At 42.8% G+C, this 115,343-nt stretch carries 97 protein-coding genes and 2 tRNA genes (1 of these 99 running past the window's edge); 30 read left to right on the top strand and 69 right to left on the bottom strand.

The genetic code is table 11. The features are described 5' to 3' along the window. A protein-coding gene (locus tag L884_RS0109540) for a TetR/AcrR family transcriptional regulator (protein ID WP_028767289.1) crosses the window boundary here: on the bottom strand, window positions 1-151 show its beginning. Its footprint begins 467 nt before the window's first position; only the first 151 of its 618 coding nucleotides appear in the window; its start codon is at window positions 149-151; the stop codon falls past the left edge of the window. Between the two features lie 190 nt (window positions 152-341). Next, the gene (gene yqfB, locus L884_RS0109535; protein ID WP_028767288.1) at window positions 342-656 is read right to left on the bottom strand and encodes a N(4)-acetylcytidine aminohydrolase; all 315 of its coding nucleotides are present in this window, start codon (window positions 654-656) and stop codon (window positions 342-344) included. Window positions 657-886: 230 nt separating this feature from the next. Between yqfB and L884_RS0109530 the strand changes: the two genes are divergently transcribed. Further along, a complete protein-coding gene (locus L884_RS0109530; protein WP_028767287.1) occupies window positions 887-1,117 on the top strand; it encodes a DUF2986 domain-containing protein in 231 nt (76 codons plus the stop codon). Between the two features lie 39 nt (window positions 1,118-1,156). Here L884_RS0109530 and L884_RS0109525 read toward each other — a convergent pair whose 3' ends face one another. Continuing rightward, complete coding sequence (locus L884_RS0109525; RefSeq protein WP_028767286.1) at window positions 1,157-2,680, bottom strand: MATE family efflux transporter; 1,524 nt, start codon at window positions 2,678-2,680, stop codon at window positions 1,157-1,159. Between the two features lie 59 nt (window positions 2,681-2,739). Next, on the bottom strand, window positions 2,740-3,573 hold the full coding sequence (locus tag L884_RS0109520) for an ion transporter (protein WP_028767285.1): 834 nt from the start codon (window positions 3,571-3,573) through the stop codon (window positions 2,740-2,742). A 210-nt stretch (window positions 3,574-3,783) separates the two neighbouring features. On the opposite strand from L884_RS0109520, the gene L884_RS0109515 reads away from it, so the two are divergent. From L884_RS0109515 to L884_RS0109505, 3 genes are all read left to right on the top strand, one after another. Continuing rightward, the gene (locus tag L884_RS0109515; protein WP_028767284.1) at window positions 3,784-4,287 is read left to right on the top strand and encodes a L,D-transpeptidase family protein; all 504 of its coding nucleotides are present in this window, start codon (window positions 3,784-3,786) and stop codon (window positions 4,285-4,287) included. A 92-nt stretch (window positions 4,288-4,379) separates the two neighbouring features. Continuing rightward, window positions 4,380-4,940: a VOC family protein gene (locus L884_RS0109510; protein ID WP_028767283.1), complete on the top strand. Its 561-nt coding sequence runs from the start codon at window positions 4,380-4,382 to the stop codon at window positions 4,938-4,940. Window positions 4,941-5,140: 200 nt separating this feature from the next. Then, window positions 5,141-5,845, top strand: a complete 705-nt coding sequence (locus tag L884_RS0109505; RefSeq protein ID WP_028767282.1) for an SDR family NAD(P)-dependent oxidoreductase — start codon at window positions 5,141-5,143, stop codon at window positions 5,843-5,845. An 8-nt stretch (window positions 5,846-5,853) separates the two neighbouring features. Here the strand turns inward: L884_RS0109505 and L884_RS0109500 are convergent, their stop codons facing one another. The 3 genes from L884_RS0109500 to L884_RS0109490 form a co-directional block, all read right to left on the bottom strand. Beyond that, the gene (locus L884_RS0109500) at window positions 5,854-6,117 is read right to left on the bottom strand and encodes a hypothetical protein (protein ID WP_028767281.1); all 264 of its coding nucleotides are present in this window, start codon (window positions 6,115-6,117) and stop codon (window positions 5,854-5,856) included. A 26-nt stretch (window positions 6,118-6,143) separates the two neighbouring features. Next, window positions 6,144-7,205: an alpha/beta hydrolase family protein gene (locus L884_RS0109495; RefSeq protein WP_028767280.1), complete on the bottom strand. Its 1,062-nt coding sequence runs from the start codon at window positions 7,203-7,205 to the stop codon at window positions 6,144-6,146. Between the two features lie 145 nt (window positions 7,206-7,350). After that, on the bottom strand, window positions 7,351-8,265 hold the full coding sequence (locus tag L884_RS0109490) for a M14 family metallopeptidase (RefSeq protein ID WP_028767279.1): 915 nt from the start codon (window positions 8,263-8,265) through the stop codon (window positions 7,351-7,353). A 244-nt stretch (window positions 8,266-8,509) separates the two neighbouring features. Between L884_RS0109490 and L884_RS0109485 the strand changes: the two genes are divergently transcribed. Then, window positions 8,510-8,890 carry a SpoIIAA family protein gene (locus L884_RS0109485; protein ID WP_028767278.1) on the top strand — a complete coding sequence of 127 codons (381 nt, stop codon included), beginning with the start codon at window positions 8,510-8,512 and terminating at the stop codon, window positions 8,888-8,890. Between the two features lie 77 nt (window positions 8,891-8,967). On the opposite strand, the gene lolE is transcribed toward L884_RS0109485, so the two are convergent. The 3 genes from lolE to L884_RS0109470 form a co-directional block, all read right to left on the bottom strand. Continuing rightward, window positions 8,968-10,221 carry a lipoprotein-releasing ABC transporter permease subunit LolE gene (gene lolE / locus L884_RS0109480; protein WP_028767277.1) on the bottom strand — a complete coding sequence of 418 codons (1,254 nt, stop codon included), beginning with the start codon at window positions 10,219-10,221 and terminating at the stop codon, window positions 8,968-8,970. Next, window positions 10,218-10,946: a lipoprotein-releasing ABC transporter ATP-binding protein LolD gene (gene lolD / locus L884_RS0109475; RefSeq protein ID WP_156925676.1), complete on the bottom strand. Its 729-nt coding sequence runs from the start codon at window positions 10,944-10,946 to the stop codon at window positions 10,218-10,220. Before lolD ends, lolE begins: the two co-directional genes overlap by 4 nt. A gap of 63 nt (window positions 10,947-11,009) precedes the next feature. Further along, the gene (locus L884_RS0109470) at window positions 11,010-12,233 is read right to left on the bottom strand and encodes a lipoprotein-releasing ABC transporter permease subunit (protein ID WP_028767275.1); all 1,224 of its coding nucleotides are present in this window, start codon (window positions 12,231-12,233) and stop codon (window positions 11,010-11,012) included. A gap of 219 nt (window positions 12,234-12,452) precedes the next feature. Here L884_RS0109470 and L884_RS0109465 point away from each other — a divergent pair, with 219 nt between their 5' ends. From L884_RS0109465 to L884_RS0109455, 3 genes are all read left to right on the top strand, one after another. Further along, a complete protein-coding gene (locus L884_RS0109465; RefSeq protein WP_028767274.1) occupies window positions 12,453-13,067 on the top strand; it encodes a hypothetical protein in 615 nt (204 codons plus the stop codon). Window positions 13,068-13,156: 89 nt separating this feature from the next. Further along, window positions 13,157-16,630, top strand: a complete 3,474-nt coding sequence (mfd, locus tag L884_RS0109460; RefSeq protein ID WP_028767273.1) for a transcription-repair coupling factor — start codon at window positions 13,157-13,159, stop codon at window positions 16,628-16,630. Window positions 16,631-16,632: 2 nt separating this feature from the next. Further along, on the top strand, window positions 16,633-17,634 hold the full coding sequence (locus L884_RS0109455) for a peptidoglycan binding protein CsiV (RefSeq protein WP_028767272.1): 1,002 nt from the start codon (window positions 16,633-16,635) through the stop codon (window positions 17,632-17,634). Here the strand turns inward: L884_RS0109455 and L884_RS0109450 are convergent. From L884_RS0109450 to nagZ, 3 genes are all read right to left on the bottom strand, one after another. Next, the gene (locus L884_RS0109450; protein WP_028767271.1) at window positions 17,631-17,906 is read right to left on the bottom strand and encodes an acylphosphatase; all 276 of its coding nucleotides are present in this window, start codon (window positions 17,904-17,906) and stop codon (window positions 17,631-17,633) included. The two genes, L884_RS0109455 and L884_RS0109450, sit on opposite strands and share 4 nt — an antisense overlap. A gap of 215 nt (window positions 17,907-18,121) precedes the next feature. Next, entirely contained in the window at window positions 18,122-18,661 is a 540-nt protein-coding gene (ycfP, locus tag L884_RS0109445) for an alpha/beta hydrolase YcfP (RefSeq protein ID WP_028767270.1), read from the bottom strand. 72 nt (window positions 18,662-18,733) lie between these two features. Beyond that, on the bottom strand, window positions 18,734-19,741 hold the full coding sequence (nagZ, locus tag L884_RS0109440) for a beta-N-acetylhexosaminidase (protein WP_028767269.1): 1,008 nt from the start codon (window positions 19,739-19,741) through the stop codon (window positions 18,734-18,736). A 392-nt stretch (window positions 19,742-20,133) separates the two neighbouring features. Between nagZ and L884_RS0109435 the strand changes: the two genes are divergently transcribed. Then, window positions 20,134-21,510: an L-serine ammonia-lyase gene (locus tag L884_RS0109435; RefSeq protein ID WP_028767268.1), complete on the top strand. Its 1,377-nt coding sequence runs from the start codon at window positions 20,134-20,136 to the stop codon at window positions 21,508-21,510. 63 nt (window positions 21,511-21,573) lie between these two features. Here L884_RS0109435 and cysB read toward each other — a convergent pair whose 3' ends face one another. Then, a complete protein-coding gene (gene cysB / locus L884_RS0109430; protein ID WP_028767267.1) occupies window positions 21,574-22,548 on the bottom strand; it encodes an HTH-type transcriptional regulator CysB in 975 nt (324 codons plus the stop codon). Window positions 22,549-22,774: 226 nt separating this feature from the next. Here cysB and L884_RS0109425 point away from each other — a divergent pair, with 226 nt between their 5' ends. Continuing rightward, window positions 22,775-23,551: a hypothetical protein gene (locus L884_RS0109425; RefSeq protein WP_028767266.1), complete on the top strand. Its 777-nt coding sequence runs from the start codon at window positions 22,775-22,777 to the stop codon at window positions 23,549-23,551. Between the two features lie 134 nt (window positions 23,552-23,685). Here the strand turns inward: L884_RS0109425 and topA are convergent, their stop codons facing one another. Then, the gene (gene topA, locus L884_RS0109420; protein ID WP_028767265.1) at window positions 23,686-26,349 is read right to left on the bottom strand and encodes a type I DNA topoisomerase; all 2,664 of its coding nucleotides are present in this window, start codon (window positions 26,347-26,349) and stop codon (window positions 23,686-23,688) included. A 336-nt stretch (window positions 26,350-26,685) separates the two neighbouring features. On the opposite strand from topA, the gene astB reads away from it, so the two are divergent. After that, window positions 26,686-28,023, top strand: a complete 1,338-nt coding sequence (gene astB, locus L884_RS0109415; RefSeq protein WP_028767264.1) for an N-succinylarginine dihydrolase — start codon at window positions 26,686-26,688, stop codon at window positions 28,021-28,023. A 94-nt stretch (window positions 28,024-28,117) separates the two neighbouring features. On the opposite strand, the gene L884_RS0109410 is transcribed toward astB, so the two are convergent. Next, window positions 28,118-31,783: a beta strand repeat-containing protein gene (locus tag L884_RS0109410; RefSeq protein WP_028767263.1), complete on the bottom strand. Its 3,666-nt coding sequence runs from the start codon at window positions 31,781-31,783 to the stop codon at window positions 28,118-28,120. Window positions 31,784-32,000: 217 nt separating this feature from the next. Here L884_RS0109410 and L884_RS0109405 point away from each other — a divergent pair, with 217 nt between their 5' ends. After that, on the top strand, window positions 32,001-33,344 hold the full coding sequence (locus L884_RS0109405) for a dicarboxylate/amino acid:cation symporter (protein ID WP_028767262.1): 1,344 nt from the start codon (window positions 32,001-32,003) through the stop codon (window positions 33,342-33,344). 84 nt (window positions 33,345-33,428) lie between these two features. Here L884_RS0109405 and L884_RS0109400 read toward each other — a convergent pair whose 3' ends face one another. From L884_RS0109400 to recR, 7 genes are all read right to left on the bottom strand, one after another. Beyond that, window positions 33,429-33,974: a sugar O-acetyltransferase gene (locus L884_RS0109400; protein WP_028767261.1), complete on the bottom strand. Its 546-nt coding sequence runs from the start codon at window positions 33,972-33,974 to the stop codon at window positions 33,429-33,431. A 102-nt stretch (window positions 33,975-34,076) separates the two neighbouring features. Further along, the gene (locus L884_RS0109395) at window positions 34,077-35,381 is read right to left on the bottom strand and encodes an inosine/guanosine kinase (RefSeq protein WP_028767260.1); all 1,305 of its coding nucleotides are present in this window, start codon (window positions 35,379-35,381) and stop codon (window positions 34,077-34,079) included. A 265-nt stretch (window positions 35,382-35,646) separates the two neighbouring features. Continuing rightward, window positions 35,647-36,642 carry a ferrochelatase gene (gene hemH, locus L884_RS0109390; RefSeq protein WP_028767259.1) on the bottom strand — a complete coding sequence of 332 codons (996 nt, stop codon included), beginning with the start codon at window positions 36,640-36,642 and terminating at the stop codon, window positions 35,647-35,649. A 148-nt stretch (window positions 36,643-36,790) separates the two neighbouring features. Next, the gene (gene adk, locus L884_RS0109385) at window positions 36,791-37,435 is read right to left on the bottom strand and encodes an adenylate kinase (protein ID WP_028767258.1); all 645 of its coding nucleotides are present in this window, start codon (window positions 37,433-37,435) and stop codon (window positions 36,791-36,793) included. Window positions 37,436-37,615: 180 nt separating this feature from the next. Then, window positions 37,616-38,461, bottom strand: coding sequence for a tetratricopeptide repeat protein (locus L884_RS0109380; RefSeq protein WP_028767257.1), 846 nt, complete (start codon window positions 38,459-38,461; stop codon window positions 37,616-37,618). A gap of 74 nt (window positions 38,462-38,535) precedes the next feature. After that, a complete protein-coding gene (htpG, locus tag L884_RS0109375) occupies window positions 38,536-40,452 on the bottom strand; it encodes a molecular chaperone HtpG (protein ID WP_028767256.1) in 1,917 nt (638 codons plus the stop codon). A gap of 207 nt (window positions 40,453-40,659) precedes the next feature. Then, window positions 40,660-41,259, bottom strand: coding sequence for a recombination mediator RecR (recR, locus tag L884_RS0109370; protein WP_028767255.1), 600 nt, complete (start codon window positions 41,257-41,259; stop codon window positions 40,660-40,662). A 382-nt stretch (window positions 41,260-41,641) separates the two neighbouring features. Between recR and L884_RS0109365 the strand changes: the two genes are divergently transcribed. Next, complete coding sequence (locus tag L884_RS0109365) at window positions 41,642-42,040, top strand: hypothetical protein (RefSeq protein WP_028767254.1); 399 nt, start codon at window positions 41,642-41,644, stop codon at window positions 42,038-42,040. A gap of 379 nt (window positions 42,041-42,419) precedes the next feature. Further along, window positions 42,420-43,862 carry an OmpA family protein gene (locus L884_RS0109360; RefSeq protein WP_051435597.1) on the top strand — a complete coding sequence of 481 codons (1,443 nt, stop codon included), beginning with the start codon at window positions 42,420-42,422 and terminating at the stop codon, window positions 43,860-43,862. Between the two features lie 86 nt (window positions 43,863-43,948). Here the strand turns inward: L884_RS0109360 and L884_RS0109355 are convergent, their stop codons facing one another. Both L884_RS0109355 and L884_RS0109350 read right to left on the bottom strand, forming a co-directional pair. Further along, entirely contained in the window at window positions 43,949-44,926 is a 978-nt protein-coding gene (locus L884_RS0109355; RefSeq protein WP_028767252.1) for a hypothetical protein, read from the bottom strand. A 2-nt stretch (window positions 44,927-44,928) separates the two neighbouring features. Further along, on the bottom strand, window positions 44,929-45,609 hold the full coding sequence (locus L884_RS0109350; protein WP_028767251.1) for a tetratricopeptide repeat protein: 681 nt from the start codon (window positions 45,607-45,609) through the stop codon (window positions 44,929-44,931). An 861-nt stretch (window positions 45,610-46,470) separates the two neighbouring features. On the opposite strand from L884_RS0109350, the gene L884_RS0109345 reads away from it, so the two are divergent. From L884_RS0109345 to ushA, 4 genes are all read left to right on the top strand, one after another. After that, window positions 46,471-47,523 (top strand): hypothetical protein, encoded by a 1,053-nt coding sequence (locus tag L884_RS0109345; RefSeq protein ID WP_028767250.1) that lies wholly within the window; start codon window positions 46,471-46,473, stop codon window positions 47,521-47,523. Window positions 47,524-47,555: 32 nt separating this feature from the next. Next, window positions 47,556-50,810: an ExeM/NucH family extracellular endonuclease gene (locus L884_RS0109340; protein ID WP_037410711.1), complete on the top strand. Its 3,255-nt coding sequence runs from the start codon at window positions 47,556-47,558 to the stop codon at window positions 50,808-50,810. A 74-nt stretch (window positions 50,811-50,884) separates the two neighbouring features. Beyond that, window positions 50,885-53,524 carry an endonuclease gene (locus L884_RS22615; RefSeq protein ID WP_028767248.1) on the top strand — a complete coding sequence of 880 codons (2,640 nt, stop codon included), beginning with the start codon at window positions 50,885-50,887 and terminating at the stop codon, window positions 53,522-53,524. A gap of 167 nt (window positions 53,525-53,691) precedes the next feature. Beyond that, on the top strand, window positions 53,692-55,425 hold the full coding sequence (gene ushA, locus L884_RS0109330) for a bifunctional UDP-sugar hydrolase/5'-nucleotidase UshA (RefSeq protein WP_037410707.1): 1,734 nt from the start codon (window positions 53,692-53,694) through the stop codon (window positions 55,423-55,425). A 546-nt stretch (window positions 55,426-55,971) separates the two neighbouring features. On the opposite strand, the gene L884_RS0109320 is transcribed toward ushA, so the two are convergent. The 7 genes from L884_RS0109320 to L884_RS0109290 all read right to left on the bottom strand — a co-directional run bounded on the left by L884_RS0109320 (window position 55,972) and on the right by L884_RS0109290 (window position 63,099). Continuing rightward, complete coding sequence (locus L884_RS0109320; RefSeq protein ID WP_028767246.1) at window positions 55,972-56,301, bottom strand: YbaB/EbfC family nucleoid-associated protein; 330 nt, start codon at window positions 56,299-56,301, stop codon at window positions 55,972-55,974. Between the two features lie 99 nt (window positions 56,302-56,400). After that, the gene (dnaX, locus tag L884_RS0109315; RefSeq protein ID WP_028767245.1) at window positions 56,401-59,355 is read right to left on the bottom strand and encodes a DNA polymerase III subunit gamma/tau; all 2,955 of its coding nucleotides are present in this window, start codon (window positions 59,353-59,355) and stop codon (window positions 56,401-56,403) included. A gap of 194 nt (window positions 59,356-59,549) precedes the next feature. Then, window positions 59,550-60,101: an adenine phosphoribosyltransferase gene (gene apt / locus L884_RS0109310; RefSeq protein ID WP_037410704.1), complete on the bottom strand. Its 552-nt coding sequence runs from the start codon at window positions 60,099-60,101 to the stop codon at window positions 59,550-59,552. A gap of 246 nt (window positions 60,102-60,347) precedes the next feature. Then, on the bottom strand, window positions 60,348-60,716 hold the full coding sequence (locus L884_RS0109305) for a YbaN family protein (RefSeq protein ID WP_028767243.1): 369 nt from the start codon (window positions 60,714-60,716) through the stop codon (window positions 60,348-60,350). A gap of 283 nt (window positions 60,717-60,999) precedes the next feature. After that, on the bottom strand, window positions 61,000-61,755 hold the full coding sequence (locus tag L884_RS0109300) for an HvfC family RiPP maturation protein (RefSeq protein ID WP_028767242.1): 756 nt from the start codon (window positions 61,753-61,755) through the stop codon (window positions 61,000-61,002). Next, window positions 61,755-62,603, bottom strand: coding sequence for an HvfB family MNIO-type RiPP peptide maturase (locus tag L884_RS0109295; RefSeq protein ID WP_028767241.1), 849 nt, complete (start codon window positions 62,601-62,603; stop codon window positions 61,755-61,757). Before L884_RS0109295 ends, L884_RS0109300 begins: the two co-directional genes overlap by 1 nt. Window positions 62,604-62,676: 73 nt before the next feature. Continuing rightward, window positions 62,677-63,099 (bottom strand): HvfA family oxazolone/thioamide-modified RiPP metallophore, encoded by a 423-nt coding sequence (locus L884_RS0109290; protein WP_028767240.1) that lies wholly within the window; start codon window positions 63,097-63,099, stop codon window positions 62,677-62,679. A gap of 384 nt (window positions 63,100-63,483) precedes the next feature. On the opposite strand from L884_RS0109290, the gene dusC reads away from it, so the two are divergent. Beyond that, entirely contained in the window at window positions 63,484-64,428 is a 945-nt protein-coding gene (dusC, locus tag L884_RS0109285) for a tRNA dihydrouridine(16) synthase DusC (protein ID WP_028767239.1), read from the top strand. A gap of 129 nt (window positions 64,429-64,557) precedes the next feature. After that, on the top strand, window positions 64,558-64,914 hold the full coding sequence (locus L884_RS0109280; protein ID WP_028767238.1) for a TraR/DksA family transcriptional regulator: 357 nt from the start codon (window positions 64,558-64,560) through the stop codon (window positions 64,912-64,914). 93 nt (window positions 64,915-65,007) lie between these two features. Here L884_RS0109280 and L884_RS0109275 read toward each other — a convergent pair whose 3' ends face one another. From L884_RS0109275 to trmJ, 16 genes are all read right to left on the bottom strand, one after another. Then, the gene (locus L884_RS0109275; protein ID WP_028767237.1) at window positions 65,008-67,662 is read right to left on the bottom strand and encodes a TonB-dependent receptor plug domain-containing protein; all 2,655 of its coding nucleotides are present in this window, start codon (window positions 67,660-67,662) and stop codon (window positions 65,008-65,010) included. 821 nt (window positions 67,663-68,483) lie between these two features. Then, window positions 68,484-70,946, bottom strand: a complete 2,463-nt coding sequence (locus L884_RS22610) for a beta strand repeat-containing protein (protein WP_051435595.1) — start codon at window positions 70,944-70,946, stop codon at window positions 68,484-68,486. Then, a complete protein-coding gene (locus L884_RS0109265; RefSeq protein ID WP_028767236.1) occupies window positions 70,943-72,001 on the bottom strand; it encodes an outer membrane beta-barrel protein in 1,059 nt (352 codons plus the stop codon). The genes L884_RS22610 and L884_RS0109265 overlap by 4 nt, the downstream gene beginning before the upstream one ends. 421 nt (window positions 72,002-72,422) lie before the next feature. Continuing rightward, the gene (locus L884_RS0109260; protein ID WP_028767235.1) at window positions 72,423-75,065 is read right to left on the bottom strand and encodes a TonB-dependent receptor; all 2,643 of its coding nucleotides are present in this window, start codon (window positions 75,063-75,065) and stop codon (window positions 72,423-72,425) included. Window positions 75,066-76,245: 1,180 nt separating this feature from the next. After that, a complete protein-coding gene (gene ndk / locus L884_RS0109255) occupies window positions 76,246-76,677 on the bottom strand; it encodes a nucleoside-diphosphate kinase (protein ID WP_028767234.1) in 432 nt (143 codons plus the stop codon). Window positions 76,678-76,907: 230 nt separating this feature from the next. Continuing rightward, window positions 76,908-77,078 (bottom strand): hypothetical protein, encoded by a 171-nt coding sequence (locus tag L884_RS23160; protein WP_169731784.1) that lies wholly within the window; start codon window positions 77,076-77,078, stop codon window positions 76,908-76,910. 187 nt (window positions 77,079-77,265) lie between these two features. After that, window positions 77,266-77,463: a Fe-S cluster assembly protein IscX gene (gene iscX, locus L884_RS0109245; protein ID WP_028767233.1), complete on the bottom strand. Its 198-nt coding sequence runs from the start codon at window positions 77,461-77,463 to the stop codon at window positions 77,266-77,268. Window positions 77,464-77,582: 119 nt separating this feature from the next. Then, window positions 77,583-77,918: an ISC system 2Fe-2S type ferredoxin gene (gene fdx / locus L884_RS0109240; RefSeq protein ID WP_028767232.1), complete on the bottom strand. Its 336-nt coding sequence runs from the start codon at window positions 77,916-77,918 to the stop codon at window positions 77,583-77,585. An 8-nt stretch (window positions 77,919-77,926) separates the two neighbouring features. Then, window positions 77,927-79,789 (bottom strand): Fe-S protein assembly chaperone HscA, encoded by a 1,863-nt coding sequence (gene hscA, locus L884_RS0109235; protein WP_028767231.1) that lies wholly within the window; start codon window positions 79,787-79,789, stop codon window positions 77,927-77,929. 70 nt (window positions 79,790-79,859) lie between these two features. Then, the gene (hscB, locus tag L884_RS0109230) at window positions 79,860-80,384 is read right to left on the bottom strand and encodes a co-chaperone HscB (RefSeq protein ID WP_028767230.1); all 525 of its coding nucleotides are present in this window, start codon (window positions 80,382-80,384) and stop codon (window positions 79,860-79,862) included. A 19-nt stretch (window positions 80,385-80,403) separates the two neighbouring features. Continuing rightward, on the bottom strand, window positions 80,404-80,727 hold the full coding sequence (gene iscA, locus L884_RS0109225) for an iron-sulfur cluster assembly protein IscA (protein WP_028767229.1): 324 nt from the start codon (window positions 80,725-80,727) through the stop codon (window positions 80,404-80,406). Window positions 80,728-80,741: 14 nt separating this feature from the next. Next, a complete protein-coding gene (gene iscU / locus L884_RS0109220; RefSeq protein WP_028767228.1) occupies window positions 80,742-81,125 on the bottom strand; it encodes a Fe-S cluster assembly scaffold IscU in 384 nt (127 codons plus the stop codon). A gap of 41 nt (window positions 81,126-81,166) precedes the next feature. Then, window positions 81,167-82,381, bottom strand: coding sequence for an IscS subfamily cysteine desulfurase (locus L884_RS0109215; protein ID WP_028767227.1), 1,215 nt, complete (start codon window positions 82,379-82,381; stop codon window positions 81,167-81,169). An 82-nt stretch (window positions 82,382-82,463) separates the two neighbouring features. Then, entirely contained in the window at window positions 82,464-82,925 is a 462-nt protein-coding gene (gene iscR, locus L884_RS0109210; protein WP_028767226.1) for a Fe-S cluster assembly transcriptional regulator IscR, read from the bottom strand. A 195-nt stretch (window positions 82,926-83,120) separates the two neighbouring features. Further along, window positions 83,121-83,942, bottom strand: coding sequence for a serine O-acetyltransferase (gene cysE / locus L884_RS0109205; protein ID WP_028767225.1), 822 nt, complete (start codon window positions 83,940-83,942; stop codon window positions 83,121-83,123). A gap of 22 nt (window positions 83,943-83,964) precedes the next feature. After that, the gene (trmJ, locus tag L884_RS0109200; RefSeq protein WP_028767224.1) at window positions 83,965-84,723 is read right to left on the bottom strand and encodes a tRNA (cytosine(32)/uridine(32)-2'-O)-methyltransferase TrmJ; all 759 of its coding nucleotides are present in this window, start codon (window positions 84,721-84,723) and stop codon (window positions 83,965-83,967) included. Between the two features lie 156 nt (window positions 84,724-84,879). Here trmJ and suhB point away from each other — a divergent pair, with 156 nt between their 5' ends. The 3 genes from suhB (at window position 84,880) to L884_RS0109180 (ending at window position 87,169) form a co-directional block, all read left to right on the top strand. Continuing rightward, window positions 84,880-85,680: an inositol-1-monophosphatase gene (gene suhB, locus L884_RS0109195; protein ID WP_028767223.1), complete on the top strand. Its 801-nt coding sequence runs from the start codon at window positions 84,880-84,882 to the stop codon at window positions 85,678-85,680. 664 nt (window positions 85,681-86,344) lie between these two features. Continuing rightward, window positions 86,345-86,755 (top strand): phosphate-starvation-inducible protein PsiE, encoded by a 411-nt coding sequence (locus L884_RS0109190; protein ID WP_028767222.1) that lies wholly within the window; start codon window positions 86,345-86,347, stop codon window positions 86,753-86,755. A 117-nt stretch (window positions 86,756-86,872) separates the two neighbouring features. Continuing rightward, window positions 86,873-87,169 (top strand): PilZ domain-containing protein, encoded by a 297-nt coding sequence (locus L884_RS0109180; RefSeq protein WP_028767221.1) that lies wholly within the window; start codon window positions 86,873-86,875, stop codon window positions 87,167-87,169. A 91-nt stretch (window positions 87,170-87,260) separates the two neighbouring features. Here the strand turns inward: L884_RS0109180 and L884_RS0109175 are convergent, their stop codons facing one another. Beyond that, a complete protein-coding gene (locus L884_RS0109175) occupies window positions 87,261-87,515 on the bottom strand; it encodes a YecH family metal-binding protein (RefSeq protein ID WP_028767220.1) in 255 nt (84 codons plus the stop codon). 572 nt (window positions 87,516-88,087) lie between these two features. On the opposite strand from L884_RS0109175, the gene L884_RS0109170 reads away from it, so the two are divergent. The 3 genes from L884_RS0109170 to L884_RS0109160 all read left to right on the top strand — a co-directional run bounded on the left by L884_RS0109170 (window position 88,088) and on the right by L884_RS0109160 (window position 92,153). Beyond that, window positions 88,088-89,761 (top strand): sensor histidine kinase, encoded by a 1,674-nt coding sequence (locus L884_RS0109170; protein WP_028767219.1) that lies wholly within the window; start codon window positions 88,088-88,090, stop codon window positions 89,759-89,761. A gap of 2 nt (window positions 89,762-89,763) precedes the next feature. Beyond that, complete coding sequence (gene btsR / locus L884_RS0109165; protein WP_028767218.1) at window positions 89,764-90,474, top strand: two-component system response regulator BtsR; 711 nt, start codon at window positions 89,764-89,766, stop codon at window positions 90,472-90,474. 242 nt (window positions 90,475-90,716) lie between these two features. Next, complete coding sequence (locus L884_RS0109160; protein WP_028767217.1) at window positions 90,717-92,153, top strand: carbon starvation CstA family protein; 1,437 nt, start codon at window positions 90,717-90,719, stop codon at window positions 92,151-92,153. Between the two features lie 84 nt (window positions 92,154-92,237). Here L884_RS0109160 and L884_RS0109155 read toward each other — a convergent pair whose 3' ends face one another. From L884_RS0109155 to L884_RS23025, 10 genes are all read right to left on the bottom strand, one after another. Then, the gene (locus L884_RS0109155) at window positions 92,238-92,786 is read right to left on the bottom strand and encodes a YaeQ family protein (RefSeq protein WP_028767216.1); all 549 of its coding nucleotides are present in this window, start codon (window positions 92,784-92,786) and stop codon (window positions 92,238-92,240) included. Window positions 92,787-92,894: 108 nt separating this feature from the next. Further along, window positions 92,895-93,806, bottom strand: a complete 912-nt coding sequence (locus tag L884_RS0109150) for a precorrin-2 dehydrogenase/sirohydrochlorin ferrochelatase family protein (RefSeq protein ID WP_028767215.1) — start codon at window positions 93,804-93,806, stop codon at window positions 92,895-92,897. A gap of 35 nt (window positions 93,807-93,841) precedes the next feature. Further along, on the bottom strand, window positions 93,842-94,201 hold the full coding sequence (locus L884_RS0109145; protein ID WP_028767214.1) for a rhodanese-like domain-containing protein: 360 nt from the start codon (window positions 94,199-94,201) through the stop codon (window positions 93,842-93,844). Continuing rightward, a complete protein-coding gene (locus tag L884_RS0109140) occupies window positions 94,201-94,518 on the bottom strand; it encodes a putative signal transducing protein (protein WP_028767213.1) in 318 nt (105 codons plus the stop codon). Before L884_RS0109140 ends, L884_RS0109145 begins: the two co-directional genes overlap by 1 nt. Before the next feature lie 210 nt (window positions 94,519-94,728). Next, window positions 94,729-95,676, bottom strand: coding sequence for a protein translocase subunit SecF (gene secF, locus L884_RS0109135; protein WP_028767212.1), 948 nt, complete (start codon window positions 95,674-95,676; stop codon window positions 94,729-94,731). Window positions 95,677-95,688: 12 nt separating this feature from the next. Beyond that, window positions 95,689-97,539: a protein translocase subunit SecD gene (gene secD, locus L884_RS0109130; RefSeq protein ID WP_028767211.1), complete on the bottom strand. Its 1,851-nt coding sequence runs from the start codon at window positions 97,537-97,539 to the stop codon at window positions 95,689-95,691. Window positions 97,540-97,556: 17 nt separating this feature from the next. Next, window positions 97,557-97,892, bottom strand: a complete 336-nt coding sequence (gene yajC, locus L884_RS0109125; RefSeq protein WP_028767210.1) for a preprotein translocase subunit YajC — start codon at window positions 97,890-97,892, stop codon at window positions 97,557-97,559. Between the two features lie 30 nt (window positions 97,893-97,922). Continuing rightward, entirely contained in the window at window positions 97,923-99,056 is a 1,134-nt protein-coding gene (tgt, locus tag L884_RS0109120) for a tRNA guanosine(34) transglycosylase Tgt (RefSeq protein ID WP_028767209.1), read from the bottom strand. A 186-nt stretch (window positions 99,057-99,242) separates the two neighbouring features. Beyond that, window positions 99,243-100,280: a tRNA preQ1(34) S-adenosylmethionine ribosyltransferase-isomerase QueA gene (queA, locus tag L884_RS0109115; protein WP_028767208.1), complete on the bottom strand. Its 1,038-nt coding sequence runs from the start codon at window positions 100,278-100,280 to the stop codon at window positions 99,243-99,245. Window positions 100,281-100,410: 130 nt separating this feature from the next. After that, window positions 100,411-100,578: a hypothetical protein gene (locus L884_RS23025; protein ID WP_156925675.1), complete on the bottom strand. Its 168-nt coding sequence runs from the start codon at window positions 100,576-100,578 to the stop codon at window positions 100,411-100,413. A gap of 156 nt (window positions 100,579-100,734) precedes the next feature. Here L884_RS23025 and L884_RS0109105 point away from each other — a divergent pair, with 156 nt between their 5' ends. Both L884_RS0109105 and L884_RS0109100 read left to right on the top strand, forming a co-directional pair. After that, the gene (locus L884_RS0109105) at window positions 100,735-101,328 is read left to right on the top strand and encodes an acyl carrier protein phosphodiesterase (RefSeq protein WP_028767207.1); all 594 of its coding nucleotides are present in this window, start codon (window positions 100,735-100,737) and stop codon (window positions 101,326-101,328) included. 175 nt (window positions 101,329-101,503) lie between these two features. Then, the gene (locus tag L884_RS0109100; protein ID WP_028767206.1) at window positions 101,504-102,172 is read left to right on the top strand and encodes an RluA family pseudouridine synthase; all 669 of its coding nucleotides are present in this window, start codon (window positions 101,504-101,506) and stop codon (window positions 102,170-102,172) included. A 79-nt stretch (window positions 102,173-102,251) separates the two neighbouring features. Here L884_RS0109100 and L884_RS0109095 read toward each other — a convergent pair whose 3' ends face one another. Next, entirely contained in the window at window positions 102,252-102,590 is a 339-nt protein-coding gene (locus tag L884_RS0109095) for a hypothetical protein (protein WP_310654983.1), read from the bottom strand. 368 nt (window positions 102,591-102,958) lie between these two features. On the opposite strand from L884_RS0109095, the gene L884_RS0109090 reads away from it, so the two are divergent. Then, window positions 102,959-104,329 (top strand): Gfo/Idh/MocA family oxidoreductase, encoded by a 1,371-nt coding sequence (locus L884_RS0109090; RefSeq protein ID WP_028767204.1) that lies wholly within the window; start codon window positions 102,959-102,961, stop codon window positions 104,327-104,329. 104 nt (window positions 104,330-104,433) lie between these two features. Here the strand turns inward: L884_RS0109090 and sstT are convergent, their stop codons facing one another. The 7 genes from sstT to L884_RS0109055 all read right to left on the bottom strand — a co-directional run bounded on the left by sstT (window position 104,434) and on the right by L884_RS0109055 (window position 112,595). Next, a complete protein-coding gene (gene sstT, locus L884_RS0109085; protein ID WP_028767203.1) occupies window positions 104,434-105,657 on the bottom strand; it encodes a serine/threonine transporter SstT in 1,224 nt (407 codons plus the stop codon). 185 nt (window positions 105,658-105,842) lie between these two features. Continuing rightward, entirely contained in the window at window positions 105,843-106,769 is a 927-nt protein-coding gene (locus L884_RS0109080; protein WP_028767202.1) for a chemotaxis protein, read from the bottom strand. A 66-nt stretch (window positions 106,770-106,835) separates the two neighbouring features. Next, window positions 106,836-108,377 carry a phospholipase D family protein gene (locus tag L884_RS0109075; protein WP_051435593.1) on the bottom strand — a complete coding sequence of 514 codons (1,542 nt, stop codon included), beginning with the start codon at window positions 108,375-108,377 and terminating at the stop codon, window positions 106,836-106,838. 26 nt (window positions 108,378-108,403) lie between these two features. Further along, window positions 108,404-108,874 carry a dual specificity protein phosphatase family protein gene (locus tag L884_RS0109070; RefSeq protein WP_028767200.1) on the bottom strand — a complete coding sequence of 157 codons (471 nt, stop codon included), beginning with the start codon at window positions 108,872-108,874 and terminating at the stop codon, window positions 108,404-108,406. Window positions 108,875-109,106: 232 nt separating this feature from the next. Next, window positions 109,107-110,426, bottom strand: a complete 1,320-nt coding sequence (locus L884_RS0109065) for a DEAD/DEAH box helicase (protein WP_028767199.1) — start codon at window positions 110,424-110,426, stop codon at window positions 109,107-109,109. A 145-nt stretch (window positions 110,427-110,571) separates the two neighbouring features. After that, entirely contained in the window at window positions 110,572-111,117 is a 546-nt protein-coding gene (locus L884_RS0109060) for a methylated-DNA--[protein]-cysteine S-methyltransferase (protein WP_051435592.1), read from the bottom strand. Then, window positions 111,117-112,595 carry a DNA-3-methyladenine glycosylase 2 family protein gene (locus tag L884_RS0109055; protein ID WP_028767197.1) on the bottom strand — a complete coding sequence of 493 codons (1,479 nt, stop codon included), beginning with the start codon at window positions 112,593-112,595 and terminating at the stop codon, window positions 111,117-111,119. The genes L884_RS0109060 and L884_RS0109055 overlap by 1 nt, the downstream gene beginning before the upstream one ends. Window positions 112,596-112,782: 187 nt before the next feature. Between L884_RS0109055 and L884_RS0109050 the strand changes: the two genes are divergently transcribed. Continuing rightward, window positions 112,783-114,612 carry an ABC transporter ATP-binding protein gene (locus L884_RS0109050; RefSeq protein ID WP_028767196.1) on the top strand — a complete coding sequence of 610 codons (1,830 nt, stop codon included), beginning with the start codon at window positions 112,783-112,785 and terminating at the stop codon, window positions 114,610-114,612. Window positions 114,613-115,139: 527 nt separating this feature from the next. On the opposite strand, the gene L884_RS0109045 is transcribed toward L884_RS0109050, so the two are convergent. Both L884_RS0109045 and L884_RS0109040 read right to left on the bottom strand, forming a co-directional pair. Continuing rightward, window positions 115,140-115,215 (bottom strand) — tRNA-Ala (locus L884_RS0109045). Window positions 115,216-115,261: 46 nt separating this feature from the next. Next, window positions 115,262-115,337 (bottom strand) — tRNA-Glu (locus L884_RS0109040). Window positions 115,338-115,343 lie beyond the last annotated feature (6 nt).

Raw genomic sequence — 115,343 nt, 5'->3', positions numbered from 1 at the left:
GGATCATCGCCATGTTCACCCCAGCAGATTCGGCGATTTGCCGAATACTGACTTTGTCGTAATCAGCTGCAATAAAACAGGTATATGCTGCGCGAATAAGCCTCGCACGGACATTATCTTGCCCTGTTTTTTGAGGGGAGTTTGTTACCATTAGCGACATTGACCGCATTATTCAGTTGAATAACATAAGTCTACTGTCTGCTTTGGTATATTGCATGAAATATCGTTATTCAAAAACCAGAGTTTTGAATAACCGCACACTCAGATAATTTAATCAGAAAATAGCGACTAACAAGTTGAACTAAATGAGTTTAAAGCGAGTTAAACCCATTTAACTTTAATTAGGCTAACTTAAAGTGGATCAAATACAGCGCCTCGATGCCTGGATAAATCTGTCTAATGAGTGTTTTAAGTTCAGACAGGCTCATATTCTCTTGTTGCGCATGACTTTCGTTTAAATCGTCATAGGCCACCTTACTTACCGATAAGATATCAAGTTCGCCATAGCAGCGGCCATCTTCTAGATTTGAGACGCTAACCCGTTGTCCTGCTTGATAGTAAGACTCAGATTCATCACGTAAAGTGATGGTTTTCTTACCCGCTAAAATATCAGCCTCAAAACGGCTAAAAAAAGTAATACTGTTTGCTGGATTCATACTGCAATAAACTCAAAGGGGCACCACAATTGATGCTTTGCCATAGTGTAAAGTGATCGATAAGTTTGGTATAGCAGCTTTTGCTAAGCCACTGCCACATTAGTCGTTATACTGATTGGTATTACACTGTGATTAAGGTAAAATCCGCAACCGATTTCTAGCTTGGCACACAATCTGCTGCTATTTATCGTACAATAGGACATTATTAATAGGCATATCGTAGATAACTCATGAACAGAAAACAGAAAATGATCAAAAAGACGGCTAAACGTGCCAAGGCTCGCCTAAACAAGCACACTCCGCCTACGATCAAAAAATATGTGTCTAAAGCAGAGCGAGCTGAGCAGCAAGCCAAGCTTGAGGCTGAAGCTGCAGCGCAAGCTGCTGAAGGGGCACTTGAATCAACGACTGAGACAGTTGCTGACGCAACTAGTGAGCAAGAAGCAACACCTGCAAGCTAATCATTTGCGTTAAATTAACGCAAATGATCTTCAATGAGCTTACTTGGCAGGCCCTTTGTCCTCTTTAGCGCCAATAAGCTCAGCAACTTCATTCGCCACCACACAATCTTGCTCTTCGTTGCCAATAGCCATATTGGCGCAAGATGAAGATAACGGGCTTTGACTACTTAAACTCAGCTCTTCATCAAACTCACTCTTCTCTTGCTCTACCACAGGAGCAACACTCTGGCTTGCAATGCTCATGTCTTGAACTTTATCAACCAAACGGTACGCAACAAATACGCCTAACACACCAAATAGAATAGAGCCTATGGCTTGGCCTACAAGCACGCCATATACTCCACCCCATTGAGCACCAAAGTAAACAAATGGGATGGTACCTATCGTTGCCTTGCCCACATTAAACATAGTGGAATATTTAGCTTTACCTAAGTTATTAAAGGAAGCGTTAGCAACAAATAAAATACCAGAGAATACAAAAAACACGGCGATATAACTGCAGAAGAAAACAATAAGTTCAGCCGCTTCTCCTTGCATATCAAATACACTAACAACCTGATTTCTTGTTAAAAATAGCAATAAGGATACGCTAAGTACGTAAACAGCACAGAATTGAATAGCCCGTGTAAGCGACTCTCTGACTCGAGCAAATTCAAGAGCGCCGTAATTTTGCCCCACAATCGGGCCTATTGCGCCAGATAGCGCAAAGATCATACCAAAAGACACAGGGATCAAACGTCCCAGAACCGCCCAACCTGCAACATAGCTATCACCAAAATCTGCGATAGCCCTTGTCACTACCGCGTTACCTATCGGCGTGGCAACATTGGTTAACATGGCCGGCCCTGCTATGGCAAAAATAGGCTTTAAATCTTCAAAAAAGTGCTCAAGATTAAAACGCCCCAGCAAGTTATGTTTTACCATCACGCCTCTGCCTGCAACAGCAAATACCGCAAAACGCGCCATGACAGAAGCCACTGCAGCACCTTCTATCCCCATAGAAAACATAAAAATAAAGATAGGGTCAAAAACCGCATTCACACCACCACCAATTAAGGTGGACATCATAGATAACTTAGCATCACCAACGGCTCTTAAGGCACTGCCAAGCGCCATAGCTAAGCAAATAAGCGGTAGTGATGGCACAAGTATGCGCAAATACCCCTGAGCTAGCTCTGCAGTTTTACCGCTCGCGCCCACTAAAGTAAGTAACTGCGGAATAAACAGATAAACCACAAGTGCAACTAATACACTTGTAAGTAAAGTAACTACCAAGCTATTGAGTAATAAACGCTTAGCCTTTTCAGTTTCTTTCGCGCCAATAGAGCGAGATACCAGTGCCCCAAGCGCGATGGATAAACCAATACCGATTGACGTGGTAAAAAATGAGATTGTTCCCGCATAGCCAACTGCCGCAGCAAGCTCTTGCTCGCCTAACAGACTAAGAAAGAAGATATCTAATAAGTCGACCACAAACAGCGCTGATATCCCAATTGCGGCTGTCGAGCTCATCACTAATATGTGACGTAAAATCGATCCTTCTACAAATTTGGCTACTGCCATAACACCTCTTAGCCTGCGGCTAGTCCTTTAACTAAATATATTTAAGTCGTGTGACTGACTTACAACTCACTCTCTAATTCACTGCCACAATGATCGCAATACAGCGCATTATTTTCATGACCAACCTTCAAACAGTTGCTGCAGCGACGTAAATCCCTTGTTCGACCAATCTCTTGGGATATTTCTGCGGTCAAAATACCAGTTGGTATCGCAATAATCGAGTAACCCAATAACATGGTAAATGCCGCTATTGCCTGCCCCAAAGGAGTACCGGGAGTAATATCACCATAACCAACAGTGGTAATCGTAACTATGGTCCAATAAATAGATTTCGGGATTGAGGTAAAGCCATTTTCAGGCCCTTCTACTACATACATTACTGCACTGAGTACCACAACAATCAAGCTGACCGAAAAAAAGAAAATGAACACTTTGCGACCCGACTGCAGCATAGCTCGCAATAACAAGTTACCTTCGCTTAAATAGCGTAGCAGTTTCAGTACACGGAAGATCCTGAACAGACGCAAGATCCTAATCACCATAGTGAAATTAGCTCCCGGGAACAACAAAGCTAAATACGTAGGTAGCACCGACAGTAGATCAACAACGCCATAAAAGCTTTTTGCGTAACTAAGCGGCTTAGCTGAGCAATACAAACGTAATAAATATTCTATGGTAAAAATAACGGTAAAGCCCCACTCGAGCATGACGATAATATCGCCGTACTTCTCATGCACTCGGGCCACGGTATCAAGAAAAACCAGCGTGACGCTAATAACAATACATAGCATTAAACCGAGATCAAAATAGCGACCTGCTGGCGTATCAGTACCAAATATAATCCGACGCAACTTTAATTTAAACGGGCTTTCTGACGCTTTATCTGTTGCCATTATGACAGCAATTCCTTAAGTACAAAAAGTGAAGATGAGATTGAACTGAATCAATTCAGCTCGCTTTTTAATAAACGATATCAATAGTGTGACACGCAACTGTATGCAGCTCAAAAATAATCTTCAACTTTAACGTCAACAGAGCGCTGCTTTTAAGGTAAGATAATGCGGTTTTTTATTCTGTTAGCGCTATGGTGCACAAGGAGTTCCATGAGGTTTTTCGCTTGGCCGCTCAGTATTATTCTACTCATTATCAGTAGTTTGTTTGCCACATCTGCTTTTGCTATTGGTAAAGTTGATTTAGTCGTTGTTAATAAGTCTGAATCAAGTATGACAGTATTTAACCGCGGTAAAGCGCTTAAAACATATCGTATTGCGATGGGTGATAATCCGATTGGTCATAAACTTACCGAAGGCGATCAACGTACTCCTGAAGGCCGCTACATATTGGATTATAAAAAGTCTGATAGCGCATATTATCGCGCAATTCACATCTCCTATCCCAATGATGAAGATCGCCTACGTGCCAAAGCGCTAGGGATTAGCCCCGGTGGACAAATTATGATCCATGGCGAAAACCCTAACTCAAACCTGTCGCCAGAAGAAGCCCAACAATATAACTGGACCGATGGCTGTATTGCCGTCACTAACGCCGAAATGGATGAGCTTTGGCTCGCTATCGAAGCTGGAACACCTATCGAGATCTGGCCATAGTTAAGCTCCATATTGGCAAGCTCAAGTGCAAATTTACACCTGAAATAAAACTAATCACTCCTTCTGTGCTCAAGCAGCATTAAGGCAACAACATGACATACCAAGATTTAATCAGTAGCTGGTCAACTTTCAGCAATAACATTCAAGCTTTTAGCCAACAACTCGGTCTGGATACACTTGAACTTGAATGCGATCATACTGCACTGAGAGTTAACAGTAATCAAAGCGCAGATCAGCTTCGCCAAGCATTCGCCAAAGTGGGTAATATTATTTCTGATAATATGATCAACGGTCGACCTATTTTAATTATTGAGCTTGATACACCTTTGATGATGGGCAGTACCGCCATTGAGTGTGTCGAACTGCCTTACCCTGGAGAGAAAACCTACCCTCAAGAAGGTTGGGAGCACATAGAATTAGTACTTGATTGCGGCGCAACAGACTGTGACACGCTCGCACAAGCTTTACTTGAAAAAGCACCACAACTTGCGCCTGTTTTAGCCGGTGACACCGACGTTAAAGTAAAAATGAGCTCACCAAAAGGGGATAAAGAGCGTTTAGCGAACCCGACCATTGCGTTTAAGAAAAATGGTCTTTGTATCAAAATTCACTCCCATGGAATTAAAGCGGTTATCGCCTCAGAAGCGGAATAACCCAGGTCTATAAACTCCCCCCACCAGCAAGGCGTATAATTAAAGGCTTGGTATTTGCTGATATCACCATCAGCAGGTCCCTTGCCTTCAGCACGCTATTGATCTGCTCATCATCTCCTTACGTAATAACCAACACAACAGTGTGTTCTCAGCGATGTTCAACGCTTTTATTAAGTTCGCGGCAAATTAAGGAAATAAATGTGAATGTATTGATCGTTGGCGGTTCAGGAGGGATAGGCCTTGCGCTAGTGCAACATTATCTAGCATACGAGGATGCAAACGTATTTGCGACTTACCGTACCCAAAAGCCCTCGCTTAACCACCCAAAACTGACTTGGTTCAAAGTAAACGTCACCGTAGAGAGCGATATTGCCGATCTTGCCCAACAACTACCTAAGCTACGCTTATTGATTAATGCGATTGGCATGCTCCATGATGGTGAGCATAACCCTGAAAAAACCGTTAACGACTTCGATAGCGATTTTTTCAATAAGAACATCGCCATCAATGTCACTCCTAGCCTACTGTTAGCCAAGCATTTAGCTCATCATCTGAAAACTAAATCTAGCAGTCATTTCATTACCATATCAGCCAAAATTGGCAGCATTGAAGATAATCGGTTAGGTGGCTGGGTAAGTTACAGAAGTTCAAAAGCGGCACTCAATATGGCACTGAAAACCATCAGTATAGAGTGGCGATTTAAGCAATCAAACACCTGTGTGTTGGCATTTCATCCCGGCACCACAGACACTAATTTATCAAAGCGATTTCAGCAAAATGTTCCTGAGGGAAAACTATTTTCGCCAGAGTATGTTGCAGAATGCTTAAACAACATTATCTGTCATACCAGCGCCAATGATACAGGCAAATTTTATAGTTACGATGGCTCAATATTGCCTTGGTAAGCAGACTGCTAATGACTGAGCGCCCCAAGTTTTGCGAACTTAACTTTAGCCTGACGCAGTGAACGTAAAAACTCAAACGTTGCGCAAACACCTAAGCTCAGTGTTATCACTAGTTCCATACCTATACTGCTGCTATGCACTGCTTGTAAAAAAGATTGTTCACTCACTAATGTGTAGCCAATAAATCGCCCCAAATTAAATATGCTCGCGATCATCAATATTGGACAAAGCAGCAAGCCGAACCAAAACCAAAATTGTTTGAATAGTTTCATATCTATAAAACCTTAATTACTCTATGCTACAAATGCTTTTGAAACCAAGTAACGACCTCTTTGTTTGCTTGTGCTCTGTTCTTCGTAAGACTATGATCATCATCTTCATAGATGACTAACTTGTGACTTATGCCATGCAACTTCAGTTTTTTGGCAAACTCTATTGACTGGCTAACATCGACTCGTTTATCTGCGCTTCCATGCATTAATAAAATTGACACATCTTGCGGTAATTTTTCGACCCATTTAATTGCAGAGCGACTTTCAAGGGTACCGATTTTATCTTTGTTGTAATTCGGAATTCGTTTTTTATAAACTCGTTCCATGTTAGGGCGTAAAGTTAACCCACTAAGCAAATCAGTATTTCCGGCAACGGTTACTACAACCTTAACGTTATCAAGCTGCCTTAATACCAAATAATTTTGCATTCCGCCTCTGCTCCAACCAAACAAGCCAATGCGTTTTGGATCAGCCCCAATAATACTCGGGATAAAATCAATTAAACGAGTCACATCCTGTATATCTTTACCGCCAAACTCATCCTTATGTTGATTTGAAAAAGCTCTCTGAAATCCATATCTCAATTTAGTGTTTTCGTTCAACGTTCCACGATATTGACTACCAAAAATGACAAATCCCTGCTCTGCTAGCGGAAATAAAGTTTTAAACATGCTCATAAACCGAACAGCACCAAAATTACCATTTCCGCCTCTATTATAAATCACGACAGGTAATGGCTGAGTCACATTCTTAGGTTTTATCACGTAGCCTTCGACCGGAACGCCATCTACATCATAGATAAAAGTACGACACTCTAATTGTTTTTGATAAATTTCGAACATTTCTCTCGAATGTTGTGCTTTAAACAAGCTGGTCGCCTTATTAACTATTGTTTCAGTATCATATGCCCGTTCAAATTTCTGTCGCGTGTGCTCTATCCACAAGTCATAATCAGAAAACTCATCGCGAAAGCAATCCTGCTCCTTGGTAACTTGGGTATGATTAATTATCTTCGTTGTATCTGCGCTATACAGAGAAAGAGTGAATAAAGAGAAGGTTAAAAAGGTACTCGATAAAAGTAAGCTCACTAAAAATCCTTTTAAGTTTACATAAACTACATCCTAGAGAAACCAACATTGCTGCATTCATCCCTTAATAGCAACACGCTTACTTATAAAAAAGCCTCGTTGAATTGACGAGGCTTAGAGTATAAATCAAACTTTAAAGCTGTGGTTACAAACTCAATAGGTGATCCAAGCCGCCTGTAATCGCGGCAACTTGCGCCACAATACAGTTCTCATCATCCACCAACGGGCTATCTGGATACACTTCTGTGGTCGTCACATATTTCGCATCTGTCACGCCAGCACATAAACCTAAGGCTTTTGTCGCATAATTGATTACGCCAAATTGCGCTAGTTCAACGCCAATTAGCTTGCCATCTTCATCGGCTGGTGCAATGTGGGTTACCTTTGCAACGGCTTCAATCATAGCGGTTTGAAACGCATCTTGCGGGTTAATTGTGTCACCCACTAAATAAAAACCATCTGGTATATTCCAATTGCTATGCTCTACTGCGTCACGTGCGGCAAGTGCAGGTCTAAATTCACTATTATCAGTATCGGTCGTTTCATGTAGGTCAATATGAGCAAATATCTCTACGCCCAAATCCGCTAATAGCTTGATTAACGCGGCAGATTCTTCTGCTGGGCTATCTGCATAAAAAGAGCGATTTGGGTCAACAGCGTTTGGATTCCAACGGTTGATGGTTTCATAGCCCCAAGGGCTAATACATGGCACCACCAGAATATTAAACGCTTTGGCATAATCAGCAGCTTTAGTTTCAGCAAAACGGATAGCTCCTTGTACGCCACTGGTTTCATAGCCATGCACACCTCCCGTCACCAATATCGTTGGCTTAGTTAAATCCCAATTTTTTGATTTAACCGCGTACAAAGGGTAACGATCTACATCGTATGAAAGCGCGCCATACTGCTCTAGATCAAATCGCTCTTTTAACGCTAGTATCTTAACCAGTACTTCATCTTGATAAGAGCGCTTAACTGACTGACCATTCAACCATTGAGCTTTTTCTGCTTCGCCCCACTTCTGGCCTTTTACGCCAATTGCATACACTTGCTGATCCATTTTTAATTCCTTTAGGCTTGGTTTTATATCCCAGCTCTTCTATACCTAATGCAGTAAAAGGCTAACCTTTTTTCAGCGCCTTTTACTCCAGCGTTAAATTACTCGAGAGCATAAACGTGATATACATTGATATCAATGCCATTATCCGTATAGCTACTCAACAAGGTTCGACATATTAATGCCTTGAGTAACACCGCTGCGCTGGTGAAAATTAATCAACTGTTCATTTGCGAGGATGATTTATATGAATACATTACGACATGGTTTTTCCATTGGAATAGAAAGAGTCGCAGATGAGTTCTTTCTCACTCTCAAAGCCAAAGGAAAGTTATCCCACAGCGATTACCTAGCGATCACACCAGTAATTGACTCTGCGCTATCTGAGGTAAAACAGCCCAAAATCAAAGCGCTATTCGATGCAACAGAGCTAGAGGGATGGGAGCTAAGTGCTGCTTGGGATGACTTTAAGCTTGGGCTAAAACATGGCAATCAATTTGTAAAAATTGCGCTTTATGGCAATAAAGGCTGGCAAGAAACCGCTGCTAAAATTGGCCGCTGGTTTGTTGCGGGTGAAATGAAGTTTTTTGACAATGAAACTGATGCATTTGCGTGGTTAAACGAGTAGTTTTGTAACACCGCCCTAATTAACATGATAAAACGCCAGAGACTGCTGGCGTTTTTTTAACAGCAAAATCGCAACGACTACCTTCCAGCCAGCGCTCGAGCAGGCAATGTTTGGCTCGCTTTCCATGCCGGATATAAGGTTGCTATCACACTCATAATAAAGGCTAAGCACACTACAGTAACCACATCTCCGCCATTGAGTTGCGATGGTAAGAAATCAATAAAATACACATCCGCTGATAGCAATTGAATTCCCAATATTGATTCAATTCCTTTGGCAATAGCACTTAAATTAAGCGCGACGCTAACCCCAAGTGCAGCACCGATTGCGCAACCAAGTATGCCGTTAAACGCTCCCTGTACGACAAATATCAACATTACTGAGGCTTTTTTCATTCCCATCGTCAATAAAATAGCAATCTCAGATTGTTTATCACGTACAGCCATGACTAAGGTCGATACGATATTAAAGCAAGCTACGGCGATCACCAGCGCTAGCACCAGGTACATCACCATACGTACAAGCTGTATATCTTGATAGAGATGACCTTGAGTTCGGGTCCAATCTGAAATATAGACATATTGCTGCTGGCTATAACCAAGATCTCTAATTAGCCTTGGCGCTGCAAATACATCATCAACCTTAATTCGCACGCCAGAAACACTCTCGCCTAAGTTAAGCGTCTTCGCAGCATATTGCATCGGAATATAAGCTGTGCTCGTGTCGAGTTCACCGCCAAGTTCAAAAATTCCCGACACCACAAAGCGATGGCTTTTAGCCGCGGCTATTTTACGCTGTGTTGAAGCATTGACATTCGGCATGTATAAACTCAGCGACTGACCGACTTTAAGATCTAGGCTTTTGGCAAGCCCTCGGCCTAACACAATATTATTTGTTTGGTGTTCACCAAGGCTTTGCCAGCTCTGCTCTGACATAAATTGTTTTATGTTGGAAACGTCCGCCTCGCGATCAATATCGACACCAAGTACTGTTAAGCCTTGAAAACCGCCTACCTTTTGTACTAATCCTTGCATACGCACAAAAGGGGCGGCACCTACAATACCTGGGATCTGCTTGGCATCATTGACGATATTTTGCCAATCATGAATCGGCTCATTTACACCAATTAACTCCCCATGGGATACCACGCCTAATAAACGTTGTTCTAGCTCTTTTTCAAAGCCATTCATCGCCGATAACACCACGATGAGAACAGCAACCCCCAGCGCAATACCCGCTGTTGAAGCAAATGAGATGAAATTGATAAACCGGTTAGATTGGCGCGCCAAATAAAAACGCCACCCCACCCACATCGCTAACAAACTTCTCATGCCGTGAGTTCCTGCTGTGTTACCAAGCGGCCATCTTTCATGTGTAGTTGTCTGTCCATACGTGCAGCTAACTTTTGGTCATGAGTTACCACGACAAACGCTGTGCCTAATTGCGCAGCAAGCTCAGTAATTAACTGATACACCGCCTCACCGCTTTTAGCGTCAAGATTACCGGTAGGCTCATCTGCCAGCACTAACTTAGGATCATTAATCAAGGCTCTGGCAATAGCCACACGCTGACGCTCACCACCAGACATTTCGGCTGGAGTATGTTTTAACCTATGGCTTAGCCCTACTCGCTGAAGTAACGCACTCGCTTTAGCTTCCACCTGTTTACGGCTTTGGCCTTGAATTAATGCCGGCATTGATACGTTTTCAAGTGCGGTAAACTCAGGCAACAAGTGATGAAACTGATAAATAAAACCTAAGTTCTCGTTGCGGATCTGCGCTTGGCGTGCGCTTGATAGCTTATAGAGATCTTCACCTAACATAGTTACACTGCCGCTACTAGGGCTATCCAGTGTCCCCATAATATGCAGTAAGGTACTTTTGCCAGAACCAGAGCTACCTACTATCGCAAGCTGTTCACCTTTAAACACTTGTAGATCAACATCGTGTAAAACTTGGGTATCGACACTACCTTCTTGATAACGCTTACTCACCTTGCTTACATGTAGCAATAACTCTTGGTTCATTATTAACTCGCTATTCATATCTTTTATCATGATCAACTTAATCCCTAAGGATTAATCTTGGTTGATTTATATCAGCACAATGCAAAACTGAGCTTATTCGTATCTCAATGCTGTTGCCGGTTGCACATTAGCCGCACGTATTGCAGGGTAAATCGTGGCAATAAGTGTGATTGCCAATGTTCCAACAACAATCCAAGTCAATTGACTGAACTGCAACTGCACCGGCAAGTTCTGCCCAGCTCCTAAAATAGAGATCCCAAGGGCGTGAGTAATACTGTTGAGGTTAAGGGTTAACAACACACCAACAGCCAAACCTGACAACAAACCAATAATGGCATTTAATGAACCTTGAATAAGGAAAATTCCCATCACATTGGCAGTCGTTAAACCTTGAGTTTTCAATACAGCTACATCAGTAGTCTTATCCACCACCATCATGACCAGTGCCGATACAATATTGAACGCTGCAACCGCGATAATAAGGCTGAGCATTAACGACATCATGTTCTTTTCCATTTTTACCGCGCCAAACAGATGGCCATAAGTATCACGCCAATCGGTTGTGGTAACCGCTTGCGAAAATTGTTTAATAACCTGCGGCGCTATCGCTGCTGCATTAAAAGGATCATCAAAATAAAGGCGCAACTCTTTAACTTGTCCCGCGGTTTGCCGCATTAGCCTTTGAGCGTCATCATGATGTACGTAAGCCAATGTTGCATCAACTTGTGAACCCATCTCAAAAACGCCGACAACAGTGAACTTGCGCTGGCTCGGAACCGGTCCAAGTGGCGTATACACCACCCCATCACCACTTAAGACACGAACTTTATCGCCGGGGGCGACATCCAGCATTCTGGCTAATTCTGCGCCTAAAATAATGCGATATTTTCCAGACTCTAAATCGTCAAAATCACCTGAGTAAACGTTACGTGTCGCACTCAATAACGCCTTTTCCTGCTCAGGATAAACACCGTACACTTGCGCAGCACCGATGTTGGATGGTGATTGCAGCATTGCTTGGGTAGCAACACTTGCTGTTGCTCCTACGACACCCGGCAACTCGGTTAACTTTAACGCTTGCTGCTGCCAATTCTCGATGGGCGTTTGAGAATGTACGGTTAATTGCGGCACAGCACCTAAGATCCGTTGTTTTAATTGGCCTTCAAGTCCATTCATCACCGAACTCACCACAATTAATGCAGCAACCCCGAGCAAAATACCTGACACCGCAAAGATAGTAATAAACGAGGCAAACGCATTCGCTTTGCGCGCACGCCAATAACGGTAACCTATATAAAACGATAATGAAAAATTCATTAATAAATCCAAATAAAATCGACTGATAGCAAACTCATACCGAGTAAAAAACGCGACGCCCTTGGGTTAATGAGGCTTATGACGCTGCATAGATAATTTGTGCAGGCTTGCTGCAATCGCTTAATTCAAACCAAGACATTTTGCCTCGAGTCTTGCTAAATCATAAAGATGCGCACGATAATAGGGGTATTAGCCCCCTAAAAACAAGAGGCAACTCCCTTGTTAACCGACTCTAGCGCCTATTTTAGTATTAATCATCCATTTGATGTCTATTTGAGTCCTTGGGATAGCACTAACTCGCCACCATCTGCCGAATTACTCAGTGCCATGCTACCAAGCGGCTTGCAACTTATCAGTGATGTAAAAGCACTGGAATCTGATTGTTTGTTGCAACTTCGCCATCTCGATGATGAGGCCAAAACCGTGGTGGAGTTTCTCAAATTGCAGTCACGCAAAATCGACATGGTGCTGCAACATGTAATGGCACAAGAACAATATGAAGGCGATAAATATGCTGCAACCCACTTTGGTGGCAGTGGCTTTACGATTGTCAGTACCGAACCATTTGAACTTGGGCTTGAATTTAAAGCGACCTTACACATAAAAGAGGAACTGGTTGCATTATTATCTATTGCAAAGGTACAAAGCTGCAGACTGTTAGAACAAGCGCAATCCAAGTTAATCTCAACGCCCAATGACAGCGATCATACCGTTGCACACTATGCCTGTGAGTTTAGTTTTACTGTGATCCAAGAGAGCGATGTTGAGCAACTCGTAAAAGCCAGCTTAAGCTTGCAACAGAAACAACTAAAATTACGTCAGTTAGCGCGCTAATACAAAACCAATTTTCACTGGCATGAGTGGAGACAAGCCTCTACAATACTTAGCAACTTTACTGCTAATGGACCTGTTTCCTCGCCTTAATGAATGCTTTTTCTGTATTGACTCCACCAGCGGTCAAAAGCGCAAAACTCGCGCAAACGCTGTGTACACTCGGTGGCGCTGATCAAGCGCTGACCATCGCTAATATTGCCAAACAACATAAGGACGTTACCTTAGTTGTTACCGCTGATACGCCAACGGCAATCGCGCTTGAAACCGAACTCAATTATTTGCTTAGTGAGCAGTCAATATCGATTTGGCTTTTCCCAGACCGAGAAACCTTACCCTACGACAGCTTTTCGCCCCATCAAGATCTCGTCTCTCAACGTCTTGAGGCCTTGTCGCGGATCCCACAAGCAGAGCAAGCAGTCGTCATTGTTCCTATCACCACCTTAATGGTACGCCTGCCGCCGCAATCCTTTTTAACAGGAAATGTGTTGATGTTAGAAAAAGGCGATAAATATCGCCTTCTCGATGTCCGCGAACAGTTGATCAACACCGGTTATCATGTGGTTGAACAAGTATACGAACATGGCGAGTTCGCCGTACGTGGCTCAATTATTGATATCTTCCCAATGGGCTCAAGTCAGCCGTTTCGAATCGAGCTATTCGATGATGAAGTGGAAACTATCCGCCATTTCGATCCTGAAACTCAGCGCTCTAGCAAAGAGATAAATGCCATTCGCCTATTACCGGCGAAAGAGTTTCCGACCGACGATGCAGCCATTGAAGGCTTCAGACAAAGATATCGTCGCCGCTTTGAAGTATTAGTTAAAGAGCCGGGCTCGATTTACCAAATGGTCAGCAAAAAGACCATGCCCGCCGGCATAGAAAACTATTTACCGCTGTTTTTTGATGAAACAGCCACCCTGTTTGATTATTTACCTAATGGTACTCAGCTGGTCACTATCGGTGATATTGAAGCGGCAACCCAGTCGCACCTCAATGAGGTAGAAGCCCGTTATGAAGACAGACGAGTTGATCCACTAAGACCACTGCTGACACCTAAAGAGCTGTATTTACTCACTGAACAGATCTTCTCACAGTTTAAGGCCCTGCCCCGTTTTGGCCTTAAGCATATAGGTTACACTGGCACGGCAATTGAGGCTAAAGTCAGTAAACTTCCAGACATTAGTGCCAATCACAAGCTTAAACAGCCTTTGGCTGAACTGGAAAAATACGCCGCTGATGGCGATAGAATGCTATTCAGTGCGGAGTCTGAAGGTCGCCGTGAAGCACTGCTTGAGCTATTAAGCAAAATAAACTTAAAACCTAAGCTATTTACACACCTCGATGAATTTGTGGCGAGTAAAGCCAAGCTTGGCTTGATTGTGTCGCCTTTAGCTCAAGGCTGTATTATCGAGAAAAAAACCGGCGCTAAGTTCAGTTTAATTTGTGAAACAGAACTTTTCGGTCAGCGTATTTCTCAGCGCCGTCGCCGCGACAAGCAACGCCAAATTAGCTCAGATGCATTGGTTAAAAACCTCGCAGAGCTCAAAGTTGGCCAACCAATCGTGCACCTTGACCATGGTGTAGCCCGTTATCAAGGTTTAGAAACACTCGATACCGGCGGCTTAGTTGCCGAATACTTAGTATTAGAGTACTCAGGTGGCGATAAGCTATACGTCCCTGTAGCTTCACTACATTTAATTAGCCGCTACAGTGTTGGCCCTGATGAAGAAGCAACACTGAATAAACTGGGTAATGAAAGCTGGGCTAAAGCCAAGAAAAAGGCCGTTGAAAAAATCCGCGATGTCGCGGCAGAGCTACTCGATGTTTACGCACGTAGACAAGCACGCCCGGGCGAAGCTTGCCGTATCGACCAAGAAGAATATGCGCAATTTGCCAACAGCTTCCCTTATGAAGAAACCGTTGACCAAGAGACCGCAATTGAAGCTGTTCTTGAAGATATGCGCTCACCTACCGCCATGGACAGATTGGTGTGTGGTGATGTTGGCTTTGGTAAAACCGAAGTTGCCATGCGCGCCGCTTTTGTGGCGGTAAATGACGGCCGTCAAGTCGCGATTTTGGTGCCAACCACCCTACTTGCTCAGCAGCACTATGAGAACTTTAAAGACCGCTTTGCTGATTGGCCGTTTAAAATTGAGGTGATGTCGCGCTTTAAAACCGCCAAAGAACAAACTCAAGTGATGCAAGACTTGCTTGATGGCAAAGTCGATATTGTGATCGGCACCCATAAACTGCTGCAGTCTGAAGCTAAATTTGAAAACTTAGGTTTACTGATCATCGATGAAGAGCATCGCTTTGGTGTCAGGCAAAAAGAAAAAATTAAAGCATTAAGAGCCAATGTCGACATTTTGACCTTAACCGCAACGCCGATCCCACGCACGCTTAATATGGCAATGTCTGGCATGCGCGATTTATCAATTATCGCGACCCCACCGGCTAAACGCCTGGCAGTAAAGACCTTTGTTCGAGAGTATGACGAAGCCACCATTCGGGAAGCATTACTGCGTGAAATTCTCCGAGGCGGTCAAGTTTACTTCCTGCATAATAGCGTTGAAAGCATTGAAAAGCGTGCCGATGAAATTCGTGAACTTTTACCTGAAGCACGCGTTGTCACCGCCCACGGCCAGATGCGCGAGCGTGAGCTTGAAAAGGTGATGTCTGATTTTTATCACCAGCGCTTTAACGTACTTGTGTGTACCACCATTATTGAAACAGGTATTGATGTACCGTCGGCTAACACGATTGTCATTGAGCGTGCCGATAACTTTGGTTTGGCACAGTTACACCAATTACGTGGCCGTGTTGGTCGTTCACATCATCAAGCCTACGCTTACTTATTAACGCCGCATCCTAAACGTATGACCAAGGATGCCCGTAAACGCCTCGAAGCCATTGGTGCATTAGAAGATCTCGGTGCAGGCTTTATGCTCGCAACTCAAGATCTAGAGATCCGCGGTGCCGGTGAGCTACTCGGTGATGAGCAAAGCGGCCATATCTCTAAAATTGGCTTCACCTTGTATATGGAGATGCTTGAAGATGCAGTCAAATCGCTCAAGCAAGGTAAAGAGCCATCGTTAAATCAGATGTTGCGTCATCAATGTGAAATTGAACTCAGGATCCCAGCGCTGTTACCTGAAGACTATGTCGCTGATGTAAATATGCGCTTGTCACTGTATAAACGCATTGCCAACTGTGAAACCGCAAAAGCGATTGATGAACTCAAAGTCGAGTTAATCGACCGCTTTGGTATGCTGCCTGATGCCACTAAAAACTTGATGGAGATGACACTTTATAAGCATCTAGCCACTCAGTTAGGCTTAAGAAAAATCGAAATGCATGCTAAAGGTGGTAGTATAGAGTTTGGTGAAAGTAATAAAGTTGACCCAACCTTTATCATCGGCTTGTTGCAAACTCAGCCCCAAGTATATCGAATGGATGGGCCAAATAAGCTAAAATTTGCAATGCCGTCTGAATCTGCGAAAGACAGGCTCGCTTTACTTAAACTGTTAATTGAACAGTTATTGCAACATCGTCTTGGAGAATAACCGTGTTAAGACTATCTAAAAACAAACTCAGCGCAGCATTAGCGATAAGCCTTTTATCAGGCCTTAGCGCAAGTTTATCTGCAGCAGAAGAGCGCTGGTTTGAGGTCGAAGTCTATATCTTCGAGCGCGATGTGCCTACAACTGAGCAGTGGCCAACTGACGCAGCCACACCATCTAAGCGCAAAACGGTTGACTTTATTACCCCGCTAATCAGTACCGATCTGACGGCACTAAACATGGGGCTTAATGGCTGTACTTCTACAGATTGGGCAACAGATAGCATTAGTTGTAATGAGCAGATGACCAGTGCAAAACATAAAGCCATGGCCGATGTGCCGATGCAGATTTCTGCACCTAGCCCGGCGGTTGCGCATTTAGGTGACGGAGCTGTGCTATTAGCAGAAAGTCAGAGTCAATTTAAAGACATTATTGCCACTATATCCCGTGAAAAAGGCACCACTAGCCTATTACACATGACTTGGCAACAATCGATGTTACCTCGTAACCGTGCGATTCCGGTTAAGCTATTTTCTGGCCATGACTATTCAGAAGAGTTCCAATTTAACGGTCAGCCTATAGAAGCAAACAGCAATAGCTCAGAGTTCACCAATTTTGATTTTTTTGGCCCGCAATTTACTGATGACAATCAACAACCAGTTTGGAAGTTTGACGGGACAATTAATATCTATTTGCAGCACTATCTGTTTATTGAAACCGATTTTAGGTTGCGTGAAGCAGGCAGTAAAACGGTAACTCTTGCAAGTAGTGATTTGCGTGCCAATGGCAATACGGCGGGAGACAACTCACAGCAAGTGACCAGCCCATTCTTATATTCGATCCCTATGACTCAAAACCGCCGTGTACGTAGTGATGAAGTACACTATTTTGATCATCCAAAAATGGGGATGATTATTCAGATCAGAAAAATGCAACATCCTAGCGCCAAGGCCACAGAGCCAATGCCTGAAGCCGACACAGCAGCGAGTGCGCCAATAAACTATTAAAGCTGGATAATCGAAAAATCGAGGTAGATTTCATCTGCCTCGTCTTCATCGACAAATACATCGTCAACGTTTGAGGCTGGCGATCCGATATAACACCAGTTAATCAGCCTATCTACTGCTGGCTCACCGCCTTGGGCTAAAATCTGTACCGAACCATCACTAAGATTACTTACAAACCCTGTCAATCCAAGCGCGGTTGCTTGTTTTAGCGTATGTTGGCGGTACGAAACACCTTGTACTTTGCCCTTCACTTTAATAACAACACGTTTCATAACGTATTCCCGTAGTCTGTCGGCGTTTAGCTTGTATTAATCGTTATAGCTCAGAGCAAGTTTTGCCAAACTCATTCAACACAGTAAGTAAGCAAATAAAAATAACGACTAACTCTTTATACTGATTAGTATTAGCATAATACCTATCGGAGTGAGGTACAAAAAAACCACCAATCGCTTATCTGCCAATGGTGGTTTTGTAATAAAGTGCTCAATTAGCTCTGTTTAAATGTCTTAATCAGCTGTAAATGAGCCGCTAAAGAAGCAAATTTGTGCTGTTGCTCTTCATCCCACTCAATACGATAAAAGTCTTTAAGCAACGCCTCTGTCGCTAAATTATCAGTCACCGTATCGTTGCGCGCTAAGATACACAGCGACTTAGCCGTATTTTTATCACGAAAGCCTTTAACACACTTATTAGCAATATCGGCATACTCTTCAGGCCTGTCAATTTTGCCAACCATATTATCTTGTGGGGCTAAATTAGGATTAATCAGAACCGATTTAATTCCATTCAAAAAACCGATACGTTCGGCCCAATAACCACCAAGGCCAACGCCTAAAATTAACGGCGCCGGATCATCAGATAAAGCAATTTGTTTATTCACTTCATTGAGTAAATACTGCATGTCATTTTTCGGATGCAAAGTGCTATAACTCACCAGACGCACATCATCATCGATAAATTGCAGCTGACGCATTTTCTCATGATTGCCTGGACTTGTTGCATCAAACCCATGTAGGTAAAGGATCATATCGCCCCCAAATACCAAGTATAAAACTAATATAAAGCCAACCTAGCAAGGCCAACCCAGTTATATATTGCGCTAAATCAAACTTTCAGCAATTGCTTGAGCTCGCTGCCAACGCTCATTATCCTCTAATGCTAGCGCAACTTTACGAGGATCCGGTTTAAGCACGCTTGCACTTAAGCCTTTATCATCCGTTGGCCAGTTAACCCCATTTAGCACCTCAGTAGCGCCAGCACTATCATTGCACACTAAAATCATATTGCAGCCTGCATCTAACGCTGCCTGCGCCCGTGCAGTATAACCGCCCGCGACCGCTGCACCTTTCATACCAAGGTCGTCTGAAAATATTACCCCATTAAATGACAACTGTTGACGTAATACCTGTTGCAACCAAAATGGTGAAAAACCTGCTGGTTGGCTATCAACCTTAGGATAGATCACATGGGCTGGCATGATCCCTTGTAAGCGGTGTTTAGCGATTAAATTTGCAAAAGGTTGCATGTCGTTAGCAAAGATTTCATCTTTGGTTCGCTCATCGACTGGTTTAGCAATATGCGAATCAGCAGCAACGCTGCCATGACCGGGAAAATGTTTGCCAACCGCACACATTCCGGCTTGCTCCATGCCGTCAATAAACGCGCTCGCCAGTTCAATCACCTGCTCTTTTTGGTCACTAAAGCTTCTGGTACCAATCACCTGACTAATACCATTTAAGTCTAAAACAGGCGCAAAACTAAGATCGATATCGACTGCAAGTAACTCAATTGCCATAAGGTAGCCAAGCTCTGTTGCCCAAGTCTTAGCTAACGCGATATCACCTTTAGCCGCAGGTAAAATGTCGCCCATTGCAGGCAGTACAGTAAAACCTTCACGAAAACGTTGTACGCGGCCGCCCTCATGATCAACCGCAATCAAAATATCAGGCCTAATCGCTCGGATTGACTTGATCAATTCAATCAACTGTTCACGATTAGCATAATTGCGGCTAAATAAAATAAGGCCGCCGATCATAGGGTGAGTTAACTGCGCTGATTCTTTTTGATCTAGCGTGGTGGACTCGATATCTAACATCAAATAACTCATAAAACCCTCAAAATTTTTATCGAGATAAAATCTAGCTTACCTAACACAAAATAAAACATCAGCAAAAATACAATCAAAAATAGTGATTAACCCTATGTTAATACTAAATTATTCCACATTAGCATTTTGAAAAACACAAGTTAAAAACAACGCTCCAACAATTAGTTTAACTAATACATTCAAATTGCATACAAAAAAACTAATGCTGGAGAAGCGTTAAAAGTATGGGATACTTTTTTGCACCAATGATTCAAGCAACTAAGATTAGCTTTAAACAATGTTTTTATATACTGAATAGCTGAAATATACCAAGAATAGCGGCATTCCTCCATTCAGTAGTCTCTTAGTAAAGTTGGTTATAATTATAACGATTAGAACGATAAAGGTTTAACATGATTAGTGTATTCGACATGTTCAAAATCGGCATTGGGCCGTCAAGTTCTCACACTGTTGGCCCAATGAAGGCTGGCAACATATTTATTGAGCAGCTTCAAACACTTGGACACCTAGAGCAAATAGATGAGTTGCGCTCTGAACTGTTTGGCTCCTTAGGTCAAACAGGCAAAGGTCACGGGACAGGCAAAGCGGTTATTTTAGGCCTTATGGGTGAAGCGCCTGATCTCGTTGATACTGATAGCATCGATGAAATTTTACAGCAAGTTAGCGACAGCGAAAGCCTACTATTAGCCTGTGGCCGAAAAGTGCGCTTTACTCGAGCCAATGGCATTACCTACCACAGACGTAAAAGCTTACCAGCTCACGCGAATGCGATGACCCTTTACGCATACAAAGAGGGCACATGCATTTATGAACGTACATACTACTCAGTAGGTGGCGGCTTTATTCTTGATGAAGATGAAATTCTCGCCCAAGATGCTTCGCCAGCCACACCAATCAAAGCAGCGCCTTACGACTTTAACTCAGCACAACAGTTGCTTGAGCTATGCACCGAAAATGGCTTTAGTATTTCATCATTAATGATGGCTAATGAGCTTAGCATCGCGACTAATGACGAAATTGAAGATCAACTTTGGCATATTTGGCAAACCATGAAAAACTGCGTTGAGCGCGGTTATTTGAAAGAAGGTATGTTGCCTGGTGGACTAAAACTAAGACGCCGCGCACCTTCTCTATATCGTCGCTTAAAAGCCGAAGGCAAAAACTGTGTCGATCCATTAACTGCAATGGACTGGGTCGATCTGTTTGCCCTATCGGTTAATGAACAAAATGCTGCAGGAGACCGCGTAGTAACAGCACCAACTAATGGTGCAGCAGGCATTATCCCGGCAGTGTTATGTTATTACGATATGTTTGTCCAAGAGGTGGATAAAGATATTTGTTGTCGCTATCTACTTACTGCAGCGGCTATCGGTATTCTATATAAAAAGAATGCATCTATTTCTGGCGCAGAGGTCGGTTGCCAAGGTGAAGTGGGAGTTGCATGTTCAATGGCAGCTGCTGCGTTAACTGAAATTATGGGCGGTACAGTTGAACATGTAGAGAACGCTGCTGAAATTGGTATGGAGCACAACCTAGGGTTAACTTGCGACCCCGTTGGTGGCCTTGTGCAAGTGCCATGCATTGAGCGAAATGCTATGGGAGCTGTAAAAGCAATCAATGCTTCTCGTATGGCCATGCGTGGTGATGGTAACCACAAAGTATCACTGGATAAAGTGATCAAAACCATGATGGATACCGGTAAAGATATGCGCAGTAAATATAAAGAAACGGCCAAAGGCGGCTTAGCGGTTAATATTGTTGAATGTTAAATAATCCTAAAACTAAAAAACCTCGCTAAGCGAGGTTTTTATTTATTTTATTATTCATATTTACTAGCGAACTGGCAGCTCAATATCTTTAAACATGGCTTCGATCTGCTGAGCATCACGCAGAGCAACGGCTTGCTCAACCACTGTGCGGGTTAAATGCGGGGCAAAGTGTTCGATAAAGTCATACATATATGTACGTAAGAAATTACCTTTTCTAAAGCCAATTTTAGTCGTGCTATGACCAAATAAGTGGCTTGCATCAATTGCCACCAAATCTTTGTCCATATGTTCATCAATTGCCATAGAGGCAATCACACCAACACCTAAGCCTAATCTGACATAGGTTTTCAATACATCGGCACTCGTAGCACTAAATACGACTCTCGGCTCAAGTCCAGCACGATTAAATGACTTTTCAATTTCAGAGGCGCGATCAAAACCAAACACATATGTGACTAATGGAAAACGCGCTAAATCTTCGATACTGATATTACTTCTAGCGGCTAATGGGTGATCACGAGTAACCACAATAGATCGATTCCAGTGATAGCATGGCAGCATAATCAAGTCGCTATATAAATGCATCGCCTCTGTTGCAATGGCAAAATCAGCATCGCCTCGGGCCGCTAACTCACTGATCTGTGATGGCGTACCTTGGTGCATATGAAGATTTACTTTAGGGTAACGGTCAATAAAACCTTGAATAATGTGTGGCAACGCATAACGCGCTTGGGTATCTGTGGTCGCAATGTTCAATTCACCTTGATCAGGCTTGGTGTATTCTTCAGCAACTTTTTTAATGCTTTCTACTTTACCAAGAATATCGTTCGCGATATTAATGACCTGCTGACCAGCTGGCGTGACATGAGTAAGGTGTTTACCGCTACGACCAAATATTTGGATCCCAAGCTCATCCTCAAGCATACGTACTTGCTTACTTATACCAGGCTGGGACGTATACAAATTTTCCGCAGTCGCGGAAACATTGAGATTGTGATTAACCACCTCTGCTATGTATCTAAGTTGCTGCAACTTCATCGATTATCCTTCCTTGTAGCAGGTTTATGACCTGTCTAATAAATAAGTAATAACGCATTTAAGTATAATTATTCGTTATAGTATAGCGAATAAATTATATCAAATGGAATATAGCACATTAGTCAATCTCTAAGAAACACTTATCGATAAACCATGATGAAGATTACTACCCTATAGTGTTGATTTATAGTAGCATTGACCGAATTGTAAAATTATTGGTCCTGCTATGATATTTATTTCAGTCTTGGTTTTGATTGGCGTGTTATTGCTCCTTGTTATCGGGATCAGCATCATTCAACAACAAAAAGCCCGCGTTGAAGCCGAAAGACGGACCGAACTTGCACGTTTCAGAGCTATTATCGATGAAACAGAAGAAGTGTTATCTAACACAGGACTTATCCCTAGCTCGTCTAACATAGTATTAATCCTTTATAAACGAGTTGAAGAAGCACTAACTGGTGCATTGCCACTCGCTGCACAACAAAGCAACGACTATCAACGCCGTCTTATTGATATACAGGCACAGATCCAAAGCCTGCAATCAAGTCCTAAATCAGCACCACCAGTTGAACAATTTCGGTTACCAGACAATGACAGGCAGATCCTGACATTAGTGCAAACCTTGAAGAAAATGAAAGCCATTTTGCGTGCTGAGCATAACAAAGGCAAAGTTGATCCTACTGTTTTCAGTGAGGAAGAGTTACGCATCGATAGCTTACAATTACGCATCAATGTCGATTCCATGTTAGCTCGAGGCCGTGCAGCTTGCTTTATGAAGCAGTATGGCTCAGCCAAACAGATGATCACTAAAGCCCTTGGGACTTTACACACGATTAAATCACAAACGCCAAATGACCCTTTTATTGCTCGCAAAGTTGAAGAAGCGAAAGCAATGTTAGAAGAAGTCAGCGGCGCGCAAAAAAGTGCTCAACCGACTATCGTCAAAAGCAAAAGTGAAGATGATGATATCGATGTATTATTCCAGCCAAAAAGAAAGTGGTAATACCTTAGTCATTTATTTTTAGTCTTTCATCCATTGCCCCAGCCAAAGCCTTTTCGGCTGTTGCTTCTCTGCCCTAGTTTCAACAGGCAATAAAAAGCCCCGAATTATCGGGGCTTTTTTATTGTCTCAGAAAGTTACTCTGCTTTTTTAGTTTTAGGCTTGGCTTTTGCCTTAGGCTTAGCTTTAGGTTTGGCTTTCGCTTTAGCCTCAGTCACCCACTTGCCATCAATGTACTTTGATGTCCAGCCAGTCGCAACATATTGCTCTTTAGTCTTACGGCTAAAACGTACAAATGATAAATTACCATCTTCATCTGCAACGGGTGCATCAGCTAGATACTGATATTTCGGCCACAGTAGTTCGCGGTATTTAACCAGCTCTTCAACTAAAGGTGCGCGAGTTTCACGTGATTTAGGGAACGTGCTTGCTGCAAGGAAAATCCCCGCGGCACCGTCACGTAACACAAAATACGCATCAGACTTAGTACATTTAAGCTCTGGTAGGTGGATTGGATCTTCTTTTGGCGGCGCAACTTCACCACTCTTAAGTAGCTTACGCGTATTCTTACAGTCTTCGCTAGTACAACCAAAGTACTTACCAAAGCGACCGTTTTTAAGCTCCATGTCACTGCCACAGCGATCACACTCAATCAGTGGGCCTTCATAGCCTTTGATCTTAAACTGGCCAGCTTCAACTTCATAACCATTACATGTTGGGTTATTACCACATACATGCAGCTTGCGAGTTTCATCGATTAAGTAACTATCCATGGCTGTGCCACAAATACCACAACGATGTTTAGCGCGCAGTGCTTCTGTTTCAGCATCCTCACCACTACTAACCGCTTCTTCGCCTGGCGTTAAGTTGAGTGTGGTCTTACAACGTTCTTTTGGTGGTAACGCGTAACCAGAACAACCTAAGAATACACCTGTCGTACCAGTACGGATCCCCATAGGGCGACCACAAGTTGGACACTTGATGTCATCTGTTATCACCATTTCGTTTGGACGCATACCGCCCTCTTCTGGTGGTAACTCAGCCACTTCTAATTGCTTGGTGAAATCTTTATAGAAACCATCAAGCACTTTTTTCCAATCAAGCTTGCCGTGAGCAACATCGTCTAATGTTTGCTCCATACTCGCGGTGAAGTCATAGCTCATTAAATCTTCAAAACTACCGACTAAGCTGTCACTGACGATCTCACCCATTTTCTCGGCGAAGAAACGACGGTTATCAACTTTAACGTAACCACGGTCTTGAATGGTTGAGATAATCGTTGCATATGTCGAAGGACGACCAATACCACGTTTTTCTAATTCCTTAACCAATGAAGCTTCGCTGTAACGGGCTGGCGGCTTAGTAAAGTGCTGCTTTGGTTGCAACTCTTTCAGCGTAACGACATCACCTTCAGCTACATAAGGTAAAGTATTATCTTCTTCGTTTTTCTTTTTAACGGCGGTCTGAACTCGAGTCCAACCATCAAAACGTAATGTGCGACCCGAGGCTTTTAACTCATAATCACCCGCTTTAACGGTTAGACGAGTCGCATCATATTTAGCCGGTGTCATCTGACAGGCTACAAACTGACGCCAAATAAGCTCGTATAAGCGCTGAGCGTCTCGCTCCATGTCTGAAAGCGACGCTGCACTGACTTTTACATTCGAAGGACGAATCGCTTCGTGAGCCTCTTGTGCGCCCTCCTTGCTACCGTAACGAATTGGCGACTCTGGTAAATACTTATCACCGTACTCGTTGCCAATCATCTCGCGCACACTATCTAATGCTTCTTGGCTTAAGTTAGTCGAGTCGGTACGCATATAAGTAATATGACCCGCTTCGTACAAGCGCTGTGCCATCATCATGGTCTTTTTCACACCAAAGCCCAAGCGAGTACTTGCCGCCTGTTGCAGTGTTGAGGTGATATACGGCGCAGATGGCTTACTCGATGTCGCTCTATCTTCGCGAGCTGCGACCACAAAGCTAGATTGAGATAATTGGGTAACCGCAGCCTGTGCTTGCGCTTCATTGACCGGGCTAAAGGTTTTACCCTGATGCTTAACAACTTGCATCTTAAGTAAATCTTCAGTCAGAGTATTTAGCTCGGCATGTACATCCCAAAACTCTTCAGGCACAAACGCTTTAATTTCACTTTCACGCTCAACCACTAGTCTTACAGCAACTGACTGCACACGTCCTGCAGATAAGCCGCGGGCAACTTTCTTCCACAGTAATGGCGAAGCCATAAAGCCCACAACACGGTCTAAGAAACGACGTGCTTGTTGAGCATTAACCATATTGGTATCAAGAACTGATGGCTGACTAAAGGCATCTTGAATCGCAGATTTAGTGATCTCGTTAAATACAACACGTTGATAGCGAGACTCATCACCACCAATCACTTGTTGTAGATGCCAAGCAATCGCTTCTCCCTCTCTATCCAAATCGGTTGCGAGATAGATATGGTCAGCATTTGCTGCCAGAGTTTGAAGTTCTTTAACCACCTTTTCTTTGCCAGGTAAGGTTTGATATTTAGCTTTCCAGCCTTTTTCAGGGTCAACCCCCATACGCGCAACCAGCGCTTGCTTTGCTTTTAAGCTCTTATATTCAGCCTTCTCTTCTGGAGACATCTTCTTTACTTCAGCCGCTGTTTTACTAACAACTTTAGCTTCAGTGCTCGAAGAAGTAGGTAAGTCACGGATGTGACCTACACTCGACTTAACGATGAAATCTTTGCCTAGATATTTATTAATAGTCTTGGCTTTGGCCGGTGATTCGACGATTACTAGCGATTTACCCATAGATTAATTTGCGCCAACGAGTCTCAAAAATCGGAAAATTGGCTCCATATATAGAGGGTTGTGTACAGAGTTTCAAGCTAATCCCTCTTTTATTTGTACTGGAGTACCAATTTTTAACCATTTTTGAAATAAATGTGAAAAAAAATAGTGCTTATTTAAAAACTAATATTTCATTATTAGTCATCAAGCAAGTATTAGTTGTGCATTTCGATGCAAATACTGTGTTTTTCCTAAATAAGGCTCGCTTGTGTGGGGCACACTCTTAAGTATACTGACCACAATAATTACAACTCAGAAAAGATATAACAACCTGAGATACCCTTAAGGAAAACAACAATGAAGCATTTTGAAGCTAATTTTGACGGACTCGTTGGGCCAACCCACAATTATGCCGGTTTATCATTTGGCAACGTCGCCTCATTAAATAACGCTGCAGCAACCTCAAGCCCTAAAGATGCAGCAAAGCAAGGTCTAAAAAAAGCGAAAGCACTTGCTGATCTAGGTTTAGTGCAAGGTATGTTAGCACCGCAAGAGCGCCCAGACCTTCATTCATTACGCCGCATGGGCTTTTCTGGCACAGATAGCGAAATCCTCAATAAAGCAGCCAAAGAAGCGCCCGCTCTATTGCGTGCGTGTTGCAGCGCATCAAGTATGTGGACTGCCAATGCCGCAACCGTTTCTCCAAGTGCTGATACTCATGATGGCAAGGTACACTTTACTCCAGCAAACCTAGTCGACAAGCTACACCGCAGCATCGAGCCTATTACAACAGGAAATATCCTACAGGCTACATTTAACGATAGCCGTTATTTCAAACATCACCAACATTTACCAGAGCATGCAAGTTTTGGTGATGAGGGCGCAGCTAACCATACTCGTCTATGTAGCGAATACGGCCACGCCGGTGTTGAACTATTTGTCTATGGTCAAGAAGCAACGAACCCAACTGCACCACGCCCACAAAAGTTTCCAGCAAGGCAAACATTAGAAGCCTCACAAGCGGTTGCTCGCCTTCATCAACTTGATGATGAAGGCACTGTTTATATTCAGCAAAATCCAGATGTGATTGATCAAGGTGTATTCCACAACGATGTTATCGCTGTTGGTAACCAAAATGTGCTGTTTTATCACGAACAAGCCTTCTTAAATACTCAAGCTAAACTCACTGAAATAAAAAATAAATTTGGTGATTCTGCACTGCATTTTATCGAAGTACCCACGGCTAAAGTTGCTATTCAAGACGCAGTTAAAAGTTACCTATTCAACACTCAGGTAATTACATTACCAAGCGGTGAAATGGCGATTATTGCGCCAACAAACTGCCAAGAAAATCCAGCGGTTTTTGCATACTTAAATGAACTAGTCACACTTGATACGCCAATCAAGCAAGTGCTTTACTTTGACGTTAAACAGAGTATGCAAAATGGTGGCGGTCCAGCTTGTTTACGTTTACGTGTTGCGATGAACCAAGATGAAGTCGCAGCAGTTAACCAACATACCTTAATGAATGATGCGTTATTTGATCGCTTAAACCTATGGGTAGATAAGCACTACCGTGACCGTTTATTGGTAGAGGACTTAGCTGATCCGCAATTATTAATTGAATCACGTACTGCGTTAGATGAACTCACTCAAATTATGCATTTGGGCAGTGTGTATCAGTTCCAAAAGTAATACCAATTAGTACAGCTGCTCTGCAGTTAATACAAAATAAAAACGGTTCCGCAAGGAACCGTTTTTTTAGATAGCTATTATTAACGACTAACTATTACCCCGCATCATTTACTGTCACAGCGACTGACACAGGCTCACCTTTTGGTGTTTTAACGGTAATCACTAAAGTACCTGTGGATTTTTGGTTTGGCGTCGCTTCTCTACTTACTGAAAAACTATACACGGCTGGTCTCATTGCTGTGTTGCTTCCCACTTCATAAGTCGTTGTGCCAGTAAGTTCGCCGTTATCCGTTCCAGCCGTAATCGTAGTACCGTAAGGCAAAGTGTTATTATTTAAATCTGAAGCAAATAAGTACACTGTTTCAGTATTATTTGTAATCAAATCAATAGGCGCAACCTGAGAAATTGCATTAGTCGCTTTATTAATATTCACCAGTCTTAAATAAGGCACACTGCCAGACATCACGATTGTATTATTTCTAAATACATTCAACTGTGCTTGGAAGTTACCGGTTCCGGTATCGGTACAGCTGGCTTCAGCACCTGAAGCACATAAAAGCCCTGTGTATTTATCATCTCCCTCATTGAATACTTGATCTCTGTTGTAATCAATAAACTCTTCATTGACAGAACCTGCAGGCTCACTACCTAGCTCGGTGTCACCAACAAAGCGGGGCTTATTTCTATAGCGACCATCTTCGTTATGATCAGTAAATGCTTCAGATAAATCTAGGAAGTACTCTCCGTCATCAAACAAACCATTACCATTTAAATCAACAAAACTTTCTTCACCAATAGCCAATGCTGTGATAGTCGCACGCCCAGGACGTGGCTCAGGTAAAATCGAGTTGGTTCCGTCTACAAATAGCGCGTAATCGTTACCCATACATGGAGGCACTGTTGATGAAACACTGCCGTCACTATAGCCACCATTAGGGCAAACCACAGCGGTTGTTTCAAAAGGTCTCGGATCTTGACTACGCCACTCTACAGAGCAAGCGCCATTTGGCTCACCGTTATCCTTTACGCCAGTAGAACACGATGCATCGATTCCGCCGCCTTCCGTTCTGTAGGTAATAGTCGTGCCTGCGGGTACCAAATTATTAAAATGATCTGCAGCTAACACATTTACCGTGACGATCTCATTATCGTAATTCCAACCTTCTGGGTTACTGATACTGGTAGATAATGAAAAACTATCGTTATCGGCAATGCCTGTCGTTACCGCGAGTTCATCGGAAGTATTTGAGATAACCGCATTGTGGCCACTGCTCGTGCTATCAGACCAAAGTGCAAATACTTTTACAGCGGTAGGAATATCACCCGCATGCACTGTAACAGCAACTTCACCAGCAGCATTGGTATAACCTACCGCATACTTATTCGGTAAAGTAATATCTGCCGGATATTCAGGATCACCCACTTGTGGCATATTGCTGCACTTAGCGTAATCAGCAGCTAAAGGAGACGGGGTTAATGTCATTCCGCCGACATCAGTGCTCAACTCAAAGCATACAAGTTCATTTGGCGCAGCTTGATTAGATTCATCTAACAATTTAAAGCTAACCACAGAAGTCTCACTTCTTGAGCCGGCACCAGCGATGCCGCCAGTACCACGAAGTGCAATAATCTTTGGCGTTGCAGCAAGATATTGAATCGCGCCAACAGAAACCGAGTCAACGTTAACATTGGTCGAAGCCGTTACACTACTGCCTCCGGTAACTGCAGTAACAGTTATAGCATCCGTACCTTCACAACCCGCTGCTCTGTATGTCGCAAAGCCTTTGCCTGCCGTTGTTACAACAGGTGTGTCAATAAATGCCGAGTTTGCAGCAACACATTCAGATGTAAATTCAAGTTGGAACGGCTGACCTGTTGACAAACTACCATCAGGGTTAAATACCGTCACTTCTACAATCGTTGAGCCACCAGCAGGAATAGTATTACTACCAACTTCGGTACTGATTGTTAGGCTAATATCCACCCGCCCTATCTCAAACGCTTTGGTACTCGTGATCTCTTGTACTTTTAGAGAAACTTCACCAGCTCCAACATCACCATTAGCATAAAGATCAAGAACGGCTTTACCACTTGCATTAGTAATCGCGGTTCCCGATGCGGGACTGATTGCGCCAAGCGTTGTCGCAGCAGAAACTAAAATTTGTTGTAACGGTTGCGTACTACCTGAACGAGTCACCGTTGCACCGATAATCCCCGGATTATCGTTAGTGATATTGTCAGTAACAGTACAAACTTCAAAATTCTTTAATGCCTTATCCCAACCAACAGCATTGCTACAGTCATAAATATTAAAATCTATTTCAGGACTTGCTTCTACAGGATCAATTTCATCTCCCGCTGTTTGAAAACCAACTTTTGACTGAACATCGCCATAAACAGCAGTAACTTCGCCTGCACCTTCAATACTACCTGCTGAAAGTATGATAGAAGCTTTACCTATCGCATCGGTTAATGCAGTACCATTGCTAGGCAAAAACGCCCCTAAAGTACTGCTAAAACTGATGACTTTCCCAGAAATTGGTGCGCCGTCTTTATCGGTAAGGGTAACGTTAACTCGACCAGGCTCCGCTGAACTAATTGAGCTAGTTACGCTACCTGTAATGCTGTTTATTAATGAAATACTTAATGCGTTTTCTTCGCCATCTCCACCTGGCGCATCACCAACAACGCTATAATTGTATTCAGTAGAAATAGTATCTTGCTCTAACGTAAAAGACGCAGTTACTGTGCCCGCTCCAGCGATAGCGCCAGTAATAAGGTTTACAGTTGCATCACCATTAGCATTAGTTAACGCTGAACCTGATGATGGGTTTAAATTACCCTCACCCGCAACATCAAAAGTGATTTTTTCAAAAGCGGTGTTCTGACCATCTTTGGTCAATGTTGCAACCACTTGTCCAGGAACTAAATGAGAGATCTCCCTAAGTTCAGCGTTAGCCGAATCAACCACAGTCAGTGTCAACTCGTAAGCATCAATGGGTTTTGATGTGACCTCATCACCTTTAGTGGTAAAGCCTAATGATTGACTTAAATCACCAACTGTAGCCGTAATGTTAGCAGCGCCTTCTACATCACCAGCAGTAATCGCAATCGAAGCCACACCGCTTTCGTTAGTCAGCGCCGTACCCGACTCAGGAGCCAACTTACCTAAAGAAGCCGTAAAGGTTATCACCTCATTAATAATGGGCTCATTAGACGCGTTGGTATAGGTAGCCTTAATCGTGCCAGGCTGATCCTGACTAATAGTATTAATCTCAGTACCACTGCCGTCTGTGAGTGATAAACTTAAGAGGTTGCCGTTTTCCGCATCTCCACCATCGCCTTCCATATTAAAACCAACAGTAGGCGGGTTACCTTCTAACCCCTCAACCGTTGCTGATACAGTGCCGGCACCCTTTATATTTAAAGTAGCTAGCTCTATGGTCGCGATACCATCGCTATTTGTGAGTGCGGTGCCAGTAACAGGGTCAAATGCACCGATAGTTTCATCGTTTAAAGTAAACGTAACCAAAGTGTTGTTTACAGGGCCATTTAAACTACTCGTTACTGTGGCTGTAATTGTTGCCGGAGTCGCCGCAGTGATCTCGGTGTTTGAAATAGCTAAAGCGATAGAAATCACATCTGTTGGTTCAGGTGTCCCCCCACCATCAGGATCGTTAGAGATACTTCCTCCACCGCCGCAACCAACTAGTAAAAATGACCAAATAAAAGCAATAAAAATGCTATATGCTGACTTCATTGTCAGGCTCCCTGTTACTCAAGAACTAATCCACGATAACTATCAAGCTACCTTTTAGGTAACACTATACAATCTACAAATCACTTTTCCACAACAAATCACTTTTATTTTCAACAATTACCTATAACTTTAACCTCGCGCCCATTTCCTCGATGCCACTTTCTTGCTAGGCTTTAATGCGCAAATTGAAAAGCATAAAAATTAAACAGGAAGCACTATGTCTGCTACAAAAACTAGAAAACTCGGCCTCACGAGTAAGATTATTATCGGTATGCTTGCCGGTATTATCCTTGGACTGCTGTTACGCAATCTGTTTCCAGAGAGTGACTTTGTCAAAGAGTACATCACTGAGGGTGTACTCAATGTTATTGGTACCATCTTTATTTCAAGCTTAAAAATGCTTGTTGTTCCGCTTGTCTTTGTTTCATTAGTTTGTGGTACATGCTCACTAAGCGAACCGTCAAAGGTGGGACGCTTAGGTGGTAAAACAATTGCGTTTTACCTATTTACGACCGCTATCGCACTTTCAATGGCGATTTTAGTCGCTATTGCCGTTCACCCAGGTAACGCAAGTCTCGTAACCGAAGGCATGCAGTTTGATGTCAAACAAGCCCCTAGCCTTTCAGATGTACTAATCAACTTAGTACCGACTAACCCACTGCATGCAATGAGTGAAGGCAACATGTTGCAAATCATTATCTTTGCGGTAATTTTTGGTTTTGCAATCTCACATATTGGCGAGCGTGGTACACGTGTTGCGGCACTGTTTAACGACTTAAACGAAGTGATTATGCGTGTTGTTACGCTTATCATGCAGCTTGCACCTTATGGTGTATTTGCTTTAATGGCGAAGCTTGCACTAACACTAGGAATGGAAACCTTTGGCAGTGTAGTTAAGTACTTTTTCGTGGTATTGGGCGTATTGCTTATTCATGCCTTTGTTGTTTACCCAACCTTACTTAAACTATTCTCGGGACTAAACCCATTCACCTTTATCCGTAAAATCCGTGATGTTCAGTTGTTTGCTTTCAGTACTGCCAGCTCAAATGCGACCTTACCTGTTACCATTGAAACTGCAGAGCATCGTATGGGGGTCGATAATAAGATCGCATCGTTCACCTTGCCGCTAGGCGCTACCATTAACATGGATGGCACCGCGATTATGCAAGGCGTTGCAACAGTATTTATCGCGCAGGTATTTGGTATTGAACTTACTATCACCGATTACGCAATGGTGGTAATCACAGCGACGCTAGCCTCTATTGGTACTGCTGGTGTACCTGGTGTAGGGCTAATCATGCTAGCGATGGTGCTCAACCAAGTTGGTCTGCCAGTTGAAGGGATCGCGCTAATTATCGGTGTAGATAGATTGCTCGATATGGTACGTACAGCTGTTAACGTCACTGGTGATACCGTTGCAACAGTTGTTATTGCTAAGTCTGAAAATGAATTTGACGAAGCACTATTTAATGATACTCAAGTTAATGATACTCAAGCGGGTAAAGTTGCCCCAGGTTTCAATGCTCAAGTTCATGCAGAAGAGAGCAAATTAAACCGCTAATTGAGGTTTAATTTATAAAAAATCAAAGGGCGCATAACAGCGCCCTTTTTGATGTTTCAGCTTAAATATTAATTGCCTACAAGTTTATTTTAGCATCTTAATGAGCTTCGCCGGTATACCACCAACCATACTATCTGGCGCAACATCTTTATTCACGACAGCACCTGCAGCAATAACAGAGCGCGCGCCAATTGTCACACCTTGATTAATCACCACATTGCCACCAATCCAAACATCATCTTCAATGATGATCGGTAAGCAAAATGTTTCCCAACGGCGACGACTCATATGATCAACACTGTGTGATGCAGTATAAAACTGGCAGTTAGGACCTATCATTACATGATCACCAATGGTTATTGTTGCGCCATCAAGCATAACAGCGCCCATATTGATAAAACTGCCATTGCCTATGGTAATTTGTTTACCAAATTCGCAATTAAATGGCTCACGCACAATAGAGTTTTCACCGATATTTAATAACTGCTTCATCAAGCACTGAGTTTCACTAAAGCCTAAGCTATTGTTAATTTGCTTTTGCAATAAATAAGCATTGTCTCGTACCGCTGAAATTTCAGCATCGGCGCCTTGAAACACTTCACCATTGAGCATTTTTTCGTATTCAGTCATCGCTTCGTTTTTCTTTTGTTATCGTTTAAAAAAGGCATAACTCAGAATCTAAGTTATGCCTTTCAAAATTATGTTATTGCAAGCTCTCAGGGGCTTATCAGCTTATCTTTCCCAGTATGACTCTTCCAAGCTATCTTCACGCTCAGGTAGGCCACGAGACAGCCTTGGGCTATGTTGTGCAAGTACTTCGTATGCAACGCGGTTTGCATATTTACAAATTTGCGAGAACGACGAATAACACAAGCCATCACGCTTATGTTTGCTCGAACCAGGCACGTTAGTCTTGTGGAAGGTATTTGACGCTAAATCATGTAATAACGCCGCCAACGCACCATCACCCGCTCCGTTAGTATTGCGGATAATTTCAGGACCGCCCATGTAAGGAGAGATATGTGCGTACACTTTGATTGGCGAATCACAATCAGCTTTTAATTTAGGACGCGAGAACTCATAACGGTTAAATTCAGGAATTGAACCAGGTAATAAAGTATGGCTAGTTTCGCGCTTTTCAGAATCTTCAGTGTAACCCGCAGTATACAAACCTAGTGGACCTGCTGTAGTTAATACCATGTCACACCAATCAAGTGCCGCTTCACTGGCTAGCAATGGATCGCTAAAGCCTGTTAACGCTTCACCTTCATCTTCGTTCATCGCCAGAATGGTCACATGTTCTTTAATGAACTCTTGCCACCATTTTGGATCTTCTTCAATTAAGAAACGAGTACCTAAGGTTAGTACGACTGGTACTTCAGCTTCTTTAGCGTAATTAATTGCTGTCATAGCGGCATCGGTGATCTGATCGCCACCACTGGCACGCATTAGGTAAGCAGTTAAGATCAGTGCAGAGCCACCTTGGATCACCTCTTTATTGATATAAGTTGGTGTTAGCTGATCCATTGAACCTTTACTAATTGCAAACGTGCGCTCACCGCATTCAGAGATCAAAGTAAAGCAGCGACCAATCGGGCCTGCAACAGGTTGTAAATAGTTAAGATCGACTTTAGAAGACGTGTTGCACAAGTAACGATATGCATAGCTACCGACTTCAATATTTTTGCTCATCACGCCAAATAATACTGAGCGATCATCAGCTAAAATAGAGTAGTTATGTACTGTGTTACCAATTGTGCCACCAGCAAACTCATCACTAATCAATTCATTGCTTTTTAGCTCGGTATAAAGTGCATGGGCCTTGTCGTCGTCAATCAAAGTTGAGTTGCCTTTAGGCAGCTCGTATCGCGTCAATAACTCATCTTCCACCTTGGCTTCAATATCCACTAATGTCTGATCAATACCAGAAATATAAGTAGAAATGGGCTGCGGTTGCTGGATCAACTGTGCAAGCAGTGGATCGCGGTTCTTGACAGGAAAATAATGTTTAGACTTACGCTGACCTGGAAACTTCATATAGAGCTCTCTTTCATTCGGCATCCATGCAAAATATAAATTAAAACGGCTAAGTGATCTCAACCTGTTTACACCGACTTCGCGCAAACAAGCACAATACTTTTACTAGCAGGCCATAATAAAAACTCATCATTAAAAATTTGTTTATCTCTATCACAAGTTAAACAAAACAGTGAGCAAAATGGCCCTACTACGCAAAAAGGTGGGGGATTTTACCACACGCCACCTCTTTCGCTAGCTGAAATCACTATAGAAGTCAGAAAAATTAATTCCAACCTTTTGTTTGTTGTTCAACTATTTTAGCCAATAAGCCAATATGCGGCTCAGAATCATTCAAGCAATCAATAAACTCATAGTGCTCGCCACCCGCTTCTAAGAACTCTTCTTTGCCCTCTTGTGAGATCTCCTCAAGGGTTTCTAAGCAATCACAAGAAAATGCAGGGCACATAATATCAACCGACTTAATCCCCTCTTTTGGCAAAGATTCAAGCAAAGCATCGGTTGCAGGACCAATCCACTCTTCTTTACCAAATTGTGATTGGAAACAAATGCGCCATTGCTGATCAGTTAAACCTAGCTCTGCTGCTAACAACTCAGCTGTTGCTTGACACTGGGCTTGGTAAGGATCACCCTCGGTAATATAGCGCAGCGGTACACCATGAAAGGACATTAATAATACTTGTGCTTGACCTTTGGTTTGCCAATGGTTTTTTACAGACTCTGCCAACGCCTTAATATAGTCTGGGTGATCAAAATACTGTTTATTGAATCGTAGCTCTGGAATATCACGCTCAGACTTTAACAGCTCGGCTATTGCATCATAAACAGGCGCAACCGTTGAGCAGGAGTATTGTGCATACAGCGGCAATACAAAAATCTTGTCAGCCCCTTGCGCCTTTAAGCTATCAAGTCCTGATTGCAAAGACGGATTGCCGTAACTCATGCCCAATTCAACAGGAATGGTTTGCCCCAGCGTTTGCGCTAATAAAGCTTTGAGTTTATCGCGCTGCTTTTGGCTAATCACCATCAGTGGTGAGCCTTCATCCCACCATATAGATTGATAAAGTTTAGCCACCTTTGCAGGGCGAGTATTGAGAATGATGCCATTTAAAATGGGCTTCCAGATCCAAGGGGATAGATCCACAACCCGCGGATCACTTAAAAACTGTTTGAGGAATTTTTTTACATCGGGAGCAGTCGGTGAATCGGGGGTACCCAAGTTAACTAATAACACACCGAACGAAGGGGCTGAGTTACTCACATGAATTCTCTTTTAAACAAGATATTCAGCTCAGGCTATCACTGCAAAAACCATAAAAAAAGCCCATTATCATGGGCTTTTTAAAATATGAGAACTAGCTCATAAACAGATAATCACTCGAGTTAATTTTATACTCGAGGTGAGATTATTAGCTTAGTGCTGAAACGATTTGCTCGCTAACAGACGCAACAGATTGAGTACCATCAAACTTGTTGTAAGTCACTTCACCTTTAGCAGCAACTGCACCATAGTATTCAACTAGTGGCTTAGTTTGCTCATGGTAAATATCAAGACGCTTACGTACAGTTGCTTCTTCATCATCAGGACGGATTGCTAGATCTTCACCGGTTACGTCATCTTTACCTTCAACCTTAGGCTGGTTGAATACGATGTGGTAAACACGGCCAGAACCTGGGTGAACACGGCGACCGCTCATACGCTTAACGATTTCCTCGTCTGGCACGTCGATTTCAATCACGTGATCAAGTGCAATACCACTTGCAGCCATAGCATCAGCCTGTGGAATAGTGCGTGGGAAACCATCTAATAGGAAACCTTTAGCGCAATCATCTTGAGCAACACGCTCTTTAACTAATCCAATGATTAGCTCATCAGATACCAACTGACCCGCATCCATTACTTTCTTAGCTTCTAAGCCTAGTGGCGTACCCGCTTTAACGGCTGCGCGTAGCATGTCGCCTGTAGAAATTTGAGGAATACCATATTTTTCCATGATGAATTGGGCTTGAGTACCTTTACCGGCACCTGGGGCACCTAATAGCATAATGCGCATCTAAATCTTCCTCTTAATTTCGCACTGTGATCCCCACATCATCCAATGGCGAATAACAAAGTCGCCGATCTGGTGGGTATTATATGTTTAGGGCGGCGATCTTCGCATAAATGGCCGCCATTTTGAAGTCATTTGTCCTTCGACTTTAGCATCACAACTAACAAATATCTTTGACGCGAATCAGTAAAGTAAGGTGTATAGCTTACGTCGATATTGATTCGCTAGCGTATTGCCTTGACCTAACGCAGTTAAGATCTCTAAAAATGACTGTTTTACCTTGCCATCTTGTGCAGACATGTCTTTTTGCAATGGTGTAAAAAGCAGCTCTAACGCTTCATCATTACGTCCCGCTTGATGTAATGCTTTGCCAAGTTCAATCACTAACTCCAAATTAGTTGGATCATGCTCTACATCTTGCTGTAACTTACGTATTTCTGGGGTGTCAGCAGCATCAAGCGCTAATGCAAGCTTAGCTTTCAAACTTTGATAATAGCTATCTTGGTCAGCCAAACCCACTGAATCTAATAAGGTCTTGGCATCTTCAAGTACGCCCAATGACAGGTACACATCAGCTAGCGCTAACGCGATTTCAGCCAATTGTTGTTCAGCATAGGCATCTTTCAACAACGGCAGTGCCGCAATTGCGTTATTTTCAGCTAAAAATACTCGTGCTTGATTAAGCTTTAATTGCCACTCAGCGGGTAAATGCTTGTCGAGCATCTCGGTAATTTGCGCCGCTTGTTGCACGCCAGCAAAACCATCCACAGGCTTACCTTCGTGCAATACTAAGGTTGTAGGCAAACTTTGGATTTGAAAATAATTGGCAATTTCCATTTCCGTTTCGCAGTTAACTTTCGCTAATACAAAACGGCCATTTTGTTGCTGTGCGATGCTTTCAAGTGTTTGCATTAGGCTTAAACTTTCTGGGCTTTGACTCGCCCAAAATGCCATAACAACCACCTTCTCCATCGAAGCGTCAACCACCTGTTGGATGTTTTCTTTAGTCAGCTCTAGAATCGATTGCATAACTTTTCCTTCGCTAGTAGCGAGTGACCATAAAAAAGAGGCAGTATAACTGCCTCTTTAATCATAGCTGTTGATTACTTAACGCTAGCCAATAACATTTGGTTCATTAGCTTAATAAATGCTGATGGGTCAGCAAGGCTACCTTTTTCAGACAATAATGCTTGCTGTAACAATAGCTCTGACCACTGTGCAAATAACTGCTCGTCTTGCTCGTCATTCAAACGTGCAACTAGCGGATGCTCTGGGTTTAGCTCAAATGTTGGCTTAGATTCAGGTACATCTTGACCTGCAGCCTGCATTAGCTTAATCATCTGGGTAGACATTTCGCCTTCGCCTGCGACCACACATGCTGGCGTATCTGTTAGACGAGTCGTTACTTTAACCTCAGAAACTTTATCGCCTAAGCTGTCTTTAACACGCTTAACTAAACCTTCAGATTCAGTTTGTAGTTTCTCTTGCGCTTCTTTCTCATCTGCATCTTCAAGCTCACCAAGCTCAAGATCACCGCGAGTCACTGAGTGAAGTTTCTTACCGTCGAACTCAGTCAAGTGGTTGATTAACCACTCATCAATACGTTCAGACATCAATAATACTTCAATATCTTTCTTGCGTAGCACTTCAAGGTGCGGGCTGTTTGCCGCAGCTTCATGGCTATCAGCAACGATGTAGTAGATCTTAGACTGACCTTCCTTCATGCGCTCAACGTAATCAGCCAATGACACGTTAGCCGTTGCTTCACCCGTGTAAGTCGATGCAAAACGCAGTAGACCTGCTACACGCTCTTTATTAGCAAAGTCTTCCGCTGGACCTTCTTTTAGCACTTGACCAAACTCAGTCCAGAACGATTGGTATTTCTCAGCGTCATTTTTGGCAAGCTTTTCAAGCATGCCTAATACACGCTTAGTCACAGCGGTGCGCAGCGCGGTAGTGACTTTGTTATCTTGTAAGATTTCACGAGAAACGTTTAGTGGTAAATCGTTTGAATCAATCAAACCTTGCACAAAGCGTAGATAGCTTGGCATGAACTGTTCAGCATCATCCATAACAAATACGCGCTGTACAAACAGTTTTAAACCATGTTTGCGGTCACGATTCCATAGGTCCCATGGCGCTTTAGCCGGAATATACAGTAAGCTGGTGTACTCTTGCTTACCTTCAACGCGGTTATGGCTCCACAATAATGGATCTGCGAAGTCATGAGAAATGTGCTTATAAAACTCTTGATACTCTTCGTCTGACACATCGCTCTTATTGCGAGTCCAAAGTGCTGTAGCCTTGTTCATCGGCTTCCAGCTACCTTCTGTTGCTGGTACGGCTTCAGTATCTTCAGTTGCTTCTACTGCAGGTGTGCCCTCTTCAAACATCTCTACTGGTACAGAGATGTGGTCTGAGTACTTAGTGATAATAGAGCGAAGACGGTAATCATCTGCAAACTCTTTCTCATCTTCACGTAGGTGAAGCGTAATTTCAGTACCGCGAGTTTGCTTAGAGATGGTCTCAACAGTGAAGTCACCTTCGCCTGCAGATTCCCAAAGCACTGCTTCATCAGCACTATGGCCAGCTGCACGAGTGCGAACTGTAACGCGATCAGCAACGATAAAGGCTGAATAAAAACCAACACCAAACTGACCAATTAGTTGTGAATCTTTTGATTCATCGCCAGATAAGTTTTTAAAGAAATCAGCTGTGCCAGATTTTGCAATGGTACCTAGGTGTTCAATCACACCATCGCGAGTCATACCGATACCATTGTCTTCAATAGTAACTGTACCTTTCTCTTTATCGGCACTAATGCGAACGCGCAGTTCACCGTCGCCTTCATAAAGATCGTTATTTGTTAGGGCTTCATAACGTAACTTGTCAGCAGCGTCCGCAGCGTTAGATACGAGTTCACGTAAAAAGATCTCTTTGTTTGAGTACAAAGAATGGATCATCAAATGTAATAGTTGTTTGACTTCGGTTTGAAAGCCATGCGTCTCTTGTTGTGACATGAAATGTTCCCTTTAAAAATCAGTTTTAATAAAGCTTACAAACAAGATGGGGCTATAAAACTACTTTTCAAGGGAAAGAATGTGGTTTGCTTTTAATTGCACAAAAAAAATCCAGTTATTGATACTCAACAACTGGATTTCGAGATGATTACAAGCTCAAACAATCACTTATAAGCGCATATAATGCAGCGCTCATGGTAAACATGATTAAATCGGTAAGCGACCGTTAAAAGAGAGCGCCAAAGTGGTACTGTCAACATACTCAAGCTCACCGCCAACAGGCACACCGTGGGCAATACGGCTAACGGTTAATTGATGACGTTTCGCCATATCAGCAATGTAGTGCGCGGTCGCATCACCTTCAACAGTTGGGTTCGTCGCCAAAATCAGTTCGCTCACTTCACCTGATGCTAAATGTTGCTCCAGTAACGCCAGTCCTAATTCCTCAGGCCCCACGCCATCAAGCGGTGATAAATGGCCAAGTAATACAAAATAACGTCCAGTGAAATGACCACCAGCTTCAATTGCTAGAACATCAGCAGGTGTTTCGACCACGCATATGACTTCTGAGTGACCACGTTTAGTACTCACGCAAATAGGACAGTAAGTTTCTTCGGTAAATGTACGACAGGACTGACAGTGCCCCACATCAGACATCGCCTTACCTAATGCCTCAGACAACTTCGCGCCCGCTTTGCGGTCACGCTCCAATAGCTGAAATGCCATTCTTTGAGCCGATTTTGGGCCAACGCCCGGTAAACAACGAAGTGATTGAATAAGATCATCAACGAGTGGACTAAATTTCATTTAACGTTCCGTTTATGGGACATCACAGCGCCCCAACATTTAATTTTATATGATCAGAGTTACTGCACAGCAAACACGCTCTAGCTTACAGGACAGCAATCAAAGCAAACACTGATCTTAACACAGATATTTATATTACAAGCTGCAAATTTAGCGCCTTTGCACTGACTGATAAATAGCCAATCAAAATCTGAGACAGCAGCCTTTAAACTCATTGATATTTTAGACTTTTATAAACAACTTCACTACAACTTATGAATGACGCACCTCATCAAAAAGCATGCTTTAGGAGAATAGGTAAACTGAAAAATTTAAGCTAAAGTTGCGCCGCAAATACTGAGTTTTATCAGGAAGATTGAATTTAATTTAATGGAGTATATCAATGAAACTTAACACTCTTTTAGCACTTACACTTGTTGCAGTCGTTGCCGGCTGTGCAGCTAAACCTCCACGTGTAGCTCAAGAAAAAGTTGTCGACGTGGACGGTGTAACGCTGAAGTTTAATGGTAGTTTTGACGACGAAAAGAATCTATTAATTTTGAGTGTTAATAACGACCCCGTTATGCAGGGCAAATTCCCCCCGTACACACCAACCCAAAACCTGAAAGCAAACTACAAGGAAATTGAGCTGAGAAGTCATTGTTACTTTGGTTCAGTGTTAGGCAATCAAGGGGGGGCGTTTGGTGCTATCGCAGGCATAGTCCAATCATCTAACAACTCGACTGCAGACAAGTGCGAACTTTATGTAAATAATGAGCTGGTTGAGCACCTTTACTTCTAAAGCTTTGCAGTTCAATGACAAAACAGAGGTATGGCTGTACCTCTGTTTCAGCAACTTAGCAGTGCGTATTTGTGATTTTTCATAAAGCTAGCTTTAGTCATATTAAGCGCGTAGCAACCTTGATTATAAAAATACCCACCAGATTTAAATAAGGAAACCTTCTCTTGCTTAATCTCAATAACACTCAGAACTCTGTTTGAAATTGTTATAACCAAGCAAGAAAACGCAGGTTTTTATATTTGTAAACAAGCAAATATGTTTACCAATAAATATCACTTGCAGAAGTTCAAATGCTCCCTCAGCTCAGGTTAAACCTCAGCCGTAACAACTGAGTTTCATTTGTGGAGAGCACAGCTTCCCTTCTTCATGGAGATGATCAATGGCTATGACCAAAAAGACCACACTTTTAATTGCCATAATGGTCATGATGACCAGCCACGCTATCGCAGAGCAATCGCTATTTAACCCGCTGAACGAAGCAAAAAATAATAAGCAGTCCAATCGTCACTTCACTGAGTATCGACTTGTTTCAAATATCCAGAACTCAAAAGCCACTACGCTAAATGTTAAGGGCAAATTAAGCCGCGTTAGCTATAAAGTCCCTGTAACTTATGAGCCAAGCCATATTATTAATAACTATAAACAACAATTTACCGATATTGGTGGCGAGTTGATATTTGAATGCCTTCATGCAACCTGTGGCAATGTAAAATCACTTTATCGAACCTTAAAACCACTAAATAGCATACCTAGCCAAGCAGCTGCTATGTTTACCGGCAAAGTACAACTGGATAAAAAGCGAGTTTATGTATCGGCTTTTTCGGCAAACTGGAATAAGGAAGCAGCATTACAACTGGATATCATTGAAGTTATTCCTGAACCGCTCGACTTAATCAGTGTCAATCCAAGCTATTTAAGCAGCGAAGTTAAACAAAAAGACTTCAAAGATCTGCAACATAAAGATACCCAAAACGCTAGCGACCACCCCATGCTAGCGCGTTTACCCGGCGCTTATATTCATGATTATGAGCAGTATAACTTTGGTCAAACCGCAGTGTTTACCGCGGTAAATAAGGGACAACACAGCATAAAACAGCTAGAAGGTAAAATTACCGACATTAATTACAAATTACCTCGTGCTTACTCTGAATATGAAGTGAATGCTAATTACCATTCAGCTTTAATAAAGCTTGGCTTTACGCAAACATTTTCCTGTAAGGGCAAAGCTTGTGGTCAATCCCGTCACATTAAAAAGCGTATAAAATCGCTAGCCTTTAATGGCTTTGATGAAAATCAATTCTACGGTCTTTACCAGCTAATCAGGTCTGAGGGTAATGTTTACGCAATGACTTACATCATAGGTTACCCAGGCGCATTATGGGCTGAAATAAAAATCATCGAAGAGACTCAACTAGTTGATGATAAAGTCAGTATCGATCTTGAGGGACTTACCGATAAGATCGCCCAAACAGGTCACGTGGCGTTAGATGGACTGCTATTTAAATTTGATAGCGATGAAATGCTTACTGAGGCCCACAGCGTTATTGACGTTGTTGCAACCTACTTAAAAGCGCACCCTAAGCAGCGCTTTTATGTCATCGGACATACAGATGATCAAGGCAAGCAAAGCTATAACCAAGTGTTATCTGACAAACGTGCCAAAGCGGTAGTTAAGCAGCTCACCACCGCGCACAACATCCCTAAAAGTCAATTAGTGGCTAAGGGCGTTGGTGAGTATGCTCCTGTAGCAAACAACAATAACGAAGCGGGTCAAAAACTTAATCGTAGAGTAGAGCTAGTACTCCGCTCAGATAATAAGTAATCATTCACCAACAAAGGTCAAGCTCACCACTTGACCTTTTAGTTTTAGACTTAGTTAGTTTTATCTAACAAATTAGCGAAATGCTGTTAAAGCGCCATCGCTTTTACATCAAACGCCACGTTAGAAAGCTGCCCAGTCGCACTCGCGGTCATTTCAGGGCGGATCACCTGCCAATAGGCTCTATCTTGCAAGCAAATCGTGCCAGAAAAATCATCAATACGTACGCCGCCTTTACAATGCTTGCCCCAATAGTCACGATTTTTATCAGCAAACTTGATTTCAATTGTCGTAGTTTGAGCTTGAACAACATGCATCAAATTCACCCCACCAGCAGCAATGGCCAAGCTAAAAATAACATTACCAAACATAAGAGCTAACATCTGCTTAGCCAGGCTTTGGCCCATTTGCTGTGCTCGTTCTCGATTATCAGCTGACATGGCATGACAGATAAAAACTGGCAAGCTAACCAAATAAATGATGATTGTGGCAGTATAAAAACTGCTAAACACATCATCGCGCCAAAGTAAGTCAGAAAAATAAACATAAGATAACAAACCAGACACTGCTGCAACGACATAGCTAAGCAGAGTGTATTTAACGATCCGCTGCACTAACGTATGTTTCGCAAAATAAAAGTCTGTCAGTTGTGCCTTATTCATAGTCAACAAACGCTGTAAATGCAGCTGTAAGTCATCGATAGTGACAAAACCAAATTGCTTTTGTCGCTCTTTAGCCGCTTTAGAACCACTATAAAATAGGGTCAATAGCCCCTCTTCCTTAGTTAACAAATCGAAAGTAAAAGTAAACTCAGCATACCCTGATTTTGCTTGCACGATTAACATCGGCATCGCCTTTGCCTCTGGTTTTACGCTAGAGTTTGCATCAGCTGTTGCCTTAGCTGTAGCTGCAGCGTTAGATGCCTGTTCATGCGTTGGTAGCGTGTCAGTCTCTGCGAGTTCAAGTGCTTGTTTAAGTACTTGTTTTAGCCTTGTCTGGCTTGTTAACGCACCGAAGCTTTGGCTTTGTCCACTTGCGAGCATTAACGAAAAACTGCTGATTTTCATATTCACAACACCTGCTCTAACAATTCAGAGATCAAGGTCTTATCACTCCATTCATGCTCTATTTGAGTATTTCTGTAGTGTTGATCCATATTGGCTTTTTCGGCCAAAGATAACTGCTTAGCAGCTTGTTTGACTAAAGCCCGAGACTGAGAAAAATGATTGCCTCTAGCGTATAGCGCCCATTGATACGCCATGGGATAGTTACCCAAATTAAAATAATACACAGCCAAATTATGCTGCGCCGCAGGAAAAGATTGCCCAGCGGATTTTTCTAGCCAATATCGGGATTTTTGCGGGCTTTGTGGTACGTAATGCCCAAAGTGATAAAACAGACTTAAATAGTATTGTGCAAAAGCATTATTACTATTTTGGCTAAACCAGTGATACGCATGCTGATAATTATCAGCAGCTTCTAAGTCGTAAAAATAAAGCGTCGCCAGTGCCAGCTGACTTGGCATATCACCTAACTCGGCTGATGGCGTGAAAAAAGCCCTTGCCTCTGAATAACGTTTCTCGGCAAATAACACCAAACCAAGTTCACGCGCCTCTGCTGCAGGCAGACTATTACTGTACTTTTCTATGCCGCTAAGTGCGATGGGTGGGGCGCCAAACAAAGCATTAAAAATAACAATGACGATAAAAACAAAGACGGAAACAACCAGTCCTGACAGCTTATTTTTCACGTGCAGCTCATATTATTGAAGACAGCGGTAGTCTGACATACAGGCAATTCTTACTGCAAGGAGATACGGAGTAATACCAATCAATACTAGAATTTGATCAACCCAGAGCGATTTTTTACAAACTAATTTAAAGCTAATAGCTGCATTTTTTGATGAGATTTAGTGCTTTTAAAAAGTTATGCTAATACAACATAAATGCTTGGTGAACCAAGATAATGTCAGGGTTAGCTAACTAGCCTAAGCAAAGAAATACGTTAGTTATGAAAATGACCACAGGCGTTAGAAGCAGAGCGGAAATTTGATACGCACTAAATACTGACATAAACAGATCTAGTGATACTCCATCAACAACTAGCTCTTCCTAAAGTAGGAGCTGATTTCACTCCAAGATGCACACAATACAGCAACGTTAGACTGTTTTTATTGAATTATTTTTCACAAAAAATCTTTTACCCACCCAGTTATTTAACATAAAAATATCACCACAACGTTCTCACCTAAATCACTGATTGATAATACCGCAATACCAACCTTACCCATCACTGTTCTCAATATCGACCCAGTGAAATCCTATTTTTTCCATATTTAACAGATGCTTATAAACACAAAATATGATTAGCACTTCTTTTTTTTGTTACAAATTTCTGCAACAATCGCGCCGAACGTTAATAAAAATTAACGACTTTATTACAAGCTAGGGGTTGATCCATGAAGTATGCAACAAATATATCTACATTTTCGTCATCGAACTCTCCACCTACCTAACTATCCATAAGTTTCAAATATTACTAATAAACATTTTTAATTTTGAGTTTGGCCTTCAAATATAGGCTGACAAATTACTAATCGGAAATAACAGCAATGTTAAATAAATCAACAGTTGCAATCGCTATTATCACCATGCTTAGTGCTGGTTCAGTGAACGCTGTAGTGTTAGACGGTGAAAGTCAAGGTGACCACGTGCGCTTATATGGCGAAGTAGGTGTAGGGGGCCATTTTGACACTCATGCAGATTACAACCACGATGAGTTCTACGATACCAAAGGCTATGTAGATGATAGCTTTGCGACTCTAGGGGTAACGGGGCAACGTCAACAATTTACTTATCGTCTAGAGCTAGACTACCAACGCCGTAACTGGCTTGGCGGTGACGGTGAATTCGAATTGGCCATCGACAAGTTGTACGTAGGTTATCTCTTCACTGAACAACAGTGGGTCGAGCTAGGCCTAACTGATACAGCATTTGATGATTACGACCACTTTGGTGATTTCACCTTCAACAAATCCATTGAAACCGGTGAAGCTGGCGATCAAGAAAATACCGTTAAGTATCAAGCAAAGTTTGAAAATCTTATTTTTGGAGCTTCTTACTCATACGATGGCGAACACAAAAGTGGTGCCCTGCAAGGTGACATCATTAACGGTTATATGGGGTGGATGTCTGACTTTTTATCTGTCGTAGTTGGCGTAGAAACCCGTGGCGGCTCTAACGGCATCAGTAAATACGGTGAGCAAAAACTAATAGGTTTAGGAGCACGCCTTAAACTAATGTCAAACCTTTCTATTGGTTTAAATGGCTTTTTAGAAGATGAAGACTTGTCTACACGTAAAAGCGGCGAAGTACACCTAGATTACCAAACCTTCCGCAACTATGGATTAACGGCCAGTGCTAAATACGATCTGAATGAACACTGGGAAATAATTAGCTCTATAAACCACGAAGAGTATGAAGGGTGGGATCTACTCGCTCCGAACTACGACTATTCAGAGTTACCACCTGAATACGGTAAAGAGCGTCGTTGGGCTAGCTTAGGTTTTAACTATCGCCCAGCTCGTGACATCGTGCTTTCACTTGAAGGTCGAGTTGGCGAAGCTCCAGAAGCAGGCTACGCATACGTGCGCATGTACTTCTAGTCCTAATCGTATTCAATTTTACAGAGTCTACTATGAAGAAAAGTTTCCTATCGCTGGCCATTGCCAGCACCATTAGCATGGGCGCCTTTGCTGGCGTTGAAGACTTGCTGATCACTGAAATGACCCAAAGTACCGATGCAAACGTGGGCGCGGTTGAAATTACTAATACAGGCTCAGATGCCTTCACCTTTACCGACGACATTACTGCTTACCAACGCTCTAGTGGTAAGTACGACAACGAATTGCTTAACGCTGATGCTAAGCCACTGCTGACAGGTCAGGTACTTGCACCAGGTGCTTCGATGGTGGTTGTCAATAGCAGAGCCAGTGAAGAGTTTCGTAATGCCATCACGGCTCAAGGTGGAACTGTTGTTATCTCTACCTATGACAGCAGTAATAAGTACAACAATCTGTTTCTGACAAGTGATGACGGTTTCTTCCTGAAAAATGGTGATACTGTTATCGACCGTGTTGGAGCAGCAAATGAGTCTAGCAAGTGGGCTCCAAATACCACTTTACGTCGTAAAAAAGCTGCTGATGGCAACAATCCTGCTCAATCAGGTACTTTCGATGCGACCAAGTGGCAGAACATCTTACCAATAAGATTTGATGATTTAGGTAAATCAGAGCTACCTGCCGCTGATGCAGAAGACATAATGGACATCTTCACATGTCCAATAGATAGAAGCGAAATTAAGGCTCCTAGCGAAGTCCAAGGCACAGGCTTTACCTCACCTCTGATTGCCGAAGGTAAAACTGAATCTGAAGAAAAGATAGCCGTAGAAGGGATAGTTTCAGCTAAGGTGTCTATTCCGAATGAGGGCTTCTATCTTCGCAATATTGCCTCTGATAACAATCCAGAGACTTCCGATGGTATCTTTGTTAGTTCTAGCGCAGCCGGTGACTTGAAGGTTGGTCAGACAGTTTGTATTGGCAGTAAAGTAGTAGAGTTTGAAGGTCAGACTCAACTATCTGCAGATACTGCATTTAGCTGGAATGTTACTGATACTGACATCTTCACTCAGCCTACCGATATTGAGGTTATTAGCTCTGATAACGGCTCATTCGATAAGACGTTGGAACGTTACGAAGGAATGTTGGTTAACCTGCCTACAGATTTGGACCCTCAGACTGATGGCGACCAAGATATGCGTATTACTCGCAGCTTCAGTTACAACTACCTTTTAAGTAGTAAAGGGCATAACCGCAACAACATGGTGGCGGCTTATAAACGTCCTAATCTTCAGCCAAACCATTTGCATGTGGCAGGAAGCCCAGAGTCGAAGGCGGCCTATGAGCAAAACAATGACTATCGTTTAGTGATTGAAAGTGCCACTAAATCCAATGGCACCGAGTTGCCTTATTACGCTGGTTTTAACAGTGACCCACACACCAACTACATCCGTATCGACGATAGTTTAATCAACGCGGAAGGTGTAATCAGTCAATATGAAACTGAGTTGATCCCAGGGACTGACAAGTATGATCAAGACTATAGCCTGACTATAACCAACCAGTTGACGAGTGATAACTTTGTTCACAACTTACCGCGTACTGAGACACCAGATCTGAAAGATACTGTGGCAGATGATGATTTTGCTATCCGTATTTCTAGTCAGAACCTGTTTAACTTTTTTAACTCTCCTTTCGGTGGCGACAACAACAACTTTGGTCAGAGCCGAGGCGCAGATAGCTACGATGAATACATTAACCAGAGAACCAAGCTGGTAGAAATTATTCGTGCTCAAGATGCCGATGTCATGGCGTTGATGGAGATTGAAAACAACGGTTTTGGTGATGCTAGTGCAATTGCCGAGATTGTGAATCAGGTTAATATTCAATATGTGGATGAGAGACCTCAGGATTACAATGGTCCTAACTCTACTGAGAACCGTTATGTGTTTGTTGGTTTTGACAACAATGGCAATCAAATGTTGGATAACCTTGATGCCATTGGTTCTGACGCTATTGCAACAGGCATCATATATCGTCCAAGTAAGATGAGCATTGAACGTACTCGTGTTATCCCAATGCCTCAACAAAAAGCACCGACTATAGTGAATGACTTAGGTGAAGTGATCAAAGATCAGAATCAGGAAATTCTAGAGAACGGTCAGAATTACCACCGTGATGCCTTGGTTGTAACCTTTATCGTTAACCAAACAGGCAAGCGCTTGACTCTAGCTGTAAATCACCTTAAATCAAAAGGCTCTACTTGTTGGGAAGAATGGCAAGGTGTTGAGTTTGGTAATGCTACCACCTGGAACAACCGTACAGCGCCAGATCTGGACTACCAAGGCTCATGTGCTGAGTTCCGTGTAGCAGGTGCCGTGCACTTAGGTGAAGAGATGGAAGACGTTCCAGGCGATAAGATCATCCTTGGCGACTTGAATGCTTATGGCAAAGAAGATCCTATATTAGTTCTTACCGAGAACCCACGCAACAAGACAATCGTTACCGCTAGTCACACCTTCCTTGGACCTAAGCCTCAGTTCAACGAAGATGGCTCTCCTGTCATCATCACTAAAACTTATGGCTACATCGATATCGTCGCTGAAAAGCTCATGGAAAAGGGGAAGACACCTTGGAGTTACTCTTTCAGTGATGAAATTGGCTCACTGGATCACATCTTGATCTCACCTTCTCTAAAAGACCGCGTGATTGATGCCACTGACTGGCATGTTAATGCTGCAGAAACCGGCCTGTATGACTATCAAAACCGCTTTAAAGGTACCATCGACGGTACTGGAACGCATAAGTTCTACAAAGAGGACATCTATCGCGCATCGGATCACGATCCTGCACTAATCACTCTGAACTATAAGCCAGGTGATGCAGATCGTAACGTGCCTCTGAACCTGCCAAAACTAAGAAAGCTAATCAAGGTTCCTTATCAGATCCCAACGGGTATTTCTACTCAAGTTGGCGATGTCGCAACAATCAGTATGAGTCCTGATGATGATGAACAGCGTTTAGATTTGAGCCAAATGCTACTGCCTAATGTGGTGATTTCTAATGACTCAACAGCATTGGTCAACTTCGAGGTCTTTGGAGCACCATCAGCTATCTACAAGGTGACTGTAAGGCTACAGCGAGATGGCAAAATTTTAGCAGGCTCTGAGCAATCTTTCCTAGCGAAGGTCTCTAACCGCGACTCCTTGATTGCGGACATTGTAGAGGAAGAAAGCGACCAAACTGGTGGTGACGGTAGTGCTGGTAGCACAGGTTTCATTAGCTTGTTATCCCTGCTTGGGCTGGCTGCTATGCGCCGTCGCCTTCGCAAATAAGCCTTCTTCTCGACGATGAAGCGCCTGCTTTCGGGCTGCGCGCTTCCCTTAAAGGAATCAAAAGAGATAACATTATGAGAATTAAAAAGAGTGCAGTTGCTACAGCGACTGCCATGTTTTTAGGCACCCTTTCCACTGCTGCCAATGCTAATCTAGTTATTACTGAGTACATCGAAGGTAGTAGCAGCAATAAAGCGCTTGAGATATCCAATGTAGGCACCAGCACCTTAGATTTAGATGCTAATGTTTATAAGCTGACGTTGTTTAGTAATGGAAAAACTGAGCCTGGTAATACCGAGACGCTAACAGGTACTCTGCCACCTGGAAAGAGCATCGTTTTTCACAACTCTGGGGCGAACGATGCCTTCAAAGTGGGTAACGCTTCAACCATAACCTACTTCAACGGTGACGATGCCTTGGTATTGACCAAGGATGATGCTGTGATCGATCGTTTTGGTAAATTGGGCGAGGATCCAGGTTCAGCTTGGACGGATCCAAATAACGCCGATTTCTCCAGTGCTAATAAGACGCTACGTCGCAAAGCCACTGTTACCACAGGTGATACCGATGCTGCAGCAGCCTTCCCTACTGGTGACCAATGGCTAGTGTTTGATACTGACACGTCTGATGGCCTAGGCTGCGCTGGTGAAAGCGCTTGTAGCGCTGAAGCCACTCCTGGGTTACTGCTGATTACCGAATACATCGAAGGTAGCAGTAGCAACAAAGCGATTGAAATTTCAAACGTAGGTGGCACAGCTATCGATCTCGATGCCAACGTTTACAAGCTGACGTTATTTGGCAATGGTAAGACTGAGCCAGGTAATACCGAGACACTGACGGGCACTCTGGAGCCAGGAAAGAGCCTTGTTTTCCATAATTCTGGTGCAGCTGATGCGTTCAAAGTAGGCAACGCTTCTACCGTAACTTATTTCAACGGTGACGATGCCCTAGTCTTGACAAAAGACGATGTGGTTATCGATCGCTTCGGTAAGCGTGGCGAAGATCCTGGGGCTGCTTGGACTGATCCAAACAACGCAAATTTCTCTACCGCGAATAAGACCCTACGTCGAAAAGACAGCGTCACTTCTGGTGACACTGTTGCAGAAGCCGATTTTCCAGGAGCCAATAACCAGTGGACAGTATTCGACGTTGATACCTCTGACGGTCTTGGTTGTGCTGGTGAGAGTGCCTGTGATGGCTCAGTTACGCCTCCAGACCCCGATCCAGAAACAGGTCCTTGCACAGGTTGCGAAACGCTGACACCAGTTGCCGACCCTACTACATTCAATGCTGAGATCTATTACTCTGATGTATTAAGTGGCGATTTTGCCAATGCTGATGAGCTTAAGAACGCCCTATCCGCAATCATTGCTAAAGATCACAAGTATCTGACCTATAAACAAGTTTGGAGTGCACTGACCCACGCTGACCAAGATCCTGATAACGATAAAAATGTTATCGAGATCTACACGGGGGCTTCTATTTCTAAGTACGACAACCAAACAAGTGGTAGCGGTGTGGGCAAATGGAACCGTGAACACGTTTGGGCTAAGAGCCATGGTTTCCCTAGTGACTCTCAATGGGGCTACACCGATGCTCACCACCTTCGTCCTTCAGATCCAGGCATCAACACTGCACGAAGTAATAATGACTTTGGTGCGTGTCGCGACACTGGTGAAGAGGTTTTGTTCAACGGTGTAGGTACGGGTAACTACCTAGACAAAACTACGGACTGCTGGGAGCCTCGCGATGAGGTGAAAGGCGACGTGGCTCGTATGATCATGTATATGGATACTCGTTATCAGGGTACCGATACAGCGACAACCAATATGCCTGATCTAGTTGCAGTCGATCGTCTAACGACTACTGCTGAGGATAGCGAACCGCTTATCGGTACGCTTTGTACTCTGTATGCCTGGAACAAGTTAGACGCTGTTGATAGCTACGAGCAAAACCGTAACAACCAAGTATATAAATATCAGGGTAACCGTAACCCTTTCATTGATCGTCCTGAGTTAGTCCAACAAGTGTATGGTGCAGTCTGTAATGACGATCCAAACCCTGTCTTAGTTGTCGAAGGCGATATTGAAACTCCAGAGAGTGTAACCGAAGGAGCTGCATATAGTATCGATGCTTCTGAAATCAAAGCTGGTGAAGGTGTTGTTCTTACGTACAAGTGGGAGCAAATTGTTGCTGAAGAAAAGATCCTTGTTGGTGACAAGGCGATATTGTCTCTGACAGCGCCAATGGTTAAAGCCGACGAGACATTGAACTTTAGCTTAACCATCAGCGACGGAACTTTAGAAACGACTAAAGCTGTTAGCCTGCTCGTGGCTAATGTACCTCTGAGTTTAGATGTGACGTTTGCTGGCAATACTCAGCTAACTGAAGGAGATAACACTACCATTACAGCGACTGTTGCTGATGCTCCAGAAGGGACGAGCTACAGCTGGAAGCAGGTATCTGGAGACACAGCTGTATTTACCGGTACAGGCCTGACACTAGATGTAACCACCCCTAGCGTAAGTATTGATCAAGTTCTAGTGTTTGAACTCACTGCAACCGTTGACGAAGAAAGTGTCAGTGAGTCTGTTAGCATTGAAGTGAAAAACACCGAAGAAACTGGTTGGACAAAGCCTGAAAGTGCGGGGAGTTTAGGTGGCCTTATGACGCTACTTCTACCTCTACTGTGGTGGCGTCGCCGCCAAGGCTAATCATCAGTTAAGCCTATAAAAAGCAGCACTGGGGGACACTCTGGGTGCTGCTTTTTTAACTTTATAAACGTTGTCTAAACCTCGCCTTATGCCCTTTGTTCTCAGCATGAGAAATCAGCCATTAAGCCAAGTAACAACGCTTATCTGAATAATATTGAAGGATTATTATGAATACTTCACTCCGTCATTCGTGCTTGCTTCTTACAGGCTCAGCCATCGCTCTAGCGATAGCATTGAGCGGTTGTGGAAAGAAAAAGCTGGAAGAGGCACCTAAGGTAACAGCATCTATCGCCTGTCAAGCTGCTGGTGATGACTGCAAGCGCTTCACCTTGCTTCATACCAATGATCACCACGGACGTTTTTGGCAAGGCTCTAGAGGTGAGTATGGTATGGCCGCAAGAAAAACCATTCTCGACCAAATTCGTAAAGAAGTCAGCAAGCAAGGTGGGGAAACGTTACTGCTCTCAGGTGGCGATATTAACACTGGTGTACCTGAGTCTGATCTTCAAGATGCCGAGCCAGATTTTATCGGTATGAACCACCTTGGTTATGACGCTATGGCTGTGGGTAACCATGAGTTTGACAATCCATTAACGGTGATTGATAAGCAGAGAAACTGGTCAAAATTCCCTTGGTTATCTGCCAACATCTATCACCAAGTCGATGGTGAATGGCAACGCTACTTCGAACCCTATGCGTTATTCGAAATCCAAGGATTAAAGCTAGCCGTAGTAGGCCTAACTACTGAGCACACCGCTGAGATAGGTAATCCAGAATTCGTTAAAGATCTTAAATTCACTTCTGCTCAAGCGGAGGCGAAGAATATTTTGGCAGAGCTTGAAGAGAAGCATCAACCGGATCTTGTTTTTGGCCTCACCCATATGGGTCACTATGAAAATGGTAAACATGGTAGTAACGCGCCCGGTGATGTTGCTCTTGCTAAAAGCCTAAAACCCGGCCAGATCCAAGCAATCATTGGCGGACATTCACAGTTGCCTGTTTGTATGGAAGGAAGCACTGGTGAGTATGTAGAAGATTATGGTCGAGATGAGCCTTGTAAACCCGATCGTCAAAATGGCACTTGGATCATGCAAGCCTACGAGTGGGGCAAGTTCGTTGGTCGCGCCGATTTTGAATACTATGGCGGTAAGTTACACTTAGCAAACTACGAGTTGGTACCAGTGAATACAGAAACCAAGTTTGGTTCCTACTATCCGCCTCATATGCTAACTCCTAAGGATAAAGAAACTCTTGAACTACTTCGCCCTTATCAACGTAAGGGCCAACTGCAGTTGAGAGAGCAGATTGGAGTTGCAAAAGCGGACTTCGTTGGTAAGCGTAAGGTTGTTCGTTACCAAGCTACGCCTCTCGGCATAATGATTGCGCATGCTCAAACTCAGCTTCCTATCCCCGCAGATTTTGGGATAATGAACTCAGGTGGAATTCGCGCCACCATAAAGAAAGGACCTATCCGATATCGTGATGTACTTAAGGTACAGCCTTTTTCCAACAGTGTGACTGTAACCGAGATGAATGGCACTGAATTGAAAAAGTATTTATCTAGGGTGGCGCTTAAGACTCGAGGCTCGGGAGGCTTTGCTCATTTCAGCGGCATCGAGATGACAGTTGACTGCAAAGCTAAGAATGTCGATATCAGAACTATTGGTGGCGAGCCTTTCAAGCTTACTGAAAAATATAGATTTACCCTCCCTAGCTACAACGCTGCCGGCGGTAATAAGTACCCCAAGTTGAAGGAAAAGGCGAGAGACACCGGCTTTATTGATGCAGATATGTTATATCAATTTATTAAGAAGCATGAGACGCTCGATCCTGTCAGCTATGACAGAGCGAAAGATGTCCGCTATATCAACTCCAGAAGTTCTGATGGCTGCGGCGGTTGATCTTATTCGTTAATAAAGCTAATCAGCTAATATCCTAGACCTCAAAACAGAGCTCAACATTTCGATTGGGTTCTGTTTTTTTATGGTACACGTTCAGCAAGCTTCACCTAGCCTTTTGTAAATTCCAAGCTAGTCTGTGTTCGAAACTCTCAGGTTTAAGTGATAGCAGCTGTAAATACTCTATTAGATAATCAAATGGAGTGCCTAGCCCATAGGCATGTAAATCAGTTAAGACACACCTATGCCAGTCAACTGCTGATGGTAAGAACTGAACCATCCTAGCTAGCTAAACAGATGGGACATTCTGCCTGGGGATTGATCCGCAAGATCTATGGCAAATGGATCCAAGCGAAGAAACCAGACTATGTCAATGAATTGGCTGACAAGTTAAATCAGACTTACTAGACATCAAAACTTCGTAAGCAGAAACAAAAAAGCTCAAGCAAATTGCTTGAGCTTTTTTGTTTTTAGTCGCTCGGATTTGGCCCCTATTTGGCCTCCTCCAATATAGTTGCTTGTAAAAGCAACTAGAGCAGCAACTTAAACTTAGAACGGCATCTTCATGCCAGGAGGTAGTTGCATACCGCCTGTTACTTCAGCCATTTTCTCTTTTTGGCTTTCTTCTACGCGACGAGCTGCGTCATTACAAGCTGCTGCGATTAGATCTTCTAGCATCTCTTTATCATCTTCAAGCAGACTTGAATCGATTTCTACTTTACGAACGCTGTGAGAACCAGTCATGGTTACTTTAACAAGGCCAGCACCGGCTTCGCCAGTCACTTCCATACGTGCAATCTCTTCTTGCACTTTAGCCATCTTGTCTTGCATCATCTGGGCTTGCTTCATCAAGTTGCCCATACCGCCTTTTCCAAACATACTCTAATTCTCTTCTATTATGTATTACAACAAATAAAGTGGGCTAATCTTACTAAAAAATGAATGATTAGCAACGAAAGCTGAAATTCAATTATAAAATTATGACTCAGTTAACCGCTTAAAGTTCGCAATATCAATTAACTCAATGCGATTTCCCTTTTGCACCAACAATTCTGGTGCATATGTGAGCGAGTCTGCGGTTAATTCTGCTCCCATATTCTGGGTTAACCAACGAACATTGTCATCTGTCATTAGCTCATGGTGCACTTGGGTTAAGATCTCTTTATGAAAGCGTCTACGTACCTCTAGTGGCGTCTCGCGGTCATGATCCGCTCCAACAGTTACCTGTACACTACACTGCTCACCCAATGCAGCAGTCATTGCTTCTTCTAACTGCTTAATAGCAACATCTGCCGCTAAATGTTTCTGATCCGGCTTAAGTAGCAAAGATAACGGCTGTTCAAATTGGTGACATACTGAGTTAACTGCCAATTGCCGAACTCGCCCCCCAACCTCTAGCTCTGACATAAAGCGATACCATTTTAAGTCAACTTCATGGCCACTCAATTCACCACTAGGCAATGCGGGTAAGTTTAACTCAGGATCCTGAACCTGAGTTGAATCACCAGTTTGTTGCTCAAGGCTCTGGCTATGACTATTGTTTGGTTCTACCAACCCTTGCTGCTCTGAGCTTGCATCAATTGGCTGCGGTGCTTGTTCTACACTCGATTCTGCTTCAGCATTATCAGTGTCATTCGCGCTAACATCATCGCCAAATCGCGCACAAGGATCATCGTCATGGGGCTCTTCCCACGGCGGTCTATCAATAACCTCCGTGCTGGTATTAACTTCGGCACTTGCTAAGCTATTTACATCTGATTGTGCGTCATCTACATGACTCTCATCGCTGTGCTCGGCTTGTACAGTCGTTGGCTCTTTTCGCACCGGCGGTGTGAAAGGCTTACGAACCTCTACTGACTTTTTTGTTTGGCCATCCTTGGAGTTATCCTCAGTCAGCTCTTCTAAAAGTGTGGCTCTAGCGGCAAGTACTGCATCTAAAATATCATCCCCAGCAGTAAAGTCGCTACGAGTTGATGGCTGCGGCTCGCTGGGCTGAGCGGCTGTATCATCATGAGTTGCTCTAGCATGACTCTTGCTTGGTTCTGCATCGAATGTGACGTGAGTCTGTTCAACCTCATAATTTACATCTTGTTGAGTAAACCCATAGTCATCTTGGTAATCATGTTGATCACCAAAAGCGCCAGCATAATCAGCGTAGGATGCTAGATCGTTTTCTTCACTGCCATAGCTTTGAGTAAAGTGAACACTGGTTTCATCCACTTTACTTTGGGAGTCGCCATCAGTAGCAGGCTGAGCAATAGCATTCGCGTCGCCCGCTGTTTTATCAAGAACTGGCTCACTGGACTGGCTAGCCTCAGCATCAACCCTTGTCACCGACGGCTCAGGAGTTTGCTCAAAACCTTGGCTTTGAGCTTGGCTCATGATAACGGCCATTTCACTGTTTAAACTCGCCAGAGATTCAGACTCAACAGTGTCATCTTGGTCAGCATCTGCAAGTTGTTGAACAGGCTTAGCCGATTCAGAGATAGTTTCTCCCTCAGGGTTAATATTATCGGCTAACACTGCTGACTCTGTTTCAGGCTTTACTACTGGCTCTGGTTTTGACTCAACCTCAGGCACTACTACTGGCGCTGGTTTTGACTCAGCTTCAGGCGTTACTACTGGCTTTGGTTTTGACTCAACTGCGGCTTGAGTCAGCTGAGTGTCATTATTTACAGTACTTGCTACAGAATCAGCTGTTTTTTTTTGAGCCTCTAAGCTTGCTTGTTGCAAACTCTGCGCTGTTTGTTGACTTACAGCTGAATGTGTTTGAGTGCTGCTACGCGCTTGACTTGTAGCATCAGGAATTTGCAGCTCAACTTTGTTATCGCTCGCCCAACGGGTTACAGGCTTTTCTGGTACAAAAGTTACCGCTCTTAATAGCGCCATTTCAAGACCAGACTTTGGATCCGGTGCATGAGGTAAATCTTTGCGGCCTGTTAGTAGCAACTGGTAATAGAGCTGAATTTGCTCGGCAGATAATTGCTCGGCAAACGCTTTTATTTGCTCACTGTAAAGCGACATCTGCGCAGCAGCTGGGGCAAACTGGGTTAGCGTAATTTGATGTAATAACTCCAACAAACTACGTAGTACTTCTTCAGGCTCGGCACCAAATGACAGCACTTTGGCGGTCACTTGCATCAAGTTCATGATGTCCGCTTGCGCTAATGCTTCAAGTAAAGCAATCACATGTTGCTCGTCGATGCTGCCAAGCATAGTTTGTACTTGCTCAAGCTTGACTTGACCGGCACCAAAAGCAATGGCTTGATCCGTCAAGCTTAGTGCATCACGCATACTGCCATTCGCCGCCTTTGCTAACAAAGTCAGTGCGCTATGATCAAAACTGAGTTGTTCTTGAGTCAATACGTGGCCAAGTTGACCGGCGATTTCATCTTGTGAAAGGCTTTTTAAATTAAATTGCAAACAACGCGATAATACCGTTACCGGTAAACGCTGTGGATCAGTTGTTGCTAAAAGAAATTTAACATGCTCAGGCGGTTCTTCTAATGTCTTAAGTAAGGCGTTAAAGCTGCTACGCGATAACATGTGTACTTCGTCAATGAGGTACACTTTAAAGCGACCACGACTGGGCCTGTACTGCACATTATCAAGCAGTTCACGGGTATCATCGACTTTGGTTCGTGATGCCGCATCAACTTCAATTAAATCAACAAAACGACCTTCTGCAATTTCGACACAAGCCGAACATTGACCACAGGGCGTTGCAGTAACGCCTTGCTCGCAGTTGAGACCTTTAGCAAATAGACGTGCAAGACTGGTTTTACCCACACCGCGAGTGCCGGTAAACAGATAAGCATGGTGTAATCTTTGCTGAGTAAGTGCATTGGTTAAGGCATGAAGTACATGCGACTGGCCAACCATTTGCTCAAAAGTGGCAGGGCGCCATTTTCTGGCCAACACCTGATATGACATGGAACTCCCCAACGTGTCATTAATACGGTTTCGGGAGCACGCTCCTCGACATCTTTGAACAATAGCATGCTACGCTTTCACATGCTATCTCAAGCGCCTAAGGAGCGATTTGGCGGTGATAAAATCACCTTTTAAGATAAAGAATAATCAGTTTACTGATCACTTAACCTTAAAAAGAGTTACTTAGGCAAAATTTACTCGCCTTCGAACTCACATAGACTTAATAGATTTAAATCCATTGCCTTTAGACGCTCTTCACCACCAAGATCTGGTAATGAAATAACAAATGCAGCATCGTTAACAGCACCGCCTAACTTACGAATAAGCTTAACGGTTGCTTCAATTGTGCCACCCGTTGCTAGCAAATCATCGATAACAAGCACTTTGTCATCTGCAGTAATGGCATCAACGTGCATTTCTAGCACATCATGGCCATATTCAAGCTCGTAGCTTTCAGAAATGGTTTCTCTTGGTAACTTACCTGGCTTGCGAACTGGCACAAAGCCAATGCCTAGTTCTAGTGCAAGTGGCGCACCGAACAAAAAGCCGCGAGCTTCAGTACCGACAACTTTAGTAAAACCTTGGTCTTTGTATTGCTCAGCTAACAGGCCAATGGTGAGTTTGTAGGCTTGTGGATCTTCTAATAAACTCGTCACATCTCTAAACAAAATCCCCTCTTTTGGATAGTTAGGGATGGTTTTAATGCTGTTCTTTATTAGTGCCAAGCTGTCAGTATTCATTACCATAATTCTATACTTAATCTAATGTAGTTTGCTGACACAAGACTCAATAGCTGAGCTTGTTATGTCATCGAAGTGTAAAAAACGGCGTAAAGCTTAAGCCGCTTTATACTCAGTTGCAACTAACTAACTGCAGAAGTGTAGGCTCTGTCTAGGCAATTTCGACTTTTGATTGTTCTTTATAGCAAAGGCTATCACAGCATAATTAAAATAATACTTAAATTTCAATGCAGTGAAGCAGTACAGCCGTCACTAGCCGTCCAGCTCTGGAATGCTACGAAGATAAAAAAATAATCCTGCGCAAAGACATGCCAACAGGGCTTTCACCCAAACAAGCGGTACAATTACGATACTAATCGTAAAACTGAGCCCGCTTATGATATAAGCTTTTTTCTTTAAGCTTTTACGAATTGCTCCTTTTGCTTGCCAATCTCTAAGTGCATCGGCAAACCAAGGGTGAGTCATTAACCATTGATAAAGTCTGTCACTGGAGCGTGCAAAACAATAAGCGGCTAATAAAATAAAGGGGACAGTGGGTAGAATAGGTAATACTATTCCCAAAATGCCTAATCCGAGGCTGCAAAGTCCAACAATAAGAAAAAAGCCACGTTTTAAAACCATCAACCTACCCTAATAAACGAAAAAGCCACTCAATAGAGTGGCTAGTATACATTAGCGAGACTTAAAGGCGGATTAAATTAATCCCATCACCTTAAACCAAGATAAGCTCGCAGGTAATGTAGGGATCAACATTACAAGAATAAAACCAATAAAATAAACAATGTTGAATGGGTCTTTAAACGGCTGACTCATAACTACCTCTAATTATTATTGTTAACTGCATTTATTGATCTAGATCAATTTTTGCGGTCATTATAGAGATCCGTCACCCCATTAGTAAAGTCTATTGTCCAATAAATTGTTTAATAATACCTTTGTTACTCAAGTCCATAAGTAGTTGTTGGCAGCCTTGCTGTAGTGCATTCGGTTCAATTTGAGCGTAAGTTGTTAATAACCAGTCAATTAATACTTCATAGTCAACATAATTATGCTGCTCAATATAAGCAAGCACCTGCGCTGTTAATGGATTTAAATGTAAAAAAACCACCTCTTCTTCTACGTCACGATAAATACAAAAAAACTGGGCAGTCTCACTCGGTTCACTAGGTTGATGCTCAGCACTAATATGCTGGACATCATAGGCATACTGAGCGATCTTTGCCGTCGCTGAAACGCATAATTTTATCTGAGTAATATCATCAACATCATCGGCGAGTAATTGCTGCTGTGGGTTATCTTGTGCAACAGCGACCACCAGCTCTAACCATTCATAATGGGCAAGCTCTAACATAAATGGTGGATCTTGCTCAGTCATCTGGTATTCGCTCTGTAAAAACAGCAAAAACTCTTGCGCTATCTCGACAAATATTGGCGTTGCACAGTCGTGATTAACAAAAAAGCTTTGTACTAACTTAAGCCAATCTTGCTCAGAATATAAACTCTTCAGCACAGGAAACGCATTTGACACAAAACCATCAATATTATTAAAAAATAGCTCGCGATATATTTTCATTCGGCGCGCTTCAATGCCTTCAGGTAGAGGCAAAGATGGATCTTTTATGTAATCCATAAAGTGTTGCTGCACATCAACAAAGCTCATTAAGCACTCCTTTTTACACTGGCTAAATGACGTTTTTGATAATCGTGTATTTGGTTGATTTCAAGTAAAAGCTCATCGGTCGATGGAATATTAAAATCACGCTCTAATAAGGTTGGAAACACGCCATGAGTTTGATAACAAACGTCGAGCAGCTGCCACACGGGATCGATAATGTCTGCGCCATGAGTATCAACAATTAAGTCTTCAGCTTCCTCGTAGTGACCTGCAATGTGTAGGTAGGCAATTCTATTGGTTGGCATTGCCTTTAAAAATTCAATCGCATCGTAATTGTGATTCACCGAGTTAACGTAAATATTGTTCACATCTAGCAGCATTTTGCAGTCTGCTTCTTGCATCACCGCGTTAACAAACTCAAGCTCTGACATGTCAGCCCCGGGGGCTGCATAAAAAGAAACGTTTTCTAAAATCAATGGTCGCTCAAGAATGTCTTCTACCTGCTTTACTCGTTGGGCCACATGCATAACGGCTTCTGTGGTAAAAGGAATAGGCATTAGATCGTACATATGACCACGGCCGGAGCAGTAACTTAGGTGCTCGGAATAAGTGCTAATTTGGTGTAAATCAAGAAAGCTTTTAACGTTACGTACAAAGGTTAAATCCAGCGGTTCAGGACTTCCGATAGAAAGAGATAAACCATGACAAAAGAACTCATGCTTTTCAGTTAACGCTCTAAATTGGCGACCAAACTTACCCCCTAATGTCATCCAATTCTCGGGAGCAACCTCAAAGAAATTAATCTCATTTGGAACAGCTTGGCAAAACTCATCTAGCATTTCTCGCCTAAGCCCTAACCCTACTCGCTGCTGATTAATCTTATTATTTGTCATACTGCACGCCTAATTATTCTCACAAACAATTAGGGCCAGCGATATGCTGACCCCATTTTAAAGCTGGGAAAGCTTACTTTGCACCACCGCACTTACCTTCACCACACTTACCTTCTTTCTTGGCTTTGTCGCCACCGCATTTACCTTCGCCGCACTTACCTTCTTTGGCTTTAGCTTTGTCACCACCACATTTGCCTTCGCCGCATTTACCTTCTTTAGCTTTGTCGCCACCACACTTGCCTTCACCACATTTACCTTCTTTGGCTTTAGCTTTGTCGCCACCACATTTACCCTCGCCACACTTACCTTCTTTGGCATCTTTTTTCTCGCCACCGCATTTACCTTCACCACACTTACCTTCGCCGGCAAACAATTGGTAACCTGCTTCCATTTCAGTGTAACCAAATGGATTAGCTTGCACACTTGCTGTTAGTGCACTTCCCATAACAACAGCGCCTACAGCAGCAGTAATTGCAGTTTTATTCACTAATTTCATAATATCTTCCTTTTATTTAATCAACTTGAATTCAGTTACCAACAGCAAATTTTGTTGGCTTGCTTAACTAGACCTTGTTGTTAGCAATTTAATTTCATTTTTTCTACATCTATCACATTTATGGCGCATTAAAGCTGTTAGGTCAAATTATGTACTGAACTCTTGTTAGAGATATCTCGATGTTTCAACGATAGTTTTGCGGCAACTTTGTGCATAAAGTCTATTTCGCTATATGCCAAACCGTTTAACACATATCGCTAACTTAAAATTCAGCTTAGTCGTACTCAAATGGTGTAGAGAAATCATCAGCAGTGTTTAGATTGGCCTAGCGGTGTGCGATAAGGTAGAATACCGCGCCTCAAATTAGCGATATTGGACAAGTCTGTGCGAGTAATTTTGGCGCCTATGGAAGGCGTTGTAGACGATTTAATGCGGGAGATCCTCTCTGCAATCAACCCTTATGATCTAATGGTCACCGAATTCGTTCGCGTGGTTGATCAACTGTTACCTGAAAAAGTGTTTTACCGGATTTGTCCAGAGTTACAAACTGGTGGCCAAACCCTATCAGGCACGCCAGTTCGAGTTCAATTACTTGGCCAAGAGCCAAACTGGATGGCTGAAAATGCCGTCAGAGCGATTGAACTAGGCTCAAAGGGTGTCGATGTTAACTTTGGCTGCCCAGCCAAAATGGTGAATCGCAGTAATGGTGGCGCCGTTATGCTGCAATATCCAGAGCAACTTTATAACGTTGTAAAAGCGATGCGTGATGCAGTACCAAGTGAACAACCTGTCACAGCGAAAATTCGCTTAGGCTTTAACGATAAGTCGCTCTATATGGAGAACGCACTTGCGATTTATGAAGCTGGAGCCAGTGAACTTGCGGTACATGCTCGCAGTAAAGTCGACGGTTATAAGCCTCCTGCTTACTGGGAATATATCACTGATATTAACAATAAGCTCCCTATCCCAGTCATTGCTAACGGCGAGATCTGGAATAGAAATGATGCAGAGCGCTGTATGCAAGTCACAGGTTGTGACAGCATTATGGTTGGTCGTGGCGCAATATCACTGCCAAACCTAGCAGCTCATATCAAAGGTGATGCAGCATTCTCTTGGCAACAAGCACTGGAGCTGATGCTAAATTACACCGATCGAGAACTTGAAGGCCGCAAGAGTACTTATTATCCGGCTCGAATTAAACAGTGGTTTGGTTACTTAAACCGCCAATATGACGAGGCTGATGAACTGTTCCGCGAACTAAGAGTATATAAGACTGCTGAAGAAATTATTGCCGTACTTCGCCAAGCGCGAGCAAAACTACCTGACTAGATCAATCTTAAGTCGTATTTATGACACAAATACACTAAATATTGGCAGGAATTGATCTTAGTCATATCGCTAAATGATGGCATGTTTAGACTGATAGTCCGTTAAAGTCGATATATACAGGCAATAGAAGTGAGTAGCAACCAGATCCAGCAGACCTTATCTAATATAGAGTCAGAACTTAGACTCAAGATTGGTGCACTCCCCGAAATGCAAACCAAGCTAATGGACCAGCTTAATTTTTCTCTGTGTGAACTGATTCAAATCATGACTGAAGTTCATTTATGTGAGCACCCATTATTTTTTGAGCTGATGCGATTAGATGCCGCCCGCTGTCAGCTTGAAATTGGTTTGTACGGTGTGTGCAGTGATTGTGAGAATGAAATTGAGCCAGAGCGATTAGCTGCCGATCCACTTGAACAACGTTGCTTACGTTGCAGTCGTCATTTTAGTCAGCAGCATAGGCAAGAGTTAAGACTCAATCACTAAGCTAAAGTGTATTGTAAGCATAAGCAGAAAGTCTTTTAGTGAGCTAAATAAAAAACCTCCGTTATGGAGGTTTTTTGTTTAATAAAGGGGATTTTAGAATGACTGCTGAACTTTAAAGAATACGGTACGACCTAAAACATCATAAAGTCCAATATTCACATCGCGCCAACCAACAGTTCCGTCGTAGAACGAAGGCGCTTCTTCATCAAACAGATTATTAACACCCAATGTTAAACTTCCATTCCAATCATGAGTATAAGTAAACTGTGCATTATGCTTAAAGTACGAAGGAAGATCTGCAAGATAATCTGTACCATATTCCTTATTACCAGACTCTTGAGAGCCAATATAATAAGTTGTCCACGCCGCAGCCATATTACCTGAAGTCCATGCAACATTTACGTTACCACGGAACTCTGGATAGTCCTGCAAGCCTGCATAATAAAATGGTTCTTCTCCAGCAGCCGAAGTCTGAGAGAACTCCTCAACGTAACCCATTTCACCTTTAACCCCAAAATCACCAAACTCTGTTTCAAGGATATAAGTTGCTTTGAAGTCAAACCCTGAAGTTTCTAGACTCGCCATATTGCGGTCAAAACTGTAAGCGACATCAATTTTACCGTTTGCATCGCGTACAATCGCATCAGAGGAACCGTTATCTATTTCATCTTTTAATAAACGTGTCAGGCTCGTTGCTGCGATTTGGTTATCTAACGTCAGATCATAGTATGATAATTCAACAGCAAGCTCATCTGTAATATTCCAGACAGCGCCTGTTGTAAACGACTCGCCCTCTTCTGGTTGCAGTCCAGGGTTCCCTCCGAACCAAGTCTTATGCTGTGAACCACCGGTTGCACAGTACACAGGATCTAATTGCGCATTTTGTCCTGCATCACACCACAAATTGTCATCCGCCGTAGAGAAGCTCAACGCTTGACTTGAGAACATCTCCCCCATATTTGGTGCACGGAATGATTGCCCCCAACTAGCACGTAATAACAATGAGTCAACAGGACGCCATGCAACGCCTAATTGAGGCGCAATATTATCAAATGAACCACTTACTAAATTTGCACCAACGTCACCCTCTTGATCGTAATTGTCATAACGTAAAGCGGCGTTCAAATCAACGTCATAAGGTAGGTTTGCCTTCAACTCCATAAATACTGACGTACGATCTCGCGTCGCATCAACATCGTCACCACCCGAACCGCCTGAGACTTTACCTGATGCTGACTGCGGGTCACTCTTCTGGTTAAACTCAACCATTTCATACTCTGCACCGATCACACCAGCCAAAATAAACTCATTAGTTTCAACCAAAGTCATTGAAGCTAGACCGTCTATTTGCCAGCTGATGAATTGCGCCTGATAAAGTCCAGTGTGAGCAGCTTGACCATACATATCTTTCATCATTCCATCCCAATCACCATAAGTCATTCCAGTGGTGTTGAAAATGTCGTACTTTTCACTATCAATCAGGCTCTGAACGATATCGTCATTGATTAAGTTTTCATTAAATACATTTGTTGTTGATCGGCTATATTGACCATTTACTTCCCAATCAACTCCGTTACCAACATCTATATCACCAACTAAACCACCTAAGAAATCAATACTATTTATCTCTGTATGTGTATCACGTTCCCCTTGTTGAGCAGAACGCATATACAAAGTTAAATCTTCACCAGCAGGGTTATACACATTTGACGCAGACATCACTGGCTTATTAGTCGAAACTGGAGTTCCCGCATAACGTGTATCGGTCTCTGATAGCGAAGCACTTGCACGGCCACGGAATTGAAGGTTTTCGGACAATTCATAACTGAAGTTCGACAGGACAGAGTTTTGTTCCATATCACCAAACAACTTAGTTACTTCACCATAGCTATAAAGACAACGACCGCCATTTTCGCCATCCGTTCCATCATAAGTGTTATCAGCTTCATTACAAAAATGACTATTTGAGATCCAACCATTCTCACCTAAAGCATTTGGAACTGAGCTATATGATGAATAATCAAAATATGTAGGGTCATCAAATTTCCAAATATCCTTATCCCAAACAGCGTCAACAGCATAATGCTCAAACGTGAGCGTAATATTACCTTTATCGCTCGCATAACCACTTGTGACGGTGAAACGGTTGGCATCGCCGCCCTCAACACTTGGTAGTTCTGCATCATAAGTAAAATTCAATCCTTCGAAATCTTTCTTAGTAACGATGTTAATAACGCCTGCTACAGCATCAGATCCATATACTGCAGAAGCCCCCTCTCTAAGTATCTCAATTCGTTCTACAATCGCCATTGGGATACGTGAAGTATCAGCAGCTGCTCCAGAGCTTGAACTCGTTCCCGGCATACGTCGGCCATCTAACAGAACTAGTGTATATTTCGCATCTAACCCTCGCATCTGAACACTACTTGTTGCGGCTGCGCCACTCCCGTAGCCTGATGCTCCACGCCATGAACCGAAGCTATTTACTGATGAATTATTAAGTACATCTGCAACCGTAGCTTCACCACTTAGCTTGATATCTTCAGCTGTTAGAACTGTTACAGGTGAAGAGTTCTCCATATCAACTTGCTTAATCCGTGAGCCTGTGACTTCAATGCGTTCTACTTCTTCTGCTGCATTTCCTGTTGTTTCATCTGCAAATACAACCCCTGACACTGCGAAACTTGTCGCTGCGGTTGCAATTAAACTCCTACGGATAGCTTTCGCCATTAAGGTTTGAGTTCTCATATATATTCCCTTATTCATCGACTTTATAAATGAGTTCTCCCACATATAAAAATCGACTCTGTTATTTTTATTGTTAGTTCTAGGAGCCTAGAAACTAATTACTTCAGGAATAAATACTGTTCTAAGTGCAACTTTTAAGTCAAATAAGCAAACAAAATATAAACATTTTTAAAACAATTAAATACTCAACATTTAAGAACAAAGACAAACAAAGAAAAGCAACCAAAATCAGCACCTTACATATTAAGGAACGAGATTTAAAAGCTGTTCACCAAGGTTGTAGATAAGCTTTTTAGGAATAGGGATCTGGCATTAGCAATATTAAAAACATTAATAACAACAGCAAGCAAACTAATAACGACCAAACTTGAATGGCTATATCAGCGGTTTACAAAAAACAATAAATACTTAAAAAACAGTTGCTGATTACGTAAGTAAAATTAATGCCTACCATTGCTAGGCTCGCAACACTTCATGTATTTAATAAAACAATCACAACGAAGTTAAACTTATTAATAATGAGTCAACTGGTTAAATAAAAGCCAGAAGCGAACTTTATTCGCTTAAAAGTGGTACAAATTATTGCCCACACCAGAAGTAGATAGGTAAGTGTTAATACATAAGGTTAAAGTTAGCAGGTATTTTTATAGCGATATTCACGTCCGTTTGAGCGACTGTAGCCTGTAAATGATATAAAAAATGCCTCTAACTAACTAGAGGCATTTTTGTCGTTTATAGCCATGTATTGAAGCTTAACTCTAAACGTTATAACAGACTAAACTAAACGTAGTTATACGAAATACTCACTCTCTGCCTGTAAGTTAATTTTCACACACGACAAAGGCCTTAGAGTCTGGATCTTGTCCACGTATTTCAAAACCTCCAGGTCCTGCCAACTCACCGATAGCTAAACGATAGTTGAACCATGAACCTACCTCGTCAGTGTCTAGCTCTGACGTCCAAAAGAAACGAACTAACGGCCAAGTTGATGCTTCTACATGGTGCTCATTCATATAGTCATTAAATTGATTAGCGTTAGAAACTAGTTGCGTTCCTCTTCTTTGGCATTCATCAATTGCGGTTTCAACTTTTAAAGCGGCATAGCCAAACTCAGTTGGGCCTGTCACTTGATTACCGAATTCATCTGTATAAACAATATACTCTTTAGAATCAACGGACTCATCAAAGTGTGTCTCACTTGCCAAAAGAGGACGATGATAAGGAATAAACTCTATGACACTTAATTGCACAGTATCTTTAAATGTGTTGCCTTCAAATACAGCCGAGGCTGTAATATCTGTAATGCCAATAGCTTCACCAGTAACAACACCAGTCTCATTATCGACTGTTGCTACAGCGGTATTACCGCTGCTCCAAGAGACCAAGGTTTCTGCAGTCACGTCTAGTGTTGAACCGTCAGAAAACAGTGCGGTTGCAGTATAAGCCAAGGTCTTACCTTCAGGCACTTTCCCTACTTTTGGCATTACCTCTATTGCCGTCACTGCAGCAGGTGTAACCGTTAGTTCCGCCGGTGCGCTAAACTCTGTGCCATTCACACTGCCCGACGCAGTAATGGTAACGGTACCGACTGCAACTGCGGTTGCAATACCTGTATCAGTATCAATAGTTGCAATATTGCTGTCGCTACTGCTCCACGATAATGCGCTATCAGTAGTCACATCTAGCATACTTGAATCTGACATTAACGCTTGCGCTGTAAAAGCTTGTTCCAATCCAGCTGCAATACTGGTATCGAGCGGCGTAACTTGCAGGCTTGTTACCGTAGCATCTGTTACGGTCAACTTCGCAGATGCACTAAACTCGGTGTCATTAACACTGCCCGATGCGGTAATGGTAACGGTACCGACTGCAACTGTGGTTGCAATGCCTGTATCTGTATCGATAGTAGCAATATTGCTGTCGCTGCTGCTCCACGATAATGCGCTATCAGTAGTCACATCTAGCACGCTTGAGTCTGACATTAATGCTTGCGCTGTAAATGCTTGTTCTAATCCAGCTGCAATACTTGCATTAAGCGGCGTAACTTGCAGGCTAGTTACCGTGGCATCTGTTACGTTCAGCTCCGCTGATGCACTAAACTCTGTGCCATTGGTACGACCCGATGCAGTAATGGTGACTTTACCTACTGCAACAGCAGTTGCAATGCCTGTATCTGTATCGATAGTAGCAACATTGCTGTCGCTGCTGCTCCACGATAATGCAGCATTCGACGTCACATCTAGTACACTTGAGTCTGACATTAATGCTTGCGCAGTAAAGGCTTGCTCTAATCCAGCTGCAATACTGGTATTTGCTGGCGTCACTTGTAAGCTTGTTACTGTGGCATCCGTTACGGTCAGCTCCGCTGATGCGCTAAACTCTTTGCCATTAACACTGCCCGATGCAGTAATGGTAACAGTACCAGCTGCAACACCAGTTGCGATCCCCGTATCAGTATCGATAGTTGCAATATTGCTATCGTTACTGCTCCAAGACAATGCACTATCAGTAGTCACATCTAACACACTTGAGTCTGACATTAACGCTTGTGCAGTAAAGACTTGCTCTAATCCAGCTGCAATAATGGTATTTACAGGCGTAACTTGCAGGCTAGTTACTGTTGCGTCCGTTACGGTCAACTTCGCTGATGCGCTAAACTCGTGGCCATTAGCATTGCCCGATGCGGTAATGGTAACGGTACCAACTGCAACTGCGGTTGCAATACCTGTATCAGTATCGATAGTTGCAATGTTGCTGTCGCTGCTGCTCCACGATAATGCGCTATCAGTAGTCACATCTAGCACACTTGAATCTGACATTAACGCTTGTGCTATAAAAGCTTGTTCTAATCCAGCTGCAATACTGGTATCGAGCGGCGTAACTTGCAGGCTTGTTACCGTAGCATCTGTTACGGTCAACTTCGCAGATGCGCTAAACTCGGTTCCATTAACACTGCTCGATGCGGTAATGGTAACGGTACCGACTGCAACTGTGGTTGCAATGCCGGTATCGGTATCTATAGTTGCAATATTGCTGTCGCTGCTGCTCCAAGACAATGCGCTATCAGTAGTCACATCAACAACTGTGTTATCACTCATCTTTGCTAACGCTTTGTATTTCACACTTAAACCTGCAGGGCTTTGTCCTATAGCTGGCGTAACTTGTAAGTCCACAATTGTGGGCTCATTCGGCCCGGAGATTAATCCTTTATCATCGCTACCGCATGCTGTTAGGGTTAACACTACTATAAGCATCAGTGAAAAAAATTGTATTAATCGTTTCATTGTGGCTCTCCAGTATTAACGTATGCTTTAGACTTAAATTCGACCTCTGTTTTTCTATTCATTGCTCTCCCTTGCGCGGTGTCATTGGTCGCTTTGGGTCTAAGCTCTCCATTACCTCGAACGATAATACGCTCGGCATTAAGGCCCTTTGAAATTAAATGATTGCCTACGGCTTGCGCACGCTTCTCTGATAAGGTTTGGTTATATCCCATTGCACCTTTACTGTCGGCGTTCCCCGTGATCACGACGGTTCCTTGAGTTTGTTTGGCTTTTTCAATCAGTGGTGGTAGCTCATTAGAATCATCATGGAACGAAGTCGAGTCAAAATCAGAATCCAATAAAACTCGAGTCACCGTGGCCGGCACAACAACAGGATTTGCATTTACTGTTATTGTGGCAGGAGTGTTTTTTGTGGTGGTTCTAGCTACTGTTCCAAAGCGATACGTTAGGCCTAACGAGCCAAAGTAAGCGTCTGAAGATGCACGATTATCATTTGCATCGCCTACAAATTGATATTCAGCCCGAACTGATAAACGCTCTGTTAGTTTATAATCAAGGCCTACTGCAGTTGTTAGCCCCCAGCCTGATGGTTTTGAGTCACCCGCCCATGACGTTTCTCTATCAACATATTGATAAGCTCCACCTAATCGAGCATATAGAGCGACGCGCTCGGTTAAGCCATATGAAAACTTAGCCGTTAACTCTGCTCCAGACATATTAGCCTTGGTGTTTCCCCCTTGGTATAATGCCGATATCGTACCGTAATTAGTTGCTCCAGCTTCAATTGCAAACCAGTCACTTAATTGATATCCACCATATAGCCCGTAACCCATAGAGTTATCATCACAGTCGATGGCATTTTTAGCACACGCACCGTGAAACTCAGAGAATCCACCTCTAGCACCAACATACCAGTACGGCTTTTCAAAAGTTACAAATATGCTAGTGTTGGTATTATTTGTTCTTGAGTCTGTTGGTAATTCAGCATTTGCTGCAAATGCTGGTATTATTGGCATCAAGCTGACCAATAATACTCCAGCTCCTGTACTTTTCATTACAATTCTCCCCCATAAGAACTTGCAGTTTTAAACAACATATAAGTGCTAAACCTTATATATTTCATTTATATAAAGCGGGGCATTGTGACAAATAAGCAAACGTCTAATCCATAAGCATCCTCGATAACCATTATGCCAAACACTTATCTAACTAGTTATTTTTTAACCAAAACCCGCGAGCATGCTGAAAAATAACCACAACAGCGTACGTGTACTAACAATATTTTGTTATTGATTTTTGTGATCTATACCCACAATTAGTAAAGGGGTATAGCTAAGCTGAACCAATAACTCAATCAACTAATACATTGTTAGTTATTACAATCACATAAAACATATCGATATAAATATCTATTGAGGGAGGTTTTTCCATAAAAAAACCTCCATTAAGGAGGTTTTTGATTATTTATGGCTAAACTTAGAATCTTTGGCTAAGTCTTACATAATAAGTACGACCAATTACATCATATAGGCCTACATTTACGTCACGATAATCAGCGTAGTTATAGTAGTTCGGTGCTTCAGCATCAAACAAGTTATTAACACCTACTGTGATTGAGCCATTTAATGAATGGTTATAAGCAAATTGTACGTTATGCTTAAAGTAGCTAGCATAATCTTCATAGCCATCCCAATCACTCAATTCACGATAGTACTCTGCTGATTGACTACCAATGTATACTGTGGTCCACGCCGCTTGATAGTCATCGTAAGACCATGATGCAACAAAGTTACCACGCCAATCTGGAGTATCTGTCACCCCAGCATAATCAATCATCGCTGATTCTGCATCATCTTGCTTTTTAAAGTCTAAAACATGAGATACATCAACTTTAAAGTTGAAATCACCAAGGCCTGTTTCTAGGTTGTATGCAGTTACAAAATCTAAGCCAGAAGTTTCAACGGTTGCAATGTTACGAACACCTGACTCAATATATTGAATCTTTCCATCAGGGCCACGTGTTACATATGGAGATGAACCTTCACGTAATTCATCGCGTAAGATATCGTCAACATCAACAGATTCAATCTTATTATCATAAGTAATTGCGTAGTAAGAAAGCTCAATGTTCCAATCATCAGTAACGTTCCATACACCACCAACTGTAAACGAGTTACCTTCTTCTGCTTCTAGATCTGGATTACCACCAAACCAAGTTTTATGTTGATTATTTGGATTACAGTATGTTGGATCAACATTACCTGGAGTATTACACCATAGGTTATCAACTGAACTTTCAAAGCTTAAAGATTGCGATGAGAACATTTCACCCATGTTCGGCGCACGGAAAGAATCACCATAGCTCGCACGTAGTAATAACGAATCAACTGGACGCCAGCTTAAACCAAACTTAGGAACAACAGCATCAAATGTAGATGAGTTAACAACTTCACCTGTAGCGCCGGTCAAAGAACCTTCTTGCTCATAACGTTCATAACGAACAGCTGCAGAAACTTCAAAGTTTGCTGGTAAACCCATTTGTAGCTCAACATAACCGGCAGTACGATCACGAGTAGCATCGACATCATCACCACCAGAACCACCTGAGATGATACCCGCTGCTGATTCAGGATCACTAGTCTGTTTAAAATCAATCATTTCATATTCAGCACCAGCTACCATCGCTAAGCTGAAATCATCTTTTTCCATGATCAAAGTCGATACTAGACCATCAATTTGAGTACTTTCAAACTTACCTTGGTAAACACCGGTATGAGCTGCGCTACGGTATAGATCTGTCATCTGCTGATTCCAGTCTTCGTAACTCATGTTTGTTGTATTAAAGATGTCGTACTGCTCTGAATCAATCCCCTGCTGGATTAAATTGTCGTTTACTAAGTTATAGTTAAATGAGTTGGTTGTTGATGTTGAATGCTGAACATTCGCTTCCCAATCTAGACCGTTCCCAACTTCAATATAGCCAACTAAGCCTGCTAAAATATCAAAGCTATTGGTTTCAGTTAGCGTATCACGCTCACCAAGTTGCACTGAACGCATACGAATTTGAGTAATATCTTCACCTGTTGGGTTATAGATATTGTCTTTACTCATCGTTGGTATATTGGTCGAAACTGGTGTACCGGCATAACGAGTTTCAGTGTCTGCCAAAGATGCTGACGCACGACCTCTAAACTCAAGATTACCAGTAATTTCATAATTGAAGTTTGACAATAAAGAGTTACGAGTTACATCACCAAAAAGCTTTGTCACTTCACCATAGCTATATAAACAGCGACCATGATCATCTTTAACAACATTTTCTGTTTCAGCACAAGTTTCTAAGTTACTTCCCCAACCAGAAGCAGTCTGATAGTTAGGCACTGAACTAAAGCTACTATAAGCATTGTAAGTCGGATCATCCATGTTCCAGATATCACGATCCATTACCGCGTCAGTACCGTAGTATTCATAGGTTAGTGTGATATTGCCTCTATCAGTGTTATACCCCGTTGCGATAGATAAACGATTCGCATCACCACCGTCAATGCTTGGAAGCTCAGCACTATAGTCTAGTTGAACACCGTCAAAATTCTTTTTGGTAATAATGTTCACAACACCGGCTACCGCGTCAGAACCATAAACTGCAGAAGCACCATCACGGAGGATTTCAATTCTTTCAACAATTGCCATTGGGATCGAAGAGGTATCAGCAACTGAGCCAGAGCTTGAACTAGTACCCGGCATACGGCGGCCATCTAGTAATACTAATGTGGCAGAAGAGCCTAAACCACGAAGGTTAACGCTGCTTGTTGAACTCGCGCCAGCGCCATAACCTGACGTACCACGCCATGAACCAAAGCTATTAATAGCAGAGTTGTTTAATACGTCTGCTACTGTTTTCTCACCAGTCATAGCAATATCTGCTGCGTTAATAACTGTAACTGGAGAAACAGTTTCCATATCGACTTGCTTAATACGCGAGCCAGTTACTTCAATACGTTCTACTTTTTCATCTGCCGCTTCTTCTGCATATGCTAATCCAGATAAAGCAACGCTTGTTGCCGCTGCTGCAATAAAGCTTCTACGAATAGCTTTTGCTGTTAATGATACAGAGCTCATATTAATTCCCTCAATTCCAAAAGATAAAACTGGAATAGTTAAATTTATTTTATTTTTATTTAAACGGACGGTTAACGCCTCTGGTTTAAATACTGTTTAAATTTAACTTTTATGTCAACAGTGACAACACAAAAATAACGATAAAGATATTAATTGATACAAAAACCTTAACAACACATTAATACAAAAAACAATATATATATGAAAAACAGTAACTTATTTGCACAAAGCGTTGTAATTAGTAAATTATAAAACTTCATAATTTTAACAACAGCATTAATCTTGAGATGTTACAAAATAGCGGTAATTGTTAACCAAAATTAACAACCCAATTAACGATAACTCTATTAAAAAAACCTAAAAACCTCATCAACAGTGGCTTAGGCTTAAAAGTCAGTTCAAAGAAACCACAAGAAAGGTGTTAAAAAACACGCAATACAAAATAAACATATTCATTACAAATGACACTGTATGTATCAGCAATATTTAATCCTACGTTTCATTTTTCATTCTATAAAATAACGTGTCTCCCAAAAAAAAGAGTTAACATTTAAAAAACAAATGTGACAAAAAAGGTAGTTTTATGCTTTTAATATGTGGAGCTCTATAGAATTAAAACTTTCCCACCACCATAACTGTTAATAAAAAACAGAAGAATTAATGATTAATTCAACAAATAAAGCAATCAAATAGCTACAGATTCAATCAAGACAAATATAATAGTTTGCTAAAGCTAAAAATTGCAGTTAGTTGCACATTCGATAACATGGGCTAGCTAGAGGCAAAAACACTAATCTCAAAGCCAGCACCTCCTTATCGTCGATAAATTACTAACTTAGACTACCCACTTGGCACCAAAATATGCTGTGACTTTGTTACTTCTCATCTAAGCTTGCACTGGTTGCTCGGGAGTTGTGGTAGGAAGAAGCAGACACTCTTGAGAGATGGTTTGGTTTGACATATTGAAGTGAGCAATACCGGACAGTAACTGGCTTTACCATTAAATAAATGTCTGTCTCTTGCAAAAGCCTAACGGCTTTATCGTGATAGTACTGACAGTACGGCTATTCTGAAGCAAGGTACCAACCTACAGTCATGATTGGTGCAATTGACGAGCTAATACAACCACTGAAAACAAAAAAGGAGCCAAATGGCTCCTTTGTTGTTTAACACATTCGAATTAACGAGTGCGTGGGCATAGCTCTTCAGCGCTGAAGAAGTATGCTACTTCGCGCTCAGCAGATGCTAATGAGTCAGAACCGTGAGCAGCGTTCTCGTCGATGCTTTCTGCGAAATCTGCGCGAATTGTGCCTTCTGCAGCTTCAGCTGGGTTAGTAGCACCTAGAATTTCACGGTGTGCAAGAACAGCATTTTCACCTTCAAGAACTTGAACCATGATAGGACCAGAAGTCATGAACGCAACTAGTGCACCAAAGAAAGGACGCTCGCTGTGCTCAGCGTAGAAGCCTTCAGCTTGCTCTTGGCTTAGGTGAATCATTTTAGAAGCGATGATTTTCAGGCCAGCCGTTTCAAAACGGTTATAGATAGCACCAATGTTGTTTTTTGCAACAGCATCAGGCTTAATGATAGAAAAAGTACGTTCGATAGCCATGAAAAGCTTCCTTCTTGAATATAGGGGGTTTTAATTTTCGCGCGGATTATACGAAATTATAGGGCTATTGCCTACCCTAAAACCGCCATCTTATTGAGATAAGTCTGATATCTTGAGGGAAAAACTATAGATGCGTCACATTTAGCGGACACTGCTTTGCTTAAAAAGCCGCTAAATTAACTAAGACTAAACGATTGACCAACTAAATTAGCCAATCGTTTATCACAATATTACTTACGGTTCTTAACCCACATTAAACCAGCAGCAATAACCACTAATAATCCTAGAGCTGGCGCTAAGTCGACGAAATGATGAAACAAACCTACTCCACCATGACCTTCATGAGCAAACGCAATGCTTGGAGACAAAAATATTGTGATTAATAATAGTAACTTATGCATTCCAACATCCCTTTTTATAATTAACGCAAAATAAAGCTTGTATCTGGAACTAACAAGGTAAGACTCCAATTTAGAACAAATTTTGCGAATACACTTGATGCGGATCAACTGCAAGCGTAATTGCTCACTCAACAATCAACAAGCTCGATCGAGATCACACTTATGCTATGCGTATTGTCAAGATGTCCTATTTTTCAGCAATCCAATTGGCTTGAATCGCCTCAAGTACCCGCTCATTGCAGTGACTAGGATCATCATCAAAACAATCTAAAGCCAATACCCACTGATTGAGATCGGTAAAACGAATGGTTTCTGGCTCAACATCTGGATATTGCTCTAACAGCTCTAAAGCGATTTCAAGTGAATCTACCCATTTCAGTGTCATAGTGCTTTTCCTCAGAATTTATACCAATCAGTATAGCCGAACCATAAAAACTGCAGATACAAAAAAGCCAGTAGCGCTAACTACTGGCTTTCAAATCACTAAGCATGTCGGCTAAATGCCTAGCCTTCACTCACCATATTAATGGTGTACTTAGGAATATCCACCACAAGATCTGCTTCAGGCACGCGAGACTGACAAGACAAACGGCTTTCAGGCTCTAAACCCCATGCCTTATCTAACATGTCATCTTCAAGCTCATCGCTTTCTTCTAACTCATCAAAGCCTTCACGAATGATCACATGGCAAGTTGTACAAGCACATGACTTTTCACAAGCATGCTCAATATGAATACCATTGCGTAGTGCAACGTCTAATACGGTTTCGCCGACGTTCGCCTCAACAACTGCGCCATCTGGACATAACTCTTCATGGGGTAAAAATACAATTTGTGGCATAACCTTACCTATATATTGTCAACCGACTGGCCTTTTAGGGCTAGTCTGATTGAATTATCCATACGCTTAGCAGCAAAGTCCTGCGTCGCTGTATCTAGTGCTTCAATAGCCTGTTCAATCGCATCAGCATCGTCTGCGCTTGCAGTTTGTGCAAGTGATGCCATATCAGCTTGGATCGCAGAGCGTTCATCGTCTGATAGTAAATCACCGTCTTTATTGAGTGCGGCATTAAGCGACTCAAGAACACGGGCTGCCTCTACCTGCTTTTCAGCTAGCATACGGCGAGTAATATCGTCTTTGGCATTAGCCATAGAGTCTTTTAGCATGCTACCAATTTCTTCATCACTTAAACCAAATGACGGCTTAACTTGAATACTTGATTGCACACCTGTGGACTTCTCCATCGCAGTAACACTTAACAATCCATCCGCATCAACTTGGAACGTCACTCGAATGTGTGCCGCACCTGCAGCAAGTGGCGGGATCCCTTTCAAAGTAAACTTAGCAAGCGAGCGGCAATCTGCCACCAGCTCACGCTCACCTTGTACTACGTGGAATGCCATTGCCGTTTGACCATCTTTAAAAGTGGTGAACTCTTGAGCGCGGGCAACGGGGATTGTGGTGTTACGTGAAACTACTTTCTCTACTAATCCGCCCATGGTCTCAATACCAAGCGATAACGGAATAACGTCAAGTAATAATAAATCAGATTCTGGCTTATTACCGACTAAGATATCTGCTTGAATCGCTGCGCCAATAGCAACGACACGATCCGGATCAATTGAAGTCAGCGGCTGTTTGCCCATAAAGCTTTCAACTTCTTGGCGTACCAATGGTACACGAGTTGAACCACCTACCATGACGGTTTCAAGTACTTCGTCACTAGTGACATCCGCGTCGCGTAAGGCACGGCGGCAACTTGCAATGGTTTTCTTTACAAGCTTGCTAATTAAACTGTCAAAAAGCTCGCGACTAATCGCTAGCGACAACTCACTGCCATTGTCATCTACGACTGTTGCTGTTATTTCAGCTGCATCAGTTAATGCTTCTTTAATGCGACGTGCTTCGATCTGTATTTTTCGATTGAGGCTCGCGCTAACATCAGTTAACTGCCATTGTTCAATTAAGTAAGCTTGCAGTGCATGATCAAAGTCATCGCCACCTAAAGCGGAATCACCGCCTGTCGCTAACACTTCAAATACGCCTTTATTCAAGCGTAAAATTGAAATATCAAAGGTACCACCACCGAGATCATAAACGGCGATAACGCCCTCTTTACCTGAATCTAGACCATAGGCAATTGCTGCTGCTGTAGGCTCATTTAACAGGCGTAGCACCTTCACACCAAGAAGCGCTGCAGCATCTTTGGTGCCTTGACGTTGTGCATCATCAAAATAAGCAGGAACTGTGATAACCACACCTTCAAGCGTGCCACCCAGTGTTGATTCTGCACGAGCAACCAGTGGTTTTAAAATCTCTGCTGAAACTTGTACCGGGTTAACCTTACCGGCCGGCGTCACAAAAATGGGTAAACCGTTTTCACTTGACTCGAACTCATAAGCAAATGCCTGTGAACCAGACTGAATATCAGCAAGGCTACGACCCATAAAACGCTTAACAGATACAATGGTATTTTGTGGGTCTTGAGCAGAAAACGCTTCAGCTTCAAGACCAACTTGTACGCCGTCTTGAGTGTATCGAACTACTGAAGGCAAAGCGTGTTTATCATCTTCGTCAGGTAAAGTGTTCGCAACGCCACTACGAACCGCAGCAACAAGTGAGTTAGTGGTGCCTAAATCGATCCCGACTGCGAGACGATGTTGGTGGGGAGCAGCGCTCTGTCCAGGCTCTGCTATCTGCAAAAGTGCCATAAATATCCAACTTAAAAAAATGTTGGCTCAAAAACTTGAGCCAACAATATTATAAAATTAACGCCGCTGACTAATCAAAGAGTGAGTCTTCCACCCTAGTCAACTCGTCTTGTAATTTTGCCATAAACTTGAGTTTACGAATTTGATCTGCCGCCTGCAAATGATCAACTTCAACATCGCTAATCAGTAACACTTTCAGCTCTGCTGTGATCTGTTTAGCGTATTGCTCAAATGAGTCATATAACGCTGCTATATCATCTTCAGGTGCATTGCTATCAGCGATATCTTCTAACGCTTCGCGCCATTCCATCTGCTGCATTAAAAATTGTGTATCTTTTAGCGTGGTCGATTCGTGGCTCAGTTCAACCCCTTTCAATGCTAACAAGTGTTCAGCACGTTGGATTGGGTTCTTAAGCGTTTGAAAAGCATCGTTGATTTGCGCAGTACGTTGCACTGAAAGGCGCTTATCTTGCTCACTCGCGTTGGCAAATTTGTCGGGATGAACCGCCCTTTGCAGCTCGCGGTAGCGATCTGCAAGTAAGGCGGTGTCGACATCATAGGAAGGAAGTAAACTAAACAGCTCGAAATAATTCATAGTTTAACTTTTAAGTGACTTAAACGGTAAAACTCTCACCGCAGCCACATTCACCTTTCGCATTAGGGTTATTAAATTGGAAACCTTCGTTTAGACCTTCTTTAACAAAGTCCAACTCAATCCCTTGAAGATAGATAAAGCTTTTGGCGTCAATAATAATTTTTACACCATCAACGTCATACACTTCATCGTCGTCATTCAGGTCATCAACAAACTCAAGCACATAAGCCATACCAGAACAACCGGATGTCTTAAGCCCTAAACGTAAGCCTAAACCTTTGCCGCGGCTAGCTAAGAAACTCTTAACTCGATCAGCCGCAGCGGGAGTGATACTAATTGCCATCTTAACTCCAGGTATTACTTAGATTGCTTAGTTTTGTACTCTTCAAGAGCGGCTTTAATCGCGTCTTCAGCCAAAATTGAGCAATGAATTTTCACTGGCGGTAATGCTAACTCTTCCGCGATATCAGTATTTTTAATCGCACCAGCTTCTTCAATTGTCTTACCTTTAACCCACTCTGTTACTAGTGAGCTAGACGCGATAGCACTGCCGCAACCGTAAGTTTTGAACTTAGCGTCTTCAATAATACCGTTATCGTCAATGCGCAGTTGTAGCTTCATTACGTCACCACACGCTGGTGCACCTACCATGCCAGTTACAACTGACGGATCATTTTTATCAAATGAACCAACGTTACGTGGGTTCTCATAATGATCAATTACTTTTTCGCTATAAGCCATGATACAACTCCAATTTATCTATTCGTGAATTAAGTTAAGGGTTAGTGATGTGCCCACTGAACAGTGTCCAGATCGATACCGTCTTTGAACATTTCCCAAAGCGGAGACATTTCCCTTAAATTACCAATAGATTCTTTAATCGTTTCTATTGCATGGTCGATCTCTTCATCTGTCGTGAAACGACCGATTGAGAATCGAATTGAGCTATGCGCCATCTCGTCATTCAGACCCAAGGCACGTAACACGTAGCTAGGCTCTAGGCTGGCTGAAGTACAAGCTGAACCTGATGAAACAGCTAGATCTTTAAGTGCCATCATTAATGACTCACCTTCAACAAAGTTGAAGCTCACGTTTAAGCTGCCACAAGCACTGTTTTCAATATCACCATTGATATATGTTTCTTCAATGTGATTAATGCCATTCCAAAGCTTGTCACGTAAACGGCGAATACGCTCGTTATCCACTTCCATATCAGCTTTTGCAATTGCAGCCGCTTCACCCATACCCACGATTTGGTGAGTTGCAAGGGTACCACTGCGCATACCACGCTCGTGTCCACCACCGTGCATTGCTGCTTCTAGACGAATACGTGGCTTACGGCTTACGTATAGTGCACCAATACCTTTAGGCCCATACATTTTGTGGCCTGAGATTGATAGCAAGTCGACTTTAGTCTTTTGCACATCAATCGGCATTTTGCCTGCGCTTTGCGCTGCATCAACATGGAATACAATTTTACGTGAACGGCATAGCTCGCCGATGGCATCGATATCTTGGATAACACCGATTTCATTGTTCACTTGCATGATGCTCACTAAAATCGTGTCTTCACGCATAGCGGCTTCAATCATAGCAACTGGAATTAGACCACTTGGCTCAGGCTGAAGATAAGTCACTTCATAACCTTCACGCTCAAGTTGGCGACAAGTATCTAGCACAGCTTTGTGCTCTGTCTTACTGGTGATGATGTGCTTGCCTTTCTTGTGGTAGAAGTGAGCTACACCTTTAATTGCAAGGTTGTCAGACTCAGTTGCACCAGATGTGAAAACAATTTCACGTGGGTCAGCATTGATAAGATCAGCAATTTGGTTACGCGCAATATCAACAGCTTCTTCAGCTTGCCAGCCGTAACGGTGAGAACGAGACGCTGGATTACCAAAAATGCCGTCCATTGTCATACACTTCATCATTTTCTCTGCAACGCGAGGATCAACCGGCGTCGTCGCAGCATAATCTAGATAGATAGGTAGCTTCATCACACACTCCGTACTTTGTAGCCTCTAGCGGAGACCACTTACAACGTACAAAAAATAATTTTTATATAGTTCACAAAAACTGCTAAATGCTAAGTCTTTGCTCCTGCTGCAATTTATCCTGTTTAACGGAGATAAACTGCACATCTCTTTTGTGCATTAATCCTGCTAACGATATGCCATTCAAAAAATCGGAGATTTGATTACTTAAGTCTCCCCAAAGAGAATGGGTTAAACATCGCGTTCCACTCTGGCAGTTTCCCTGACCTTGACAACGTGTTGCATCGACGGACTCATCAACCGCACGTACAACCATACCAACTGAGATCTCACATGCGTCTGTACCTAGGCGATATCCACCACCTGGGCCACGTACGCTTGAAACCAAGCCGTTTTTTCTAAGTTTTGCAAAGAGTTGTTCTAGGTAAGATAGAGAGATCCCTTGACGCTCAGAAATATCGGCTAATGGCACAGGACCATTGGTTGAATGCATAGCAACATCTAACATTGCTGTGACTGCGTACCGACCTTTCGATGTAAGTTTCATGCTACTACGTCTCCCAAAAAAGCATAGGCTAATTTCAACATACCCGACTATTTTAGTCAAGTATAAAACCTAGCGTTTTGGTCAGGTATTAATAGGATCATGACAGGAAATAAATACCCCGTCATTTTGCTGGGGTATTTAACCTGTTTATTAGGCAAGATTCAATGGCATTTGTGATTTTAAACGCACATTCTGCTAGATAATGGGATCAAACTCATCTAATGACTTCTGACGCTTCTGCGCTGCCGCTAATTCTGCTTCGCTAAAATCTTCTACATCAAGCTCTGGCAGCTTCTCTGTGCAGACGCTTCCGCCCATATTTTGCACAGCCTGACACACTTCTTGTACTTTCGAATCCATTAAATGCATGTGATCGAGCATTTGCCCAATTGCGTTAGCAACCGGATCTGGGTTGTCAGGCGAAACCGCATAGGCATCGAAACCGTATTTCTTGGCCATTTCTGTGCGGCGTTGTGAGGTTTCTTTCGATTGTGCTGATGGTGTTGCCACCACTCGGCCGGGAATGCCGACAACGGTAGTATCGGCTGGTACATCTTTTACAACTACAGAGTTAGAGCCAACTCGTGCGCCATCGTTCATGGTGATAGGGCCTAAGATTTTAGCCCCTGCACCAATCACCACATTATTACCTAATGTTGGGTGACGTTTACCTGCCTGCCAAGTTGTACCACCGAGTGTTACACCATGATAAAGGGTACAATCATTGCCAATCTGTGCCGTTTCACCAATGACGACCCCCATACCGTGGTCAATAAAAAATCGATCACCAATGGTTGCCCCCGGATGAATTTCAACTCCGGTTAGCCAACGTGAAAATGTCGATAAACATCGCGCTGAAAGTCGCCAATTTCTAACCCACAGTTTATTACTTACCCTATGGATCCAAATTGCCTGCATACCCGGATAATTGAACAGGATCTCAATCGTTCCGTTAGCGGCTGGATCTCTATGGTAAATAGAGGCTATGTCGTCTTTCAGTCTTGCGATAACACCCATTTAGCTATTTCCCTTCTCGCACTTATTTATCTGTAGTCTCGTTTTTAGCAACGACTCTATCAATCGAAGTCAAAATGCCACGCAAAATGTTCATCTCTTGACGTTCAATACGGGTTCGGCTAAACAAGCGACGCAGCTTAGTCATAACCTGTCCCGGATGATTTTTAATAATGAAGTTAGTCGATGATAATGTCGTTTCTAAATGTTCAAAAAAGTTTTCACGCTCTTTAGATGATGAGAAGTCTTGTTCATTATCTTCGCTTTGCTCTGCAGCACCTGTCGTGTTTGCTTCTTGCGCTAAATGCGCTACGCGCGCCTCATAACAAATAATCTGCACCGCTTGCGCTAAGTTTAGCGAGGTATACTCAGGATTAGCAGGAATAGCTACATGGTAATCACAACGCTGAAGCTCTTCATTTGTTAGGCCGTTATTCTCACGACCAAATACAATTGCTACTGGACCATTAAGCGCAGAGGCAACTAGCTTCTCGCCCGCTTCACGCGGCTCTAGCATTGGCCAGTCTAATGTACGACTACGTGCACTTGTAGCAATCACTAAACTACAATCGGCAATCGCTTCTTCTACTGAGCCCACTGTAATTGCATGCTTTAGGATATCAGATGCCCCCGCAGCCAACGCAATTGAATGACCATCAGGCTCAACCTTTGGCTCAGCTAAATATAAATTGGATAACCCCATGGTTTTCATTGCACGGGCTGTTGAACCTATATTCCCTGGGTGGGAAGTACCGACTAGAACTACGCGAATATTGCTGAGCATGAAACTACTTATTTTTTTGAAAGAACACGTGAAAGAATGTTACCACAAGCGGCTCATTTTGCTTATACAAAAATCAGCATTTGATATAACGGCAAAATAGCGTATAATCCGCCTCCGATAATTTATATCCGTTCTTTTACATCCAGGGGATTTGCAATGCTTCCAATGCATACTATTGCTGTGCGCGCCGCTCGCGCTGCCGGCCAAACGATTTTGCGTGCCTATGCAGAACTAGACCGAGTTGAAGTCAGTTCTAAAGGTATTAACGACTACGTGACTAACGTAGACAAGGAAGCTGAAGCTGCAATCACGTACCAGATCCGTAAATCTTACCCAGACCACACTATTGTTGGTGAAGAAAGTGGTGAGAACAAAGGAACGAATAAAGACTACGTATGGATTGTTGACCCTCTGGATGGCACTAGCAACTTCGTAAGAGGCATTCCTCATTTTGCTGTTTCTATTGCTATGCAATATAAAGGCAAAACGGAAGTCGCTGTTGTTTACGATCCAATCCGTGATGAACTATTCTCTGCTGTTCGTGGTAAGTTTGCTAAACTTAACGATTTCCGTATCCGTGTAGCGAACAAAGATTTAGACGAAACTATCATTGCTACTGGTTTCCCATTCAAAGCTAAGCAACACACTGAAACTTACATGAAGTTATTTGCAACTGCTTTCACTCAAGCAGCTGACGTACGTCGTGCAGGTTCTGCAGCACTTGATCTAGCTTACCTAGCTGCTGGCCGCGTTGATGGTTTCTTTGAAATTGGTCTAAAACCATGGGATATCGCTGCAGGCGATCTAATCGTTCGCGAAGCAGGCGGTACTGTTACTGATTTCACTGGTAACCACAACTATCTAATTTCAGGCAACATTGTTGCTGGCTCTCCAAAGACAACAACTGCATTAGTTAAGTCTTTCCGCCCATTATTGAGCGAAGCACTTAAGCGTTAATTGACGCTTTACATAAAAACCGCCTAAGGGCGGTTTTTTTATATCTGCGTTTTGGGCTGCCGACTTCTGCGTTGATTAGCTTTTAAGGGAATAATACCAATCAGTATAAATATTTAGTCACTCAGCGAGAGTTTAGCGGTTTTGAGGCAAGGCAACGAGCGAAGAGCATAGTTGCTCTACGTTCAAGGTCGTTAACACAGCATCAGAATCGCTAAAACTCGCCATTCTGGAGCGTTTTTGGCTGCCTACTTCTGCGTTGATTAGCTTTATAAGGGAATAACCATTATTGCAGCTATTCGCCTTGAATTAGTTTGCCAAAAACCGCTCTGAGTTGATCAAATTCTTGTACTGATTGGTATAAGCATTATTACAGCTAGTCGGCTTGAATTAGTTTGCCAAAAATCGCTCTGAGTCGATCAACTTCTTATCGCGATTGGCATTACACTCACTCGCTGTTGTCGATACAATTGATTTTAAAGCGTTTAGTAATGACACAATCCGTTATCTAGCCTTAGCAAATCAAAACATCTAATTTACTATTTGTATTTAATTGACTTGGCAAGAGAAAAATATCCATCCACATTGTGAATAACATCACATCGATAATGTCACATTTTTTTGATTTGCTGATACCCTTTATCAAACGACTGCATTAGGGAGCATCATGGATAAAATGTATCGAAAATATGGCATTACCAGTATTAAGGCCATAGAACATCTAGTACTTATTATTATTGCTATCGCCACTGTTGTAGCGATTGGCCAAGAGATTAAACATATTTTTGATGTGGGTGCTGTTGCACTTGCTGACTTGCTATTACTGTTTATCTACCTTGAAGTACTGGCAATGGTGTCGCACTACGCCGAGTCAGGTAAACTGCCGATCCGTATGCCTTTGTACATTGCCATTGTTGCGCTAGCGCGTTATCTCATTTTAGATATGAAAGCCATGGATGATTGGCGAATTATCGCAATATCCTTATCAACATTAGTGTTAGCAGCCACGGTGATTGTGATCCGCTGGGGACAACTAAAACTCCCCTATCCTCGCCCTAATGACGAAGAAGAGAAATAATCAAAAAGCCCAAAGCACTGCTTTGGGCTTTTTTGTCTCTGCAGCTTTTGTTATTGACTCAGTTGTATTATTTACTGTTAATATCGACTTAAATGATGGACTCAAGGATTAGCGCTCATGGAAAATTATAGAGAAGATAGACGTCAATCTACTCGAGTAGATATGGAATCTGAAAAGGTCTTAATCAGCATACAAAGCGAACTTGATGTAATTACCAAGCCAAGCTTTGCACTTTGTATCGATTTATCTCGTAAAGGCGCTTTACTACAATGCAATCAATCAATGCCTTTAGGCACTTTGATTGCCGTGACATTTAATCCTGATATGGATAATGAAAACCAAGTTAAAGGTCAGGTTTGCCGCTGTACACAAATAGCAGACACCTGTTTTAACGTCGCCTTACAACTGATTTGATATCGTTTGTCGAATACACCAATTCGGCCAATACTGAGTAGTCAACGTAGTCGCTATCAAATATAAAAAGCCCGCATCAGCGGGCTTTATTTTAGTGATTACAAATACGGTCTGCCGCAGTTGCAATGCCGTCATCAGAGTGAATGAATTTGCCCTTTTTCTCAAGAAACTCAATTAGCGCGTCTGCGTCCATCTCAGATGCTGAGCAAGTATGATAACGAGCTTGCTCGCCAAAGGTTTGTTGCATCAGTGATTTCAATGCGTCTTTTGTTAGCGATTGCCCGTGCGCAAGCATAAGCTCCATCACCTTATGGCCATGAATTGAATCAAGTGTTGGTTGTGACATTACATTTATCTCATTAAGCTGCATATATTAAACACCTTATACGCCATATTGCTGTTGAAAACTTTGATCTGCTTGGCAGTCATATCAAAACAACCAAAATTATCTAGGTAGATTTAGCTAAGTGAGCTTATATTGATACCAATCAATATAAACATTTAGTCACTCAGCGAGAGTTTAGCTGTTTTGAGGCAAGGTAATTAACTACTCCTGCTTTGATGACATTCACCACATCTGCCCCCCATGGATGGAGGAAATGTCTTATTAATGTCTGGAACATATAAGACCATGTGGTTTACAACGAGCGAAGAGCATAGTTGAACTAGGTTCAAGGTTCCTCTTTGTTTATTAAGAGTCACAGCATCAGAATCGCTAAAACTCGCCATTCTGGAACGTTTTTGGCTGCCTACTTCTGCGTTGAATTACTTCACAAGGGAGCAACCATTCTTTCAGTTATTCGCCTTGAATTAGTTTGCCAAAAACCGTTCTGAGCTGATCAAATTCTTATGCTGATTGGTATAATTAAGTGATCACCTATTAGATAGCCACCAGCCTTTTCAACCAACGAGTCTTACATGTCACTAATCTTACTGCTTACACAACAGATGAGCCTATATATGGTGATCGTCTATCTTTTGAGTAAGACTCCTCTGTTTAAAGTCTTTACCGAAGGTGCTAGCCGCCTGCCTCATAAAGTGTATATCTACTTTATTTTTTCTGGCTTTTGTATTTTAGCCACTTACTTTGGCGAACAAACTAATGATGCGATAGCCAATACCCGCGCAATGGGTGCTGTATTAGGCGGCTTGCTAGGTGGACCAGTCACCGGCTTTTTTGTTGGCCTCACCGGTGGATTACATCGTTACAGTATGGGCGGATTTACCGACTTAGCCTGCGCCATATCAACCACACTCGAGGGCTTGTCTGCTGGGTTAATTAGCTATTACTTGCGACGAATAGGTCAACAAGAGTTAATCTACTCACCTTTAATGGTTTGCATCATTACCTTTGCCGCAGAAGTCATGCAAATGCTGATTATTTTATCAGTCGCGAAGCCATTCGATCATGCTTGGGATTTAGTGCAGCAAATCGCGCTTCCGATGTTACTGATCAACTCTGTTGGTGCGGCGCTGTTTATGAGTATTATCCGCGATCAAAAAGCCATGTACGACAAGATGTCATCGGTGTTTTCAACTCAGTCTCTGCGTATTGCTGAACGCAGTGTCGGGATCTTATCGACAGGCTTTACTCAAGAAGCCAGCAAGCAGGTTGCGCAAATCATTATTGAAGAAACCAAGGTTGGCGCAGTCGCGATTACTGACACAGAGAAGCTACTGGCATTTTGTGGCATAGGCGATAACCACCATATAGCGGGCACTCCTATATCTTCAAAACTCACTCAAGATGCAATTGAGCAAGATAGAGTGATGTTTGCTGATGGAGTAAATACTGCTTACTCATGTTCTATCTCGAGCGAGTGCCAACTAGGCTCATGTTTGGTGATCCCACTCCGTTCCGATGCAGAAGTCATTGGTACAATTAAGTTATACGAGCCGAAGAAAAAGCTATTTTTAAATATTAATCGCAGTTTAGGCGAAGGCTTAGGTCGGCTACTTTCAAACCAAATTCTATATGGCCGCTTTGCCGCGCAGCAGAGTCTACTCACTCAAGCTGAGCTTAAACTCCTGCAAGCGCAAGTCAACCCGCACTTTCTATTTAACGCGTTAAACACTATCGCCGCGATTATTCGTCGTGATCCGGCAACGGCGCGGCAGTTAATTCAAAATTTATCGCAATTTTTACGTATTAATTTAAAGCGTACTACTGGCCTAGTTTCACTGGCTGACGAGCTTGAACATATCGACTCTTACTTAACTATTGAAAAAGCCCGTTTTATCGATAAATTAAGCGTCAAGATTGAAATACCTGAATCATTACTTCAGGCTAAGTTACCCGCTTTTACCCTGCAGCCGATTATTGAAAACGCTGTTAAGCACGGTATTTCTCACATGTTAGAGTCAGGTGTTATTGTGGTAAAAGGCCAACAGTTAGCTGATGAAAGTTTACTGTTATCGGTTACTGACAATGCAGGGCTTTACTCGCCAAAAGCAGAAAATGAAGGGCTAGGAATGAACATTGTCGATAAACGTATTCAAAATATGTTTGGCGCTCAATATGGTGTTGCTGTTGAGTTTGAAGCAAACAAATACACTACAATCAGTATTCACTTACCTAATATGAGATCCTAACCGTGATTAGTTGCATCATCATCGACGATGAACCCTACGCTAGAGAAGAAATTGCGGTATTACTTGAAAACGAGCCCGATTTTGACGTCGTGGCACAGTGCAGCAATGCCATTGAAGCTATGCAAGCGATCACTAAATTTAAACCCCAGCTGCTATTTTTAGATATTCAAATGCCTAAAATTTCGGGACTTGAACTTGCAGCCATGCTCGATCCAGATCATCTGCCAAGAATTGTGTTTGTCACCGCTTTTGACGAATATGCGATCACCGCCTTTGAAAAGCAGGCATTTGATTATTTGCTTAAACCTATTGATGATGCACGCTTTGCCAACACATTAACCAGGCTCCGCAAAGATCTTACTCCCAAGGCATTAGGACCTATTGTTGACGAGAAGCTCGCCCACATTCCTTGCTTTAGTGGCAATAAACTAAAAGTGATCGCCAGCGATGCCGTGCAATATATCTACAGTGATATGAGCGGTGTACATGTTGCTACCGCAACCGAACTTGTACACACACATATGACACTGAGAGTACTTGCTGAAAAAACCTCACTTGTTTTTTGCCATAGGCAATATCTAATCGCCCCCGCCGCTATTGCTGAAATTGAAGTGCAAGAAGGCTGCGCTGAAGTAACCACCCGCTCAGGTGCTAAAGTGCCAGTGTCACGACGCTACTTAAAACAACTAAAACAACTCTTTGGTTTTCAATAACCGTTAAGTGCAGTTCTCCGTTTCATTGACAGGTTTTATCTATACCTAGTACTACAGCTTAAATAATGGTGCAGAAGTGTAGGGATTTGCTACTACTAAACTGCACCTCAAATCAGCATAACCACTAACCTCCCTATACTGCCGCTTAGTTAGGTCATTTGACCACTGAGTCAGTTGCCACTTTCACAGACTTTAGATCTCTATACACTCGCGACCATTCTATGTTTGGAGAGTTAATATTTATGACGTGGTTTTTACTTTGCGTCGGTCTGTTGATCGGTGGTTACTTTATTTACGGTGCATTTGTCGAGAAAGTTTTCGGCATCAATGCTAAGCGTCAAACCCCGGCGTTTACTAAAACAGATGGTGTTGACTATGTGCCGATGTCAAAGGGCAAAGTCTACTTAATTCAATTATTAAATATTGCTGGCGTAGGCCCGATCTTCGGTCCGATTCTTGGCGCACTTTACGGTCCTGCCGCCATGTTATGGATTGTACTCGGCTGTATCTTTGCTGGTGCGGTTCACGACTACTTCTCAGGTATGTTGTCAGTTCGCAACAATGGTGAGTCTGTACCAAGCCTTGCCGGTAAATACCTAGGTAAAGGCGCTAAGCACTTTATGAACGTATTTGCCATCATTCTACTGCTCTTGGTTGGTGTGGTATTTATCTCTGCTCCTGCTGGCTTACTCGGTAAGCTAACTGGCTGGGATGTGAGTATTTTCGTGGGTATTATTTTCTGTTATTACCTCATCGCGACTATTGTGCCTGTAGACAAGATCATTGGCCGCTTATACCCATTCTTTGGCGCATTGTTAGTGTTTATGTCTGTTGGCTTAACTATCGCATTAATCATATCTAGCGAGCACAGCTTATTACCTGGCGTTGAAGTTGGTGACTTCTTAACTAACCTAAATCCAAATGATATGCCTCTTTGGCCTGCACTGTTCATTACCATTGCCTGTGGCGCTATTTCAGGTTTCCATGCAACTCAGTCACCATTAATGGCACGTTGCGTTGAAAACGAAGCAAATGGTCGCTTTGTGTTTTTTGGTGCAATGATCGGTGAAGGTATTATTGCACTGATCTGGTGTGCTATCGCATTGTCATTCTTTGGTGGTGTTGAAGGACTTAACGCTGGCATGGCAGGCAACCCTGCAAACGTAGTTTACGAAGCGTCAACTGGTTTACTGGGTGTTGTAGGTGGCTTCTTAGCGGTATTAGGTGTAATTGTACTGCCAATTACTTCGGGTGATACCGCTTTCCGTAGCGCTCGCTTAATTCTAGCCGAGTTCTTCAAAATGCCTCAAACTGAACTACCAAAACGCTTAATGTTTGCTATCCCGTTATTCGCTGCGGGTGCGGTACTTACACAGGTTGATTTTGGTGTTATTTGGCGCTACTTCGGTGTGGCTAACCAAGCCACTGCGGTAATGATGTTATGGACTGCATCGGCTTACTTACTGCGCCTCAACAAGTTCCATTGGATCTGTACTGTACCAGCGATGTTTATGACTACAGTGGTGATTAGCTTTATGCTTAGCTCACCAACTCTAGGTGCTGGCCTGCCAATGATGCTGTCTACTGTTGCAGGTATCGTATCAACTCTGGTTATCACGGCTTTAATTATGCTTAAAACCAAAGGCAAAGGTGACATTGAGGTCGCTGAAGAAGCTTAAGCTAGTGAGATTTTGTCACAACAAAAAGCCAGTCTTATGACTGGCTTTTCATTTTGTATTTGGCTAACTCAAACGATGAAATCGTTACTCTTGCAGTCCTTTAAGTAGCTCAGGTTCCACAAGTACTGAGTTATCGTTATCTGAGATCCAGATCTGGCCTTCGCAGATATTAAACTGCAATGCCATATTGCGCCCTACCAACTGCCCCATAGCTTTAACTGACTCTTCTGGAATATTCCAGATAGTCAAATTATCATAGCGCTCTAGCGCGGCTTCATTTTGCTTCCACCAAATAGGCACACTTCGTCCACCATAGGTGATCAATTGCACCTGTTTAGCTCGGCCGCATGCTTTACGCAACCATTTCTCATCACTTTGACCAAACTCAACCCATAAGTTGATTTCATCTGCTAACGACTTATCCCAAAGCTCTGGTTCATCGTCAACACATAAGCCCTTGCTGAAGGTAAGTGAGTCGCTAGCATTCATCGCGAAAGCCAGTAACCTTACCATCATGCGCTCATCGGTCTCTGAGGGATGCTGGGCTAAGGTTAATTGATGATCTTGATAGTAGCCGCGATCCATATCTGCGATTTGAATTGCGACTTTAAATACGGTTGCTTTAAGTGCCATAGGAATGTTCACAAATTAATTTGTGGCAAGTTTACCTTAAATTGCTGAAACAACACATCACTAGGCTAATTCAGCCCCTTCAGTGTTCAACATCTAGTTTATCGTCAGTTAAAAGCTGCCAGCTTTTAGGTATTTCGCATTAGGAAATAGCTTCACATAATGGCTAATTTCATCAATGTCGCCAAAAATCAAACATGACTCGCCTTGAGCTAATAACTGTTCGATACTTGCCTCATCAAAGTCACCACTAACATTTGCATCTCTTCTTAATAACTCATTAAGTGCAAAGGGAATGGTTAGGCGTGAATATGCCACTTCAATCTTTTGTAAGTAAGGCATAGCACCTATAGGTAGCAATGATGCATCTGTATCTGCATCAATTAGCAGCAACTCTCCACGTTGCTGCTCCATTTCAAAACTAGATTGGTAATGCTTTTCAGTGTGGTCATCAAAGCGAGTGTCGTTACGTTGAAAAAACTTTTCCCAAAATACACGTCGTTGTTTAAAAATAGGTAAGCGTTGCTGCACCTCTGTACGGCGCTCGGCAATAAAATCGAATAGCGGAGTGATAGATTGTGGCAACCATGATTCTAAGCGTGCCCTAAGCTCTCTGGCGTAAACAGGTGCAGCTCCCGCAGTACTAATGGCAATTTGTAGACGACCACGATCAACAATAGAGGGAGTGATAAAGCGACAAAACTTGGGGTTATCAACAACATTAGCCCAAATGCCTTGCTGTTTTGCAACAACAGCAAGTTGCTCATTCAGTTCTGTATTGGCGGTACACAAGTAAAGCAAGTCGCAATCTTGGATATCAGTTTGCGTCACACTGCGCTTTTCAAGTGATATGCGCCCAGCATCTACATAGGCTTGAGTGTCTTGACAAACATCAAGCGCAATTACTTTGATTTGCGCCTGTGTTCGACAAAGTAAATCTAATTTTCGGCTGGCAACATCGCCGGCACCAATAACCAAAACTTGCAGTGATTGAGTATCTACAAACAGCGGAAAATATTGCATTTACAGTTGCACCTTAACGACATATTACGACTCAACTAGCCGTGTTCTATCGGTAATTGTCGCTCAAGCCATGCTTTATAACCACCGGTTAATGATACGACTTTGCTATAACCCATAACTTGTAGGTTAAACGCCGCTAACGCCGAACGGTAGCCTCCACCACAATAAAGCACTAATGGTGTTTGTTTATCAGGAAACAGCGTTTCAATGTCTCGCTCTATGATGCCACGCCCTAGGTGCTTAGCATTAGGTAAATGACCTTTGTGCCACTCAGAGTCTTCTCGCACATCTAACAAAGTCCATGCTTGCATGGTCTGATACTGCTCTACAGTTACTTCGGTTACTTGTGGTAGGACGCTTTCAACAAGCGCTAAAAAACCTGGATTATGTTTCATCAACTGTATTTCTCACTACGTTCGGCACTGCAGTTCCAGCAGAGTTCGAAACTTGATTCATTTATTTCATGACAGTTAACACACTTCCACTGTGGACACTGTGCATCTAGGGAGGCCATTTGTGTTTTAGCGAGCTCATATTGGCTTTCTGCGACCCAAAGTTCGACATTTTGGATCCCTGTAGGCAACTCTCCAACGCCACCTAACAAAGCCTCACCTCTGATCTCAACTTGAACACCACTCGATTCTAACATACCTTTCCAAGTATGCGCCTCTAGTAGATTTCCCGCGGCGACTAAACGTGTTTGTTCTTCCATGTCATTTCCTACTACTTTTGCGCATTTGAGATAAAAAATACATGCTACTGCTAAATCATTAAGCCTGTCGAGCGCTGTTTTTTCGAACAACACACAACACCAGCTTAAGTCTATTTTAATAGTTTTTTAAGCTAATGAAACTATTACTACAAGCAGATCACAAGCATAAAAAAAGCCACCTTATGGTGGCTTTTTAATAATACCTTAAAACTAAGGCATCAGTGCATCTTGATCCGCACCTTCTTTTTCTACTTCTACAGGCATCATGTGTTCACGATTGATCCCTAACTTAATCGCTAAGAAACTAGCAACATAGATTGAAGAGAAAGTACCGACAAAAATACCCATTAGTAGTGCGGTAGCAAAACCATGGATCATGGTGCCGCCCTTAAGGAATAGTGCAACAACCACAACTAAAGTTGTACCAGTGGTAATAATAGTACGGCTCATAGTTTGAGTAATTGAGATATTCACCACTTCTTCTGGCAAGCTCTTACGCAGCTTTAAGAAGTTTTCACGAATACGGTCAAATACTACGATGGTATCGTTAAGCGAGTAACCTACAACCGTCAATAGACCGGCTAATACCGTTAGATCGAACTCTAACTGTAGTACTGAGAACACACCTAAAGTCACAATAATATCGTGAGCAAGTGCAGCTACAGAACCTAATGCCAAACGCCACTCAAAGCGGAATGACACGTAGATCAGAATACAGATAAGCGCAACTAATACCGCTAAACCACCTTGCTCAGCAAGCTCTTTACCTACTTGCGGGCCAACAAACTCGACACGCTTTTGGATCACAGAAGCATCTAGCTGAGTCACAGCAGCCATTACGTCATTAACTTGATCTTCGCTTTTAAAGTCATCTTTAACAGGAAGACGAATTAACACGTCGCGGCTAGAGCCAAAGTTTTGTACGACAGCACCACCTACCGCTTCAGTAGCAAGGCTACTACGAACAGCGTTTAGATCTGCAGGCTTTGAAAACTCAAGCTCAACAACCGTACCACCAGTAAAGTCTAAGCCCCAGTTAATCCCTTTGGTTGCTAAGCTAGCAATAGAGCCTAGCACCAAAATCGCCGAGAAAATACTAATAGGCAGTGCGTGGCGTAGGAAGTTGACTGTGCTTTTAACATTTAATATTTGTAACATTATCAACGTCCCTTAAATAGATAGTTTCTTCACGCGCTTACCACCCCAAATCGCATTCACGATTGAACGTGTACCCACGATGGCAGTAAACATTGAAGTCGCGATACCGATCATTAAGGTAACAGCGAAACCTTTCACCGCGCCTGTACCTACAGCGAATAAGATCAACGCTGTCATAAAGGTGGTGATGTTGGCATCAGCGATGGTTGAGAACGCATTGCCATAACCTTCATGGATAGCTTGTTGTACGCTACGGCCATTACGGAGTTCTTCACGGATACGCTCATAAATCAGTACGTTACCGTCAACCGCCATACCGACTGTCAGTACCATACCGGCAATACCTGGCAGGGTTAATACAGCACCAGGGATCATAGACATAACGCCCACAACCATAACCAAGTTAGCTGTCAGTGCTAGGTTAGCAATTAAGCCAAAACCACGGTAGTAAACCAACATGAAGATAAGAACAACCGCCATACCCCAGATCATTGCTTGCATACCGTTTTCGATATTCTCTTGACCTAAGCTTGGACCAATTGTGCGTTCTTCAACAATATAAACTGGTGCAATCAAGGCACCAGCACGTAGCAATAGTGCTAAGTTCTGTGCTTCTGCATGCTCAAGACCAGTAATCACAAAGTTACGGCCAAGACGCGCTTGGATCGTCGCAACAGAGATGACTTCTTCGATCTTCTTCATCTTCACGCTACCGTCAGCATTCTTTTCACCGGTATCTTTATACTCGATAAACAAGGTTGCCATCGGATTGCCGATGTTGTCTTTAGTCACATTAGAGAAGATTGAACCGCCTTTGGCATCAAGGTTAATTGACACTTGTGGGCGACTGTATTCGTCAAAGCTTGGTTGTGCGCCTTGAATATGATCACCGGTCAACATAACCGCTTTCTTCAAGACAACTGCACCACCGCCACGACGCTCATATAGTTCTGAGCCAGCCGGCACTCGGCCGCTCATCGCAGCTTGAACATCAGCTTTTTGGTCAACCATATGGAATTCAATCGATGCTGTCGCACTTAAAATTTCTTTAGCACGAGCCGTATCTTGAACACCTGGCAACTCAACGATAATACGCTCAGCACCTTGACGTTGTACAACAGGTTCTGCCACACCTAACTCGTTAACACGGTTACGTAGTGTAGTAATGTTTTGTTGTAGCGCTTCTTCTTTAACTTGCTTTAGATAGTTTTCGCTTGGATTTGCAACAAGAACATAGCCTTCGCCAACAGATTTGTCTTCGAAGACCATGTCATTGCTGCGAGACTTGAGAAAGCTCTCTGCTTTCGCTAACGTCTCAGCATCACGGAATTTAATCTCGATGCCTTTAGCGCTGTTGCGAATACCCGCGTAGCGAATTTTCTCAGCTCGTAAATCAGTTCTAAAGTCGGCAACTTTGGCTTCGGTCATCTTACGAATCGCTTCGCCCATATCGACTTCCATCAAGAAGTGCACGCCACCACGTAAGTCCAAACCTAACTTCATTGGTGAACCACCCATGGCTTCAAGCCATTGCGGTACCGCTGGTGCTAAGTTTAATGCTACGGTGAACTTGTCGCCTAACGCTTCACTAATGGCTTCTTTAGCAACTAATTGCTCTTCACCATTGTTAACGCGTACTAACAACTGACCATTTTCAAGCTCGGAACGCTTAACATTGATTCCTTTGCTCTTTAATACATCATTTACGGTCGACATTGTCGACGCTGAGACCTCTGCTCCTCGTGTGGCTACCACTTGAACTGCGTGGTCTTCACCGAAAAGGTTTGGTATCGCATAGAATGCACCTATGGCGATAATTAATATCACCATCAGGTTTTTCCACATCGGGTATTTATTCAACACGCCATTGCCCTCTTGGCTTAAAGTGACTTAATAGAGCCTTTTGGCAATACGGCCGCAATGTAATCCTTCTTAATAGTGATTTCGCTAGTCTCATTGATAGTCAATAACACATAGTCGTTTTCATCACTGATTTTTGCGATTTTACCTAGAATACCGCCGCTTGTTAGCACTTCATCACCTTTGCTCAAAGAGCTCATTAGGTTCTTGTGCTCTTTAACGCGCTTAGATTGTGGACGGAAAATCATGAAGTAAAAAATTAGGCCGAAAATGACCAACATGAAAATCAATTCCATCGTACCACCAGCGCCGTTAGCTGCGCCTGCGCCAGATGCATATGCGTTTGAAATAAACATAGTATTCTCTTCTTATTGTCTGAGTAAAAATTAATCGGATAATTCAGGAACTTCAGGTACTTCTCGACCTTGGCTGGTATAGAATTCCGTAACAAAGGCGTCTAATGTACCTGTCTCGATAGCGCCACGCAAACCTTCCATCAATCTTTGATAGTAGCGAAGGTTATGAATGGTGTTTAAACGAGCACCCAAAATTTCATTACAACGATCTAAATGGTAAAGGTACGCCCGAGAATAATTCTTACAGGTATAACAATCACACTTATCATCGAGTGGTGAAGTGTCATCGCGATGACGCGCATTACGGATCTTAATAACTCCTTCACTGGTAAACAGATGACCGTTACGAGCATTACGAGTTGGCATAACACAGTCAAACATGTCTACACCACGACGCACGCCTTCAACGAGATCTTCTGGTTTACCGACCCCCATCAAATAACGCGGCTTATCAGCTGGAATTTTTGGACATACATGCTCAAGAATACGGTGCATGTCTTCCTTTGGCTCGCCAACTGCTAAACCACCAACAGCGTATCCATCAAAACCAATATCAACTAGGCCGTTTAAGCTTTCGTCACGTAGGTCTTCATAAACACCACCTTGAATAATACCGAACAGTGCATTCGGGTTTTCAAGTCTGTCAAACTCATCACGTGAACGCTGTGCCCAACGTAGAGACATCTGCATCGATTTACGCGCTTCGTCTTCTGTTGCTGGATATGGCGTACATTCGTCAAAAATCATTACCACATCACTGCCTAATGAATTTTGGATCTGCATTGACTTTTCTGGGTCCAAGAAAATCTTTTCACCGTTAATCGGTGAGCGGAAATGAACGCCTTCTTCAGTGATTTTACGAATATCACCCAAGCTAAATACTTGGAATCCACCCGAGTCAGTCAAAATTGGACGTTGCCAGTTCATAAAGTCATGCAGGTCGCCATGCTTACGCATGATCTCTTCACCAGGACGTAGCCACAAGTGGAACGTATTACCTAGTAAGATATCTGCACCCGTTTCACGCACTTCTTCAGGCGTCATGCCTTTTACGGTACCGTAGGTTCCTACTGGCATGAATGCCGGTGTTTCTACCGTACCGCGATCGAATATCAAACGACCACGACGTGCGCGGCCTTGAGTTGTATCTAATTCAAATTTCATTTTTCACCTCGCCAGATAAACAGTCTGACCCGAGTTAACTCAAGTATTTGAGTCTAAGATTATGACAAACATAAGGGCAAACAATTCAGTATCAACCCTAAATGCCAAAATATGCATTAAAACCGCAGATAAAAAAATACCCACTTCATTAATGATGAACTGGGTATTTTAAAGCAATTTTGATAATTAGTTCGCTTTTTTGGTCACAAACATCGCGTCACCATAGCTAAAGAAGCGGTATTTTTGAGCAATCGCATGCTGATAGCCGTTTTTTACTTCATCAAAGCCCGCAAATGCACTCAATAACATAATGAGTGTCGACTCTGGCAAATGGAAATTTGTCACCATTGCATCAACCACTTTGAATTTAAAACCAGGGTAGATAAAAATATCTGTATCGCCGCTAAAAGCTTCTAGTTCATTTGCTGACGCTTTTGCTGCACTTTCAAGTGAACGCACTGAAGTGGTACCGACAGCAATAACACGGTTACCATTGGCCTTAGTTTCAGCGATTAACTCAACCACTTCTTGTGGCACTTCAGCCCACTCTGAATGCATCTTGTGATCAAGAATATTATCAACGCGAACCGGTTGGAACGTGCCCGCACCGACGTGCAGTGTTACAAACGCAGTTTTAACGCCTTTTTGTTGCAATTTTGCCAACATGTCATCGTCAAAATGCAAACCAGCTGTTGGTGCAGCTACGGCACCTGGGTTTTGGTTATAAACCGTTTGATAACGTTCTTTATCGGCATCTTCATCTGGTCTATCGATGTAAGGTGGCAGCGGCATATGACCCACCTCTTCCAACACTTCAAGAATCGTTTTATCGCCTTGTAGTTCCAGCTCAAACAAAGCGTCGTGACGTGCGAGCATTTTCATTTTGTAGTCTGCGTCTAGGCAGATAATGCTATCGACCTTAGGCGATTTTGAGCAACGTACGTGCGCAAGAACTCGCTTATCGTCAAGCATACGTTCAACTAGAATTTCTAGCTTACCGCCTGACTCTTTGTGACCAAACATACGCGCAGGGATCACTCGAGTATTATTAAACACCATCAAGTCACCAGGATTGACGCGGTCTAAAATATCGGTGAATTGTAGATCGGCCAACGCGCCACTATTGCCGTCGAGTGACAACAATCTAGAAGCAGTTCGCTCGGCAGTAGGGTAACGAGCAATTAACTCATCAGGAAGTTCAAATGAAAAATCAGCAACGCGCATGGGAAGTCTCAACTATGTCTAAATCGGCCGCTAGTCTATGACTAGCGTAATAGAAGATCAACAATAGTGAGTTAAAAAACCGTCAATTAACGATTTATACTTCCCGAGTGATACCTTTGAGTCGGCTCACTTAGTTGCTCATGTGGTTAGACTTAATTTTTACCGCAGTGTTAGCGCTTTTGAGCTTAACGTCTTCTCTACGATAAGTGTGCTGCTGATAGGGAATGTCAATATTGACCTTTCTGCGGGTGATTTGCTGCTTTTTAGTAAGCTTTTGGGTTAACCAGTTCCACATCATCCTTGATCCTCAAACCGTTTAATTGGTGGATATTTATTCTTATTTCGCACTAATTCTCATGATAATGTGGCTATTTGCCTACTTAAATCAAGAAAGAATTTCCTTCGCGTTGCGCAGCATGATACCGTGAAGTACGCGTATCACCAAGTATAAAATATGAACTTTCTTGCACATCTGCATTTAGCAGACAATAGCCAAACCTCGATGGCGGCCAATATTGCTGGCGATTTTGCTAAAGGCAGTATCGAAGATTTCCCTAAGCACCTGCAGCAAGGGCTATGGCTACACCGTCAAATCGATCAGTTAACTGATAGCCATGAGATCACCAAAGAATTACTCTCACTATTCCCTAAATCACTCACTCGTGCAGCACCAATCATTATTGACCTCAGCTTTGATCATATGTTGGCGAAATTCTGGGATGAGTATCATCATCAAACCCTTGAAGAATTTGCCATAAAAGCTTACGACGCGATAGACAACTGTGATTCGCTGCCAGAAAAGCTAGTTTCAATCGCACCGCGAATTCGCCAAGAAAATTGGTTAGTCGCCTACCAAACACGCGAAGGCTTAAACCAAACCTTAGCTGCTGTTGCTAAACGAGTTTCTAAACCTGAGATATTTGATGGCGCGCAAGAGTGTGTAAAAAAGCTCGATACCGATATCGAAATTGCCTTTCGTACTTTCTACCCGCAATTAATGGCTTATAGTCGTCTGTGGACCCGCAATACCCCCGCTGAATATTTGTAGTTCCCAACGCCTGTTTATGCCCTTCATTTGATAAACAGGCTTACGACTGCTTTAACGCAATATCTAAGGCAGAAATGAGTAGCTCCGTGAATAAGTAAAGTAATACCAATTAGTATAAATTCTTATACTGATTGATATGAGTATTTGCTAGAATTGCGGCGCTATAGGAGAACACATGCAAATATTTAGTTATCAGCCCCCAATGATCCCTTGGTTAGATATTCGCTATATCGACCGAGATATTATCGTTATCAATAAACCCTCAGGCTTGTTGTCAAATCCAGGGATAGCTGAGTACACTCATGATTGCGCACTCACCCGTCTACAAGAACGCTATAAAGATTGCATTTTAGTCCATCGTTTAGACTGTGCGACTTCTGGTGTTATGGTGTTTGCACGCAATAAAAAAGCTGAATCGAGCTTAAAGACTCAATTTCAAAATCGACAAACTAAAAAGACCTACATTGCTGAAGTTGATGGCCATTTGTCTGATGCAAATGGTGTCATTGAACTTGCTCTCGCGGCAGATAAAGCAAACCCACCGAAACAGATGGTGAACGAGACAGGAAAGCCTGCAATCACTCATTACCAAGTGTTAAGCCAAGCTAATAACAAGTCTTTAGTTGAACTCAAACCGGTGACAGGTAGAACTCATCAATTACGTGTGCACATGCAAGCAATTGGCCACACAATTTTAGGCGATGACTTCTATGGTGATGACAATATTATTAATGCAGCTAAGCGCCTACAATTACACGCTCAAGAGTTAAGCTTTACTCACCCCTACTCAGGCAAGCCGATGCAGTTTCGCTGTGCGCATCCATTTGCAATTACCCAAAAGTGAATGGTTGTTAACGCGGGATCAAAAAAGGGGCTGCTGCCCCTTTATGTCATAGCTAATACGCTGTAGCCAAAGTCTATTTCTATGCCGCTGCGGTATCGGCTTTGGCAGTATAGTAACAACTTGATGAGTTACAAAACTTCAACTCATTATTATTGGTCAGCATAAAATACTCGCCAAAAATATTGCCACCTTTATCTTCTAACTTGATACCGTCATCAGTCTGCTCAAATGTCATTTCATCTAAGCTATGGCAACCATCTAAATACCAAGTTTCTAAGAAGTACTTACCCTCTTGCTTATAAAGTGTGAGGTTATCCCCAAGAAGCGGCCTCTCGTCAATCCAACGTCCTACGACTTCACGATTAACTGTTTCATCTTCTCGCCATGACAAACGCTTGCGCTTTTCTACTACTGACATTTCCATCTCCTTGAGCTTACTGCCTTTCTCAATTTGAATCACTTTATCTGTGTTACTGCGCACAAGAGTCATCTGCTTACTTCTCCATTTAAAAGCATTGCCTGGGTACTTTTTGTTTCTAGTTGTAAAGTGCTAAAAACATTAATCAATACGTATGGTAACGAGTAATTGCTCACTAAAATACCAGCAAAGTGTATCGCACCAACAAATTAAAAATGCGATATAAATCAACTTATACACATTACTTTAGCTAAAACGCATTAAAAGACAAGTAATTAACACTTCATACCAGTTTTTAACCTATCTAAAGCCAAAATCTGCTATAACGATGGATTCTTGTTCAAAAAAACAAAACTACAGGAACAAATATGAAGTTTAATCGCCGCCACTTTCTCAAAACAGCAGGCGTCACAGCCGCAGGACTAATCACTTCACAATTACCTTTATCTAGCGCCCATGCAAATCAACAAAGACCCGCTAACCAACAAAGCGTAATGGGGCTTATCGCGCCGAAAATGGATGTTGTGAGAGTTGGCTTTATTGGCGTTGGTCAACGAGGTTCTGGCCACGTGAAACACTTTTGCCATTTGGAAGGGGTCGAGATTAAAGCTATTTGTGATACCGACATTAAGGTACTAGACCAATCAATTGAATTTGTCGTGTCTCAGGGACTAACAAAACCCGCGAAATATACTGGCAGCGAGCATGCTTATAAAGATCTATTAAACCGAGATGACATCGATATCGTGATCATCTCTACGCCATGGGAGTGGCATGCTCCTATGGCAATCGATACCATGCAGAGCGGCAAGCACGCGTTTGTTGAGGTGCCACTCGCCTTAACCGTTGAAGAGTGCTGGCAAATTGTCGATACCGCGGAGCGTACTCAGAAGAACTGTATGATGATGGAAAACGTCAACTACGGTAGAGACGAGTTAATGGTGTTGAATATGGTTCGCCAAGGGCTGTTTGGTGAGCTGCTGCATGGTGAGGCTGCTTACATTCATGAGTTGCGCTGGCAAATGAAGGAGATAGACAGTAAAACCGGTTCATGGCGCACTTATTGGCATACGAAGCGCAACGGTAATCTATACCCGACTCATGGTCTGGGGCCTGTATCGCAATATATGAATATCAATCGTGGTGATAGATTTGATTATCTCACATCTATGAGCTCCCCTGCCCTTGGCCGTGCATTATATGCTCAGCGAGAGTTCCCAAAAGACCATGAACGTAACCAGCTCAACTATATCAATGGCGATATTAATACCTCACTGATTAAAACCGTTAAAGGCCGAACGATTATGGTTCAGCACGATACCACGACGCCTCGTCCATACAGCCGCCATAATCTCATTCAAGGTACTAATGGCGTATTTGCAGGTTTCCCTAATAGAATTGCGATAGAACAAGGTGGCTCCGGTAACTTCCATCAATGGGATATGAATATGGAAAGTTGGTATGCCAAATATGATCATCCACTTTGGTTACAAATGGGTAAAGAAGCTGAGCGCAACGGTGGCCACGGCGGCATGGATTTTCTGATGTTATGGCGTATGGTGTATTGCTTACGCAATGGCGAACCACTAGATCAAGATGTTTACGATGGCGCGGCTTGGTCGGTGGTTAATATTCTTAGCGAGGAATCTGTTAATAATCGCAGTAACTCAGTTGATTTCCCTGATTTTACTCGCGGTGCATGGAAGACAGGCCAACCTCTGGCTATTGTTGGCGCATAACCATTTAGGCGGCCAAACGAAAAAGCCCACTCAATGAGTGGGCTTCTAATATTCAACAATATTTTACCGTATTTAACGATTAATATGTTTCACCGTGTAGCTGATTAGGCGTTCTCTTTACGCTCAGCGGCTTCACAAGCGGCAGCGGTAAAGATAACGTCTGTAGAGCTATTTAAGCCAGTTTCTGCTGAATCTTGGATAACACCAATAATAAAGCCAACCGCAACAACTTGCATCGCTACATCATTTGAAATACCGAACAGGCTACATGCTAATGGGATCAGTAGCAGTGAACCACCTGCAACACCCGATGCACCACAAGCTGAAATACCGGCAACAACACTCAATAAAATTGCGGTCAAAATGTCGACCTGAATACCCATAGAGTTCGCAGCTGCTAAAGTCAAAATCGTAATCGTGATTGCCGCACCGCCCATGTTGATTGTCGCGCCAAGCGGAATTGATACAGAGTAAGTATCTTCATGCAGCTTTAGCTTTTCACATAGCGCCATGTTTACCGGAATATTAGCCGCACTTGAGCGTGTGAAAAAGGCTGTTACGCCGCTTTCACGAATACATGTAAACACTAACGGATATGGGTTACGACGTATTTTATAGTAAACAATCGCTGGGTTAATAATTAACGCCATAATAGCCATAGCGCCTAGTAACACTAATAACAAATGCATATAACCTGCAATAGCTGCAAAACCTGTAGTTGCAAATGTTGAAGACACTAGACCGAAAATACCAATAGGTGCTAAACGGATAATAAAGCGAACCATTTGCGACACACCGTGGCTCACATCGGCAAACACTTGCTTAGTTGAATCTGTTGCGTGATGCAGAGCTAACCCAAGGCCGACACCCCAAGCAAGAATACCGATGTAGTTCCCTGTCATTAATGCATTAACTGGGTTATCAACAAGTTGGAATAATAGGGTGTGTACAACCTCACCAATCCCTTCTGGTGGGCTAGCCTGCGCCGCATCAAGGGTCAAAGCAAGTGTGGTTGGAAATGCAAAACTCATCAAAACAGCGGTTACTGCTGCCGAAAACGTACCAAATAAGTACAAGATCACGATCGGACGCATATTGGTTTTAGCATTTTTCTTTTGGTTAGCAATCGATGCCGCAACCAAAATAAAAACTAACACTGGTGCAATTGCTTTTAACGCGCCAACAAATAGTTGCCCTAAAAACGCAACGCTTTCTGCGCCGGTTTTAGATACCGTGGCTAATGCAACACCTGCGATAATACCAATAAGAATTTGTAACACTAAACTGCCGTCTGCCAACTTGGCAAACAAAGATGGTTTTTGATTCATTACTTAACCTGTCATTTTTATAGTATGTAGAAACGCTAATACAAAGGCCAATTACGATTGATGCCTTTTATATAGCGTTAATCTCCCTTCTATACAGTTTGTATCGGAAGCAGCAAGTATTGTCTACCTTTGCTAAGCAAATAGCTGCGGAAATTACTCACGATTAACATCTTGCTAGCAAGGTCCTAAAGATTAGCGTTTGCAGAGACTTTTTCGGCCCCTCGCAGCATAGCCTCAATCAATTCATGGGCACAAAATTTAGTTAACGCTTCATTAGCTCCGACTTGGTGGGCTTGGCTGACACTTATCTCACTTGAAAGTGAGGTATGTAAGATAATATAGGCTGGTGCAATAGCTGGGTTGTTCTTAACTTCAAATGCCAATTCATAGCCATCTAGCCCAGGCATTTCAATATCACTCACGAGAATATTAATTGGCTGATGGTCACGCTCAGCTTGCTGCATAATAGTCAACGCATCTTTACCATCTGCGGTCACTTGATAGGGGATATTAATACTGTCGAGCGCATCACTAAGTTGCTTACGTGCGACTTTAGAATCATCGACCAACAGGATATTCATTGGTTTTAAATATTCGCGCTGCACATCGGTTAAAATGGCTCTTGTGGTTTCCGGACTTAGGGGGAACACCTTAGACAGCAGTAACTCCACATCAAGCAGTTGTACCAGCTTGTCATCAATTTTAGTCACACCGGTCAAAAATGCATTTTTACCTAACGTGCTCGGCGGCTTTTCAATATCACGCCAGTTACACTCAATAATTTTGTCTATCGCGCGAACCAAAAAGCCAATCACCATTCTTTGGCAATCAGTGATGATGATATAACTGTCTTTACGCTCTTCCTCTGTGATCGGGCGATAACCAATCGCAGCAGCCATATCAATAATTGGAATCGTCGAACCTCGAATGGTCGCCGCACCTAAAATGGTTGGATGCGAATGAGGAATGGCGCTTAAAGGGCTATAGGGCACCAACTCACGGATCTTCAATGTCCCCAATGCAAATAACTGGGTAAGCGATAATTTAAATAACAACAAGCCCTGAGATTGATTAGCTTTACTCTTAGGTTTAGTTTTAGTTATTGCGTCCATACTGTTACTGCCAAAAGAACATTCATGTGTATTTAAAACTGTAACCTAAGCAATTAGGTCATACAATTAAAGCTGTGATTCAATTGGTAATAATGCGATACAATCGACAAGAAACTTTCGCCATAGGCCAGCATCAGGTTCTGTATAGATTTTACGTTGATTAAAATCGTCAAACCATACCAATTCGCCATCTTCTACTGCTAGACGATAAGTACTTTTCTCTAGATTACTGACTAAGTCGTCAACGATGTCTTCAGCGAGCTGCTGGTTGTCAACGATTAATCCCATTTCTGTATTGAGCCATGCTGATCGCGGATCGAAATTGAACGAGCCAACAAATACTGAGCGCTTATCTGTTATAAACGTTTTTGCATGTAAGCTGCTTTTCGAGCTACCACTCCAACTACTGGTTTTTTTTATGTCGGGATTAGCTTTAACCTCAAAGATGTTAACCCCAGCCTCTAACAGGCGTTGTCTGTATTGCCTATAACCTGCATGCACAGCAAGAACATCGGTTGCCGCTAAGCTATTGGTTAGTATTGTTATATCTATACCACGCTTCGCTGTTGCTATGATGCTATCAGCACCCGCTTTGGTTGGTACAAAGTAAGGCGACACCAATATCACTTCGTCTTCGGCTTTAGCTAAAAAGGCACTTAAATCAGCTAAAATACTATCGGTATCTGAGGCGTGGTTTTGCTTATCTGGTTGATCAAAAACTAATGTGGTGGGCCCCCAATACCAAGTTAAGCTATTTTGCTGCATTTGCGGAATAAGCTGGCTTTGCAAAAGTCGTTCGACATAAGGGTTGCTCTTGTAAGCACTCTTTGCAGCTTTAACTAAGCTGAGCTCTGATGCGACTTGCTCTGCAGACACCTGATGATGGCTAAGGGCATTAATGTCTACACTAATAGGCGCATTCCAATATAGATCAAATTGATCTGATACTTGCCCTACTACATCACCAATCGCCATTAAATCGAAGTCACCAAACTCAACGTCACTATTATTTGAAAAATACTCGTTACCAATATTACGCCCACCCACTATGGTAATGGCGTTATCAACCGTTAACGATTTATTATGCATACGGTGATTTAAACGGGAAAAACCTACGACAAAAGCTAAGTTGCGAAAGCTACGCTCAAATGATGGATTGTATAAGCGCACCTCAATATTCTTGTGCTCAGCCAACATAACGAGTGCTTCATCGGCATCCTTGATTGCCATATCATCAAATAAAATTCTGACTCTCACCCCGCGATCTGCAGCTTCAATTAAATGCCACATCAGTAAGCGACCACTGTCGTCGCCACGGTAGATATAATATTGCATATCAATGCTGGCACTGGCTGCACTCACTAGCGCCAAGCGAGCAGTTAACGCATCAACGCCATCTGCGAGCGGTAAAACACCTGAGAGATCAGGTTGAGCTTTGAGATCATCTTGAATATAGCGAACAAGCGGCCAATCTTGTTGTGGCGACAATTGCGTAGAAATTGTTTTCTCTGGGAAAACAGTAGAAGATTGGCAGCCGGTTAATCCCCAAACTGCCCAAAGAAGTATTAACTTTAGTAAATGGAACGTCTGCAATCCTTTTGCATTCATTTTATTATTCTATTTGCGAACCTTAATTAATCTTGTAGCGCATAAAGCACATCAAATGCAAATTGATCCCAACCTTCTGAGCTAAAAGCAATATCACGTACAGCTCGAACTTGACTAACAGCATGCAGTGGCGCAGCGCCATTGTCCATCAAATAGTAGGCCATAATTAGCCCTGTACGATCTTTACCTGAGCGACAATGAATGAGTACCGTTTTGTCTTGCTGTTCACACTGCCTAATGAACGCCAGTGCTTTCGGTACTTGTTCTGTACAGATTGCTAAATCTTCTTCCTTAGGCGGAATATTGCTTGAAAACGGCACACATAGGTAATCAAAACCTAAATCTGCAATCTGCTGCAGATTACACTCTTCACCATGATTAACCGATAAAATAGCATCTATCCCCGACGCTTTTATCTGTGCAAGATCCCACGGGTCTTTATTTGGCCCACTGCGTCCTGCAATTTGCCCCTCAACTAACCAAAATAGGTGCTGCATAGTGTTTCCTAGATAAATTGTGAGTATTACTACCAATCAGCATAAGAGACGGTAAATCGACAAGAGCATACCCAAAGCCGCTATGCCACGCCATTGCTTTATTACAGTGCAGACATAATCGATGACAAAATTTGATCCGGAACCAAAATTTATACTGATATAAAAAAGAGCTCCAATTGGAGCTCTTGAATTTAGCATATAGTTTCAGAGTGACATTACAGTCTTACATTAACTAAGACTTTTTCCCCCAAATCTCTGCGTTAGCCTTTTTACGATGCTTTTTACCGGTACCCGCTGGTTTTGCCATTGGTTTTGGCTCACGAGATGGACAATCTGCAGGGGCTTGTGCATCGGCTTCAAACCCTGGAATTTGCTCTCGTACTAAGCGAATTTTATTTTTCTTTTCAATCAGTTTAAAGTGCTGGTATTCATCATGAGAAATTAAGCTCACTGCTAAACCCGCCTCACCAGCACGGCCACTTCGACCGATGCGGTGCATATAATCTGCAGGGCTTCTTGGTAACTCAAAGTTAATCACTACAGGTAGTTTTTCGATATCGATACCACGAGCGGCAATATCGGTCGCGATCAGTACTTGGATCTCACCTGACTTAAAACCGTCTAGTACGCGATTACGCGCGCCTTGGCCCTTATCGCTATGGAACACTTCAGCAGTAATGCCAGCATTTTCCAACTTTTGAGCTAGCCGGTTACAACTGTATTTCGCACTAGCAAAAATTAACACTTGTTGCCACTGATTATCTTTAATCAACTGTGCAAGTAGAGCCGTTTTACGGCTGCGGTTAACGGTGATAACCCGCTGCTCTAATGTGGTTTGTTCTTGCTCCTGAAGCTGAACTTCAACAGGATCATTAAGTAATGAGCTTGTCAGTTCTCGCACTTCTTCTGGAAACGTTGCCGAGAACAATAAGGTTTGCTTAGCTTTTGGTAATTTGGCTAACAGCTCATTAATCTCTTCAGTAAAACCTAGACTTAACATGCGGTCAGCTTCATCTAACACCAATGTTTGGGTCTTATCCAACTTGATTGCGTTACTTGAAGTAAGATCAATTAAACGACCCGGCGTTGCCACTACAATATCTGCACCACCACGTAGACTTTGCATTTGTGCATTAGTCGATACCCCACCATACACCGCCAATGTCTTTAAGTTAGGTTTAATAAGCTGCGAGTAACGCATAAAGCTATCGCTTACTTGTTGGGCCAATTCACGAGTTGGTACGAGAACCAAACAAGAAACAGACTGACTACCGGCTTTTCGTGGGCCAGCCTTAGCTAGTTTTTGAATAATAGGTAAGGCAAATGCTGCCGTTTTACCTGAACCTGTTTTCGCACCACCGAGAACGTCTTTACCTGCGATCACAGCGGGGATCATATGTGACTGAATCGGTGTTGGTGTGGCATAACTCAGCAGCTTTAAGGTCTCAAGCAACTCAGGGATCAACCCTAGTTGAGTAAAGTCGCTGTGAGTTGTTGCGGTTGCGACAGCTTGCGTTGCAGCTTTGTCGGTTGAAGTTACTGGCTGAGTCATAATTTACAGGTTAATGCCTAATCAAAAATAAGGCCGCTATTCTACGCTAATATCTGCTTAAAAGCTTATCTTTCTTAGTTCTGTACTATACGAATAGCTATGACTCTACAGGTGAATCATTGCAAGAGAAGCCCTTATCGATAAGCTAAAGCGATAAGCCTTCAAGCTTAAGTAACTTTTGCTTTAACGCTAACCCATAAGCATAACCTGTCAATGTGCCATTTTTACCTATCACTCTATGACAAGGCACTATAATGGCAATCGGGTTCGCCCCATTTGCGGTACCTACGGCCCTAACTGCTTTGGGCCTGTCGATTTTATTGGCAATATCACCGTAGCTACAGCTTTGACCGTGTCCAAGCTCGCCTAATGCCTGCCACACTTGCTTTTGAAACTCTGTGCCTTTCGGCGCAAGCGGCACCTCGAAATGCTGTCTTTGTTGCGCAAAATACTCTATTAATTCTTGTTGCGCTTGCGCTAAGTGTTTCTCAGCGACAACTAGATCCTGCTTATCAAGAATAACGTCACGGTTATCGATGATCTGTTGATTATCTATTTCGCGAGATTGCCATTCATCCTCAGCACTAGGAATAAAACTAAGATGTGTTAAACCTTGTGCGTTCGCGCAAAGGGAGAGATGTCCAAAACTTGTTTGGAAGTTAAGTTTAGCGGTGGGGTTAAATTTGCTCATCAAAGGTTCCACAATTGAAAAGTTAAATAGCTACCCCAAGGGGCAATTTGTTTTGCCAATGAATCGGTTATGTCGGTGTAATTCTCATTGTTCAAACCCTGCTCGGCATACAAAGCCAAAATTCGTTTTTTTACCACTAGATCGCCACATAGCAAAACATCGGGATCACTTTGACCACGCATTTTGGCGTAAGCTACTGTCCATGGTCCAATACCTTTAATTGACAACCAATCGCTTAAATCAGCATCTGGATTTTCGCTGACAAATTGAGCAAGTGCATTCAGTGCTTTTTTTCTCGCATTGGGCATTTTTAGCTCACTTAATTCAGCGCTAGCGATCACCTCTGGCGTAGGGAAAAGCTTAACCCTTCTATCACCGATAGTACGCTCCTCACCATAAGCGAGCACTAACTGATTGAGGAGTTTGGATGCCTGTACAATGCTAACCTGTTGACCAAGTACTGCACGGCATCCCGCTTCAAATGCAGACCAAACACCGGGCAATCTAAGCCCTTCTCTCATTAAACTACTAATAGGATTTAGCTCAAGTAAGGCTTTATCTATTTGTGCAATATTGGCATTGAGATCTAACACTCTACGGATCTCATTAATAATCAAACCAAGTTGTGGTAATGCGCTGTTATCAACTAGCACTATCTCAACATTAAATAAGTTTGCAGCACTGTCGACCTTAGCATTGAAGTAACCACTTACCTCATTAATGGAAAAACTACGCCCATAACTGAATTCATCTTCCAGCCACTCCATATTTTGCACCGCTCGCACTTGATAGAAGTGGTGCTGCTCAGGCCAACGTAATGGAGGCCTATAGCTTAATTGTAATTTCAGAGCGACACGCCCTTTCTCCTCTGCCTGCTCCGCTTTAGTATCAATGTTGGCTGTCTTTCGCAATTGACTCGGTGTTAGCTGCAAAGTCTGTTGAAACACTTCGTTAAAGCGGCGAATGCTATTAAAGCCAGCTGCAAACGCCACCTGGGTGATTGTTAGCTTAGTTTGGTGCAGCAGTTGTTTTGCTAACATTAGCTGTTGATATTGAGCGTAAGACTTAACTGATGTGCCAAGCTTATCTTGAAATAGTTTTCGTAAATAGCGGCTACTTATGCCTAAGCGAGTCGCTAAGTCCTCTATACTCTGGCCACCTTGCCCTGTAATCGCGCCACTATCAATCAGCGCTTTGGCTCGTTCGAGCGTAGTTTGTGTTCCCTTCCACGCATAAGATTGCGGTGCACTATCTGGCCGACAACGAAGACACGGTCGCAAACCTGCATTTGCAGCCTGCAATGCCGTATCAAAATATCTTACATTCTGCTCTTTTGGACTCACGGCAGGACAGATAGGGCGACAATAAATTTTAGTCGTTAGTACGCCAATAAAGAATTGCCCATCAAAACGAGGATCACGAGCAAGTCTTGCTTTGCGACAAGCTTGAAGATCTGTTTGACAATCGTGTTCCACCATTTTTGACCTTTGGCACGCTATTAATGACGACAATATTACGCAACAAGCTCATCGGGAACTAGCGGAAAACGGAACTGAATATAAAGAATATTTAGTTACACTGCTTTGTATACACTTAACCTAAGTAATCCTATATGCTATCGATGCATTAGAATTTTCTAACTTTTCTATAAAACTGAGTAAAAACATGTTCAAACGATTTGAGTCTTGGGTCGATCCGCTGCCTAACAAAGAACCACAACAGCCGCCCCAAGGGATTTACGCTTTTTGCCGCCACTATACCCGTGGCTTTGAAGTTCCGCTGATTATTATGTCAATTTTAACGGCGATACTTGCGATTCTGGAAGTATCACTATTTGGTTTTATGGGCGATCTAGTCGACCTACTGGTTCAACATGATCCCAAGACTTTATTTGAGCAAGAAGGCACACGCTTACTTGGTATGACCGTGTTAGTTCTAGTGGTGATCCCATTAGTGACCTTATTACATGCACTGATAGTTTATCAAGGTTTGCTAGGCAACTACCCAATGTCTATCAGATGGTTAGCTCATCGCTATCTGCTGAAGCAAAGTGTGTCATTCTACCAAAACGACTTTGCGGGACGTGTTGCAACTAAGGTGATGCAAACTTCACTCGCTGTTCGAGAAACAGTAACTAAACTGCTAGATGTGTTGGTTTATATCTTAGTTTATTTTACCTCTATGGTAGTGATGATCGCCAAAGCTGACATTAGACTCATGATCCCAATGCTTATTTGGTTAGCTGTTTATATAGGGTTGCAATGGCGATTTTTGCCACAGTTAAAAAAGGTATCGACCGAACAAGCCGATGCCCGCTCTACAATGACAGGCCGCATCGTTGATAGTTACACCAATATTGCTACCGTAAAGCTGTTTTCACACACACAAAAAGAAGCGGAATACGCCAAAGGCAGTATGCACACCTTTTTAGAAACCGTATATAAACAGATGCGTTTAGTGACTTGGATTAATGTCAGCGTACAGGTTATCAATTACATACTTGCTTTCTCTATTGCGGCAGTCTCTATATGGCTATGGCGTGATGATGCCATTACCGTTGGCGCAATAGCAATTGCGATCAGTCTGGCTCTAAGACTCAACGGCATGTCGCAGTGGATCATGTGGGAGATCAGTTCTCTATTTGAAAATATTGGTACTGTAGCAGACGGCATGAATACTCTATCTAAACCAACAGAGATAAATGATATTGACAATGCTCCAGCACTTAAAGTCAATAAAGGTGGTATCGATTTCAATGATGTAAGCTTTCACTACGGTGAGAATACGGGCGTTATTGATAAACTCAATCTGCAAATTAAACCTGGTGAAAAAGTCGGTTTAGTCGGTCGTTCCGGGGCTGGTAAGTCCACATTGGTCAATCTATTAATGCGTTTTCATGATGTTGAATCGGGTAATATTGCGATAGATAAGCAAAATATTACTGAAGTCACTCAAGACTCACTGCGCGCTCATATCGGAATGGTGACTCAAGATACCTCACTGCTACATCGCTCAATTCGTGACAATATTCTTTATGGCAACCCAGATGCAAGTGATGAAGAGCTCGAAGCCGCAATAAGAAATTCTCAAGCTTATGAATTTATTGAAACCTTGAGTGATCCTGAAGGAAATATAGGACTCGATGCCCAAGTTGGTGAGCGTGGGGTTAAATTATCTGGCGGCCAGCGTCAAAGGATTGCAATTGCCCGTGTATTACTTAAGAACGCGCCTATCCTATTACTTGATGAAGCCACCTCAGCACTCGATTCTGAAGTTGAAGCCGCAATTCAGGAAAGCTTATATCAGTTAATGCAAGGCAAAACGGTTATTGCCATCGCACACCGATTATCAACTATTGCAGCAATGGACAGGTTAATTGTGTTGGATGAAGGCAAAATTGTTGAGCAAGGTACCCACCAAGAGTTAATCAATTCTGGTGGGATCTACGCGCAGCTTTGGGCGCACCAAACTGGTGGCTTCTTAGGTATTGATTAAGTTAACTATCAACGAACTAATACCAATTAGTATAAGAAGTTGATCTACTCAGAGCGCTTTTGGCAAACTAATTCAAGGCGAATAATTGAAAGAATGGTTGTTCCCTTGTGAAGTTATTCAACGCAGAAGTAGGCAGCCAAAAACGCTCCAGAATGCCGAGTTTTAGCGGCTCTGATCCTGCGTTAACAAGCTTGAACGTAGAATGACTATGCTCTTCACTCGTTGCCTTGTCTCAGTGCCGCTAAATTCTCGCTGAGCGATTAAATCTTTATACTAATTGGTATAAAAGCCATCACAATGATGGCTTTTTGCTTCCAGCTATAAATTTGCTACAGCTAAAAATGTTTATACTGATTGGTATAAGGCCCTCCCCCACTCTATGAAGCAAATCATTGAGACATAAAGTGAAGTGAGCAAGCGGACTAGGTGTTGCAAAAATCGAGACTACTATCGGAATACATTTCAAATTTTGGGTATAAAAAAACCACCCTAAGGTGGTTTTTTTATTTACTACCTAAGTAGTAATATGGTGGAGCCTAGCGGGATCGAACCGCTGACCTCAACACTGCCAGTGTTGCGCTCTCCCAGCTGAGCTAAGGCCCCATTTCTGGTATTAATTCATGTCATTTCTAACACAAATTTAAAATAGTGGTATCCCCTAGGGGATTCGAACCCCTGTTACCGCCGTGAAAGGGCGGTGTCCTAGGCCTCTAGACGAAGGGGACCCGGAC

The sequence above is a fragment of the Shewanella fidelis ATCC BAA-318 genome (genome assembly GCF_000518605.1).
GTDB lineage: Bacteria > Pseudomonadota > Gammaproteobacteria > Enterobacterales > Shewanellaceae > Shewanella > Shewanella fidelis.
This window is presented reverse-complemented; position numbering and strand designations above follow the sequence as displayed.

What these genes read in the sequence shown, in the direction of transcription:
- yqfB (WP_028767288.1), bottom strand. Translation starts at nt 656, where the DNA reads ATGAATCCAGCAAACAGTATTACTTTTTTTAGCCGTTTTGAGGCTGAT.
- L884_RS0109530 (WP_028767287.1), top strand. Translation starts at nt 887, where the DNA reads ATGAACAGAAAACAGAAAATGATCAAAAAGACGGCTAAACGTGCCAAG.
- L884_RS0109525 (WP_028767286.1), bottom strand. Translation starts at nt 2,680, where the DNA reads ATGGCAGTAGCCAAATTTGTAGAAGGATCGATTTTACGTCACATATTA.
- L884_RS0109520 (WP_028767285.1), bottom strand. Translation starts at nt 3,573, where the DNA reads ATGGCAACAGATAAAGCGTCAGAAAGCCCGTTTAAATTAAAGTTGCGT.
- L884_RS0109515 (WP_028767284.1), top strand. Translation starts at nt 3,784, where the DNA reads ATGAGGTTTTTCGCTTGGCCGCTCAGTATTATTCTACTCATTATCAGT.
- L884_RS0109510 (WP_028767283.1), top strand. Translation starts at nt 4,380, where the DNA reads ATGACATACCAAGATTTAATCAGTAGCTGGTCAACTTTCAGCAATAAC.
- L884_RS0109500 (WP_028767281.1), bottom strand. Translation starts at nt 6,117, where the DNA reads ATGAAACTATTCAAACAATTTTGGTTTTGGTTCGGCTTGCTGCTTTGT.
- L884_RS0109490 (WP_028767279.1), bottom strand. Translation starts at nt 8,265, where the DNA reads ATGGATCAGCAAGTGTATGCAATTGGCGTAAAAGGCCAGAAGTGGGGC.
- L884_RS0109485 (WP_028767278.1), top strand. Translation starts at nt 8,510, where the DNA reads ATGAATACATTACGACATGGTTTTTCCATTGGAATAGAAAGAGTCGCA.
- lolE (WP_028767277.1), bottom strand. Translation starts at nt 10,221, where the DNA reads ATGAGAAGTTTGTTAGCGATGTGGGTGGGGTGGCGTTTTTATTTGGCG.
- lolD (WP_156925676.1), bottom strand. Translation starts at nt 10,946, where the DNA reads ATGATAAAAGATATGAATAGCGAGTTAATAATGAACCAAGAGTTATTG.
- L884_RS0109470 (WP_028767275.1), bottom strand. Translation starts at nt 12,233, where the DNA reads ATGAATTTTTCATTATCGTTTTATATAGGTTACCGTTATTGGCGTGCG.
- mfd (WP_028767273.1), top strand. Translation starts at nt 13,157, where the DNA reads ATGAATGCTTTTTCTGTATTGACTCCACCAGCGGTCAAAAGCGCAAAA.
- L884_RS0109450 (WP_028767271.1), bottom strand. Translation starts at nt 17,906, where the DNA reads ATGAAACGTGTTGTTATTAAAGTGAAGGGCAAAGTACAAGGTGTTTCG.
- ycfP (WP_028767270.1), bottom strand. Translation starts at nt 18,661, where the DNA reads ATGATCCTTTACCTACATGGGTTTGATGCAACAAGTCCAGGCAATCAT.
- nagZ (WP_028767269.1), bottom strand. Translation starts at nt 19,741, where the DNA reads ATGAGTTATTTGATGTTAGATATCGAGTCCACCACGCTAGATCAAAAA.
- L884_RS0109435 (WP_028767268.1), top strand. Translation starts at nt 20,134, where the DNA reads ATGATTAGTGTATTCGACATGTTCAAAATCGGCATTGGGCCGTCAAGT.
- cysB (WP_028767267.1), bottom strand. Translation starts at nt 22,548, where the DNA reads ATGAAGTTGCAGCAACTTAGATACATAGCAGAGGTGGTTAATCACAAT.
- L884_RS0109425 (WP_028767266.1), top strand. Translation starts at nt 22,775, where the DNA reads ATGATATTTATTTCAGTCTTGGTTTTGATTGGCGTGTTATTGCTCCTT.
- topA (WP_028767265.1), bottom strand. Translation starts at nt 26,349, where the DNA reads ATGGGTAAATCGCTAGTAATCGTCGAATCACCGGCCAAAGCCAAGACT.
- astB (WP_028767264.1), top strand. Translation starts at nt 26,686, where the DNA reads ATGAAGCATTTTGAAGCTAATTTTGACGGACTCGTTGGGCCAACCCAC.
- L884_RS0109410 (WP_028767263.1), bottom strand. Translation starts at nt 31,783, where the DNA reads ATGAAGTCAGCATATAGCATTTTTATTGCTTTTATTTGGTCATTTTTA.
- L884_RS0109405 (WP_028767262.1), top strand. Translation starts at nt 32,001, where the DNA reads ATGTCTGCTACAAAAACTAGAAAACTCGGCCTCACGAGTAAGATTATT.
- L884_RS0109400 (WP_028767261.1), bottom strand. Translation starts at nt 33,974, where the DNA reads ATGACTGAATACGAAAAAATGCTCAATGGTGAAGTGTTTCAAGGCGCC.
- L884_RS0109395 (WP_028767260.1), bottom strand. Translation starts at nt 35,381, where the DNA reads ATGAAGTTTCCAGGTCAGCGTAAGTCTAAACATTATTTTCCTGTCAAG.
- adk (WP_028767258.1), bottom strand. Translation starts at nt 37,435, where the DNA reads ATGCGCATTATGCTATTAGGTGCCCCAGGTGCCGGTAAAGGTACTCAA.
- L884_RS0109380 (WP_028767257.1), bottom strand. Translation starts at nt 38,461, where the DNA reads ATGCAATCGATTCTAGAGCTGACTAAAGAAAACATCCAACAGGTGGTT.
- htpG (WP_028767256.1), bottom strand. Translation starts at nt 40,452, where the DNA reads ATGTCACAACAAGAGACGCATGGCTTTCAAACCGAAGTCAAACAACTA.
- recR (WP_028767255.1), bottom strand. Translation starts at nt 41,259, where the DNA reads ATGAAATTTAGTCCACTCGTTGATGATCTTATTCAATCACTTCGTTGT.
- L884_RS0109365 (WP_028767254.1), top strand. Translation starts at nt 41,642, where the DNA reads ATGAAACTTAACACTCTTTTAGCACTTACACTTGTTGCAGTCGTTGCC.
- L884_RS0109360 (WP_051435597.1), top strand. Translation starts at nt 42,420, where the DNA reads ATGGCTATGACCAAAAAGACCACACTTTTAATTGCCATAATGGTCATG.
- L884_RS0109355 (WP_028767252.1), bottom strand. Translation starts at nt 44,926, where the DNA reads ATGAAAATCAGCAGTTTTTCGTTAATGCTCGCAAGTGGACAAAGCCAA.
- L884_RS0109345 (WP_028767250.1), top strand. Translation starts at nt 46,471, where the DNA reads ATGTTAAATAAATCAACAGTTGCAATCGCTATTATCACCATGCTTAGT.
- L884_RS0109340 (WP_037410711.1), top strand. Translation starts at nt 47,556, where the DNA reads ATGAAGAAAAGTTTCCTATCGCTGGCCATTGCCAGCACCATTAGCATG.
- L884_RS22615 (WP_028767248.1), top strand. Translation starts at nt 50,885, where the DNA reads ATGAGAATTAAAAAGAGTGCAGTTGCTACAGCGACTGCCATGTTTTTA.
- ushA (WP_037410707.1), top strand. Translation starts at nt 53,692, where the DNA reads ATGAATACTTCACTCCGTCATTCGTGCTTGCTTCTTACAGGCTCAGCC.
- L884_RS0109320 (WP_028767246.1), bottom strand. Translation starts at nt 56,301, where the DNA reads ATGTTTGGAAAAGGCGGTATGGGCAACTTGATGAAGCAAGCCCAGATG.
- dnaX (WP_028767245.1), bottom strand. Translation starts at nt 59,355, where the DNA reads ATGTCATATCAGGTGTTGGCCAGAAAATGGCGCCCTGCCACTTTTGAG.
- apt (WP_037410704.1), bottom strand. Translation starts at nt 60,101, where the DNA reads ATGGTAATGAATACTGACAGCTTGGCACTAATAAAGAACAGCATTAAA.
- L884_RS0109305 (WP_028767243.1), bottom strand. Translation starts at nt 60,716, where the DNA reads ATGGTTTTAAAACGTGGCTTTTTTCTTATTGTTGGACTTTGCAGCCTC.
- L884_RS0109300 (WP_028767242.1), bottom strand. Translation starts at nt 61,755, where the DNA reads ATGAGCTTTGTTGATGTGCAGCAACACTTTATGGATTACATAAAAGAT.
- L884_RS0109295 (WP_028767241.1), bottom strand. Translation starts at nt 62,603, where the DNA reads ATGACAAATAATAAGATTAATCAGCAGCGAGTAGGGTTAGGGCTTAGG.
- L884_RS0109290 (WP_028767240.1), bottom strand. Translation starts at nt 63,099, where the DNA reads ATGAAATTAGTGAATAAAACTGCAATTACTGCTGCTGTAGGCGCTGTT.
- L884_RS0109275 (WP_028767237.1), bottom strand. Translation starts at nt 67,662, where the DNA reads ATGAGAACTCAAACCTTAATGGCGAAAGCTATCCGTAGGAGTTTAATT.
- L884_RS22610 (WP_051435595.1), bottom strand. Translation starts at nt 70,946, where the DNA reads ATGAAACGATTAATACAATTTTTTTCACTGATGCTTATAGTAGTGTTA.
- L884_RS0109265 (WP_028767236.1), bottom strand. Translation starts at nt 72,001, where the DNA reads ATGAAAAGTACAGGAGCTGGAGTATTATTGGTCAGCTTGATGCCAATA.
- L884_RS0109260 (WP_028767235.1), bottom strand. Translation starts at nt 75,065, where the DNA reads ATGAGCTCTGTATCATTAACAGCAAAAGCTATTCGTAGAAGCTTTATT.
- ndk (WP_028767234.1), bottom strand. Translation starts at nt 76,677, where the DNA reads ATGGCTATCGAACGTACTTTTTCTATCATTAAGCCTGATGCTGTTGCA.
- L884_RS23160 (WP_169731784.1), bottom strand. Translation starts at nt 77,078, where the DNA reads ATGCATAAGTTACTATTATTAATCACAATATTTTTGTCTCCAAGCATT.
- iscX (WP_028767233.1), bottom strand. Translation starts at nt 77,463, where the DNA reads ATGACACTGAAATGGGTAGATTCACTTGAAATCGCTTTAGAGCTGTTA.
- fdx (WP_028767232.1), bottom strand. Translation starts at nt 77,918, where the DNA reads ATGCCACAAATTGTATTTTTACCCCATGAAGAGTTATGTCCAGATGGC.
- hscA (WP_028767231.1), bottom strand. Translation starts at nt 79,789, where the DNA reads ATGGCACTTTTGCAGATAGCAGAGCCTGGACAGAGCGCTGCTCCCCAC.
- hscB (WP_028767230.1), bottom strand. Translation starts at nt 80,384, where the DNA reads ATGAATTATTTCGAGCTGTTTAGTTTACTTCCTTCCTATGATGTCGAC.
- iscA (WP_028767229.1), bottom strand. Translation starts at nt 80,727, where the DNA reads ATGGCAATTAGTATCACTCCCGCTGCGGCTGATCGAGTTAAGAGTTTC.
- iscU (WP_028767228.1), bottom strand. Translation starts at nt 81,125, where the DNA reads ATGGCTTATAGCGAAAAAGTAATTGATCATTATGAGAACCCACGTAAC.
- L884_RS0109215 (WP_028767227.1), bottom strand. Translation starts at nt 82,381, where the DNA reads ATGAAGCTACCTATCTATCTAGATTATGCTGCGACGACGCCGGTTGAT.
- iscR (WP_028767226.1), bottom strand. Translation starts at nt 82,925, where the DNA reads ATGAAACTTACATCGAAAGGTCGGTACGCAGTCACAGCAATGTTAGAT.
- cysE (WP_028767225.1), bottom strand. Translation starts at nt 83,942, where the DNA reads ATGGGTGTTATCGCAAGACTGAAAGACGACATAGCCTCTATTTACCAT.
- trmJ (WP_028767224.1), bottom strand. Translation starts at nt 84,723, where the DNA reads ATGCTCAGCAATATTCGCGTAGTTCTAGTCGGTACTTCCCACCCAGGG.
- suhB (WP_028767223.1), top strand. Translation starts at nt 84,880, where the DNA reads ATGCTTCCAATGCATACTATTGCTGTGCGCGCCGCTCGCGCTGCCGGC.
- L884_RS0109190 (WP_028767222.1), top strand. Translation starts at nt 86,345, where the DNA reads ATGGATAAAATGTATCGAAAATATGGCATTACCAGTATTAAGGCCATA.
- L884_RS0109180 (WP_028767221.1), top strand. Translation starts at nt 86,873, where the DNA reads ATGGAAAATTATAGAGAAGATAGACGTCAATCTACTCGAGTAGATATG.
- L884_RS0109175 (WP_028767220.1), bottom strand. Translation starts at nt 87,515, where the DNA reads ATGTCACAACCAACACTTGATTCAATTCATGGCCATAAGGTGATGGAG.
- L884_RS0109170 (WP_028767219.1), top strand. Translation starts at nt 88,088, where the DNA reads ATGTCACTAATCTTACTGCTTACACAACAGATGAGCCTATATATGGTG.
- L884_RS0109160 (WP_028767217.1), top strand. Translation starts at nt 90,717, where the DNA reads ATGACGTGGTTTTTACTTTGCGTCGGTCTGTTGATCGGTGGTTACTTT.
- L884_RS0109155 (WP_028767216.1), bottom strand. Translation starts at nt 92,786, where the DNA reads ATGGCACTTAAAGCAACCGTATTTAAAGTCGCAATTCAAATCGCAGAT.
- L884_RS0109150 (WP_028767215.1), bottom strand. Translation starts at nt 93,806, where the DNA reads ATGCAATATTTTCCGCTGTTTGTAGATACTCAATCACTGCAAGTTTTG.
- L884_RS0109145 (WP_028767214.1), bottom strand. Translation starts at nt 94,201, where the DNA reads ATGAAACATAATCCAGGTTTTTTAGCGCTTGTTGAAAGCGTCCTACCA.
- L884_RS0109140 (WP_028767213.1), bottom strand. Translation starts at nt 94,518, where the DNA reads ATGGAAGAACAAACACGTTTAGTCGCCGCGGGAAATCTACTAGAGGCG.
- secF (WP_028767212.1), bottom strand. Translation starts at nt 95,676, where the DNA reads ATGTTACAAATATTAAATGTTAAAAGCACAGTCAACTTCCTACGCCAC.
- yajC (WP_028767210.1), bottom strand. Translation starts at nt 97,892, where the DNA reads ATGTTTATTTCAAACGCATATGCATCTGGCGCAGGCGCAGCTAACGGC.
- tgt (WP_028767209.1), bottom strand. Translation starts at nt 99,056, where the DNA reads ATGAAATTTGAATTAGATACAACTCAAGGCCGCGCACGTCGTGGTCGT.
- queA (WP_028767208.1), bottom strand. Translation starts at nt 100,280, where the DNA reads ATGCGCGTTGCTGATTTTTCATTTGAACTTCCTGATGAGTTAATTGCT.
- L884_RS23025 (WP_156925675.1), bottom strand. Translation starts at nt 100,578, where the DNA reads ATGATGTGGAACTGGTTAACCCAAAAGCTTACTAAAAAGCAGCAAATC.
- L884_RS0109105 (WP_028767207.1), top strand. Translation starts at nt 100,735, where the DNA reads ATGAACTTTCTTGCACATCTGCATTTAGCAGACAATAGCCAAACCTCG.
- L884_RS0109100 (WP_028767206.1), top strand. Translation starts at nt 101,504, where the DNA reads ATGCAAATATTTAGTTATCAGCCCCCAATGATCCCTTGGTTAGATATT.
- L884_RS0109095 (WP_310654983.1), bottom strand. Translation starts at nt 102,590, where the DNA reads ATGTCAGTAGTAGAAAAGCGCAAGCGTTTGTCATGGCGAGAAGATGAA.
- L884_RS0109090 (WP_028767204.1), top strand. Translation starts at nt 102,959, where the DNA reads ATGAAGTTTAATCGCCGCCACTTTCTCAAAACAGCAGGCGTCACAGCC.
- sstT (WP_028767203.1), bottom strand. Translation starts at nt 105,657, where the DNA reads ATGAATCAAAAACCATCTTTGTTTGCCAAGTTGGCAGACGGCAGTTTA.
- L884_RS0109080 (WP_028767202.1), bottom strand. Translation starts at nt 106,769, where the DNA reads ATGGACGCAATAACTAAAACTAAACCTAAGAGTAAAGCTAATCAATCT.
- L884_RS0109075 (WP_051435593.1), bottom strand. Translation starts at nt 108,377, where the DNA reads ATGAATGCAAAAGGATTGCAGACGTTCCATTTACTAAAGTTAATACTT.
- L884_RS0109070 (WP_028767200.1), bottom strand. Translation starts at nt 108,874, where the DNA reads ATGCAGCACCTATTTTGGTTAGTTGAGGGGCAAATTGCAGGACGCAGT.
- L884_RS0109065 (WP_028767199.1), bottom strand. Translation starts at nt 110,426, where the DNA reads ATGACTCAGCCAGTAACTTCAACCGACAAAGCTGCAACGCAAGCTGTC.
- L884_RS0109060 (WP_051435592.1), bottom strand. Translation starts at nt 111,117, where the DNA reads ATGAGCAAATTTAACCCCACCGCTAAACTTAACTTCCAAACAAGTTTT.
- L884_RS0109055 (WP_028767197.1), bottom strand. Translation starts at nt 112,595, where the DNA reads ATGGTGGAACACGATTGTCAAACAGATCTTCAAGCTTGTCGCAAAGCA.
- L884_RS0109050 (WP_028767196.1), top strand. Translation starts at nt 112,783, where the DNA reads ATGTTCAAACGATTTGAGTCTTGGGTCGATCCGCTGCCTAACAAAGAA.